The sequence below is a fragment of the Mesorhizobium sp. M7A.F.Ce.TU.012.03.2.1 genome (genome assembly GCF_004006095.1).
GTDB lineage: Bacteria > Pseudomonadota > Alphaproteobacteria > Rhizobiales > Rhizobiaceae > Mesorhizobium.
On the sequence record NZ_CP034779.1, the window covers coordinates 6053820 to 6169162 of the forward strand.

Consider the following 115343-nt stretch of genomic DNA (forward strand, 5'->3'; position numbering starts at 1 on the left):
CATGCTCGGCCCAGTACATCGGCCTGATATAGACCGCCGTCTTGCCGTCGAACTTCTTCAACCCGTCCCATGTCAGCCCGACGATCTTGTCGGCGCTCATGTTCGGCTTCAGGCCGAGTGCGATCGCCGAAGAATTCACCCTGGCGGCATGGAGGTCGAGATCCGGCGCCACGCCTTCGAACCAGCGGCCACCGTCGAACACGCTGGTGCCGAGCCACATGGCGTGGCTGCGCGGCCCCAGAATGGCGACGTTGCCCTCGTGCCAATCACCATCGACGAAAGTCCATGTCGCGGATTGCGCCGCAGCCGCCAGTGTCATCGTGTGGTCCCGCCTCAATCGGTCTCGTGTGACGGCCATTGGAAGATGCTTTGGCGGGCGCCGTCAACCGGCACATGGAGTTTTGTTGAGGCCAGTGCCGGGGCGCAATGCAATCAAAGCTTGCACCTTGTCGCACCTGCCCTCAAAACTGTTGTCATGCAATACGCCGCCTATGTCTTCGACGCCTATGGCACGCTGTTCGACGTGCATGCCGCCGTGCGTCGTCATGCCGACCGGATCGGGCCGGACGGCCAATTGTTGTCCGAGATCTGGCGCGCCAAGCAGCTCGAATATTCCTGGGTGCGCACGCTGATGGGCGCCTATGCCGATTTCTGGCAACTGACCGAACAGGCGCTCGATTTCGCCTTGCGCAAGGTTCCCTCGGCCGACCCCGGTCTCAAGGCGATATTGCTGGATGCCTACTGGCGGCTGGATTGCTATCCGGAAGTGCCGGCCGTGCTCAAGGCGCTCAAGGCTTCGGGAGCGAGGCTGGCGATCCTGTCCAACGGCTCGCCCGAAATGCTGCAGGCGGCGGTCAAATCCGCCGCGCTCGACCAGGTTCTGGATGACATCTATTCCGTCGATAGGGTGCGGCGCTTCAAGACCGACCCGGCGGTCTACGACATGGTCGCCACCGGCTGGCGCCTCTACCCCGGCGCGGTTTCCTTTCAGTCGTCCAATCGCTGGGACATTGCTGGCGCCACCAAATTCGGTTTTCGCACTGTGTGGATCAACCGCTCCAACCAGCCCGAAGAATACCGGGATTTCCCACCGGCCCTTATCCTGCCGTCGCTCGAAGCCCTTGTGCCCGGCAGCTAGAAAACCTGTGTCTCTGGCGCCACAGTAGCAGCCTGGTCACAGCTTCGCCTTTGTTTGCCCACGTTCGGGCCAGAATCGGAACCGCCTATCGCCCCAGGTGTTGTCAGGCACCCGCGCAACTGTCGGCGAATTCACGTTTTGTTGCGATTTGAGACTTAAAGAAGGCAACCATGTCCATAACCGAAATCGAATCTTTTCGCCTGAGCCGTCGCGGCTTTCTCAACGCCGCAGCCTTGGGCGCCGCTTCGATCGCGGTTTCCGCATGCGCCACCACCGGGCCGGGTCCGGTCGAGCCGCCGCCACCAACCTATGTCGAGCCGCCTCTGGCCGATTATGTGACGATGTACGCCGCTGTCAGCGACGGCGGCTTCGATTTGCCGGCCATCCCCGTCGACCAGATCGATCCGCAGTTCCTGCGTCAGATCGTTCCCGACCCGACGGGACAGAAGCCGGGAACCATAGTCGTCGATACCACCGGCCACTTCCTTTATCTGGTTCGTCCGGGCGGTCAGGCGATACGCTACGGTGTCGGCCTTGGCCGTGCCGGCTTCGAATGGTCCGGCGACGCCGTCGTTCAGTGGAAGCAGAAATGGCCGAAGTGGACGCCGCCGGATGAAATGATCGCCCGTCAGCCGGAATTGAAGCCCTATAGCGCCGACAATGGCGGCATGCCCGGCGGCCTGAAGAACCCGCTCGGCGCACGCGCGCTCTATCTGTTCCAGGGCAATGTCGACACGCTTTATCGTCTGCACGGCTCGCCGGAGTGGCGGTCGATCGGCAAGTCGGTGTCGTCAGGCTGCGTGCGACTGATGAACCAGGACATTATCGACCTCTATGATCGCGTGCCCTCGAAGACTCCGGTCGTCGTGACCAGCGACGCCAGCCAACCCATGGTGGCGACGGCCAACCGACAGGCGATCCCGATCGACGCCGGCGTGCCGGACGGATCGGTGCTGCTTGGACCGGTCAAGGCGATCACGAATTCGATTTTCTGATCAGGCGAAGGAGCGGCGGTTGCGACGCTCCTTCACCGGATTGTCTCTCTGAAACGGAAACGATTCTGCGTCGGCGGAGACCGGTCTGTCGCGTGGCGTCCCACTGCGATATTCTGGGGTGATGAAACTCAGCCAGAGCATACGGTTCTGCACGTCCGAGGACGGTACCCGCATCGCTGTCGCATCGTGCGGGGAAGGCAAGGTGATCGTTCGGGCGGCGCACTGGCTGAGCCATGTCGACTATGATCTCGCAAGCCCGGTTTGGCGGCCATGGCTCCAGGCCCTTTCGGCCCACAACCAGTTTGTTCGCTACGATCCACGCGGCTGCGGTCTGTCGGATCGCCATGTCGCCGACCTCTCGATCGAAGCGTGGCACGCAGACCTGGACGCCGTGACGGCGACCATTGAGCAGCCAAGTTTCGTTCTGCTCGGTCTTTCGCAAGGCGGCGCTCTCAGCATCGCCTATGCGCTGCGGCATCCTGAGCGGGTGTCGCATCTGGTGCTGCTGAATGCCTATGGCCAAGGTGCGAGAGTTCGAGCACACACCGAGGCCGAGCGGTTGGAAGCCGAAACACTCGTCAATTTCGTGCGCATCGGCTGGGGACGTGAAAATCCTGCGTTCTGCCAGTTCTTCACCAACCTTTTCATTCCCAACGGGACACAAGAACAGCATCGCTGGTGGGGCGATCTTGAGCGCGTGACGGCAAGCGCCGACGTAGCCGCCCGCCTGCTCTGGCAGATGCAAGGGATCGACGTCCTCGACCTCGCGGTAAAACTCCGCGTCCCGACGTTGATCGCGCACAGCCGCGGGGACATGCGCGTGCCGTTCGATGAAGGCTGCAAGCTTGCCGCAGCGATCCCTGGAGCCCGCTTCCTGCCGCTTGAAAGCAAAAATCACGTTCTCCTGCCGACCGAGCCAGCCTGGAAGGTGTTCCAGGATGAACTCGATGCCTTCCTCGGACATGAGCGGCCCAGGCAGCCACGCGCAATCCGAGAGGCTGGCCTGACACCTGCAGAGGCGGCGCTTCTTGATCTGGTCAAACAGGGACTGGACAACCGCGCGATCGCGCAGCGCTTGAGCAAGAGCGTGAAGACCGTGCGCAATCAACTGTCGATGACCTTCAGCAAGCTCGGCGTCCACAGCCGATCGCAGGCAATCGTGATGACGCTCTCCGACAGAGAACGAGCGCCCCAGCCCGATTGAGTTCCTCGCAGACCACAAACAAGGGACTTCTGTCCCTATTTGCGTTCGCTTTCACTTCCCCCACGGGACCGCTGCATCATGCCCATCATCAGAGGGGGGCTCATCCTCGGAATCGACGGAACGACAAGCCGTCGTCCGAAGATCAGGAGGAACCCGACATGACGCAACTCAATGAAACCAAGCTCAATGAACTGGTAGGCCGCGTTCTGGCAGACCTTGGTGGTGCAGTCAGCGTGCCGCTGGTTCGGATCGGAGATGCGCTGGGTCTCTACAAAACGCTCAAGGAAATCGGCCCTGCGAAGGCCGACGAACTTGCCGATGCTGCAGGATGCGCGCGTCGCTACGTTCGTGAATGGCTGTCGGCGCAGGCGGCGTCCGGCTACGTGTACTATGAACATGGACGGTTTTCGCTGACGCCCGAGCAGTCATTCGTATTTGCCGAATCCGACAGCCCGGTCCATCTGATTGGCGGGTTCGACACCGCGGCTGCTATGGTCGAGAACCAGCCAAAAGTGGAATCGGCTTTCAAGACCGGGCGAGGCGTTGCCTGGGGCGATCAGGCAGGGTGTCTGTTTTGCGCCGTGTCACGTCTGTTTCGGCCGGGTTATGTCAATGCCCTGGTGAAGGACTGGCTGCCGGCGCTTGACGGTGTCGTAGCCAAGTTGAAGGCAGGGGCATCGGTGGCCGACGTTGGGTGTGGGCACGGTCTGTCGACGATCCTGATGGCGCAGGCGTTCCCCGCCTCCCGCTTCATAGGTTACGACTTCCATCCAGCCTCGATTGCCGCCGCGACCGCGCATGCCCGGTCGTACGGACTGACGAACCTGAGTTTCGAGGTCGGCCGGGCGCAAGATTTTGGCGGGCGTGACTTCGATCTGATCACCTGCTTCGACTGCCTACACGATATGGGCGACCCAAAGGCCGCGGCGGTGCATATTCGCAAATCGCTAAAAGAGGGCGGCACCTGGATGGTTGTCGAACCAATGGCGGGAGATACTCTGGAGGAAAATATCAATCCCGTCGGACGGCTGTACTACTCGGCCTCGACAATGATCTGCGTTCCCACATCACTGGCACAGGAGACAGGCCTCGCGCTCGGCGCTCAAGCAGGAGAGAACCGGCTGACGGAGGTGATCCGGTCAGGTGGGTTCTCTCGCGTCCGGCGGGCCGCCCAGACCCCACTCAACATGGTGCTCGAAGCGACCTGACGCAGAAAAGGTCGGTTCAGGCCCTACTCGAACCGGCCAACGTCTTTCCGGCAAAACCGGCTGTCCCAGTGCCGCTTATCCGATGCGGCTCCAAGCCACGGACATTTCGCCAAAGCGGATGCCCCTGCCTTGGATCCGAAGCTCATCGTCCCCTCGACAGACTCCCCAATATGCCGCGCACGATTGCCCGGCCGACCGACGAGCCAACCGAGCGCACCACCGACTTGATCGCCGCCTCGGCCACCGTCTGGCGGTTGGACGGGCGCGGTGCAGATGTGCGCCTGCCACCCGATTGCGGCGCGGGATCGTCATTGCCGAAGCCCGGAATGGTCCAGCGCGAGCCGCCGCTGCCGGCCTGCTGGGCCTGCTCTTCGGCATCCTGCGCGTCCTTAGCTTTTTTTTGCAGCATTTCGAAAGCCGACTCGCGATCGACGGCCTGATCGTACTGGCCGGCGACCGGGCTTTCCTGGATCAGCTTTTGTCGCTCGGCTGCCGTTATCGGTCCAAGGCGCGACGACGGCGGGCGGATCAGGGTCCGCTGCACCATGGACGGGACACCCTTGGCCTCCAGCGTCGAGACCAGCGCTTCGCCCGTGGCAAGCTGGGTAATGGCGGTCATGCAGTCGAAATCGGGATTTGGCCGGAACGTTTCGGCCGCCGTCCTCACCGCCTGCTGCTCACGCGGCGTATAGGCGCGCAGCGCGTGCTGGACGCGATTGCCGAGCTGGGCCAGGACTTTTTCAGGGATATCCAACGGGTTCTGCGTGACGAAATAGACGCCGACGCCCTTCGAGCGGATCAGTCGGACCACTTGTTCGACGCGATCGATCAGCACCTTGGGTGCTTCGTCGAACAGAAGATGCGCCTCGTCGAAAAAGAACACCAGCTTCGGCTTGTCGGGGTCGCCGACTTCCGGCAGCACCTCGAACAGTTCCGACATCAGCCATAGCAGGAAGGTCGCGTAGAGCCGCGGATTCATCATCAGCTTGTCGGCGGCAAGCACGCTGATGGCGCCGCGTCCGTCGCGGGTGGTGCGCATGATATCGGCGATACGCAGTGCCGGTTCGCCGAAGAAATTTGCGGCTCCCTGTTGCTCCAGGACCAGCAGCGTGCGCTGGATAGCCCCGACCGATGGCTTCGTCACGTTGCCATAGCGTGAGCCGATCTCGTCGGCGCGCTCGGCGATGTTGGCGAGCAGCGCCTGCAGGTCCTTCATGTCGAGCAGCAGCAGGCCTTCCTCGTCCGCCAGGCGGAAGGCGATGTTCATGATGCCTTCCTGCGCCTCCGTCAGGTTCATCAGGCGCGACAGCAACAACGGCCCCATTTCCGAGACCGTGGCGCGGATGGGATGACCCTGCTCGCCGAACAAGTCCCAGAAAATAACGGGAAATTCCTGGAAGTCATAAGGATCTAGCTTGACCTGTTCGGCCCGCTTGACGAGGAAATCCTGTGCCGTGCTCATCATCGCGATGCCCGATAGATCGCCCTTGATGTCGGCGCAGAACACCGGCACGCCGGCGTTGGAAAATCCTTCGGCCAGGATCTGCAAGGTGACAGTCTTGCCGGTACCGGTGGCGCCGGTCACCAGGCCATGACGATTCCCATATTGCAGCAACAGTTGCTCGGCACGCTGATAGCTGTCGTCGGGCTTGCGGCTGGCGCCGATGAAAATACTGGTGTCGTCAGCCATATGTCCGGTCTCCGCAAACTGATGTGTCTAAAGCCAGGGGCCTTGCCGCAGGTATAGTGAGGCCATTGCGCAGCGACAATGCCATTCGTCCAAATCGGGGCCCTTCGTCCAAATCCGGGCCATTCGCCCAAATCCGGGCCATTCGTCCAAATCGCCCCATTCGGTCAAATCGGGTTTTTGGAGCTTGCGGATTTTGCCGCTGTTTGGCAATCGTCGTCCATGCGGACTGACCTATATCTGATGGATCGAATCCGGTCTCTGAAAGCGCATTGCATTGCGATATCGGACCGGGGACCGTAGACTGGACCGCTCCCGGCTGGTGCGGCCGTATGAAACGAGGAGGACGGATGGGCGCCGGAGCCTTGATCCAGGACGTGGAACCCGAAAACATCGAGCGCCAGCGATGGCTCGCCTTGGCGGAAAAGGCTTTGGCAGGCGCTTCCTTCGAGGAAAGGCTGGTCTCGCACAGCGACGACAACATCCGTATCGAACCGCTCTACGACCGCAGCACTGCGGCGGAACCGATCGTGCGCGCAAACCCGAAATCGTCATGGATCGTCAGCCAGCGGGTCGACGATCCCGACACCAACCGCGCCAGAAGCCAAGCGCTGGAAGATGTGGCACAGGGTGCCACGGGATTGTCGCTGGTCTTCGAGGGGGCGCCGAACGCGTTCGGATACGGCTTGCCGAGAACGGCGGAGGCGTTGGAGGCGGTGCTGGACGGCATACCGCTCAACCGCATCCAGGTTCGCATCGACGCCCATCCCTGGAGCCGCGCCGTGGCCGACTGGCTGGTCGCTTTCCTGAGCAAGCGGCGGTCGGACCCGGCAAAACTCAACCTCTCCTTCGGCATCGATCCAGCAGCGATCTTCGCGGGAACGGGTCGGCTGCGCATGTCGATCGAGGCGCTGCGGGCCTCCATGCCGCAGTCGCTGGCGCATTTCTTCGCGATGGGCGTTCCGGGCGTGCTGCTGGAAGCTGACGGGCGCGTGTTCCACAATGCCGGCGCCACGGAAGCGCAGGAACTTGGCATCATGCTGGCTTCGGCTGTCTCCTACCTCAGAATGTTCGAGACGGCGCGGCAGCCGCTTGTCTATGCCGCACCTCATATCGGTTTTGCACTCAGCGTCGACCAGGACCAGTTGCTGTCGATAGCCAAGATGCGGGCGCTGCGCAGCCTCTGGGCGCGGGTGCAGGAGGCTTGTTCGATCCCGACATCCACGGCCAGTATCCATGCCGAGACGTCGTTTCGCATGATGACGGCGATGGACCCGGAGACCAACATCCTGCGCACCACCATTGCATGCTTTGCCGCGGCGTGCGGCGGCGCCGATTCGATCTCCATCCTGCCGCACACGATCGCGCACGGTCTGCCGGCGGGTTTTGCCCGTCGTGTTGCCCGCAACACGCAGCTGATCATGGCCAATGAAAGCCATATCGATCATGTCACCGATCCCGCCTATGGTTCCGGCGCTGTGGAAGCGCTGACCGCGGAATTGTGCGAACTGGCCTGGGCGGAGTTGCAGACGATCGAAGCCGAGGGCGGTGTCCTGTCCAGCCTTCAGGACGGACACATCCAGAAGCGCGTCCACGCAGCGGCGGAGCAGCGCAATGCAGCCTACCGCACAGGCCAACGGGCCATCGTCGGCACCACGCTCTATCCATCGAAAGACGAACGTCCGGTCGAGACGCTGGCGGCGGAACGGCGGCCGGCCTTCACCGAAGGCGTTGCCGTCTGCGAGCCGCTGTTTCCAGTCCGCATCGACCAATCGATCGGAGCCGGCTCTTGATCCCGGACTTCGGCCAGATCGGCTGGGTCCCGCCACGCCGCACGCCTGTCGAGGTCAAAGGCCAGCGGACCACGCCGGAAGGGCTCATTGCCAAGCATCTGTACAATCAAAGCGATCTCAAGGGGCTGCCGCATCTCGACACCTATCCGGGGCTGCCGCCCTTCGTGCGCGGCCCCTACCCGACCATGTATGTCCAGCAGCCCTGGACGATCCGGCAATATGCCGGTTTCTCGACGGCCGAAGATTCCAACGCCTTTTACCGGCGCAACCTTGCCGCCGGCCAGAAGGGGCTGTCGGTCGCCTTCGATCTCGCCACGCATCGCGGCTATGACAGCGACCACCCGCGCGTTGCCGGCGATGTTGGCATGGCGGGCGTCGCCATCGATTCCATCCTCGACATGCGGCAGCTCTTCGACGGCATTCCGCTCGACGAGATGACGGTATCGATGACGATGAACGGCGCGGTGCTGCCGATCATGGCGCTTTACATCGTCGCCGCGGAAGAACAGGGCGTTGCACAGAGGGATCTCGCCGGGACCATTCAGAACGACATTTTGAAGGAGTTCATGGTCCGCAACACCTACATCTATCCGCCAAAACCTTCGATGCGGATCGTGTCGGACATCTTCTCATACACATCGAAGAACATGCCGAAGTTCAATTCGATATCGATCTCCGGCTATCACATGCAGGAGGCCGGCGCGACGGCCGACCTTGAGCTCGCCTACACGATCGCCGATGGCATCGAATATGCCCGCGCCGGCGTCGCGGCGGGCCTCGACATCGACCGCTTTGCGCCTCGCCTGTCCTTCTTCTGGGCCATCGGCATGAATTTCTTCATGGAAGTCGCCAAGCTGCGGGCCGCGCGCCTGTTGTGGGCGACCCTGATGCAGAAGAATTTTTCGCCCAAGGACGAGCGCTCGCTGTCGCTGCGCACCCATTGCCAGACTTCTGGCTGGTCGCTGACGGCGCAGGATCCCTACAACAACATCATCCGCACCATGATCGAGGCGATGGCTGCAACGCAGGGCCACACCCAGTCGCTGCACACCAATTCCTTCGACGAGGCGATGGCGCTGCCGACCGACCACTCGGCGCGGATCGCCCGCAACACCCAGCTCATCCTGCAAAAGGAATCCGGCACCACGCGCATCATCGACCCGTGGGGCGGTTCGGCCTATCTCGAACGGCTGACGCATGATCTGGCGGCGCGCGCTCTTGCCCACATCGAGGAGGTCGAGGCGCTCGGCGGCATGGCAGCGGCGACCGAACAGGGCATTCCCAAGCTGCGCATCGAGGAAGCCGCCGCGCGCACGCAGGCGCGCATCGATTCCGGCGAGCAGATGCTGGTCGGCGTCAACGCCCATCGGCCCGAGACCGACATCGAGGTCGACGTGCTGAAGATCGACAATGCCGAGGTCAGGGCCCGGCAATTGTCGAAGCTGCAACGGCTGAAGGGCACGCGCGACGTCGCCGCCGTCGAAAGCGCGCTCGATGAGCTGACCCGTGCCGCGCAAGGCAATGAAAACCTGCTGGAATTCGCCATCCGAGCGGCGCGCGCCAATGCCACGGTCGGCGAGATTTCATTCGCGTTGGAAAGGGCGTTTGGGCGCCACGTCGCCACGGTACAGACCATTTCCGGGGTCTATCGGAAGGCGCTTGGCGATCATCCCGTGGTCGACGGTCTGCAGGACAAGCTTGACGCCTTCGAGAAGAAGACCGGCGGCAAGCCGCGCATCCTGGTCGCCAAGATGGGACAGGACGGCCACGACCGCGGCCAGAAGGTCATCGCCACGGCCTTCGCCGATCTCGGCTTCGACGTCACCGTCGGCGCGATGTTCCAGACACCGGAGGAGATCGCCAAGCTGGCGGTCGCACAGGACGTCCACATCGTCGGCGCCTCGTCGCTGGCGGCGGGACATCTGACGCTGATCCCCGAACTGCGCGACGCGCTGAAAAAGCTCGGCTGCGGCGACATGCTGATCGTCGCCGGCGGCGTCATCCCACCGCAAGACTATGACGCGGTGCGACAGGCCGGCGCTGCCGAGATCTTCCCGCCGGGAACTGTTATTCCGGAGGCGGCGGATCGGCTGCTGGACCGGCTGCTGGCGGTCCGCTAGGCTTGTTATAATACCTGTTGCAACTTCTCGCCGGTCGAGTTATAATCGGCGTTGCAACAGGATATCTGTCATGAACACGACCATTCGCAAGATCGGTAATTCGGAAGGTGTGATCCTGCCCAAGGATCTGCTCGATCGTCTGAACATGAAGACAGGTGATCAGCTCCAGATCGTCGAAACGGACAAGGGCATTGCCCTTGAGCCGATGGACGACAGTTTCGAGCGGCAGATGGAAGCTGCTCGCAAGGTCATGGACAAATACAAGGTCGCGCTTCAGAAGCTCGCCGAATGAGCTGGGAGTTCCTTACCCGGCGTGCGGTTGAAGCGATGCATGCCGAGCAGTTGCGCAGGCATGGCGGTGCTCAAGGTTTGAGAGATGAAAATGCTCTCGAATCTGCGCTCGCGCGTGCCGAGAACAAGGCCAACTACGAAAACCCTTCGGTTGAAGACCTAGCAGCCGCCTATGTCTTCGGCATCGCAAGAAATCATGCCTTTGTCGACGGCAACAAGCGCACGGCCATAGTTGCAGCCGGTGCATTTTTGATCGTGAACGGCCATGTCCTGACAGCCGACAACGGCACGCTCTACGAATTCGTCATGGCCGTTGCTTCAGGCGAGATCGATGAAGCCGGAGCCGCGGCGTTCTTCCGCGACCATGTCGTCAAGATCGAGGATTAGCTCTCGGAAAGCTTGACGATTTCCCATTCCTTGCCGTTGACGCTGGCCAAGTCGCCGATCTTCTTGCCGAATAGGGCGACCGCCATCGGCGAAACATGCGAAATGCTACCCTTGGTGGGATCAGCCTCGTCTTCGCCGACAATTTTCCAGTGGACCTTCCTGCCGTCATTGCTCTCGATCGTGACGCCCATGCCGAAGCGCACAAGGTTACTGCCCGGCTCCGGCACCGAGAGTTCGGCGCTTTCACGCCGGGCGGTCCAATAGCGCAGGTCGCGCGACACGACCGCGATGCGCTCGCGGTCGGCTTTGCGTTCGGCCTTCGCCAGTATGTCGCGCAGATCGGCGAGATTGTCCTCGATCTGCGCCAGGCCGCGTTCCGTCACCAGATTGCGATGGTGGCTGACCGGCCGCTCACCGACGCCGGCGATGGCATTTTCGCTGTCTTCCTCGCGGGTGAAAGCTCTGCTCATTTCCTGAACTTAGGCCCGCAGAGGCTGCTCGACAAGCCATTGTCGCGCGCTCGGCAGGAGAGACAGAACGGCTGGCACGATTCCTGCGATAGCTGGCTCAACGCTGGGATTCTGTGCCGATGTTGAACAGGCGAACGCTGCTGACTGGGACCGCCGGCTTTGCCGTCATGGGGCTTGCGCTCGGCAAGGCGGTGGCCGCAAGCTTGAGCGGCATCGAGAAAGCCTCGATGCGCGGCTCGATCAATGCCACAGAACTCGGCGTGCAGCCCGGCACATCAGACGATCAGAGCAAGACCTTCGCCAAGCTGCTGCGTGACGCCAATGCCCGCGATATGCCGGTGTTCCTGCCGCCCGGCACCTATGTCGTCTCCAATCTTTCACTGCCCGGCCGCGTACGTCTTTCCGGGGTGCCGGGCGCGACGCGCGTCGTTTACGGCGGTGACGGCCACCTTTTCATGGCCGAACAGGCTGACCATATCGAACTCAGCGGTCTGGTCTTTGATGGTTCGAACCGCACGATGGGCGATTACACGCAAGGGCTGCTCGATCTGCGCCGTATCGCGCACCTCGCCATCGACAATTGTCAGATCACCGGCAGCAGCAAGAACGGACTGGCGCTGGAACACGCGATCGGCCGGATCGAGCGCAGCGAGATATCGGGCGCCGCCGATGCCGGCATTTACTCGGTCGAGGCTGGCGGGCTGTCCATTACGGGCAACACCGTCTCCGATTGCGCCAATGGCGGCATCCTCGTGCACCGCTGGCAGGTGGCCGAAGACGGCACCATGGTCACCGGCAACCGCGTCCAACGGATCCAGGCACGCAGCGGCGGAACCGGGCAGAACGGCAACGGCATCAATGCCTTTCGCGCCGGCAATGTCGTCATCTCGGGCAACATCGTCTCGGACTGCGCCTTCTCGGCGATCCGCGCCAACAGCGCCAGCAACCTGCAGATATCGGGCAACACCTGCTCGCGCTCGGGCGAAACGGCGGTCTATTCCGAGTTCTCGTTCGAAGGCGCCATCATCAGCAACAACATCGTCGACGGCGCCGCCAACGGCATCTCGATCGTCAATTTCAACGAAGGCGGCCGCATGGGCGTCTGCTCCGGCAACATCGTGCGCAATCTGTCGACCAGCGGTCCCTACCCCGCCGACTCGCCGGGATTTGGCGTCGGCATCGGCGTTGAGGCCGACACCACCGTTTCCAACAACGTCATCGAGAACGCGCCGCTTTATGGCATGCAGATCGGCTGGGGTCCCTACCTGCGCAATGTCGTCGCTACGGGCAACATCATCCGCAAGGCCGGAACCGGTATCGTCGTGTCCGTGGTCGAGGGTGCCGGCACGGCGGTCATTTCAGACAATATCATCGACGGCGCGCTCAACGGTGCGGTTGTCGGCCAGCGCTGGGCCGAGCCCGCAACGGGCGACCTCGCCTCGTCAAACGATACCGGCTATGCGCATCTGACCGTCGAGCGCAATCACGTCAGTTGAGGGCTGCCGTCGGCCTCAGCGCCCCGACCTTGGCACCGTTGCGGTTTTCTATGGGCGTGTTTGCCAACTCGCTCAGCTTGAACGCCAATGCCTCGTCGGCGCGCAACAGTTTGGCGAGGACGGTGGCAATCATGGCTTCGCCGGCGCGGCCGGCGCCATCATCGCATTTGAGCGCGATGCCGAGACCAAGCTCCGGAATTGCGGCACAATGGACGCCCTCGGCGCCGCCTTTGGTGAAAATCCGCCCTGGTGCGGCCTCCATCAGTGCGACGTCTTCGCGGCCTGTGCCGGCAACGAAGAACGGCTCGGCCATGCAGGCGGCCAGCAGCCGCCTCGCGGCCTTGGCTCGCTCGGGGCCAAAACCTGATGTCGTGGCCATGCGGGCAAAGCCGATCGCAAAGCTCCTGAGCGGCACCGCATAGGTTGGGATCGAACAGCCATCGATGGCCCGCTGGTCCTCACCATGGACAGCGCCCGTCACCGATTGCATGGCGTCGCGCACCAGTTCCTGCAAGCCATGTCCCGGCTTGACATAGCCACGATGCGCAATGCCCGCGTGGACGCAGGTGCAGAGGAAGCCGGAATGCTTGCCGGAGCAATTGTTGTGCAATGCGTTCGGCGAGCCGCCGGCGCGGGCGAGCGCAATCTCGGCGTCATGATTGGACGGCCAATGCGTGCCGCACTCGAGCGCCGACCCATCCAGCCCGACCTTGGACAGAATGGATCGCGCCAGTTCGACATGGGCCGGCTCGCCTGAGTGGGACGCACAGGCGAGCGCCAGTTCGCGGTTGCCGAAGCCATAGGCATCGGCCGCACCGCTTTCGACCAGCGGCAGTGCCTGGATCGCCTTGACCGCCGAGCGCGGAAACACCGGCTTGGCTGTGTCGCCGATCTCCCAGACGGGCTTGCCATCGCCATCGAAGACCGCGACTGAGCCGCGATGCGCGCTCTCGACGATCGCGCCGCGCAACACTTCGATCAGAACCGGATTTGTCATGAACCCTCCCGTAAATGCGGGCGGTTTACCTGATCCGGTCGAGAATGGAAACGTAGTTGGCGACCGCGGCACCGCCCATATTGAAGATGCCGCCAAGCTTGGCGCCCGGCACCTGGATGCCGCCGGCCTCGCCGACAAGCTGCATGGCGGTCAAGACATGCATCGACACGCCCGTGGCGCCGATCGGATGGCCCTTGGCCTTCAGCCCACCGGAGGGATTGACCGGCAGGCGGCCATCCCTGGCCGTTGTGCCGTCCAGCGCAAGCTTGGCCCCCTCTCCCGGCTTGGCAAGACCCATCGCCTCATATTCGATCAGTTCGGCAATGGTGAAGCAGTCATGCGTCTCAACGAAGGACAGATCGTCGAGCGTCACGCCGGCTGATTTCAACGCCCGGTTCCAGGCCTGTTCGCAGCCTTCGAAGGTCAGGATGTCGCGCTTCGACATCGGCAGGAAATCCTGCACATGCTCGTTGGCGCGGAAGGCAACGGCACGGCGCATCTTCAGCGCCGTGGCGGTGTCGGCAAGGATAAGGGCGGCGGCGCCGTCGGAGACCAGCGAGCAGTCGGTGCGCTTCAGTGGGCCGGCAACGAACGGGTTCTTCTCGCTCTCCTGGCGGCAGAACTCGTAGCCGAAATCCTTGCGCATCTGTGCATAGGGGTTGTCGACGCCGTTCTTGTGGTTCTTGGCGGCAATCATGGCCAGCGCATCCGACTGGTCGCCGTGGCGCTGAAAATAGGCCTGCGCGATCTTGCCGAAGACGCCGGCGAAACCCGCCGGTGTCTCGCCGTCCTCGGGCAGATAGGACGCCTTGAGCAGGTTCTTGCCGATCTCCGGCCCCGGCGTCGTCGTCATCTGCTCGGCGCCGACCACCAGCACGATGCGGGCGGCATTGGCGTCGATGGCGCGGATGCCCTGACGGACCGCGGCCGATCCGGTGGCGCAAGCGTTCTCGACGCGCGTCGCCGGCTTGAAGCGCAGCCGGTCGTCGGCCTGAAGCACCAGGCTGGCGGTAAAATCCTGCGCCGAAAAGCCGGCGTTGAAATGGCCGAGCACGATCTCGTCGACCTCGTCGGGACCGACGCCGGCATGGTCGAGCGCGTCGGTTGCCACCTTGACGATCAGATTTTCGAGCGTTTCGCCCTCGAGCTTGCCGAAGCGCGAATGCGCCCAGCCAACGATGCATGCGGTCATGGCGGTCTCCATCCTTGGCGCCAGCCTAACATGTGGGCTCAGGGCGCATTTCGCCTTTATTGTTCAAATATAAACAATCCTGCCCACTTCGTGAAGGACAATCGCTTGGTACAGCCAAGATCGCGGTCGATTTTTTTGTTGATTGACGCGTCAATAAAAAATAATCCTGTTTTCTCAAAGGATCATCGCGAGATGCCGAAAGTCGGAATGGAACCGCTGCGCCGCAAGGCGCTGATCGACGCGACGATCTCGGCGATCGGCGAGCGCGGCTCGCTCGACGTCACCATGTCCGAGATCGCCGGACGCGCCGGGGTTTCGTCGGCTCTTGCCCATCACTATTTCGGCGCAAAGGACGAACTGTTGCTGGCGACGATGCGGCACATCCTGGCCGAACTGACCATCGACATGCGACGCGCCCTTCAATCGGCTGCCACCCCGCGCGAACGCGTTTCGGCCGTGGTGGCTGTCAATTTCTCCGACATCCAGTTCCAGCCGGAAACCATCGCCGCCTGGCTCGCCTTCTATGTCGAAGCGCAGAAATCGTCGGCCTTGCGCCGACTGCTCAGGGTCTATGCGCGGCGACTGCATTCGAACCTGATGAGCGGGCTGACCGGCATCTTGCCCAGAGCCGAAGCCGACCGCGCAGCCGAAGCGACAGCGGCGATGATCGATGGGCTCTACATCAGGCGGGCGCTGAAGGACGGCGTGCCCGACGCCGCGACCGCGATCGCGCTGGTCGAGGACTATCTCGGAACCAAACTCGGTGAGCGGTGCAAACAGTGACAATGAAGCGACCCAACTTCCTGATCGTCATGGTCGACCAGCTCAACGGCACCTTGTTTCCCGACGGTCCGGCGGAGTTTCTGCACGTACCGCACCTGAAAGCGTTGGCCGCACGATCGGCGCGCTTTGCCAACAACTACACGGCGTCGCCGCTCTGCGCACCGGGCCGTGCCTCGTTCATGAGCGGGCAATTGCCGTCGCGCACCGGCGTCTACGACAATGCCGCCGAATTCGCCTCGTCGATCCCGACCTTCGCCCATCATCTGCGCGCCGCCGGCTACTACACCTGCCTGTCGGGCAAGATGCATTTCGTCGGGCCGGACCAGTTGCACGGTTTCGAGGAACGGCTGACGACCGACATCTACCCTGCCGATTTCGGCTGGACGCCGGACTACCGCAAGCCCGGCGAGCGTATCGACTGGTGGTATCACAATCTGGGCTCGGTGACCGGCGCCGGCGTTGCCGAGATCACCAACCAGATGGAGTATGACGACGAGGTCGTGTTCCTAGCCACACAGAAGCTCTATCAGCTTTCGCGCGAACAGGACGATGCGAGCCATCGGCCATGGTGCCTCACCGTCTCGCTGTCGCACCCGCACGATCCCTATGTCGCGCGCAAGCAGTATTGGGATCTCTATGAGCATTGCCAGGCGCTGGATCCGGAAACCGGGTTCATCGCGCATGACGAGCAGGATGCGCATTCCCGGCGGCTGTACCACGCCAGCGATTATCCTTCCTTCGAGATCACGCCGGAACAGGTGCGTCGTTCGCGGCAGGGCTATTTCGCCAACATCTCCTATGTCGACGACAAGCTGGGCGAGATCCTGGATGTTCTCGAGCGCACCCGCATGGCCGACGACACAATCATCCTGTTCTGCTCGGACCACGGCGACATGCTCGGCGAGCGCGGCCTATGGTTCAAGATGAGCTTCTTCGAGGGCTCGGCGCGCGTGCCGCTGATGATTGCCGGCAAGGGCGTTCACGCCGGGCTGATCGAGACGCCGGTTTCCAATCTTGACGTGGCGCCGACGCTTTGCGACCTCGCCGGCATCGACATCGCTGCAATCGCGCCGTGGACCGACGGCCAGTCGCTGCTGCCGCTCACCAAGGGTATTGAGCGCACCGCGCCGGTGCTGATGGAATATGCGGCCGAAGGGTCCAACGCGCCCTTGGTTGCGATCCGCGACGGCAGATACAAATTCGTCCATTGTGAACTCGATCCGCCGCAACTGTTCGATCTCGAAGCCGATCCGCTCGAACGGGACAATCTGGCCGACGACGCGGCCAATGCGGGCCTGGTGGCGGCATTCATGGACAAGGTCCAGGCGCGCTGGGACATGGCCGGCTTCGACGCCGCTGTCCGCGAAAACCAGGCGCGCCGCTGGGTCGTCTATCCGGCGCTGCGCAACGGCGCCTATTACCCCTGGGATTTCCAGCCGCTGCAAAAAGCGTCCGAGCGTTACATGCGCAATCACATGAACCTCGACAATCTCGAAGAGAGCAAAAGGTATCCGCGAGGCGAATGATGTCAGACCTTCTCGTCCCCTCCCTCGACCACCTCAAGCAGGCCTATGCCGTCACCTCCAGGGCGACGCAGATCACACCGCTGCTGGAATCGGCGGCACTGGCCCGCGAGACGGGTGCGGCCCGCGTCTTCATCAAGCCGGAATCGCTGCAATGGGCCGGATCGTTCAAGGTGCGCGGCGCCTATTGGCGCCTGAAGCAGCTTTCCACTGATGAGGCCAGGAAAGGCGTCGTCGCCTACTCCTCCGGCAATTTCGCGCAAGGGCTGGCGGCTGCCGGCCAGGCGCTCGGCATTCCCGTCACCATCGTCATGCCGATCGACGCACCGACCGCCAAGCGTGATGCTACGGCCGGCTATGGCGCCCGCGTCGTGCTGACCGACCATGGCGAACGCGCGCGTGAGGAAGTCGCCGCCGCCAAGGCACGCGAGATCGCCGAGACCGAAGGCTTGGCCCTGCTGCATCCATTTGACGATCCGGAGATCGTTGCCGGCCAGGCGGGCGCCGGCCTCGAAGCGCTTGACCAACTCGAAGCCAAAGGCGCCAGCGCCGATCTTTTGTTCTGCTCGGTCGGTGGCGGTGGGCTGATCGGCGGCGTTTCGCTCGCCTTCCACTATCTGTCGCCCGCCACTGAGATCATCGGCGTCGAACCTGAAGGTTTCAACGGCATGGGCTCGTCGCTGGCACATGGCAGCATCGAGACGATGCCGATCGGGCCGAAGTCGATCTGCGACGGGCTGATGTCGCGACGGCCGGGCGACGCGCCTTTCGCGGCAGTCAAGACCGCCGGTGTTCGCGGCATCACCGTCGACGACCAATCGGTGTGCAGCGCCATGCGGATCGCTTTCGAGCGCATGAAGCTGGTGCTCGAGCCCTCGGGGGCCGCCTCGCTCGCCGCACTGCTCGGCGGCAAGGTGGATGTGAGGGGCAAGACCGCCCTTGTTGTGGCTACCGGCGGCAATGTCTCGCTCGCCGATTTCATGGCGCATATGAACCATGCTTGAAGCAGATTTCGTCATCATCGGCTCCGGCTCGGCCGGCTCGGCCATGGCCTATCGCCTGTCTGAAGACGGCAAGCATTCGGTCATCGTCATCGAATTCGGCGGCAGCGATATCGGGCCGCTGATCCAGATGCCGTCGGCGCTGTCGATCCCGCTCAACATGAGCCTCTATGACTGGGGCTTTGCCAGCGAGCCGGAGCCGCATCTCGGCGGCCGTGTGCTGGCGACACCGCGCGGCAAGGTGATCGGCGGCTCGTCCTCGATCAACGGTATGGTATATGTGCGCGGCCACGCCCGCGATTTCGACCATTGGGCCGAAGAGGGTGCGGCCGGCTGGGGCTTCGCCGACGTGCTCCCCTATTTCAAGCGTATGGAAAATTCGGACGGCGGCGAGGATGGCTGGCGCGGCCATGGCGGGCCGCTGCATGTGCAGCGCGGCTCGCGTAAAAATCCGCTCTATGGCGCCTTTGTCGAGGCTGGTCGCCAGGCCGGGTTCGAACTGACCGAAGACTACAATGGTTCCAAGCAGGAAGGGTTTGGGCCGATGGAGCAGACCATCAGCGGCGGTCGCCGCTGGTCGGCGGCATCGGCCTATCTGAAGCCGGCGCTGAAGCGCAAAAACGTAAGTCTGGTCAAGGGCTTTGCGCGGCGGGTGATCATCGAGAATCAGCGCGCCATCGGCGTCGAGATCGAAGCTCACAAACAGATTCAGGTTGTTAAGGCGCGACGTGAGGTGATTGTCGCCGCATCGTCGATCAATTCGCCGAAGATCCTGATGCTGTCCGGCATCGGCCCGGCCGAACATTTGCGCGAAAACGGCATTCCGGTGGTGGCCGACAGGCCCGGCGTCGGCCGCAATTTGCAGGACCATATGGAGCTCTACATCCAGCAGGAATCATTGCTGCCGATCACGCTCAATTCGGTGCTGAATCCGTTCTCGAAAGCGCTCATCGGGGCGCAGTGGCTGTTCCTCAAGACCGGGCTTGGCGCCACCAACCATTTCGAAGCGGCGGCCTTCGTGCGCTCGCGCGCCGGCGTTGACTACCCCGATATCCAGTACCATTTCATCCCGGCGGCAGTCCGCTATGATGGCAAGGCGGCTGCGAAATCGCACGGCTTCCAGGCGCATGTCGGACCGATGCGCTCGAAGTCGCGCGGTTCGGTGACGCTGCGTTCGCCGGACCCGAAATCCAAGCCGGTGATCCGCTTCAACTACATGTCGCATCCAGACGATTGGGCGGAGTTCCGCCACTGCATCAGGCTGACGCGCGAGATCTTCGGGCAGTCGGCGTTCGACCCCTATCGCGGCAAGGAAATCTCGCCGGGCAGCCACATGCAGTCGGACGACGAGCTCGACATCTTCATCCGCGATCATGCCGAGAGCGCCTACCATCCTTGCGGCACTTGCAAGATGGGCCGCGCCGACGACATGATGAGTGTCGTCGATCCGGAGTGCCGGGTCATCGGCATCGAAGGCTTGCGGGTCGCCGATTCGTCGATCTTCCCGCGCGTCACCAACGGCAATCTCAACGCGCCCTCGATCATGACCGGCGAGAAGGCTTCCGACCACATCCTTGGCCGCACGCCGCTGGCGCCGTCCAACCAGGAACCATGGATCAATCCGCGCTGGCAGGCGTCGGACAGATAGAGCATGATCGTGTGACTGCACGATCCGCATGCCGCGAAAGACAATCTGGAGACTTCCATGCGCGCTCAGCCCACGGCATCGCACTATGTCAACGGACGCTACATCGAGGACGAAGGCGGCGCGCCGCTGCCGGTCATCTATCCGGCAACCGGTGAGATCATCGCCATGCTGCGCTCGGCGACGCCGAACGTGCTGGAACTCGCCGTCGAGGCAGCGCGGGCGGCGCAGCCCGCCTGGGCGCGGCTGAAGCCGGTCGAGCGCGGGCGCATCCTGCGCCGCGCCGCCGACATATTGCGCGCCCGCAACGCCGACCTCGCCCGCATCGAGACATTGGATACCGGCAAGGCGATCCAGGAAACGCTGGTGGCGGACGCCCCTTCGGCGGCGGACTGCCTTGAATATTTCGGCGGTGCGGTTGCCGCCTACAATGGCGAGTCGGTCGATCTCGGCGGACCCTTCGCCTACACAAGGCGCGAAGCGCTCGGCGTCTGTGTCGGCATCGGCGCCTGGAACTACCCGATCCAGATCGCCGGCTGGAAATCGGCACCGGCGCTCGCCATGGGCAACGCCATGGTGTTCAAACCTTCGGAAAACACACCGCTTTCAGCACTCGCGCTGGCCGAGATCTACAGCGAAGCGGGGCTGCCTGACGGCCTGTTCAATGTCGTGCAGGGCTATGGCGATGTCGGCGCCGGGCTTGTCGGCCACGATGTCGTCGCCAAGGTCTCGGTGACCGGCTCGGTGCCGACCGGCCGCAAGGTGCTGTCGCTCGCCGGCTCGAAGATGAAGCACGCGACGATGGAGCTTGGCGGCAAGTCGCCGCTGATCGTGTTCGACGATGCCGACATCGAGAACGCCATTGGCGGCGCCATGCTCGGCAATTTCTATTCGACCGGGCAGATCTGTTCCAACGGCACGCGCGTCTTCGTGCAGAGCGGCATTCACGACCGCTTCGTCGAGCGTCTGATCGAGCGGACCAAGAAAATCCGCATCGGCGACCCGCTCGACCCCGAAACCCAGATGGGGCCGCTGGTTTCCAAGGCGCAGCACGACAAGGTAGTGGGCTATATCGAGATCGGCAAGCAGGACGGAGCAACGCTTGCCTGTGGCGGCAACGTGCCTTCGCTGCAGGGTTTCCAGGGGGGGTTCTTTGTCGAGCCAACGGTGTTCACCGGCGTCACCGACACAATGCGCATCGCCCGCGAGGAGATTTTCGGGCCTGTCATGAGCGTGCTGAAATTCGACGGTGAGGACGAGGTGATCGACCGCGCCAACGACACCGAATTCGGCCTTGCCGCCGGCGTCTTCACGCGCGACCTGCCGCGCGCCCACCGCGTCATTGCCGAGCTGCAGGCCGGCACCTGCTGGATCAACGCCTACAATCTGACGCCGGTGGAAATCCCGTTCGGCGGCTTCAAGCAGTCGGGCATCGGACGTGAGAATTCATTGGCGGCGCTGGCACTCTATTCGCAGCTGAAGTCGATCTATGTCGAGACGGGCGACGTGGCGAGCCCGTACTGATCAACCCTCTACGCCTTCGGGTCGGCCGTGCTGTCCAGATACTGGGTCAGCGCACAGACCAGATGATAGAAGATGCTGGCCGGCACGTCCGATGCCAGTGAGCGGCCGCGCTCGTCGATGCGGTCGATCCACAGGCCGAGCGGCGCCGGGTCGATGTGCCAGCGAAACAGCCGGCCGACGCGCGCTTCGATCTCGGGCTTCAGGTCCGGCCCGCCCGAACCATCCAGCGCGATAGCCGCCTTCACCGCTTCGGCCTGCGGCCAGCTGCGTGATATCAGGTCGAGCGGCAGGCCCTGCCGCGAGACGGCGCCATAGGCAAGGCCGGTGGCGCGGTTGAGGCCATTGGCAGTGGCCGACGCGTAAAGTTTTCTGGCAAAGCCGCTCAATTCGGCCTGGCCGCTGCGTCCAGCGAAATCGACCAGCAGCGAGGCCCACTCGAAATGGTGGCCAGGCTCGGTCCATGACCCTTTCTCTCCTGCGGATGGCTTCCATTCGGCATCGAAATACTCGCCAAGCGTCCAGCTTTCCGGATCGAAGAAATGACTTCGGAAGAGGTCGATGATGCGCGCTGCGCGGCGCAGATGGGCGCGCTCGCCAGTCGCCTGATGCCAAGCGAGGAAGGCCTCGAGCAGATGCATATGCGGGTTGGAGCGGCGCTCGCCTTTGCCGTCCGATGTCTCGAGGAAGCCGGTCATGCGGCTGTCTTCGAGATGCGCATCGAGAAAGGCGAAGGTTTCCTCGCCGAGGCGCAAGGCGTCTGGATTGCCAGACATATGCGCATGCGCGAGCGCCAGGAGCACGCAGGAATGATCGTAGGCATCCTCGGTGGCGTCGGCGACCGAACCGTCGACATTCAGCGTCCGAACCCAGCCGCCCTTGTCGGTGCGGCCCTTGCCGGCCATGAAGGCGATGCCGTGGCTGATCAGCCGGTCGGCCGGACCGTCCCAGCCGCGCGCTCGGGCGACGGCGAAAGCATAGACCTGCCTTGCCATGGTGCGCATGCGCTTGGGCTTCATCAGCGGCGAGGCGTCCAGGCCGAGCGCTTCGTGAAAGCCGCCATGGCGTTCGTCGACCCCCGATGTCGACCACAGCGGCAAGGTCTCCTGAAACAGCCAGTGATGCACGCGCCGGCGCCAGGCGCCGCTTTCGATGACGCGGTCATGCGCCGGCGTGAACCTGGTTTCCAGGCGACCCGATTTTTCGAGCTGCTCGACGATCTTCTTGACGTGCTGGCTGTGGCTGACCGGGGCGACGAAGGTGGCATCCGATGTCGAAACGATGGCGATGTCCTTCATGCCGATCGCCGACAGCAGGCGGCCATCACTGCGAATGTAGGAATTCTCGCAATCGATAGCGACGACATCGCCGATGATGACATTGCCCCGGTCGTCGGCGGGGCCGACATCGAGCAGCGACTGCCAGGAGCCGAGATCGTTCCAGCGGAAGCCGGCCGGCACCATGGCGATGTCTTTTGCCCGCTCCATGATGGCGTAGTCGATCGAGTTCGACGGAATGGCGGCGTAGAGTTCTAGCGGCATGTAAAGGCCGGACAGATCCGATGTCGCTGCCCTGTAAGCTGCTTCGGTAGCCAGCCAGATATCCGGCTGGAACGCTATGAAGGCATCACGCATGGCGACGGCGCGAAACAGGAAGATACCGGTGTTCCAGTAGAAATTTCCGGCCTTGAGATAGCTTTGCGCAGTCTCAATATCCGGCTTTTCGACGAAGCGCGACACATCGAAGGTGCCGCCGCTTTCGGCCGCGACCTCGATATAGCCGTAGCCGGTCTCGGGCTGTGTCGGCTTGATGCCGAACACCACCAGCCGTCCACTGCGCGCTGCCTCGGTGCCGGCTTCGACGCTCTGCCAGAATTGGCGCGGGGTCGATATCTCATGATCCGACGGCACCACCAGCACCAGGCTGTCACCGAATTCGGACAGCGTGCGCAGCGTCGCCAGTGCGACGGCGGCGGCTGTGTTGCGCCCGGTCGGCTCGAACAGCGGACCGCCGCCGGCGAGGTCGAGACCAGCAAGATCGGCGTGAACGCGATCAGCATGGCGCTCCGCGGCGATCAGGAAGATCGGCGTTTCGCCTTCCGGCCGGGCCGTCAGCCGACGCAAGGTCTTGGCCAGCATCGAGCCATCGCCGGACAGATCGTGGAACTGCTTGGGGTTGTCCTCGCGCGACAGCGGCCACAACCTCGAGCCGACGCCGCCGCTCATGACAAAACTGACAATCCGCTCGGTCATTCAACTACCATTCAAAAGGTCTGGTTGTAGGCGCCCACCTCGGGGCTGCGGCGCAGCACGGCGTCGACAGCCTCGAACATCTCCCGTCGACGCTGCGACGACACCGGGCTTTCGACCACCACGACCAGTTCCGGTTTGTTCGATGAGGCGCGCACCAGCCCCCAGGTGCCGTCGTCGGCGACGACGCGCACGCCGTTGACGGTGATGAGGTCTGCGATCTTCTGGCCGGCGAAAACCATTCCATCCCGTTTCATGGTCTGAAAATCGGCAACCACCCGTTCGACCACGCCATACTTCACCTCGTCCGCGCAGTGAGGCGACATGGTCGGCGTGCCGAAGGTCAGCGGCAGCGCGCGATAAAGATCGGCCATCGAACTGCCCGGGCTGCGATCCAGCATTAGGCAGATGGCGATGGCGGTGACCAGCCCGTCGTCATATCCGCGCCCGATCGGCGGATTGAAAAAGATATGACCTGACTTTTCGAAACCGGCGACAGCACCGAGTTCGGCGACGCGGCGTTTGATGTAGGAATGGCCGGTTTTCCAATAGTCAGTGACGGCGCCATTGGCGCGCAGCATTGCGTCGGTATGGAACAGGCCGGTCGATTTGACGTCGACGACGAAGGTCGAGTTGGGATGCTGGCTGGAAATATCCCTTGCCAGCATCACACCGACCTTGTCGGCAAAAATTTCATTGCCTTCATTGTCGACGACACCGCAGCGGTCGCCATCGCCGTCGAAGCCAAGGCCGATGTCGGCGCCTGATGCCAGCACCTTGTCCCGGATGGCATGCAGCATCCGCATATCCTCGGGATTGGGATTGTAGCGCGGAAATGTATGGTCGAGTTCGACGTCGAGCGCGATGACCTCGCAGCCGATGCGCTGCAACGCTTGCGGCGCGAAGGCGCCGGCAGTGCCATTGCCGCAGGCTGCGACCACTTTCAGCTTTCGGGCGATGCGCTTGTCGCGGGTCAGATCGTCGAGATAGGTCGCGCGAAAATCGCGGATGAAATCGTAGGAGCCGCCGCCGACGAGATCGAAATCACCAGCCAGCACGATCGCCTTCAGCGCGCTCATCTCTTCCGGGCCGAAGGTCAGCGGCCGCGCAGCACCCATCTTGACGCCAGTCCAGCCATTTTCGTTGTGCGAAGCGGTGACCATGGCGACCGAGGGCGTATCCAAAGCGAACTGGGCGAAATACGCCATCGGCGACAACGCCAGTCCGATGTCCCTCACCCGTGCGCCTGCGGCCATCAAACCGGACACCAGGGCCAGTTTGATCGACAGCGAATAGGAGCGGAAATCATGCCCGGTGACGATATCGGGACCGGCGCCGAGACGGCGGATCAGCGTACCAAGCCCCATGCCGAGCGCCTGGACGCCGATCAGATTGAGTTCCGGTCGTTGCGCGGAGCCGGGATGGCCGAACCACCAGCGCGCATCATATTCGCGAAAGCCGGATGGCTTGATCAGCGCTTCGGTTTCGAATTCAAAACTGTTGGGCCGGGCGTCGCCAACGATGCTGAAGGACAAGACTGGAAACTCCGAATGGCAGAAATTACGAATTGTCGAGGGCTGCGGCTTAGCACACAAGGCTTTAGGCCACGTTTATTCCGGAAGGGAATCCGGGCCTTTCGGGCAATGCTCGACGAAAGCCGACGAAATGCGACAGAAGTGCCGCCGTGCCGCTTGCAGGAACCAAGTGTGGCGGCTATAAGCCCGCGGTCTGGTCACGGAGTGTAGCGCAGCCTGGTAGCGCACCTCGTTCGGGACGAGGGGGTCGCAGGTTCAAATCCTGCCACTCCGACCAGAAAAAACAAAGAGTTAGCGCATCCCGACTTCGGCGCTCCACCTGCCCCTCAAGCGAGACTACTCGCGTCCCCGTCAGTCGGATGGCGAATTTCTATTCGCCGTGCCTCTGTGACTCGGCCGACAGCGATGCCTGTTGCACTGGACAGTAACCAGACGGTCCAACCGGCCGCCTGATGTTTTCATGCGTGCGCTCGCGGACAGCTTCTGGAAAGATCCTGACGGATACGCGCGTCTCCGCTCAGCGGAGGCCAAAAAAGCTCAAGATCGCTATCACGATGACTACAGCTCCAACGAGCCAAATGATGTTGTTCATGATCTCTCTCCTGTTGCCTGGGGAAGCCCGCGCCTCTGGCGGAGAACGCGGGCCGACCAGCCTTTGCCGACTGATCTGCAGCAGACACCAAATCGTGATCCCGGCTGCGAGAATAAACCATCAGGCACGCCTAATGTTCCGTCGTGCGTCCTATGATCATAGGCGCCGGCATCATCACCACGACAGCGCTGTCGTGACAGGTTCCGTCCTCACCCATCGGCACCATCCCGTGGTGATCGAACGACGGGTACCGACGCTGGGATCCGGCCCCGATTCTTGATGGGAGTCGGGTCTTGATGGGAGTGGGGCCACGAGAGGCCTTTGGCACGCATCCCAATCACGCCCGCAACCAGACTTAAGTCCAGCCCCTGCCCGACCGAAGTCCAGGTTGGAAACGCTTGCCCTTGCCCCAAATTCGGGTGGTGGGCGAAAAATGATCAATGAAAAACTAAAGAGCAGCAGCATGTCGAACCGTGAGACCAAGAAATCCCATGCCCTGGGCATGCGCATGACAGAGATCAAGGCCAGGATGCAGGAAGCCCAGATTACCGAAGACGAGATGAAGACCTTCCAGAAGGTCGCGGCCATCATGGAGGGCGACGAGGGCCGAATCGAGGTTGACGACCTGATTGCCGCGTCATTCCTCACCGACACGACGCTGAACAGCCAGAAGCGTTAAGCGACCATGCCGACGATTAGCAGACTTTTTGATTCCCCCGCCGATGCGGCGCGGGTCGCCAGCGACTTGGTGGCGGCCGGAATTCCTCGCGTACAGATCGCCATCATCGGGCCTTACAATAACGAGGCGGGATTTCTTAGGGTTTCCGCTTTGGGATCGTTACTTGGCGCTGCCGCCGGCGTGTTGGCCTGCCTGAGCGCCGTTGCGGCCTATGGCACCAATCCTGTTGCTGCGAGCGTGTTGCCAGCAGCGGTGGCGGGCGCGGTCTGCGGCGGCGTTGCCGGCGGTCTGCTTGGAACATTCGCCATGACAGCCATAGAGGCGGATGGTCAGGACGTTGCCGAGGGGGTGGTTCTGGTGACGGCGCATGTCGATGAAAATGACGCCGACATCGCTCAGGCAGTGCTCGGCGGTCGTCCCCCGTCGACGTTCGTGGCTGAAGCAGCGTAGGAAAGGCCCGCCCGACGTTGCCGAGACGCGCTCTCTGCGTTCACCAGTGATTGAACCCAACACGCGCCAGATAGCAATTCGAGTGGCAGAGAATGTTCCTGCGCCGGACGCAAAGCTGGCCGGTAGCAGGTTTCTTCGCGGGCCGCATATTTTGACGAAAAGGTCCGTCGGCTTTAGGGTTGATGGACCTGATGGAGTCAGCGAAACGGCGGGCCGAGTGCGACATGAATTTGAATTCAACCACAGCCCCGCCCTTGATTCTTGTGATGACGCTGGTTCTCTTCGCTGGCTGTTCATCGCTCGGCAGAACCGTCGATGCAGCGAAATACGATTCGATGACGTGCACCGACCTCAACAGGGCGATGGGAGACGTCGCCCGTGACATCTCGCAAACGGCAATCACGCGCGGCAAGGTGGCCAACACCAATGTTCCACGCTGGCTGCTCGGCGGCTCACGCGTGAAGACCGCGGTAGCCAACCGTGAAACAGCCAGGATCGACCGGCTTAAGCAGCAACAGGATGCCATTGCCGCTGTGCGAGCACGCAAGTGCCTCAGGTCCGCGAATTGAGCGGACAGCCAATGCCTCGGTGCGGAGCCCGGTTCAGGCGCTCAGGCGAAATCGCGTCACGTCGATCGCCGCGGCCATCAGCGTCTGTGTGTAGGCGTGCCGCGGATCGATGAAGATCGCCTCAGTCGGCCCTTCCTCGACGATCTTGCCCTGTTTCATGACGATGATGTAGTCGGCCATGGCGCGCACGACCGACAGATCGTGGCTGATGAAGAGATAGGACAATTCGTGGTCCGCCTGCAGCTTGCGCAGCAGTTCGACGATCTGTTTCTGCACAGAGCGATCGAGCGCTGAGGTCGGCTCATCCAATACCACCAGCCTGGGCTTCAGGATCATGGCGCGAGCAATGGCGATGCGCTGCCGCTGGCCGCCGGAGAATTCGTGCGGGTAGCGATTGCGTGCGTTGGGGTCGAGGCCGACCTCGCGCAAGGCGTCGACCGCGCGTTGATCACGCTGCTTGCCCGAAAGATCAGGCTCATGCACCAGAAGTCCTTCGGTGATGACCTGGCCGACGGTCATGCGCGGCGACAGCGAGCCGAACGGGTCCTGGAAGACGAGCTGCATCTGGCGCCGCAGCGGCCGCATCGCCTGCCTGTCGGCTTGGGAAATGTCGCGATCGCCGAAGCGGATAATTCCGTCGCTCGGCAACAGCCGCAGCAAGGCGCGGCCGAGCGTCGACTTGCCCGAGCCGGATTCACCAACGATGCCGATGGTCTGGTTTCGCTGCAGCCGGATCGAGATGTGATCGACGGCACGCAGCATCAGCGGTTCACCAGCAAGAAACCCGCCGCCAATCCTGAACGTCACTTCGACATTTCTGCCTTCGAGCAGCACCGGAGCATTGGCGGGCGGCGGCGCCTTGCTGCCGGTCGGCTCGGCCGCCAGCAGCATTTTCGTGTAGGCATGCTGGGGATTGACGAAGATGGCCTCCGCCTCCCCCTCCTCGACAACCTCGCCTTGGCGCATGACATAGACCCGGTCGGCAAAGCGGCGGACGATGCCAAGATCGTGGGTGATGAAGACGATCGCCATGCCGAGCTTGCGCTGCAATTCGGCCAGAAGCATCAGGATCTGCGCCTGGATGGTCACGTCGAGCGCCGTCGTCGGCTCGTCGGCGATCAATATGTCAGGGTCGTTGGCGAGCGCCATCGCGATCATCACACGCTGGCGCTGGCCACCTGACATTTCATGCGGATAGGATTTCATCCGCCGCTCGGGATCGGGAATATGCACCAGCCGCAGCAGCTTGAGCGCCTCTTCCCGCGCCTCGGCGGCATTCAGGCCCCGGTGCCGGCGGATCGGCTCGATCAACTGATTGCCGATCGAATAGAGCGGATCGAGCGAAGTCATCGGCTCCTGAAAGATCATGCTGATCTTGCGGCCACGAACCTGGTTGAGCTCGGATTTGCTGAGCGTCAGAAGATTGCGGCCGCGATAATCGACGCTGCCTGTCGCTTCGCCGTTCGATGCCAGCAGGCTCATCGCCGCCATCATCGTCTGGCTTTTGCCGGACCCGGATTCGCCAACCACGGCAACGGTCTCGCCCGCATTGACGTGGATGCTGATGCCCTTCACCGCCTCGACTGCGCCGTCGAGCGTGCGGAAGCGGACACGCAGATCCTTGACGCTGAGGATCGTTTCGGAAGCAGCCATCTTAGCGATCCCCATCTTATCGATCTCTCGGGTCCAGTGCGTCGCGCAGGCCGTCGCCGACGAAGTTCAGCGCGAACAGCGTCGAGACGAGGAAGAAGGCGGGAAACAGGAGCAGCCAGTTGGCGGTGCCGATGTTCTTGGCGCCGACCGAGATCAGCACGCCCCAGCTGGTCATCGGCTCCTGCACGCCGAGGCCGAGAAACGACAGGAAGCTTTCCAGGATGATGACCTGAGGCACCAGCAGCGTCATGTAGATCACCACCGGGCCGAGCAGGTTGGGGATGACGTGGCGCAGCAGGATACCGCGCTGGCCGACACCCATGGCTTCCGCCGCCTGGACATATTCCTGCCGGCGGATCGACAGCGCCTGGCCGCGCACGATGCGCGCCATGTCGAGCCACAGCACGGCGCCGACCGCCAGGAACATCAGCACAAAGTTGCGGCCGAAAAACACTACCAGCATGATGACGAAGAAGATGAAGGGCAAGGAATAGAGCACGTCGACGATGCGCATCATCACCTCGTCGACCTTGCCGCCGGCAAAGCCGGCAGCGGCCCCGTAGACCACGCCGATGACCACCGCCACGACACCCGCGAGCAGGCCGATGGCCAGCGATATGCGCCCGGCCATCAGCGTGCGCGACAACAGATCCCGGCCGGTGTTGTCGGTGCCGAACAGGAAATATTGCTGCTTGATCGAGGCGCTCATCGTCACTTCGAGACCGTCGGGCGACTTGCTCTCGATCTTGGTGCCGTCAAAGGCATCGGAACGGTCGAGATAACGGATGTTGCGATCGTCGATCGGCCTGGTCGACTTGACGGTGACGAAGACCTGGTTGCCTTCCTGCCGCCACTCCTTGATGTCGACCCGCATGCGCTTGATCGCTTCGGTGAGCGCCGTCTCGATCATGTCGGCCTTCGGATAGGCTGACAGGCTTGGCGGCATACGCACATAGTCGGCATAGATGGTGGTGTATTGATGTGGCACGAACCACGGCCCGAACACGCTGACGACACCGATCAGGGCAAGGTAGTACAGGCTGAACATGGCGGCGCGATTGGCCTTGAGCCGCGCCCAGGCATCCCCCCAGAGCGAACGGCCGATGACGGTGGGGGCTGTGGCTGCGATGTCAGTCATAGCGCACCCTCGGATCGACGACCGCGTACATGACGTCGACGATCAGGTTGAAGACAATGGTAAAGATGGCGATCACCACCACCGTTCCCATCACCAGCGTGTAGTCACGATTGAGCGCGGCATCGACGAAATAGCGGCCGACGCCTGGAATGGAGAAGATCGTCTCGACAATGACCGAGCCGGTCAGCAATGCCGCCGCCGCCGGACCGGTGAAGGAGACGATCGGCAGGATGGCACCGCGCAGCGCGTGCTTGACCACCACCGACCAATCGGACAGGCCGAGCGCGCGCGCCGTGCGGATGTGGTGGGACCGCAAGGATTCGATCATCGAGCCACGCATCAGCCGGGCGACGATGGCGATCTGCGGCAGAGCGAGCGTCAACACCGGACCGACCTTGTTGATGAAAGCGCCATCGCCCCACCCACCGATCGGCAGCAGCCTCCAGGTCAGCCCGAACAGGAGTTGGATCACCGGCGCGATGACGAAGGTTGGGATGGTGCTGCCGGCCGTCGCCAGCGCGATCACCGTATAGTCGCCAAGCTTGTTCTGGTTAAGCGCCGCAATGGTGCCGAGCACACAACCGAGCAGCAGCGCCAGGACGAGCGCCGAGGCACCGAGCTGAACCGATATAGGCAGGCCCTTGGCGAAGAGTTCGGTGACGGTGAAGTCCGGCATGTTGTAGCTCGGGCCGAAATTGCCGCGCAGCAGATTGCCGAGATAATGGACGAATTGCAGCCAGAGCGGATCGTTGAGGCCGAACTGGGCTTCGAGATTGGCCCTGATCTCGGGGCTCAGCCCCCGCTCCTGGTTGAATGGGCCGCCCGGCGCGACGCGCATCAGGAAAAACGCCATGGTCACGATGACGAACAGCGTCGGGATGGCGGTCAGAAGCCGCCGTAATACGTATCGCAGCATCGGTGCCCCGCTTGACCCAGAGCAACGCGCGTCCAGTTGGACGGTTGCGCCCTAGCCTTCAAATCTTCGCACCGACATGCCGAAAATCGATTCCGGTTCCCGGGCCGATGCGATGGCAAACCAGCACCGCCGCGCATCGAGTTGCGCGGCGGCCCAGCTAAGGATCAGTCCTTGCTGATGAAGCGGGACGGATGGATGTCCATCACATTGTCGTCGAAGCCATGCAGCTTCGAGGAAACGATGTCGTGGAAGCTGTAGTAGAGAAGCGGAATGTTACCGACGTCATCGACAAGGATGCGCTCGGCCTCAGTGAGGTCCTTCATGCGCTCTTCCGGCTTGCCGCCGGCAGCCGCAGCCTTGTCCATGGCCGCTTCATATGCCGGGCTGACATAGCTCGAATAGTTGTTGCCGCTGGCCTTGCGGGTGATGCCGAGGAAGGTCTCCGGATCCTTGTAGTCGGCGATCCAGGCGGCACGCGCCACGTCGTAGTCGCCCTTCTGCTCGAGGAAGGAGTAGTGGGTCTTGGTGTCGGTGTTGACGAGCGAGACGTCGATGCCGAGCGGCTTCAACTGTTCCTGGATGGCGACGGCCGTGTTCTTGTGGTTTTCCGAAGTGTTGTAGCGGATCTCCATCTTCAATGGATGCTCGGGCGTATAGCCGTGTTTCTCGAGGGTCTTCTTGGCAGCGTCCTCGCGGTCGATCTGCGACATGTCGGCGTATTTGGCCATTGCCGGCGTGTAGCCCGCGATGCCCGGAGGCACCATCGAATAGCCAGGCAGCATCGAGTTCTGCCAGACCTTCTCAGCGAGGAAGTCGCGGTCGATCGCCATCGAGATGGCGTTGCGCAGTTCGACATTGTCCCAGGGCGCCTTGTCGGTCTTGATCGCATAATAATAGGTGCCGAGATAAGGTCCGACGCGGACCTGGTCGCCGAACTTGGTCTTGAGGTCAGCGAGCTGTTCGGTCGGCAGGTCGCCGTAGCTGTCGAGTTCGCCGGCCTCGAACCGCTTCATTGCCGATGAGCGGTCTTCGGTCGGGATATAGTTGACGACGTCCATCTTGACGGTCGCGGCGTCCCAGAATTTCGGATTCTTGACCAGCTTCATGTGGTCGTTGGGAATCCACTCGGCCAGCGTATAGGCGCCGTTCGAAACGAGATTACCCGCCTTGATCCAGTCGGCGCCGAGCTTTTCGATCGAAGCCTTGTTGACCGGATAGGTGGCTTGGTGGGTCAGCATCTCCAGGAAGTAAGGCGTCGGCGCCTTCAGCGTGACTTCGAGGGTATTTGCGTCAATCGCTTTGACACCCATATCTTCCGGCTTGCCCTTCTTGGTGTTGACGTCCTCCGCACCCTTCACCGGGTACAGCATCGAGGCGTATTCGGCAGCGGTGGCCGGATCTTCCAGCCGACGAAACGAATAGACGAAATCGTCCGCCGTCACCGGGCTGCCATCCGACCAGAGGCCATCCTTGCGCAGCTTGAAGGTGTAGACAGTGCCGTCGTCGGACACTGTCCAGCTTTCGGCCGCGCCCGGAATGAGGTTCGTCTTCTGGTCATGCATGACCAGGCCCTGGAACAAGTCGCGTATGATATCGGCTTCGTAGACTGTCGAGGTCTTGTGCGGATCGACCGTCTCCGCTTCGGCGGCGCTACCTCTGTTATAGACGGTCTCGGCGAAAGCCGGCGTGTAGAACGTGCCGGCGGCCAGCGCCATGGTCGTGGCGAGCACCGTCGCCTTCAGCATGTTTTTCAGCATGAAGTTCTCCCTGTCGGCGCTGCCGTTGGCGCGCCTAGTAAGTGTTGACGCCCTGGAGTCGATATCTGACCCCTTTGAGCGCGCCGCTGGTTCCCGTCCTGCGGCTCGTGCCCAGACACTAACGCGGAGAATTTTTATTTCAACAGACTCTCTGGGTCACCCAAAGTAAGGCGGACGAAAGCTATGGCGTGGCCACTGAAACACCAGCCGAAACCAGAAGCTTGACTTGGTTTCTTCACCTAGACGCCATTTTTCACCGCGAATCGGAGCCATGCCAGTTTGCCGGAATGTCTTAATGCGTTCTTAAGCAACCTGGGGTTACATTATGAGTACCTTCTATATGGTTCGAACTTCAGACGCGTGGCGGCTATGAGTAACAGAGAAAGTAAATTGCCCAAAATCCGTCAATTAACGCGGAAATTTCAAGAAGAACGGGGCACTTCTGCGGTCGAATTTGCCTTACTTTCACCGATTTTCATTCTCCTTCTACTCGGAATGGTTGCGTATGGTATATACTTCGGCGCCGCCAACTCGATCCAACAGATCGCAGCGGATGCCGCCCGCACGGCAATTGCCGGATTGAACCAGACCGAACGCCAGACGCTCGTAGCCAGCTTCGTCAGCAACAATGCCGGCGGATATCCTTTCGTGGATGTCAGCAAGTTGACCTACCAGGCCAACGACAGCACGGCTGATGGAAGCCAGTTCGTGGTTTCCATCCAGTACGACGCCCGCAACCTGCCGATCTGGAACCTTTTCCCGGGCATAGCCATGCCCGGGACCACGATCAAGCGTCAGTCAACGATCAGGGTCGGGGGCATTTGAATGCTGCTGCACGCGTGCAATGGGATCGGCCGCCTTGCCCGGTTGATGCTGAGGGACAGGAAAGCGAACTTCACTGTCATGGCGGCATTGAGCGCGCCGGTGGCGCTGGCGCTGGCCGCGGTGGCCATCGACGAAGCCTCGATCTACACCGAGCGCCGCGAAGCCCAGGCAATGGTGGATTTGGCGGCGATCACCGCCGCCTCGAACATGACCAAAGTCAACACAGCGGTTGTCACCACGCTGACCGACAACGGCATGCCAGGGGTTGTCGTTCAAAGCTCGGGACAGACGATCGAGCCGTCGGCCGGCAAAACCGTCGTGACGGTCACGCCCGGGCGATATGTGGCATCCGGTGCCAATGTGGGCCAGCGTTTCCAGGCCAGCGTAACACCCTACAATGCCGTCCGTGTCACCCTGAAGAAGATCCCGGCCCGCTATTTCGCGAGTTCGCTGATCCCCACCCCCGTCATCGGCACCCAAGCCATCGCCAGCATGACGCCGCAGGCGACGTTCTCGGTCGGATCGAGGCTCGCCAGCCTCGATGGCGGTATCCTCAACGCGCTTCTCGGCGGACTTCTCGGCAGCAACATCTCGCTCAGCGTCATGGACTACAACGCGCTGCTCTCCGCGGATGTGAGCGTGCTCTCCTTCGTCGACGGCCTTGCCACACAGTTGAACCTGACCGGCGTGTCGTATTCGGATGTGCTGGCATCGAAGGCGACCGTCGGCCAAATCGCCACGGCCATGGCCAATGTGCCGGGGCTTGGCAACACGGCCAAGTTCGCCCTGCAGACGATCGCTTCCAAGTCGACCAGTACGGTCCAGATCCCGCTCAGTCATCTGATCGATCTCGGCTCCGTCGGCAAGTTGGGCCTCGGTCAAAAGCCGGCCGGCCTTGGCGTCGATGCCAGCGCGATGGGCATGCTGACCGCCGCCGCCGGACTGGCAAACGGTTCGAAGCAGGTCGACGTCGCCCTCGGCGCCGCCATTCCGGGGGTGCTGTCGACCACGCTCGCCATCGCCATCGGCGAACCGCCGCAATCCTCGCCGTGGCTGGCGGTTGGAGAAGCCGGCACCGTGGTTCGCACCGCGCAAACGCGCATCAAGCTGCTGGTCACGGTCGGCGTCGGCAATCCAAACCTGGGCGGCGGTATCAGCCTGCTGTCAGTCAAGCTGCCGCTGAATGTCGAAGTGGCCTACGCCGAAGCAAAGCTGACCGACATCAGTTGCCCGACCGGCCCCGACAGCCTGAAGGTTACCATTGCCGCGAAGCCCGGCATCGCGGCGGTGAACCTTGCCGCCAGCGATGCCGATAACAGCCCCACCGCCTTCGCGGATTTCAGCAACCCGCAGTCGTTCTCCGACGCCAACATCGCGGATGTCAGCCTCAATCTGCTGCTGTTAAAAATCCCGCTAATACTGGTGAAGGGTTCGGCGGGTGCCGACATCACCAACGTCAGCCCGACCAACCTGGTCTTCAACAAAACCGAGATCGCCGCCAAAACCATCAAGACGACGCCAACACGGGACATTACCCAGACGCTGACAACGTCACTGGTCGACAAGTTGTCGCTTTCCGTCAATGCGCTTGGTATCCTCGGGCTTGACATAACGGCGTTGCTCGGCACCGTGAAGCCAGCTGTGACGACGCTTTTGAAAACCGTAACGGCACCAGTCGACACATTGCTTTACAACCTGCTCGATACGCTCGGCGTGCATCTCGGCGAGGCCGATGTCCGGGTCACCGGCGCGACATGCGGACGTGCCGTGCTGGTGCAGTAACGGTCCGGGTATCAGTCGAGCCTGCCAAAAAAGACTCCGAGCGCTGGCAGCAAAAGCTCGGTCGTGACGATCGCGGTGCCATCCAGCTGTACAACCGCTCCGATATTCCCCGGCAACGGCCAATTGGCCGGTCCTCCAGCGAAATTGAAGACACAGAGCAGTCTTTCACCGCCGCCCTCGCGAATGAAAGCGAGCACGTCACCCTCGGCGTCGAGAAAGCGGATCGAGCCTGATACCAGAGCCTCATGCTCCCCGCGCAAGGCCAGCGTGGTCCGATAGGACTTCAGCACCGAGGCCGTGTCGGCATTCTGGACGTCGACCGCGCGGGCGCGATGGCTGGCCGGTATCGGCAGCCACGGCCTGGCCGTGGAGAAGCCCGCATTGTCGGCGCCGGCCTCCCAGACCATCGGCGTGCGACACCCATCCCTGCCCTTGACGCCTGGCCAGAAGCGGATGCCGACGGGATCGCGCAGATCCTCATAGGCCAGTTCCGCCTCCTCCAGGCCCAGCTCCTCGCCCTCATAGAGGCAGATCGAGCCGCGCAGGCAGGACAACAGCATGATCGAGAATCTTGCGACCGCGTCGGGATCGCTGCCCGGCCTTGTCCAGCGGCTGACATGGCGCACCACGTCATGGTTGGAGAACGCCCAGCAGACCCAGCCGTCGGAAACGGCCGCTTCGAAGGCTTCGACGCAGCCACGCACATGCGCGGCCGAGAACTGCGGACCGAGCAGGTCGAAGGTGTAACACATATGCAGCTTGTCGCCGCCTGACGTGTAGGCGGCGAGCGTCTGCAGCGAGCGGCCTTCATCACCGATTTCGCCGACCGCGGCGCGGTCGTCATATTCATCGAGCAGCGTCCTGAAGCGGCGCAGGAACGCCAGGTTTTCCGGCTGCGTCTTGTCGAACAGATGCTCCTGGTAGAGGTAGGTGTTGGTCTCGCTGTTAGTGCCGGCGACGCTCGACGCCAGGGGCGGATTGCTGCGCAGCCAGCGGTCATGGACATAGTAATTGACCGTATCGAGCCGGAAACCGTCGACGCCCCGCTCCAGCCAGAAGCGCACCGTGTCGAGAAGCGCGTCCTGGACCTCCGGGTTGCGGAAATTCAGGTCGGGCTGCGAGGCTAGGAAGTTGTGCATGTAGTATTGCCGGCGGGTCGAATCCCATTCCCAGGCCGGGCCACCGAACACCGAGAGCCAGTTGTTGGGCGCGCCGCCATCGGGCTTGGTATCGGCCCAGACATACCAGTCCGACTTGGGGTTATCGCGGCTGGCGCGGCTTTCGACAAACCAGTCGTGCTTGTCGGACGAATGCGACAGCACCTGGTCGATGACGATCTTCAGGCCGAGACGATGCGCCTCGGCGACCAGCGCATCGAAATCTTCGAGCGTGCCGAACACCGGATCGACATCGCAGTAATCCGACACGTCGTAGCCCATATCGGCCATCGGCGACTTGAAGAAAGGCGACAGCCAGACGGCGTCGACACCAAGCGAGGCGACATGGGCGAGCCTCGACGTGATACCCGCGAGATCGCCGCTGCCGTTGCCGGTCGTGTCCTGGTAGGAGCGCGGATAGATCTGGTAGATGACGCAACCGCGCCACCATCCGGTCTTGTCACTCGCCGCCATCGCGCTTCTCCCCTGTGCCGGCTTGCGCTCGTTCGATCATGAAGATCACCGCCCGTCCCGATATCGGTCGCGAGCTGTCCGCCGCATCCGGCGCTTCGATGGCTGGAGCCCAGAAGAATCCGTCTCGCTCAGGCAAGGTGAACATGCAGGCCCGGCGATCGCCGTTGATAAGCACCGCAAGACGGCGGTCATCCTCGGCGGCCAGGATCATGACCAGGCGGTACCGCTGCGGATCCTGCCAGCTCTGTTCGTCGAGCGGCGCGCCTGTCTCGGTCAGCCATGCGACGTCCGGTATCTCCGAACCTGCCGGTGGCTGGCCAGTGAGGAAGCTTGTGTCGGAAAGCGCCGGCATCGACCGGCGCAGCCTCGAGAGTTCCGCCGTGTAGCGCTCCAGCGCCTGGTCGCGGCCGGCCCAGTCGAGCCAGGTGATCTCGTTGTCCTGCGCATAGGCGTTGTTGTTGCCCTGCTGGGTACGGCCGAACTCGTCGCCTGCGGTCAGCATGATGGTGCCGCGCGAGGCAAACAGCGTGGCGAGCAGCGCGCACTGATCGTTCTGGCGAGACTCCCATACGGCCGGATCGTCCGCATCCCCTTCGACGCCGCTGTTCCAGGACAGGTTTTCATTGTGACCGTCGCGGTTCTGCTCGCCATTGGCTTCGTTGTGCTTGCGCTCGTAGCGCACGATATCGGCGAGCGTCATTCCGTCATGGGCGGCGATGAAATTGACGGTCCGACTGGCGTTTTGCCTGTTCGTTGCGAACACATCGGACGAACCGGCAAGCCGGGTCGCCAGCGCACCGACCATGCCGGCGTCGCCGCGCCAGAAGCGCCTGACGTCATCGCGATACTTGTCGTTCCATTCGAGGAATGGCGGCGGAAAATTACCGAGCTGATAGCCGTCGGAACCGATGTCCCACGGCTCGGCGATCAACACCCGATCGGCCAGCAGCGGGTCGTCGCGCATCGCTCTCAGCATCGGCGCCTCGGCATCGAATGTTCCTTCAACCCTGCCCAGAATTGGCGCCAGGTCGAAGCGGAAGCCGTCGACGCCGGCATCCCTGACGAAATGGCTAAGCGTGTCGAGGACCATCTCCTGGACGACAGGATGATCGCAAGCGACCGTGTTGCCGGTGCCGGTATCGTTGGCCAGCCCGCCGTCTGATGAGTGCCGGTAGTAGGCCTGGTTGTCCAGGCCGCGCAGCGACAACGTCGGGCCAAGCCAGTCGCTCTCGCCGGTGTGGTTGAAGACGAGGTCGAGGATGACGCCGATGCCAGCCTCTCGCAGCACGGCGACCGTGTTTCGCAACTCCATGATGCCGCCTGGCGCCAAACGCGGATCGAGGGCCATGAAAGTCACGGGATTGTAGCCCCAGGCGTTGCGCAGCCCGAGCGGCGGCAAATGTCGCTCGTCGATCGACGCGGTCACCGGCATCAGTTCGACCGCGTCAACCCCCAGTTCTTTCAGATGCTCGATAACCGCCGGGTGAGCAAGTGCGGCGACTGTTCCGCGCAATTTTTCGGGAATGTCCGGATGCAGCATGGTGAAGGCGCGCACCGGCACTTCGTAAATAAGGCCGCCCGGCTGGAATAGCGGCGGGGCAGCCTGCACCGGCTTCGGCAGCGCAGCGGCAATCGCCTTCGGCATCAGCGGCGCGGTATCGGCGCCCTCGCCCCGGCGCTGGGCCAGCCGCCAGTCATAGACATAGGACCTGTCGATCTCGACGGCATATGGATCGGTCAGGAGCTTGGCGGGATCGAACCACAGTCCGCGTTCCGGCGCGTAGTCGCCATCGGCGCGAAAGCCGTAGCGGATGCCCTGGCCAAGGCCCGCAATGAACAGCGCATGGACGCCCTCACCTTCCGGCTGCAGTTCGAGCCGTTCGATTTCCCGGTTGCCCTGCTCGTCGAAGATCGAGACCCAAAGCCGACGGGCCGCCTGCGACCAAGCGGCAAAGCGGATGCCTTCGCGGGTGACGGTGGCGCCGAGCTGGGTCATGCAGTCTCCCCCTTCGCCCCTTGTGGGAGAAGGTGTCGCCGAAGGCGACGGATGAGGGGTGTTCCAGCTTGGCAAGGACAGCGATCCTTCGCGCACCCCTCAATCGTCTCGGCGCTACGCGCCGATCCACCGCCCTGGGGCGAGCCACGGGTCTCGCCCCGTCCTTCGAACCCCACAAGGGGAGAAGGGAAAGCGCGAACCGCCACCCTCAAGTAATCACGCTTGGCTTGGGGCGGCCGGTATGGCTGTGAATCCCGGCAATATCATCGGCTGCGGCTATCAGATCGGCAAGGGCGGCCTGGGTGTCGAGGTCGTGCCTCGATTTGTCCGGCTCGTAACGTTCGATGTAGACGCGCAGCGTCGCGCCCGACGTGCCGGTGCCGGAGAGGCGGAAGACGACCCGCGAACCACCTTCGAACAGCACCCTGATGCCCTGATGCTCGCTGATCGAACCGTCGACCGGATCGCGATAGGCAAAATCGTCCGCGCTGGCGATTTTCATGCCGCGCACGCTGGTACCCGGCAGCGCGCCGAGCTTGGCGCGCAGTTCGTCGACCAATGCGTTGGCGCGGTCGCTCTCAACCTCTTCATAATCGTGCCGCGAATAGTAGTTGCGACCGTAGGTCGCCCAGTGCTCAGTGACGATCTGCTTGCAGCTTTCGCCGCGCGCGGCAAGGATGTTGAGCCACAAAAGCACCGCCCATAGGCCGTCCTTTTCGCGGACATGGTTGGAGCCGGTGCCCGCACTCTCCTCGCCGCAGATCGTCGCCATGTCGGCATCCAGCAGATTGCCGAAGAACTTCCAGCCGGTCGGCGTCTCATAGAGGGCGATGCCGAGTTTTTCAGCGACGCGGTCGGCAGCGCCACTGGTCGGCATCGAGCGGGCGATGCCCTTCAAACCGGCCTTGTAGCCGGGCGCCAGGCGGGCATTGGCGGCGAGCATGGCAACTGAATCCGACGGGGTAACGAAAATGCCCTTGCCGATGATCAGATTGCGGTCGCCGTCGCCATCCGAGGCAGCGCCGAAATCCGGCGCGTCCGGTCCCATCATCTCGTCATAGAGGTGCTTGGCATGGACGAGGTTCGGATCCGGGTGATGGCCGCCGAAATCCGGCAGCGGCTTGAAATTGCGGCAGGTGCCGTTGGGCGCGCCGAGCCGATTTTCCAGGATCTCCTTGGCGTAGGGGCCGGTCACCGCGTGCATGGCGTCGAAGCGCATGCGGAAGCCGGATTTGAACAGTTTGCGCAGGGCATCGAAATCGAACAGGCTTTCCATCAGTTCGGCATAGTCGGCGACCGGGTCGATGATCTCGACCGTCATGCCGGCGGCCTTGACCGTGCCTGTTGTGTCGATGTCGATCGGATCGATATCGGCGATCTTGAAGCTTGAGATCGTCTTGGTTTTCTCGAACATCGCGTCGGTCAGCTTTTCGGGCGCCGGGCCGCCATTGCCGGCATTGTACTTGATGCCGAAATCCTCATGCGGGCCGCCGGGATTATGGCTGGCCGACAGGATGATGCCGCCAAAGGTCTTGTACTTGCGGATGACATGCGAGGCGGCTGGCGTCGACAGGATGCCGCCCTGCCCGACCATCACCTTGCCGAAGCCGTTGGCGGCGGCCATGGCGATGGCCTTCTGGATGACCTCGCGATTGTAGAACCGGCCGTCACCGCCAATCACCAGGGTCTTGCCCTTGAAACCGTCAAGCGCGTCGAAGATCGACTGGATGAAATTCTCGGCATAGTGCTCCTGCTGAAAGACAGGCACCTTCTTGCGCAGGCCCGACGTGCCGGGCTTCTGGTCGGAATAAGGCTTGGTGGGGACGGTCCGTATCATGCTTCAGGCAACCCTTTTCGAAAGCAGCGAGCGATAGAGTTCGACATATTTTTCGGCGCTCTTGTCCCACGACACATCGGCCTTCATGCCCTGGCGCTGCAGCGATTCCCAGACCGTCGGACTGGCATGGGCGTCGACGAGGCGGCTAATGGCGTGCAGCAAGGCACCGCCATTGTTGGGCGCGAACTGGAAGCCGGTGGCGACACCGGCAGAGACGGCGGCCTCATTGGCGTCGATGACCGTATCGGCGAGGCCGCCGGTGCGCGCGACCACCGGCACGCAGCCATAGCGCAGGCCGTAAAGCTGCGTCAGCCCGCACGGTTCGAAGCGCGAGGGGATGACGATGGCGTCACAGCCACCCTGCATGATGTGCGACAGCCCCTCATCGTAGCCGACGACCACACCGATACGGCCGCGATGCCGGGCGGCAGCGGCAAGCAGCGCGCCTTCGAGACCGGCATCGCCCGATCCGAGGATGGCCAGCCGCGCGCCAGTGGCAACGATGCCGTCGATCACCAGCGCCAGTATGTCCATCCCCTTCTGCCAGGTCAGCCGGCTGACGACGCAGACGATCGGGCTGTCGTCACGCTCAAGGCTGAAGCGGTCCTCCACGGCAGTCCTGTTGGGCGCGCGCGCCTTCAGTGTGCTCGCCGTGTAGGGGGACACCAGATGCTTGTCGGTTTCCGGATCCCAGATGCCGGTATCGATGCCGTTGACGATGCCATAGAGATCGCTGGAGCGCATGTTGATGAGGCCGTCGAGACCCATGCCGAATTCCGCCGAGCGGATCTCCTGCGCGTAGGTCGGGCTGACCGTGGTGATCGCCCAGGCGGCCTGCAGGCCAGCCTTGAGGAAGCCGACACCACCATAATATTCGACGCCGTCGAGCGCCATCGCCGCCGCCGGCAAGCCGAGTTCACCGAAGATGCCGGCGCCGAACTGGCCCTGGAAGGCGAGATTGTGGACGGTCATCATCGAGGGAATGCCAACTGCCTTGCCGTAGCGCATGTAGGCCAGGGTCATCGCCGACTGCCAGTCATGGGCATGGACGATGTCGGGTTGGTAGCCCGAGATGGCGCCACCGGCGATGTCGCCGCCGACCTGGCTCAAGGCCGCGAAACGCCGCCAGTTGTCTGGCCAGTCCACGCCGGTGGCATTGCCGTAGGGACCGCCGGGACGGTCAAACAGATGCGGCGCATCGAGCACGAACAGTTCGAGCCCAGCGAGTTGGACTGAATGGACGGAGGCCTTGCCGCCCTGCAGCAAGGGATATTGCAGAACCGCCCGCTTCTTCTTGAAGGCGGCCATGACGGTCGGAAAGCCCGGGATGAGCGTGCGCACGGTCACGCCCTTGGCCGCCAAGGCGATGGGCAGCGCGCCGGTCACGTCGGCAAGCCCTCCGGTCTTGATCAGCGGAAAGATCTCGGGCGTGACCGACAGAACCTGCATGCGTTAGAGCCCTAACTTGTCGATCATGTCCTGCGTGACCAGGCAGATGCCCTTTTCGGAAACGCGGAAGCGCTTGGCGTCGAGAATAGGATCTTCGCCGACCACCAGCCCTTCCGGTATCCTAACACCATGGTCGATGACCACGCGCTTCAACTTTGCGTTCCGGCCGACATGAACGTCGGGCAGCATGACGACTTCTTCCAGCGTCGAATAGGAATTGATGCGCGCGCCGGTGAAGATCAGGCTTTTTTTCAGCGAAGCCCCCGAGACGATGCAATCGCCCGAGACAAGCGAAGACACAGCCGAACCGCGGCGGCCATCCTCGTCATGCACGAACTTTGCCGGCGGCTTCAATTCGGCATAAGTCCAGATCGGCCAGTCGCGGTCGTAGAGATCGAGCTCGGGCGTGATATCGGTCAGGTCGATATTGGCTTCCCAATAGGCGTCGACCGTTCCGACGTCGCGCCAGTAGGCCTCGTTCTCGGCGGTCGAGCGGACGCAGGATTTGGCGAAGCGATGCGCGATCGCCTTACCGTGCTGGACGATGTAGGGGATGATGTCCTTGCCGAAGTCGCGGCTCGAGCCCGGCTCGGCCGCATCGCGGCGCAATTGCTCCATCAGGAATTTGGTCTTGAAAACGTAAATGCCCATCGAGGCCAGGGCAAACTCCGGCTTGTCGGGAATGCCGGGCGGATCGGCAGGCTTTTCGACGAAGGCGATGATGTTGTCCTTGGCATCGACATGCATGACGCCGAAGCCGGTGGCTTCCATGCGCGGCACTTCGAGGCAGCCGACGGTGACATCGGCATTGGCATCGACATGCTGGCGAAGCATCATCTCGTAGTCCATCTTGTAGATGTGATCGCCGGCCAGGATGACCATGTATTCGGGCCCGTAGGCCTCGATGATGTCGATGTTCTGGTAGACGGCGTCGGCGGTGCCTTCATACCACTGCGTTTCCGAGACGCGCTGGCTGGCCGGCAGGATGTCGAAACTCTCGTTTCGTTCAGGGCGCAGGAAGTTCCAGCCGCGCTGCAGATGGCGGATCAGCGAATGCGCCTTGTACTGAGTGGCGACACCGAGGCGGCGAATGCCGGAATTGAGCGCGTTGGAAAGCGCGAAGTCGATGATGCGCGTCTTGCCGCCGAAATAGACGGCCGGCTTGGCACGCCGGTCGGTCAGTTCCTTGAGGCGGCTCCCACGGCCGCCGGCCAATACATAGGCCATGGCATCGCGCGCCAGCGGCTGGGTCCGTTTCAGGTCTGCCATTTCTACCCTCCCAAGTTACTCGATATCGACATGGCTCAGTCGGCAACGAGTTCAAGCATGATCGTCGACAGCGGCGGCAAAAGCATCGTCGCTGAGATGTTTCCTCCCTCCGCCCGCGCCTCGACCATGCCGCCATTGCCCTTGCCGGAACCGCCATATTCCGAAGCGTCGGTGTTGATGATCTCACGCCATTTGCCTGATGTCGGCAACGGCACGCGATAATTGTCACGCGGCACCGGCGTAAAATTGGAAATGACGGCCACCGGGCTGCCGCCCGGTGCACTGCGCAGCCAGGCAAAAACCGAATTCTGGCTGTCATCGACGATCAGCCAGGAAAACCCTTCCGGCTCACAATCACGGCCATGCAGTGCCGGGCGCGAACGGTAGAGATAGTTGAGATCGCGCACCGTCTGCCAGACGCCGCGATGCGGCCGGAATTCAAGCAGGTTCCAGTCGAGCGCGCGCGCCTCGCTCCATTCGCGGCGCTGCGCGAACTCCTGCCCCATGAAAAGCAGCTTCTTGCCGGGATAGCCCCACATGAAAGCGTAGTACGCGCGCAGCGTCGCAAACTTCTGCCAGTCGTCGCCGGCCATCTTGCCAAGCAGCGTGCCTTTGCCGTGCACAACCTCGTCGTGCGAGAGCGGCAGCACGAAATTCTCCGAAAAGGCGTAGGTCAGGCCGAAGGTGAGGTCGTTGTGGTGGTGTTTTCGGAAGATCGGTTCCTTGGAGAAATACTCCAGCGTGTCGTGCATGAAGCCCATATTCCACTTGAAGCCGAAGCCCAGCCCGCCTTCATGCACCGGTGCCGAGACCTTCGGCCAAGAGGTCGATTCCTCGGCGATGGTCATCACGCCCGGATGGTGGCCGTAGACCTCCTTGTTCATCTTCTGCAGGAAGCTGACCGCCTCGAGATTCTCGCGGCCGCCTTTCTCGTTGGGGATCCATTCGCCGGCCTTGCGCGAATAGTCGAGGTACAGCATCGAGGCGACCGCATCGACGCGAAGACCGTCGACATGGTATTTCTCGGCCCAGAACAACGCATTGTTGACCAGGAACGACACCACCTCGCGGCGGCCGAAATTGTAGATCGCGGTGTTCCAGTCGGGATGAAACCCCTTGCGCGGATCGGCATGTTCATAGAGCGCGGTGCCATCGAAATTGGCCAGGCCGTGCTCATCGACCGGGAAATGCGCGGGCACCCAGTCGAGAATAACGCCGACGCCGGCACGGTGGGCGCCGTCGACGAAGCGGGCAAAGCCGTCCGGATCGCCAAAGCGGGCCGATGGCGCGTAGAGGCCGGTCGTCTGGTAGCCCCAGGACGGGTCATACGGGTGTTCGGAGATCGGCATGAATTCGATATGGGTGAAGCCGGTCTCGACCACATAGGGGATCAGCCGGTCGGCCAGTTCGTCCCATGACAGGAACGTACCGTCGTCGCGAAGCTGCCAGGAGCCGGCATGGACCTCGTAGATCGAAATGGCTTCGCGCCGGTGATCGGCATTGCGCCAGAAATTGCGATGCGCCTCGTCGCCCCACTCATGCGCCGGCGGCACGGCCACGACCGAAGCGGTGGCCGGACGCAGTTCGGACTTTAAGGCGAACGGATCGGCCTTCAGCGGCAGCCTGACGCCGTCGGGGCCGATGATCTCGTATTTGTAGGGCCGGCCGGCACCGATATCGGGAATGAACACCTCCCAGATGCCGGTGTCGCGGCGATCCCGCATCGAGTGCCGGCGGCCGTCCCATTCGTTGAAATCGCCGACCACAGAGACACGCCGCGCATTGGGAGCCCAGACGGCGAAATGCACGCCCGTGGCGCCTTCGTGCTCGATGACATGGGCGCCGAGCTTGTCGAACAGCCTGAGATGCGATCCCTCGGCGATGTAGTAGTCGTCCATCGGCCCGAGCACCGGACCGAACGAATAGGGATCGGTCAGCCACCAGTCGCCGCCGGCATTGCGCGCGTGATAGCGAAGCGGTTGCCGCTTCTTGATCGAGAGCTTGCCTTCGAAAAAGCCGCCATCGTCGCGCCTGGACAATTCACCCGCGATGGTGCCGGTCAGCGTATAAGCGGTGACGAATTCGGCATTCGGAACAAAGCAGCGGGCCACAAAACCCTTCCCAGCCTCCTGAACACCGAGAATGGCAAACGGATCGCCATGCGTGCCGGCAACAATCGCCGCAACATCGCTGGCTGCCGCCAGTCCGTCCGGCCCGCTTGTCGCAGCGGTCGCGCGCGGCTTCTTCATCAGGCAGTGTCCCTCCCCAGGCACCGAGTGTTTGTTTCTAGTGGTGTGATCCGACTTTCAAGTCACACCACCGGGACCACACTGTTTGCGGCCTCATGCAATCACATCAGGCAGGCACGTTCCAGATTTCTTTCGCATATTGGCGGATCGTGCGATCGGAGGAGAACCAGCCGACACGCGCCACATTGCGGATTGCCCTGGCGTACCAGTCGGGACTGTTGCGCCAGACCGCATCGACCTCGCGCTGGGCGGTGGCATAGGCGTCGAAATCGGCGGCGACCATGAACCAGTCGCTGTTGTAGAGGCCGTTGACGAGGTCGCGGTAACGCTCCGGATCGTCCGGCGAAAAGACGCCCGACGAGACGGCAGCGACCGCTTGCGCGAGCTCAGATGATCCTTCGATGACGGCGCGCGGATCGTAACCGTTGTTGCGCCGCTCGGCGACCTCGGCGGTGGTCAGGCCGAAGATGAAGATGTTGTCGTCGCCGACGCATTCCTTGATCTCGACATTGGCACCGTCGAGCGTGCCGATGGTCAGCGCGCCGTTGAGCGCGAACTTCATGTTGCCGGTGCCCGACGCTTCCATGCCGGCAGTCGAGATCTGCTCGGAAAGGTCGGCCGCCGGCATCATGATCTCGGCCAGACTGACATTGTAATTCGGCACGAACACCACCTTCAGCAGACCGCGCACGGCCGGATCGCGGTTGATGACTTTTGCGACATCGTTGGCGAGTTTGATGATCAGCTTGGCATTGTGGTAGCTGGGCGCCGCCTTGCCGCCGAAGAATTTCACGCGCGGCATCCAGTCGCGCTCGGGGTGCGAGCGGATCTGGTCATAGAGGGCGATCGCCTCGAGAATGTTCAGAAGCTGGCGCTTGTATTCGTGGATGCGTTTGATCTGGATGTCGAAAAGCGCCGAAGGATCGACCTTGATGCCGAGCCGGTCGGCGACGAGGTTGGCCAATCGCGCCTTATTGGCGCGCTTGACGGCGGCGAACTTGTCGCGAAAGGCGGCGTCGCCGGCGAAACCGTCGAGATCCTTAATGGCGTCGATGTCATCGAGAAAACGGTCGCCGATCGCCTCACAGGCGAGCGACGTCAGTCCGGGATTGCATTGGATCAACCAGCGCCGCGGCGTGATGCCGTTGGTCTTGTTGTTGATACGATCGGGATAGAGCTTGTGCAGATCGGCGAACACCGTCTCCTTCATCAGGTCGGTGTGAAGAGCCGAAACGCCGTTGATGGAATGCGAGCCGACAAAGGCCAGATTGCCCATGCGCACCCGACGGTCGCCATTTTCCTGGATCAGCGAGATGCGGCCAATCTGCTCGTCCGAGAACTGGTTGGAAGCACGCGCCTCCAGAAGCACTTCAGCGTTGATGGCATAGACGATCTGCATGTGGCGCGGCAAAAGCCGCTCGAACAGCGGCACCGGCCAGCTTTCCAGCGCCTCGGGCAGCAGTGTGTGGTTGGTGTAGCCGAAGGTGCGCTGGGTGATATCCCAGGCCTGGTCGAAGTCCATGCCGTGGACGTCCATCAACAGGCGCATCAACTCCGCCACAGCGATGGCCGGATGAGTATCATTAAGATGGATCGCCGCCTTGTCGGGCAGCGACTTCAGGTCGCCATATTGGCTCAGATGGCGCTGCACGATGTCCTGCAGCGAGGCGGTAGAGAAGAAATACTCCTGCCGAAGCCGCAGTTCCTGCCCGGCCTTGTGGGAATCGGCGGGATAGAGCACGCGCGACAAGGCATCGGCCTTGTTGCTTTCGGCGAGCGCGCCGATGTGGTCGCCGGCATTGAATTTGTCGAGCAGGATCGGATCGATCGGCATGCCCGACCAGAGCCGCAGCGTGTTGACGCGATTGGCCCGCCAGCCGACGACGGGCGTGTCATAGGCGACGGCCAGCACATGCTCGGTCGGTTTCCAGACATGGCGTTCGAGGCGCCCGTCCTTGGAGGTGATCGATTCCACCGAACCGCCGAAACCAACCTCGAAGGAGCGTTCGCGACGTTCGAATTCCCACGGGTTACCGTGATCAAGCCAGGTCTCTGGCAGTTCGACCTGCCAGCCGTCGTGAATCTCCTGCCGGAACATGCCATTGGCATAGCGGATGCCGTAGCCATGCGCCGGAATGTCGACGGTCGCCATGCTTTCCATGAAGCAGGCCGCGAGCCGGCCGAGGCCGCCATTGCCGAGCGCCGCATCGGGCTCGAGTGCTGCAATCAAGTCGAGATCGACACCGAGAGAGGACAGCGCCTCGCGCATGTTGTCCATCAGGCCCAGATTGGAGAAGGCATCGCGCATCAGGCGGCCGATGAGGAATTCCAGCGACAGATAATAGACGCGCTTTTCCTTCTGGTCGTAAGCCTCTCTCGTCGCCTGCATCCAGTGATCGACGATCCGGTCGCGCACGACCTTGATCGAGGCGGTCAGCCAGTCGTACTGGGTCGCAACGGTGGTGTCCTTGCCGACCCTGTATTTGAGGGCAACCAAGACTTCACGTGCGAGTGTCTTTGGGTCAGGATTTTCGAGCAGTGGAGGAAGGGGTTCGGATGTCATCGCGCTCGTCATGATGCCTCTCGTGCGGTTGCCATGATCATACCGGCTTTCATCGCTCCTCCCAGCCCATGCTAGCTGATACCGCCATATATTCAATCGATTTAAACAGGTTCGATCCGGCTTGCCCCCTGCGGCAATTTGGCAATTCTGAAGGGTGACGCGCCAAGACGGCCCGCGCGCCGCGCTTCAAATCCCTGTTCCGTGCTTGCCGTTGTCGCCATGCGCCAGCCACTTGGGCGAGATGTATCAAGCCGCCAGCGCCTCCGGCGGGGCCTTGGCTCCTGTCATGAAGGCGACGGCGTCGGACATCGTATATTGCTTGGGGTCGATGACGGCGAGGCGACGGCCCAGCCGATGGATGTGAATGCGATCGGCCACTTCGAAGACATGCGGCATGTTATGCGAGATCAGCACGATCGGGAGGCCGCGCTTCTTGACGTCGAGGATCAACTCGAGCACGCGGCGGCTTTCCTTGACGCCAAGGGCGGCCGTCGGCTCGTCCATGATCACCACACGACTGCCAAAGGCGGCCGCACGCGCCACGGCAACGCCCTGCCTTTGGCCGCCCGAGAGCGTCTCCACAGCCTGGCTGATGTTCTGGATGGTCATCAGGCCAAGTTCGGTAAGCTTGTCGCGGGCGCGCTTTTCCATCGCCGGGCGATCGAGCATGCGAAGCCAATCGCCCAGAAAACCCGGTTTACGGATTTCGCGGCCAAGGAACATGTTGTCGGCGATTGACAGCGCCGGCGACAGCGCCAGGTTCTGGTAGACGGTCTCGATGCCGGCTTCGCGGGCCTCCATCGGCGATTTGAAGGAGACGGGTTTTCCTTCGAGCCGGATCTCGCCTTCATCGGGCACGGCAGCGCCGGAAATCGCCTTGATGAGCGACGATTTGCCGGCGCCATTGTCACCGATGACAGCAAGGATTTCGCCGGGGTAGAGGTCGAAGTCGGCGTTGTCGAGGGCGGTGACGCGGCCGTAGCGCTTGACCAGGCCACGCGCGGTAAGAATGGGTTCCTGGGTCATGGTCATGCCGAAACCTTTCTGATCCATTGGTCGACCGCCACGGCGCCGATGATCAGCACACCGGTGAGCAGCACCTTCCATTGCGGATCGGCGCCCAGCATGTTGAGGCCCATGGAGACGACGCCGACGATCATCGCGCCGAACAGCGTGCCCAGGATCGAGCCGCGTCCGCCGAACAGGGAAATACCGCCGATCACCGTCGCGGTGATCGCCTGGAGATTGTAGTCGGTGACGGCAGCCGACGGCGAGATCGAGCCGTTGCGGCCGATGGAGACCCAGGCAGCGAAAGCGGCGATCAGCCCGGCAAGGGTGTAGACCGTCATCAGCACCTTCTTGGTCTGGATGCCCGACAGCTTCGCCGCCTCCTGATCATCGCCAACGGCGTAGACATGGCGGCCCCATGCCGTGTGATTTAGCACGTACCAGAGGATCATCACGAGCACGACCGTGGCAATGACGCCGAGCGTCAGCACCGCCGTGCCGACCTTGAAGCTGATGGCAAAGAGATGCAGCAGCGGCGCCTGGGTGTCGACATCGGTGTCGCGGATCGTCTCGTTGGCCGAATAGATGAAGTTCGTGGCCATGACGATGTTCCAGGTGCCAAGCGTCACGATGAAGGGCGGCAGCTTCATGTAAGCGACAAGCACCCCGTTAAGCAGCCCGCATGCCGCGCCGGCGGCAAGCCCGATCGCCACGGCGAGCGCGCTCGGCATACCGTAGCTGACGGCGCAATTGCCCATGATCACCGCTGAAATCACCATGATCACGCCAATCGACAGGTCGATGCCCGCGGTCAGGATGACCAGCGTCTGCGCAGCACCCAGAATGCCGATAATGGCGATCTGCTGCAGGATAAGCGTCAGCGTGTAGGACGAAAAGAACCGGCCACCGATGGTGATGCCGAAAACGATGATCGCCAGAACCAGGACGATCAGCGGCACCGCGGCCGGCGTCGAATGCAGGAAATGCTGGATGCGCTTGACGGCCGATTTGTGCTCGTCAAAAGCAGCAACGCTGGTGTCGCTGCTCGAGAGAACCTTCTCGAATTCCTGAGCTTGAGCCATGTTTACTCCCCATAGGCTTCAGCCAAACGCCGACGCCAGTCCACGCCTTTCCGGTCTGCTGCCGGGATTGTTCGCGGTCACGCGAGCCATCGTCCACCCGAAGCGGCCGGGGATCAAGCCCCGACCGCCCAGGTTCGGTAGATGCCTGTCAGACCGGCATCAGCCCCAGCATTTGGCGAGGCCTTCCTTGGTGTCGATGGACTTCACGCCGGTGGCCGGCTTGTCGGTCACCAGGTTGACGCCGGTATCGAAGAAGTCCTTGCCTTCGGTCGGCTTCGGCTTGGTTCCGTCCTTGGCGAAAGCAGCGATCGCCTCGATGCCGAGTGCTGCCATCTGCAACGGATATTGCTGCGACGTCGCGCCGATGACACCTTCGGCCACCGACTTCACGCCGGGGCAGCCGCCGTCGACGGAAACGATCAACACCTGGCTTTCGAGGCCGACAGCCTTGAGCGCCTGATAGGCGCCGACAGCGGCCGGTTCGTTGATGGTGTGGATGACGTTGATGGTGTTGTCCTTCTGCAGAAGGTTCTCCATCGCCTTGCGGCCGCCCTCTTCGTTGCCATTGGTGACGTCGTGGCCGACGATGCGGGGATCGTCCTCATCGCCGATCTTGTTGGGATCCTTCACATCGATGCCGTAGCCCATCATGAAGCCCTGGTCGCGCAGCACGTCGACAGTCGGCTGCGAAGGCGTCAGGTCGAGGAAGCCGATCTTGGCGTCCTTGGCCTTGTCGCCGAGCGTGGCGGCTGCCCAGGAACCGATCAGCTTGCCGGCTTCGAGATTGTCCGTCGCAAAGGTCGCGTCGGCGGCGTCGATCGGATCGAGCGGCGTGTCGAGCGCGATCACCAGCAGGCCGGCATCGCGCGCCTTCTTCACGGTCGGCACGATGCCCTTGGTGTCGGATGCAGTGATCAGGATGCCCTTGGCGCCGTCGGCGATGCAGCTCTCGATCGCCGCGACCTGGCTCTCGCTGTCGCCGTCGATCTTGCCGGCGTAGGTCTTGAGGTCGACGCCGAGTTCCTTGGCCTTCGCCGTGGCGCCTTCCTTCATCTTGACGAAGAAGGGATTGGTGTCGGTCTTGGTGATCAGACAGGCACCGACACCGGCCGCGGATGCGGACGACGCAAACGCCACCAACCCCAGAGCCGCGGCGGCAAACACGGTCGATTTCAACAGTTTTGTATTGGTCACGATTTCCTCCCAGTGGAACCATTCCGATGCCGGCCAACCGGCACCTGCAGCGCATCCAACGAAATTCTCCCAGCGTGGACGCTGCCTCAACAGACACCAGGCCGAAGCTTCTGTCAATAATTAAATCACTCTTATTTATTATTGACAGCCTTGCTTCATTCACCCATTCTGGCCCAAAAGCATTGAGGGGAAACGACGGGAGGAACAGGGTGGAAACCGCCATTGCGAGGCACGGTTCGCCCGAGGTGAATGACAGCCTCATTCACCGCGGCACCAACCAGAGCGGCATGCGCGACCACAATGAGCGGTTGGTGCTCTCGTTGGTGCGCCAGCACGGCAGCCTGGCGAAATCCGACATCGCCCGCATGACCGGGCTTTCGGCGCAGACGGTTTCGGTCATCATGCGCGAGCTGGAGGAAGAAAGCCTTCTGCTGCGCCAGGCGCCGTTGCGCGGCAAGATCGGCCAACCCTCCATCCCGATGGCGCTCAATCCCGAAGGCGCTTTCTTCATCGGTCTCAAGATCGGCCGCCGCAGCGCCGAACTGGTGCTGATCGATTTCCTTGGCCATGTCCGTTCGATGCTGCAGCATTCCTATCGCTACCCGGCGCCGCGCGAGACAGTAGACTTCGTCAGCAACGGCATGCGGCAGATGCGCGGCGAGCTGACGCCTGCACAGGACAAGCGCATCGCCGGGCTCGGCATCGCCATGCCGTTCGAATTGTGGAACTGGGCCGATACCGCCGGCGCCCCGCGCGACGTCATGGACGAATGGCGCCACCGCGACATCAGGGCCGACATCCAGGCGCAATGCGATTTTCCGGTCTATTTGCAGAACGATGCGACTTCGGCCTGCGGCGCCGAGCTCGTCTTCGGCCAGGCGGGTGCCGCGCGTGACTTCGTCTATTTTTACATCGGCGCCTTTGCCGGCGGCGGAATCGTGCTGAATGGCCGGCTGTTTGGCGGCCCGACCGGCAATGCCGGCGCGCTGGGTTCGATGCCCGTACCCGGACCGGACGGCAAACCGGCCCAGCTGATCGACGTGGCGTCCATCGCCATGCTCGAAAAGGCGCTCAATGCGCGCGGCGTCGAGGCCTCGCATCTGTGGACATCGCCGGAAGACTGGGGCGAGATCGGCTCCGAACTCGACGACTGGATCGCCAGTGCCTCGCAAGCCCTTGCCTACGCCATCGTCGCCGCATCCTCGGTCATCGATTTCGAAGCGGCGGTGATCGACGGCTGGATGCCGAAGGCGGTGCGCCGCCGGCTGGTCGACGCCATCATCGCGGCAATCGCCACGATCGACGGCGAAGGCCTGAAGCTGCCCGCCGTTCGCGAGGGAACCGTCGGCATTCACGCCCGGGCGCTCGGCGGCGCCAGCCTGCCCCTTTCCGAACGCTTCCTGATCGGCTCGACGACGATTTCCAGGAGCGCCTGATGCTGATCGGAATCCCGGCGCTGCTCGGTCCGGAGCTTCTGGCCACGTTGCGTGCCATGGGCCATGGCGACGAAATCGCCCTTGTCGACGGAAACTATCCGGCCGAACAACAGGCCACCCGGCTGGTGCGAGCCGACGGGCACCATCTCATCCCGGTGCTCGACGCGATCTTGAGCGTGCTGCCGGTAGACGACGCCGTTCCAGAGGCGCTGTTTCGCGCCTCTGTCAAAGGCGATCCCTCGCTTGCCGATCCTGTCCACCATGAGATCGAGGCGATCTGCGCCAAACGCGCGCCGGACCGCAAGGTGGTTGCGCTGGCCGGCGCCGACTTCTATGCACGGGTCAAATCGGCGCATGCCATCGTCGCGACCAGCGAGCCGCGGCTCTACGCCAACATCATCATACGCAAGGGCGTGATCCATCCGCCGGAGACCAGGAAGCCATGATCCTCTGCTGCGGCGAAGCCCTGATCGACATGCTGCCGCGCACGACGACAGCGGGTGAGCCGGCCTTTGCGCCTTATGTCGGCGGCGCGGTGTTCAACACGGCGATCGCGCTTGGCCGGCTCGGCGCGCCGGCAGGCTTCTTTTCGGGCCTGTCGTCGGATCTGTTCGGCGGCCAGTTCCGGGATGCGCTGGGGGCAAGCAAGGTCAGCTCCACCTATGCGCACACCTCACCACGGCCAACGACGCTGGCCTTCGTCAAGCTCACCAACGGCCAGGCGACCTACACTTTCTATGACGAGAACACCGCCGGCCGCATGCTGACCGTCGACGACCTGCCGCAGCTTGGCAGCGAGATCGAAGCCATGCTGTTTGGTGCCATCAGCCTGATTTCGGAGCCCGCCGGCAGTGCCTATGAGGAGTTCATGCGGCGCGAGCATGAAAGTCGAGTGATGATGCTCGATCCCAACATCCGGCCGAACTTCATACCGGACAAGGCCAAGCACCTCAGGCGCATTCGCGCGATGATGGCGATGGCCGACATCGTGAAATTGTCGGACGAAGACCTGAACTGGTTCGGCGAAGCCGGCTCGCACGAGGATGTCATCCGCAACTGGCTGGACCGAGGCCCGAAGCTGATCGTCGTCACCCATGGCAGCGAAGGCGCCGTCGGCTATACCAGGGAACATGCCGTCACCGTCATGCCGGAAAAGGTCGAGGTGGTCGACACGGTCGGCGCCGGCGATACCTTCAACGCCGGCATCCTCGCCTCCTTGCATGAGCAGGGCCTGCTGACCAAGGCGGCGATTTCCGCCTTGTCGAAAGACGCCATCCACAAGGCGCTGGCGCTCGGCGCGAAGGCGGCGGCAGTGACCGTGTCGCGGGCCGGCGCCAATCCACCCTGGCGACATGAAATCGCCTGAGCAACGCTCAACATAAGTTGAGCCCAATCGATCACTTTATGTTTCGCAGGGCTCTTTTACAGGGCTATAAGGGCGGGATGGCGCCCGACGAAGCCCGGATTTCCGGCATCTGACTGACATTCGCCGGGAAATACTGGTAACGGACTGCGACACTTGGGCAATTTGGGGCTCCGCCTGCCCGGCTTTCTCGGCAAGCGCAACTCTGGTACCAGCGGCCGATTATCTGGCTAACCCGTTTTGAGGCCGACATGCAGTTCATCGATCTTGGCGCGCAGCGCGAACGAATCCGCGACCGGCTGAAGGCCGCGATCGACCGTGTCGTCGACGAAGGCCGTTATATTCTTGGCCCGCAAGTCACCGAATTCGAGAACAAGCTCGCCGCCTATATCGGCACCAAGCATGTCGTGGCCTGCGCCAACGGCACCGATGCACTGCTGTTGCCGCTGTTTGCGGCCGGCGTCGGCCCGGGCGACGCCGTGTTCGTGCCGAGCTTCACTTTCGCCGCCACCGCCGAAGTGGTGGCGCTGGCCAAGGCCGAGCCGGTGTTCGTCGATGTCGACCCACATACCTACAACATCGACATTGCCAGCCTCGAAGCGGCCATTGCCATGATCAACAAGGAAGGAAGGCTGAAGCCGAAGGCAATCATTCCCGTCGATCTGTTTGGCCTTGCCGCCGACTACGAGGCGATCATGGCGATCGCCAGCCGAGAAGGGCTGATGGTGATCGAGGATGCCGCCCAGTCGATGGGCGGTTCGCTCGACGGCAAGATGTGCGGTGCTTTCGGCCATGTCGGATCGACCAGCTTCTATCCGGCCAAGCCGCTTGGCTGCTACGGCGACGGCGGCGCGATGTTCACCAATGACGATGCGCTGGCCGAGCAGCTTCGCTCCTTCGCCTTCCATGGCAAGGGCGAGACGCAGTACGACAATGTCCGCGTCGGCATCAATTCACGCCTCGACACGATCCAGGCGGCGATCCTGATCGAGAAGCTGGCAATCCTCGAAGACGAGATGGTCGCCCGCCAGGTGGTGGCAAAGCGCTATGCCGAAGGGCTTGGCGACATCGTCACCGCCGCCCGCAATCTGGACGGCAGCCGTTCGGCCTGGGCGCAATACGCCATCGAGACGCCCAAGCGCGACGGGCTGAGGGCGCATCTCGGCGAAAAGGGCATTCCGTCTGTCATTTACTACGTGAAGCCGCTGCATGCCCAGGTCGCTTATCGCGACTACCCGCGCACGCCGACCGGCCTTGCCGTATCGGAAGACCTGCCGAAGCGGATCCTGTGCCTGCCCATGCACCCTTATCTCAGCGAAGCCGACCAGGACCGCATCATCGAGACGATCCGCAACTATATCGGCTCGAATTCGGCGCAGGCCGCGGCAGAGTAAGCTGCCGAGCCTTTCTCAGCCGGGGCCCGCCGCCCTGCCGCTGGCAATGAAATGCGGATTGGCAAAATCCTCGTCGTCGCTTTGCCTGCGCTTGCCATAGACCAGAGGTTGGCCGTCCAGCGTGCGCGTCATGCCGCCGGCGGCGCGCAGGATGGCGTCGCCCGCCGCTGTGTCCCATTCCATGGTGCGGCCGAAGCGCGGATAGACATCAGCCTCGGCACTGGCGAGAAGGCAGAACTTCAAGGACGAACCGACCGAAACGATTTCGGCGGCACCGAGGTCGCGAATATAGGCCTCGGTTTCCGGTGTGTTGTGAGACCGACTGGCGACGACGGCCAGCGGCGTCGCGGCCGCTCTCGCCGCGATCGGCCGGCGGCCGACGATCTGGTAATCGCCATCGATTTCGAGTGATTCCGCCCTGCCCGGCAGGCCGGAAAAGAAGCGGCCCGTGCAGGGCGCAAAGACGACGCCGACTTCCGGCACGCCATCGCGAACCAGCGCGATGTTGACGGTGAAATCGGTGCGGCGGTTAACGAACTCCTTGGTCCCATCGAGCGGATCGATCAGAAAAAAAGCCCCGTCCAGATCGGGCGGCACGATGCCGGCGGAAGCTTCTTCCTCGGCCACGCAGGGGATATCGGGAAATGCGGCACGCAGTCCGGCGAGAATGATCTTTTCGCTCTCGCGGTCCGCCTCGGTCACCGGCGAGGCGTCGGACTTACGGTCAACCGCACAGCCGGCGTGGAACACACGCATCACCTCGCGCCCGGCCGACAAGGCCAGGCGCTCGAAGATTTCAAGCATCAGCCTGTCGTCAGATGCCGCCGCCGCTATCGTATTGGTCTTCGGCAATGTCGCGCTCGTTCAGCCAGTGTTCCAGGGCGTCGACCATCTCTTCGGCCGACTTGCCGAGTGTCCGAAGATGGACCTCCGGGGTTTCCGGCGCTTCATAAGGGGAATCGACGCCGGTGAAATTCTTGATCTCGCCATTCAGCGCGCGCGCGTAGAGGCCCTTCGGATCACGCCGGGCGCATTCCTCGAAAGGCGTATCGACATACACCTCGACGAATTCGCCGTCGGCCATCAATTCACGTGCCATGCGCCGCTCGGCGCTGAAGGGCGAAATGAACGAAACAATGACGATCAATCCGGCATCGGCCATCAAACGCGCCACTTCAGCAACGCGGCGGATGTTCTCGACGCGATCGGCGTCGGTGAAGCCAAGATCGCGGTTGAGACCGTGACGGACGTTGTCGCCGTCCAGGATATAAGTGTGGCGGCCGGTGGCGAACAGCTTCTTTTCGAACAGGTTGGCGATGGTCGACTTGCCGGAACCCGACAGCCCGGTGAACCAGAACACGGCGGGCCGCTGGTTCTTCATGTCGGCGCGCACGCGCTTGCCGACATCGAGCGACTGCCAATGGATGTTTTCGGCGCGGCGCAACGAGTGCAGGATCATGCCGGCGCCGACCGTGGCGCTGGAGATGCGGTCGATCAGGATGAAGGCGCCGGTGGTGCGGTTTTCGGCGAAGGGATCGAAGGCGATCGGCGTCCGCGTCGAAATGTTGCAGATGCCGACTTCGTTCATGTCGAGCGACTTTGCCGCTTCATGGGCAAAGTCATTGACGTTGATCCGATATTTCAGGTCGGTGACGGTGGCGCTGGTCTGGTCGGTCTCGGTGCGCAGGATGTAAGAGCGGCCTGGCAGCAACGCATGCTCGTCGAACCAGACGATGTTGGCGGCGAACTGGTCGGCGACTTGCGGCCGTGCGGCAGGCGAAACCAGCATGTTGCCGCGCGAGATTTCGACTTCGTCATCGAGGACGAGCGTGACGGCCTGGCCGGCGGCCGCCTGGGCGAGATCGCCGCCATACGAGACGATCCGCTTGACGCGCGAGGATTTGCCGGACTTGGCGACAACGACCTCGTCGCCGGGCGCAACCGAGCCGGAGGCGACCGTGCCGGCAAAGCCGCGAAAGTCGAGATTGGGACGGTTGACATACTGGACAGGGAAACGAAACGGCAGTTCGACCATCGCTTCGTCGACCGACACGGTTTCGAGATGCTCGATCAGCGTCGGACCGGAATACCATTCCATGCTTTCCGACCGGCGGCTGACATTGTCGCCATAACGGGCCGACATCGGGATCGGCACAATGGTCTGGAAGCCGAGATCGCGCGAGAATTGCCCGTAGTCTTCGACGATCCGGTCGAAAACCGCCTGATCGAAATCGACAAGATCGATCTTGTTGACGGCCAGCACGACGTGGCGGATGCCGAGCAGCGAGGCGATGATCGAATGCCGCCTTGTCTGGCGAAGCACACCCTGCCGGGCATCGATCAGCACGATCGCCAGGTCGGCGGTCGAGGCGCCGGTGGCCATGTTGCGGGTGTATTGCTCGTGGCCAGGTGTGTCGGCAACGATGAATTTGCGTTTCGGCGTGGCGAAGAAGCGGTAAGCGACGTCGATGGTGATACCTTGCTCGCGCTCGGCCTCCAGACCGTCGACCAGCAGCGCGAAATCGATGTCGTCGCCCGTCGTGCCATGCTTGCGCGAATCGCGTTCGAGCGCGGCGAGCTGGTCCTCGAAAATCTGCTTGGTGTCGGACAGCAGGCGCCCGATCAGCGTCGACTTGCCGTCATCGACCGAGCCGCAGGTCAGGAAGCGCAGCAGCGACTTCTTCTCCTGCGCAGCCAGATAGTCGCGAACGCCGTCGGTGGGAGCGAGGCTCTTTGCCATGATGTGGCGCATGGTCAAAAGTACCCCTCGCGCTTCTTCTTTTCCATCGAGCCGGCTTCATCGCGGTCGATCAGGCGACCCTGCCGTTCGGACGTCCGTGCCGTCAGCATTTCGCCGACGATGGCTTCCAGCGTGTCGGCATCCGATTCGATGGCGCCGGTCAGCGGATAGCAGCCAAGCGTGCGGAACCGCACCAGCCTGTTCTCCACCGTCTCGCCGGGGCGCAGTTTCATGCGCTCGTCGTCCCGCAGGATCAGCATGCCGTCGCGTTCCACCACCGGTCGTTCCTTGGCGAAATAGAGCGGCACGATCGGGATACTTTCCTGCAGGATGTACTGCCAGATATCGAGTTCGGTCCAGTTCGACAGCGGAAAGACGCGGATCGATTCACCCGATGCGATGCGGGTGTTGAATATCTTCCACATTTCGGGGCGCTGGTTCTTCGGATCCCACACATGCTGGGCGTTGCGGAAGGAAAAGATGCGCTCCTTGGCGCGCGATTTCTCCTCGTCGCGACGAGCGCCGCCAAAGGCCGCATCGAAACCGTATTTGTCGAGCGCCTGGCGCAGCGCCACGGTCTTCATGACATGGGTGTGGGTGTTCGAACCATGGTCGAACGGATTGATGTTGTCGCGCACGCCGTCTTCATTGACATGAACCAGGAGATCGAAGCCGAGTTTCTGCGCCATCTGATCGCGAAAGGCGATCATCTCGCGGAACTTCCACGTCGTGTCGACGTGAAGAAAGGGGAACGGCGGCTTGGCGGGATAAAACGCCTTCATCGCCAGATGCATCAACACGGATGAATCCTTGCCAACCGAATAGAGCATGACCGGCTTGGCAAAAGCGGCCGCAACCTCACGGAATATATGGATGGACTCGGCTTCAAGCCGCTGAAGATGCGTAAGCGCTGTTGTCATGGGCCGTGGGCGTTCTTTCGTATCTTCCAACAGAAGACCTTGCCTCAAATCATCGAGCTCTTCGCGCCCGGTTCGAGCCTTGTTTCTGGACGTTCTTTCTCGTGCCGGCGTTCTAGCAGATCGCCATTGTCAAGAACAATGCTGGACTGACCCGGCCGCACATGGTTCGAGAATGAATTTTCCACAGATGCCGGCAAATCCGGAAATTCCTGCCTGCAAGCTCAACGGCCCAGAAAACGCGGGGAAAATATTGCTTGAATGGATCAGCTGCGGCTTTCAAGGGACTTCCTCTGGTCGGCCCGCGCCTGCCGCCGCTTTTCGGTGGCAATCTGCCCTATACACTATCGAAAATGGGGGGCAGCCGCTATACCAGCTTCGGGAAGTGGGCAAGTGCATCATGGGCAATTTCGAGGCGAGCGCATTAAACTTCGCCAAACAAGATCCGCCGCATGAAACTAGCCGAAGACAGCGAGCCCGAAAATTGACCCGGCTTTCATCCCTGAGACAGCAATTCACGCCTTCGCGGATCAACAACTACTTCTCCATCCTTTGCTTCTTTTTTCCACCGGTTCTGGGATCGGTGGTCAGCTTTGTATTCAATGGCGGAGGCCTTTCGTCAGTCCTGCTGACTGCTTTACGGAAAAGGCGCTTCAACGCCGACCGGGCCATGATCTGGATGACGGTCGCGATCTATGCCTACTGCGCCTCCAATCTCCTGGCGTCCATCGTCAACAATTCGTTCGCCCGGGATGCGCCACATCTTATCCCGCTCGTCACCTTCCTGTTTTTTCCCGTGTCCTATTCGACCTGGAGCATCACTCAGAAAACCACGCTTACCCGCATCATCGTGCTTTCCAGCATGGCCGCCTGTTTTGCCGCGCTGCTCATGGCCGTCATCCAGCAATATTGGATTGGCGTCAGGGCCGAGGGTGGAGCCGGAAATCCGATCGTCTTCGCAACCGTGGTGTGCCTTGCCGTGGTGATGTGTGTGGCTGGCGCCTTGTCCGGTGTTGAGCAAGCCCGGACACCCCTCTTCTACGCGGCACTGGCAGGGACGATCGCCGTCATCTATTCCGGCTCGCGTATCGTCTGGCTGGCACTGCTGATCGCCGGCATCGCCGTCATGCTGATCAACCGGCACAGGCTCAGAGGCAGGAATGCCGTTCGCCTGCTGCTGCTGCTGGCAGCGGTCGGCGTCGTGATCGCCGCTTCCAGCTTCCAGGCGATATCCGGGCGGGTCGATTTTTTGCGCTCCGATTGGGGTGCGCTTGGGGCTGGCGGCAATTACGACACCTCGTTGGGAATACGTGTTGCGCTTTGGGAGATCGGCCTCAAAGCATTCCATGACATGCCACTGTTCGGGCACGGTGTGGGTGCAACCCAGCATCTGATCAAGCAGGGCTTTCATGAGCAGTTCGCGATGGACACAGGCTTCAACCATTTTCACAACGGCTTCCTGACCGCCCTGGTGCAAGCGGGAATTCTGGGTGCCGTGACGCTGGCGGCGATCTTTATCGTTGCCGCTGGAAATGCCGCCCGGGTCTTGCGAAACAGCAACGATCCGAGCGAGCGGTTCGGCGCGACCATGATTGTTGTCGTGGTGATCACCTATCTGACGGCCGGAATGACAGGCATCCTGATCGGCCATGACATTCTGGACTCGGTGCTGATGGTCTTCCTGGTGAGCGGAACATATCTCGCCTCCGGACGCCATGTTCCTTTGTTGGAAGAGCAGGCACTTGCACCAGTGATGGAAGAGCGAGCACTTCCATCAGCCACCAAAGAGCTGTTTCGGGTAAGGCCATGAAGGTTCTGGTCACGGGCGCGACAGGTTTCATCGGGCGCCTTGTCGTGCGCCACCTTCGCGAAGCCGGTGCCGAGCTTCGCCTCGCCTCCCGCCATCCCGAGAGGCTTGGTTCGGAGAACGAGACTGTGCCGATGCCCGGCTTCGATGCGCCGGCCGCCGCCTTCCTGGAACTGACCCGGCATATGACTGACGTCGTCCATTGCGCCGGCCTCAACAATGATCAGGGAAATGCAACCGAAGCCGATTACCAAGCGGCCAATGTGGAACTGAGCGCAAGGCTGGCGCATGCCGCGGCCGCCCAGATAAGCGGACGTTTCATCCATCTCTCCTCGATCCGAGCGGTGATCGGCGCGCACGTCAGCGCAACGATCGACGAGGACACGCTTCCTGCCCCACAATGCGCCTATGGACGCTCGAAGCGCGAAGGCGAGATCAAGGTTTTGGACGCCTACGCGTTACACGGCCGCTCGGACGCCGCCGTGTTGCGCCTGCCTCCGGTTTATGGAAGCGGCATGAGGGGGAATCTGGCAACGCTGATGCGCCTTGCCGATACGCCGCTGCCGCTGCCGACGGGTGCCTTGACCGGAATCCGCTCGCTGATGTCTTCCGAGGCCGCGGTGCGAGCAGTGTCGCACCTGCTCAGCCATTCCGGACCGCTTCGCCCGATCTATGTCGGCGCAGATGTGCCGCCGGTCGCCGTCGAGGCCATCATCGCCGCCTTTCGCAGAGGTTTGGGGCGGCGTGAGCGCCTGATGGCTGTGCCGGCCGGTCTGATACGGCCGGTCGTGGCCGCGCTCGGCAGGCGGGCGTTCTGGGACAGCCTGACCGCGACACAGATATGCGACCCCGCCCTGCTGGTATCGCAGGGGTGGACGCCTGAAGCCCGCACGGTCGAGCGGCTGGCCGAGCTGGCGCGGCTCGGTAGATCCTGACTTTCTTGCTTGACCATGATCTTTCCCAAAAACCGGCTTCCACTTTTTGGGATCATGGTCTGCGGTAGAGCGTTCCAAACAGTATCCGAAGATCGAGCCAGAACGACGCAGTGCGGAGGTAGGCAGCATCCGTTTCGGCCAAAAGCTCCGGGTTCGACATGTCGATGCACCTGATCTGGGCCAGGCCGGTTATGCCCGGCAGCGCCGCCAAAACCCCCAGCCGCCTGCGACACTCGATCAACTCGGTTTGGGTCGGCAGGCAGGGGCGCGGCCCGACCAGGCTCATTTCGCCCTTCAGGACATTCCAGAATTGCGGCAGCTCGTCGAGCTTGAACTTCCGTAGGACCTTCCCGACCGATGTCACGGAATCCGCCGGCGCCTCATGCGAGGGTAGTGACGGCGTCCCGACATACATCGTGCGCAACTTGTGGCAGCGAAAAAGCCGACCGTCACGGCCGACCCGCACCTGTGAAAAAATAGCCGGGCCCGGCGACGATGCCCGAACGGCAAGGACGGTGAGCGCCAAGACAGGAGATGTGGCCACCAGCAGCAGAGCCGCACCGGCAATATCGAAGATTTGCTTGGCTGTCTTCATGAACGGCCGATAGTGCTCCCTGCCGAAGTCCCGAGGCAACGCCGCAGGCCAATGCCGTCAATCCGGTCGACGTAGCATGAGCCGATCTCTTGACCAAGCGCGCCACGCAGCCGTCGCAATGTTCAGATGCGCCCCAGGATGAAGGCGAGATAGAGCCCAATGTTTCCGGAAACGGTCTGCCGATAGACGCCGCTTTGGCGCAAGCCTGCCAAGCGGCGGGAAAGGCCACCGTTGCGCCCGCGGATGAAAAGGTCGAGGCACGCCGTCGCGTCCTCGGTCAGGAGATCGCGATTGACGGCGAGACCGTCGAGGTTGAGGTCCGTCCAGCCGGCGAATTCCCCCTTGAACAGGCGGCCAAGCCGAGAGAACCTTGCTTTCCAGGACACGTTGGCGCCGACCAGGTTTGCCGCGTGCTGCCGGTAGCGCACCAGCGGTCGCGGATCGTAGCGGACGATGCCGGCGGCGGCGGTCACTATGAGATAGGCCCACCAGTCATGGCTGACGAACCCGGTCCGCGTGGAGGCCCTGGCCAGCAGGTCGCGTGCCGCGGCGTTGAGCAGGATTGTGTTGCCGCCGGCGATGCTTTGCACAAGCGCATTGCGAAAGGATGGCGGCCGGGCAAACAGCGGCGAATGGCCGACAAGGCTTCCTGTTTCCGTCATGGTTGCGGTTCGCGAACAAAACATCAGCGGGGTTTTCGCATCCTGGGTCCGCATCCAGCTGATAGCGCTCTCCAGCCTGTCGGTCTCCCAGATATCGTCCTGGTCGCAGAAGGCATAGCAGTCCGCCTCGATGCGTCGGTCGACGATCATGGAGCGGAAATTGGCGGCGAAGCCTTGCCGCGGCCCCTCTACCAGCGTCATCCGCCCCTTGGGCCGCCAGCGGGATTTCCATGTCTCGATGATGGCGGTCGTGCCATCGGTGGAGCCATCGTCTGAAATCCACAAGTCGACCAGAGGGTGCGACTGCTCGAGCAGGGACTGCAGCTGCTCCTCGATGAAGGCGGCGCCGTCTTTCGTGCCCATCAGGACCGCGATGCGCAGATCATCTTTGCTCACGAGCAAGATCGCTTTCTGAATTCTGAACGGGCCTAGCTCGCCTGCCCCGCCGTTTTCGGGATCGCGTCTTGACGTGCACTTGCCCTGGCCTTCTTGGCGCGGTCGAGACCTGCCAATGCGGCGAGCGCGCCAGCCTTGTCCTGGTTTTTCGCCGACTGCTGCAGGGCCGTGAGCGCGACCTGGACATCCGACCATTCCACGACGTCCGTGCTGAGGCCGAAAACCTTCGAGATGCCGAGTTCGACGAGTTCCTCGTCTTCGCCATGCAGCGTTTCGTGAAGTTTTTCGCCCGGCCTGATGCCGGTGAACCGGATCGCGATGTCCTTGTATGGGCTCTTTCCGGACAAGCGGATCATCGTTTCGGCCACTTCAAGAATCGGCACCGGCTTGCCCATGTCGAGCATATAGACGGCGTAATCGTGTCCGCTCTGCCGCGACGCGGCATCGGCCGCCGACATGATGACGAGATCGACGGCTTCGGCCACGGTCATGAAATAGCGCGTCATGCGTCGGTCGGTGATGGTGACGGGTCCCCCAGCCTCGATCTGCGCCTGGAATATGGTCGCCACCGAACCATTGCTGCCGAAGACATTGCCGAACCGCACTGCAATGAACTTGGTGGCCGGGAGGCGCCCGCCCGTCTCGCCTGCCGGCGTGCCGTGCAAGGCACTGATGATCTGTTCGGCGGCCCGCTTCGTCATGCCAAGCACCGATGAGGGATCCACCGCCTTGTCGCTCGATATCAGGACAAATTGCGCAACCCCGCACTTGGCGGCAACCTCGGCGCAGACGAGCGTTCCGAAAATGTTGGTTTGAATGGCCGAATCCCAGTTCTCCTCGAGCAGCGGCACGTGCTTGAGCGCCGCGGCGTGAAAGATGATGTCCGGCCGGAATTCCGTGACGACACGCGTTATCTGGCGCCGGTCGGAGACATCGACGATGCGGACCTTGAGTCGGTCATGGTCCTTCTCGTCAACATACTGGCTCAGCTGGAAGATGCCGAATTCGGAGTTGTCAGCGACCAGCACCGCCTCGGCTCCCAGTTCCAGCGACCGCTTGACCAGCGTCTGGCCGATAGAACCGGCACCGCCGGTTACCAGAACGCGTTTGCCGCTGACAAAGGCGCCGATGCGCTGGATGTCGGACGCGACCGCCGGACGGCGCAGGATCGTTTCCATCTCGACGGTGTCGAGAACCAGCTTTCCGTGTTGTTCCAACTCCGAAAGGCCTGAGAACTGCACCACATTTATGTCGCCGTGCCGGGCAATGCGCACGAGTTCCGAATAGTCCTCGATTTCGTGCTCGGCGCCGCTGCCGAAAATCAGCAAGTCCAGGCTTTTGGTGCCGGTCGCATAGTCTTCCAGGACATCGATCAGGCGCGGCATGGTCGCCACCACGGGAACACCTTGAATCCGCGTGCCCAACGGGGCGCCGCGCTCGGTCGCCATGATGCCTGCGATGGAATAGTCCGCCGGTTGCGCCGTGCGCGTGAAGCGGATGATCAGGTCGGCCTCGCCGAGCCGGCCGACGAACAGAGCGCGCTTGGCCTGCCTGATGTCGGTCTTGCGGCTCAGAATCCCCCAGCTCGCGCCGTCACGCAGGAAGCGGTAGAACAGCCGGGGTGCCGATATGATCGTGAAGGAGACGAGGAAGAAGACGATGAACTGACGCTCGTTGAGCCCCGCCACCGGCCGGTAAAACCGCAGCAGCAGCGACGCCACATAAAGAGTGAACGTCAAGATCGCGCAGCTCTTCAGGATGTTGAAAAAGTCCGGCGTCGAGGCGAAGCGCCAGACGGTGGTGTAGAGGCCACTGTAGCGGAACAGCAAATGACTGATGACGACGATGCCCGCCCATGTCGCCAGACCCTCCTTGGAGAGCGCGTCGAACGAAAGATTAGACCGCGAAAGCACGAGGCTGAGCGCCACGGCGACCAGGACCATGACCACGTCCTGGACCATGATGAAGACGCGCCGCATCTGTGGCCTGAGCCCGAATACTGATTCGAGGTAAGAATTCATTGGACGGCACTAGACTCCAGGCTCAAGGGGATCGACACCAGCGAAGTGCGAACACGAAGATACTTCGCGACCAATCCACCTTAAGTGCCATCCCCGGCCCCCGCCGTGGTGTATCGCATACTGCGGGGCGGAGGGCATAGCTAGAGGTTTTTTCGAGAAGAGGCGTCCAGTGGAGAACATGGATCATGCTGGGGCGATTGCCGCAAAGGAAACATTATCAAGAGCTAATAGATAAGTCACACAGCATCAGCATGCGTTCAGTTTTGCCGCAGTTGACTCTGCTCCCCACCGCGTTACGACGCAATGCGTTGCCATATGCCCATCGAAATGGCTATTAGAGACGGGCTTGGTGGTTCGCTATGGCCAGCGAAGAATAATGCGCCAGAATAACGGATTGCGATACTCCCAGCTATGATTGCGGCACTAAACGGCGCTTTTGACGACATCTCAAAGGCCATGAGATTACACCGGGTCTGGATCGCGCTTGCCCACGAGGACATCGGCGACCAGCACAGACGCACGACGCTCGGCCCGCTTTGGATGCTGGTCAATTATTTCGCTTTCGTCGGCACTTTTGTCTTTGTTTTCGTGACCACCGACGCCAGCAACCCAAGCTATATAGCCTATGTGGCCATCGGCATGCTGGTCTGGTTCTATCTCACCGAGACCATCACCATGAGCGTGTCGCTTTTCCAGCGAGAAGCGAGCTTCATTCAAGGCACAACGCTGCCGTTGTTCGTCTATGTGATGCGATTGACGATGCAATGCATCATCAGGGCTGGTTATTCGTTGGCGGGTTGCGTTCTTGTTCTGCTGCTGGGCGGTTACGGGATCAGCGCGAATTGGCTGCTATCGCTGCTGGGTCTGCTGCTCATCATCTTGGCAACGCCTGCATTCGTAACGGTTTTTGCGTTCTTGGGCGCCTTCTTTCCCGATAGTGAGTTCATCGTCGGGAATCTGATGCGGGTCGGCATGTTCTTCACGCCGGTGTTCTGGGTCTATAGCGGTCAGGAAGGCGTCCAAAAGTATGCCTATCATTGGAATCCCTTCACCTATTTCCTGGAGGGCGTGCGTGAGCCGATCACGGCCGGCATATTTCCGATGCATGCGTTGGCCGTGGCTGGTTACATCAGTCTCGGCCTATGGGCTCTTGCGTTGCTGTTGCTGGGCCGTTATCGCAAACGCATCGTTTTCCTGATCTGAGTTCCATGACATCCATCCAACTGAACAATGTCAGCCTCGTTTATCGTCTGTTCGAAAAATTGACACTTTCGGCGCCTGGCCGGCGTCGCAGCGCTCTTGGCGGCAACATAGCCAAGTCGGGCACCAAGCAGGTCGTGCAGGCGCTCGACGATGTCAGCTTCGAACTCAATGCAGGCGACCGGTTGGGCCTTGTCGGCCCGAATGGTGCCGGCAAGACAACGCTGCTCAAGGTTCTATATGGAATCTATCAGCCGTCGGGTGGCACGATATCGATCGCGGGCAAGGTCGATGCCCTGTTCAACATCAACATAGGGTTTCGCCCGGAGGCCACCGGGCGCAGGAACATCGTGCTGAGAGGATTGATCAGCGGCTGGACGGCGACCGAGATCGAAGAGAAGATGGAAGAAATAATCGATTTCAGCGAACTGGGTGACTTCATCGACCTGCCGTTCAAGGCGTACAGCCAGGGCATGGCGGCGCGCCTGGCATTTGCGGCGGCGACCACGCTCGAGCCCGAAATTCTGCTGATGGATGAATGGATTGGCGCCGGCGACGCATCGTTCCAGGAAAAAGCCAAACAACGGATGAACGAACTGGCGGAAAAGGCCGGCATCATCGTATTGGCCAGCCACGACGAAGCGCTCATCGAGCGCGTTTGCACGAAGAAAATGACGCTTCGAGCTGGGCGGATCGAGTCCCTGGTTTAAAAGCCGCCTCGCGATCAATTGGCTTCATATCCAAGTTCTTCAGGTCCATGCCGTGGATGGCAGCCAGCCGGTCTTTAGAAAAAGAGAAGAGGGTGGATTGTCAAAGCTTATCATCCAGATCCCATGCTTGAATGAGGAGGGGACACTCGCCGTCACGCTTGCTGATCTCCCACGTCAGGTCGAGGGTTTCGACCAGGTAGAGTGGCTCGTGATCGACGATGGCTCCACTGACCGCACAGTGGAGGTTGCCCGGGAAAACGGTGTGGATCACGTGGTCTCGCTGCCCCACAATCAGGGGCTTGCCAAAGCCTTCATGACCGGCATTGAGACGGCGTTGAAGCTCGGCGCCGATGTTATTGTCAACACCGATGCGGACAACCAATACGATGCCTCCTGCATTTCCGATCTCGTCCGCCCGATATTGGAGAAAAAGGCCCTGATCGTCGTCGGCGCAAGGCCGATCAGCGAGATAGAGCATTTTTCACCCGTCAAGAAATTTCTGCAGAAGCTTGGAAGCTTGGTCGTCAAGCTTGCCAGCGGCACGACGGTTCCCGACGCGCCGAGCGGTTTCCGTGCCATCCACCGCGACGCGGCGATACAGCTCAACGTCTTCAACCGCTACACTTATACGCTGGAAACGATCATCCAGGCGGGCCGCAGGAACATTCCGATCACCTCCGTGCCGATCCGCGTGAACGGGGATCTCCGGCCCTCACGGCTGGTCAAGAGCATACCAAGCTATGTGCGGCGCTCCCTGATAACGGTGGTGAGGATCTTTGTCGTCTATAGCCCGCTGCGCTTCTTTTCGGTGTGTGCGGCCATAGTCGCCACGCCGGGTTTGATCATGATCGCCCGGTTCCTTTTCCATTATCTAAGGGGTGAAGGCAGCGGCAACATTCAGTCGCTGGTTCTCTCCAGCGCCTTGCTTGCCCTTGCTGGCATCCTCGCCATGAGCGGTATCCTTTCCGAACTGATCGCGGTTAACAGACAAATTCTCGAAGAAATCAGGATCAGGCAACTGCAACAGGAACATCGGGAAAATGCATTGATCCGCTCGCTTTCGATAGATCGCGAAGGTTCCAAGGTTCAGGCAGGTAAAATAAGCGGAATAGTGTAGATGAACGAAGCGCCAGCAACCTACGACAACGTTCCGGGCAATTACTACGACAAATACAATACCCGGAATCCGATCGCACGATATCTCATGGATGGCTTTCTGAGCAGTTTCGATATGTTGACGGCGAAGACAGGCGTCCAAAACGCTTACGAGGTCGGCTGCGGCGAGGGAAATTTGTCCATTCGCCTCCATGATCGGGGGTGGAATGTTCGCGGCAGCGACCTGGAATCCGTCAGTGTTTCGGAGGCTAACGAGCAATGCACGAAGCGTGGGCTGGAGCCGATATTTGAAACACGCTCGCTTTTCGACCTGACACCGGAAGTCGCTTCGGCCGAACTGGTGATCTGCTGCGAAGTTCTCGAGCACATCCCAGATACCGAACAAGCCCTTGCGATACTCAAATCGCTTGCCAAACCTTATCTTCTTGTCAGCGTGCCACGCGAGCCTGTCTGGCGGGCACTTAACATGGCCAGAGGTAAATACATCTCAAGCCTTGGAAATACGCCGGGGCATATCCAGCACTGGTCATCCGCATCGTTCATCAACCTGCTGGGCAAATCGCTAAAGGTCGTGGAGGTCCGCAAGCCGCTCCCTTGGACCATGGCCCTTTGCCGTTGTGACTGAGACAATGCAGACGGCACCATCAGCCAAAAGCAGAAAGCTGAATTCAATAATTCGCGCCGGGGGCCTGATTGTCAGCCTTGCCGCGCTTGTCTTCGTCGGATTGGCGGTCCATCGCTCCTTCGGCGACCTGCAACGACAACTTATTTCACCATTTTTTCTGATCGCCATACCGGGCTGCGCCCTCGCCTATGCCGTCATCCTGCAACTGGTCGGCATCGCCTGGTATCGCTTCTTGGTTGCCGTTGACGGGCCGTCGCTTGGGTTGGGTCGTGCGCTTGGCATTTTTGGGAAGACGCAGATCTACAAATACCTGCCGAGCAACGTGATGCATATGGTTGGCCGGTTTGCCCTCGCCCGCAATGCCGGAGCGTCGAACAAGGCGCTTGCCTTTGCCCAGATAGGGGAATTGTCCATCATCGTCCTTGCCGCAGGAACGTTGGCCGCCTTGCTGGCATGGCCAGTTTTCCAGGATGCCTCTGCGCGCTATGGTCTCGATAACCCTAGATTGCTCGCGGGAATAATCGCCGCCGGGCTTTTGGCGCTTGCCGTCGGGACAGCGCTTTTGTTTCGCTTCAGGATCGCCAGCATCGGGAGAAGAGCGCTAATCGCCTCTGCCGAAGCATTTCTTCTCTATGCACTGTTTTTCATCGGCAATGGGTTGCTGATCGTTGCGCTTACCAGAACCTTGGACGATGCGGGGCATGTGGCCGAACTGGTCGGCATAGGAGCGGCTGCCTGGCTCATTGGCTTTGTCGTTCCGGGAGCGCCGGGTGGCCTTGGGGTGCGTGAAGCAGTTCTGATCATGGGGCTTACCGCCGCGGGCCTGCCGCCTCCGGCAGCCACCGCGATTGCTCTCGGCAACCGGCTCGTCACCGTTCTCGGAGACTGCCTGGTCGCCCTGGTGGAATTGATATTGCAAAAGGGGAAGAGCGCATGAACACGCAAATGGGGGAAGCACCCGTGCAAAACAGCCATTTGCCGGGAGAGACCCCATTTCTGCGACACATCATTTCGATGGTGCTTCTTTTCGTCCTCGTCCTGGGAATCGTCGGCGTGAATCCTTTTCGGCAAACGCTGGCACCAATGGATCTGCTGCTGGCGTATCCAGGATGGGACAATGCTGGGATCGACACCCCCCTTATCAATGCAGAGCGTTCTGACGCGCTGGATCACCGCCTGCCGAACTGGCGAGAATTTAGGCGAGAGTTATGGGAAGGGCATATCCCATTATGGAACCCCCTGCATCAGCTGGGTGCAACTGGCATCCAGGCGCCTATTTATGAGGGCCTTTCGATACCTTTTATAGTTTATGCCCTCACGCCGAACGAGGCCATGGGCTACACGTTCGCAATTCTTACGAACTATCTCCTGGCTGCCTTTGGCACTTATTTCCTGCTGTTCTTCATGTTCAGTAATCGCAGGGCGGCAGTTTTTGGCGCCATGGTATTCGCATTTTGCGGTTTCAACATCGCATGGGCACATTGGCCGCACCTGACAACGAGCGCTCTTATCCCATGGGTTCTCGCCACTCAACTCCGATACTGGCAGACAGGCCGTTTGAGTTGGGCCTTAGGATTCACTTTCAGCGTAGCCTTGATGGGCCTAGGCGGCTTTCCATTTGTGGCCCTCCTTGGGGCCATCTCGTCACTGATACTGGGAATCGTAGTTCTTCTTGCCGAACTCAGGAGCATCGGCATCAATCAGCTTCCGATCAGGCGAATTGTCGGGCTCGGCTGCGCAGGCACTGCCGGTGCATTCCTAGCCCTCCCCGGCCTCTTGCAAACCAGAGACATTCTCGATTCAACTGATTTGTCTAGCCGAACAAGTGGGACAGCATTCTCCCCTTACGACATTATCTATATGTTTGGCTCTGATTTTTCAGATCATTTAGGTGTCGAGCGCACTTTTTCGGCTGGAATACCAGCCGCCCTCCTCACTATTCTTTCAATATACATAATCTTTCGGGAGCGAAATCGATTCGCTATCCTTGGGTTAGTCATTGCAATATTCACAATGGCAACAGCATTTGGCGCAGCGCCTGCCAACCTCGTGAAATTAATCCCTGGCTTCGATTTAAACACCTGGAGCAGAGCATCTATACTTTTTGGACTATCAGTAGCCATACTCTCTTCCTATACGATTAATTACATATCTCCCACATCACCAAAATACGAGCCTTATTACAAATCACATGTCGTTCTGTTCATATGCCTACTTCAGGCAATTAATCTCGGCTACTGGTTCAGGCAAATCAATGCGAGACCCGACATCGAGACATTCTTCCCAGAAACCCCGTCAATATCGTATGTTTTATCAAAAATTCTTCCTGGTCAGAGCATCATCTCAGACGACAGCTTTCTTTCCTCTGGATTTTTGTCGAACTATCGATTGCCAGAATTATTTGCCCATGGCTTTCGCACCGACGCTCAAAAGAAAATAGCTCAGGACATAGCGCCTTCTTATCAGACAACATATACCGCCTCCGTCATTCAATGCTCCGACATTAATTTCTCCAGCCGACGAATTACCTATGCTGCCGTCCGCTTCTTCCTCGTCAGAAGTGGATGCGCCACCGAATTGGCTTATGAAACCTCTGGCATTGGCCAGAGACCCACTCTCCCCCTTAACAACGGTGCCCTCAAAGGTAACTTGGTAATTGACAAGCCCATGAGTGCGACGAGCGTGCAGGTTTTATTGGCAACATATAATGAGGGCTACGCTCCCTCGGCATTGATATTTGATCTTTACAAAGATGAACTTCTCGTGGCTCACGCTGAATTGCCACCGGAGGCGATACGTGACAACCAATTCGCCACGTTCAGTTTCAACCAGGCCGCTCCTCTTGTGACCGGAACGTATCGGTACGTCATTTCAATGACCAAACCCGACAGCCAAAAGATGCTTAGTGCATGGGCCTTCGAAACCGCCGGGGGCGCAACCTATCAAGTTGGGTCGAGTGTATTTCCCGGTATCCCAAAAATTAGAGTTATTGAGAAAACTCATCTTCCTCAAAATTTCTCGATCACGCCGGTAGAGCCGGGCATTGATGTTGTCGAAAACCACGTGATTCTAGGCTCGGGCTATTATGTGCATGGGTTAGACGGGCAACCGGAAGCAGATTTTGGCTCGGTGCGACTTGCAACATATCGACCGGATGACGTGACAGTGGAATATTCAGGCGCAACACATGGATGGGTCATTTTCCCCATCCGCACCAACAAATATTGGCGGGCCACATTGGATGGAAAGGCGGTAGAGCTAAAAAGCTTTTTAGATTTTTTTCCTGCTGTCGAGGTGAACGGGCAGAGCAAAATTCGGTTCTACTATGATAGCAGTCACCTGCTGAAAACGCTGGAACTCTGCATCGCCGGCTTCGCCGTCTCAGTCATTCTCCTAGTGATGACGAACGGCAGAGCCCCTCGATTACCAACAGGCACATGAACGATTATCCCTACCTCCGGTTCTGACCTGCTGCTGTCATCAGTGCTCGCCACATAGCTGAAGGAGCATGAGAGGCAGACGGCGTGACGAGGACTTTGCCGACTGCTAAGGTCCGCCCCAACATCGACTTTAGAGGAAATGATGGACATTTTAGACCCATCCGTCGCGATTTCGCCAAGCGCCCAAAGTGCAGTTGATATTTTCAAAGGCGAATGGTCGTCCAAATCTCCAGCGACGGCCGATGCCACAACAGCCCCCGGGAGCGCGCCGCCCTCTTTGAAGGCTCACGTATCGACTGGCTTTCGAAAACCGTTGAGGGATTTTTCCGGCAAGCGCATCCTGGAACTCGGACCGATGGAAGCAGGACATGCTTACTTGATGTATCAAGCAGGGGCGGAATCGATACTCGCGGTCGAAGCCAATTGCGATCCTATCTGAAATGCTTTTGCGTGAAGGAAGTCTTCGACCTCCTCCCCCCGGGCTGTTGCGAAAAATGACAAGCACCATGACTAACAAGAACCGTGAACACAAAATAGCAGTACTTGTTCCTTGCTACAACGAGGAGCTAACTATTGCTGACGTAATTCATGACTTCAAATCACACCTACCCGCAGCCGATGTGTACGTTTATGACAATAATTCGAGTGATGACACCTATAACGCGTCTGTTCGCTCAGGAGCGATTGTACGCAAAGAAAAAAGCCAGGGAAAAGGAAACGTGGTTAGGCGAATGTTCAGCGATATTGAGGCGGACATCTATATTTTAGTCGATGGGGACGGCACTTATGACGCGTCTGTAGCCCAACGCCTAATTGATGAGCTCTGTTCCGGCCCCTACGACATGGTAAATGTCGCGCGTGCGGCTGAGAATTCCGACGCATATAGAAGCGGCCATGAATGGGGGAACAAGCTCCTAACCGGCCTCGTTCGACGAATTTTCGGCGCAGCAACCACCGACATGCTATCTGGATACAAGGCGTTTTCGCGGCGCTATGCTAAATCGTTTCCCGCCCTATCGACCGGGTTTGAGATTGAAACCGAGCTTGTGGTGCATGCGCTCGATCTCCGCTTACCCCAATCAGAGATCACAGCCCCGTACCGCGAACGACCAACTGGTTCCGCGAGCAAGTTGCGGACCTACAGTGATGGCTTACGAATACTGCGCTTGATCGGTTTCCTCATGAAGGAGGAGCGGCCGCTTGCCTTCTTCTCTATTGTGGCGGGTATCTTGGCGATGCTCTCTCTGCTCATTGGCGCGTCTGTCATCATCGAGTTTATGGAAACCGGCCTCGTACCCCGTTTGCCGACAGCGGTTCTTGCGACGGGCATCATGGTGTCCGCGCTGCTCTCGTTATCCAGCGGCTTCATTCTTGACACCGTTACGCGCGGCCGGCGCGAGGCGAAGCGCTTGGCCTACCTCCGATATCCGGCGCCATGATCCACAGTAGGCGCGTCGAGGCAAAACACATGAGGCAGCGCATCAGAAAGCTTCCCGATTTCCTCGGCGTGGGGGCTGTTGGGTTCATAGTCGATGCTACCGTATTCTTCGGGTTGACACTGATTTTTTCCACTCAATACTGGCGCGCGCGGATCATTGCCTCCATTGTCGCAATCGCCACAACATGGGCGATCAATCGAGTTGCTACTTTCTCGGCATGGCGCGTCTATACCGCGTTTGCCGAGTTTTTGCGTTACCTGGTTGCGAGCTCTGTCGGAGCGGGAGCCAACCTTGCCGTAATGTCCGCAATTGCTCCCCACGACGCGAGTCTACGGCACGTTCCTGCCTATTGTGCGGGCGCAGCCGTTGGCCTGGTGGTCAATTTTCTTCTCTACAACATGTTTGTCTTTCCCGGCAACAGGAAGGCGTAACGGTGCACGCGATAAACAATGGAGAGGATGTCGTGAATAAGACGAACGATAATGGAGGGAATATTGACTCTATTTACTACAGAGATGGCGTGAATAATTCATTTTCGATGCGCCTTCTAAAACGCGCCCGTATGGCGATGATGAATTTGTTCATGGAAGAGCTGTCACCAGGCAGCACTTCCAGCATCCTGGATATTGGCGTCTCCGACGACGAGAATGACGGGGCCAATTTCCTCGAGAAACACTATCCGTGGCAACACAATATCACTTGCGTCGGCCTGGGCGATGGGAAGCAGGTCGTCTCCAACTACCCAAAAGTCCATTTCAAACAAATACGCGCTGGAGAACGGTTGCCCTTCGATGATCAAAGCTTTGACATCGCGTGTTCCAACGCGGTAATAGAGCATGTTGGAGGGCCTGCACAGAGGACCGAGTTTATCTCCGAACATCTAAGGGTGGCAAAAAAAGTTTTTATTGCCTTTCCTAATCGTTGGTTTCCTGTTGAGCATCACACAGGTCTTCCGTTTCTGCACTACACGCCCCGGCTCTTTCGGACACTGCTGAATGGAACCAGATATTCGTACTGGACGCATCCAGAAAATATGGACTTTTTGGATGGCCGATCTATTATGAAAGACTGGCCCAAATCAGGGAGAAGTCCGGCTGCAATAGTTAACACCGGTATTCCTCTAGGTCTTTTTAGCTCCAATTGTGCCGTTATCGTACGATAGCTGAAGATACTTGCGGTATATGGAACCCATTCCGGCGGGAAGAGATTTGATGACTGGGACCACTGTGGAGTTACAGAGATGGAGCTTGCTTGGGTTCAGTTGGACTGAGGCGCAAACCGCGCGGGTACTCCTGATTTCGCTTCTTGCAGTTGCTGCCGTCTATGTCGGATTGGCGCTCACGCCGTCGCACTATGCGATGGGCCTGCAATATCTTGGCTCGCATGCAAGGCCCTTGCTTCTGTCAGCCCGCCCCATTCGATCGGACGAATGGATCGTCCTAACGCCGCTATTTCAAACTGCCGTCCGCGGCGGCTTTTCGACCTTCAACCAGATTTCCCCTTATCATGAGTCCCTGAAAGGGTTCTGGGCTTTGCCTATTCTGGATTGGTCTCTTGTCTTCAAGCCGCAGCTTTGGGGCTTTTGGGTCTTGCCGCCGGCCTATGCTTATTCTCTATATTTTGCCGTGCTTTGGACGGCGTTTTTAGCTGGTTACACCATCCTTTTGCGGCAATTTGGTGCCGATCTGTGGATCGCAGTGTTCGGTGCCGGCTGTCTTTTCTGCTCCCATTTGGTGCAGGTGTGGTGGACATCACACGGTGCAACATTTGCGTTCGCTCCCTGGCCGCTAATAGCATTCCTGCTTCCGATTCGTCCGTGGCTGAAATTGCCACTTCTTTTCTGGACCTGCGCTGTCTGGGTGTTCGGTTTCGTCTACCCCCCTTTCATGATCCCCGCAGCGTTTTCGCTGGGAATACTGCTCCTGGCCTTCCGACGCGATATGATCACTCCTGCGAATATTGCTGTCGCAGTTTTGGCGATTGCTTGCCTCGGTATCAGTTTTGTTTTGTATTTCAGCGATCTCATTCAGATTATGCAGGCGACTGTCTATCCTGGCCAAAGGGAGATATCGGGCGGTGGCGTTGACGAAATGAGGTTGCTTGCCTATCTCTTTCCTTTTTTTACGACGGTGCGCTTCTCGCCGCTTCTCGCGACTAACGAATGCGAGGTTGCAGTTGTTTCGACCCTCCTGCCTCTGACAGTGCTCGTTTTTGTCAGCTATCGGTCATTGGCTGAAACCTTGAGAAACAACTTCGTCTCTTTTGGGGTGGTCGGGCTAGGTTTGATTTTGATGCTAGCGTGGATGACACTGCCGATATCTTCCAGTATTGGGAAGATCCTGCTCTGGAACAAAGTTCAACCTGGGCGTATGGTCTGGGGATTTGGATTGCTTTTTACCATATCTATAATTGTTGCCGCATCTAGATGCACATTTGTAATTTCGAAAGAGAGAATTGCGTTTTTTTTAGCAATTATGGTATCGACTTGGTTTCTGTCAAAGGCAGGGTTTACTTGGATTCCGGGGTATTCATATGAAAAAAATCCTAGCGCGTTGACGCGTGGATACTTCGAATGGATTGCAATTGTTCCATTTGTTTTGAGCGCCGGGTATGTCTGGTACCTTGGTCAGCCGACAAGAAACAATGGGCGGATATTATTTGGCTCTGCATTTGTCTCTGGCGCGATTACGTTCGGTATGTTCAATCCTTTTCAGCAGGCCTTTCCGATTTTCGACATTCCGGAAACGCCTTTTCTGACCGCGCTTCGCGAGCAGGCAAAAACCAACCCTAACGGATGGGCCGTCATGCCTGGTATGTATGGCGCTCTATTCTCTGGCGCGGGTGTGCCGGCAATCAATCACACGCTCACAGCACCGCAGCTTTCGTTCTTCCGGCGAGTGTTTCCCTCAATGCCTGAAGCAGCGTTTAATGATGCATTCAACCGGTACGCACACATCATTCCAACTGACGTGCCGGAACCTCGCTCGCCTTCGCCCGATCAAGCTTGGGTTCCGATCAAGGCGTTTACAACCAAAATACGGGGCTAGTCTAGCGCGACTGATCAAGAGCCGAGGGTTAAGAGCGTACAACCGATGGCCGTGAGCGGGCGAAATTCAGCCAGCAGAGCCATAGCTATTCTTTCGATCATCAGCCTAGCGAGAAATCTTCGCGCGCTTTTGTCAAATTCGGCGAATAGAAAGGATCACGCTCGATGATTTCTTTCCATCGTCCTTGCATATACGCAACCTCACTATGGAAGCGTGCCATTTTTTCCGGAGCAGCATCAATGCCGCGTGAGACGCTTTCGAGATGATAAAGCTCGGCATAGGGCGTCCAGACGTTTGAATAGCCGGCTGCCCCCACTTTCAGACAAAGATCCACATCATTGAAGGCGACCGTCAGGTCGATCTCATTGAGGCCCCCTACTTCTTCAAACACGCTTTTGCGGATCAGGAGACAGGCTGCGGTGACAGCGGAGAGGTTCTGCAGGACCTTTAGCCTGCTAAAATACCCCGGATGATGGCGGGGGAAATGCTTATGCGAATGATTTGCAATACCGCCCAATCCAACAATCACCCCGCCATGCTGAATTGTGTCATTGGCATAATAGAGCTTGGCGCCGACGCAACCCACATCCGGCTGAGCGGCCCAGGAGACCATTTCCGTCAGCCAGCCCGGCGAGATCACCTCTATGTCGTTGTTGACGAGGCCGATGATCGAGCCCTTCGCTTTTCCCACGGCGAAATTGTTGATCGCGGAATAATTGAACGGCTTGTCGTAGTGGAGCACACGAACATTCTTCGCATTCTTCAGTTCGCTGAAATAGGCAAGCGTTTCCTCCTCCACCGAGCCATTGTCGACCACCAGAACCTCGTAATTCCCGTAGGTGGTCTTTTCGCGGATGGACTCCACACAGTTGCGAAGGAGTTCAACCTTGTCGCGCGTTGGAACGATGAGGCTCACGAACGGCTGCGGTTCGGGGACGAAAAAGTGAAGGCGGTAACTGGCTGTGCCGGGACTTTCCTCGGCTTTCGCCGGAATATCCATGCGTTCGACATGTTCTTCCAACGCCCGCAACCCGGCCACATAGGCGTAGCTTTTCTGCGAACCTCCAAGCGCCGTCGAGCCTTCCACCGCGCGCCAATGGTAGAGCACCTTCGGAATGTGCCTAATTCTCTCAGGGCCAATGCGCTCGAAGACGCGCAGATTGAGGTCATAGTCCTGGCTGCCCTCGAAGCCGGGGCGCCAGCCGCCGACGGCGCGGATATTTTCCGCCCGGTGCACGGTGAGGTGATTCAGATAGTTCTGTGAGCGGAAAAGCTCCCGCGAGAAATCCGGCTTGAAACAGGGGTCATAGCGCCTGCCTTCCGCATCGATCTTGTCTTCGTCGCTGTAGATCAGTTCTGCATCAGGATGACGATCGACTTCCAGCACGATTTCGGCCAGCGCATGCGAACGGAGAAGATCGTCGTGGTCGAGCAATGCGACCCACTCACCGGTGACCAGCTCCAACGCAGAATTGGATGCATGCGAGATATGGCCGTTCTTGTCGCGAAGAACGATTTTGATGCGCGGATCACGTTTCGCATATTCGTTCAAAACGCGCCGCACATACGGTTTCGTCGAGCAATCGTCCGCTATGCACAACTCCCAGTTCTCGTAGATCTGGGCGCGGACGCTGTCGATCGCTTCCCGCAAGAGTTTCTCCGGGGTGTTGTAGACTGGCATCAGCACTGAAATAAGCGGCTTGTTATCCAACTGGGCCAATCGTTGCCTCAAATCCGCAACGTCGTGTTCCGTTGGCGTATCGTTGAGCGCGATCCACCTCTCATAGGTAACGCTGCCCAGTGGACCTAGCGCTTCCGTCGAGCGGAGCATGGCCGCAAATCCCCGAAGGCCGCTTTGCCTCAGGATCTTTATGCCACGAGCCGCAGACCGCACGAGCGTGCCGGGGTTTTTCACCTGGCGGGCGACGACTCTCCCAATGAGGGACGCATAATATTCAATCCGTCCGAGCCGACGCAGCCGCACACGGTCGATAGCGATCTTGCCAGAGCCCTCACTCGGATCGACACGCAGTTTTTGAGCACCGGCATCAAGCGAAAACACGGCCACGGCCGGGCTCTTTCCATTCGAACGAAACCGCAGATCGATCCGCTCAATCTCGTTGTAGCCCTTGCCACTGTCGACATAGAGGTGCGCGTTGGCCAACGCGTCCGTTTCAGCCGGGACGTGTACGCTGAGCCTGTAGTGTCCGGGGGGCAAAGGCCGGGAGCCCGGCCAGCCGAGTTCGAACTGCGGATCATCGCCTGTTGTTGTCCACTCCGTCGCCCCGTTGCCCAATGGCACGCCTTCCAGGTGATGAAGTGCGTTGGCCGTAATGGTCCGTCCGGCATAAAGAATTGCGTTGGCTGGGGGTGACACAAGCCTCTTCCAAACCGATCGATACCGCCAGGTCCGGCTGCTGTGAACCAATTCGATTTCGTGATTCAACACGGCCATCTGCCGGTGGCGTTCCTGCAGCTTATGTTCGCGCTCCTGCAACTCACGCTGAAGCGCCGCTATGTCCTGGTCCTTTGCCGCGAGATTGGTGTGGGCCAACTCCAGCGCTTGCGTGGCCGCGCGGAGATGCTCGCGCTCGACCGTCAGCGCAGCAATCTCACCGGAATAGGCCTCGATGCGTGCTTCCTGGCTTACCACCAACGCCCTGTTGGTTTCGATTTCCGCTTCCATGGTCGTCGTTCTCAGCGACCACTGGTTTCGGGTTTGGTCAGTCGCCTTGCTCCTCGTCTCGTCGAGAGCAACCATGCCCTCGTCGGCGAGCGCGACCCGCCCGTGCACGCTGCGCGCGCCCAGGACGTTTTCCGGAATTGGCAGCTTCGTTACAATGCAAAGCGAGTTCAAGAACTCGACGGAATGAACCGATGCGAGAGAAGCTTCGTTGAATGCGACCTGGTGCCTGTCGGCGAAAGTCGCCAAGGCATCGACCCGACGGCGATCCAGCCCCCAGTGCTCATGGTTGACCACATCAAGCAGGCGTTTGAAAAACGAGATTGAGGAAAGCGGATCGTAGAGACCGCCCTCGAACTCCTGCCAGTAACTGCAATGCAGATCTTCGGCGATGTAGATGCCCCCTTCGGAAAGGTGGGGGAAATATCGCGCGAACGAGCGTATTATATCCGAGGATAGGTGCGATCCGTCATCAATTATAATATCATATTTTTCCGACATCGAGATGATGTCGCGCTCTGTTTCATCAGTATTGGCGTCACCTACGGAAATCTTTATCTTCCGGCTGTCGAAAACGAGATTTCCGCAAGCCAGATTGACGTCACAGCCAACGATTATTTCAGCATCGGGGAAATATTTCTGCCATATCTCTAGGGATCCGCCATTCTGAACTCCGATTTCCAGGATTCGAACCGGCCTGTCTCGATACTCTGAAAAAATATGGTCATAGGTGCTGAGATAGATCGACCATTTATCCGACACTTTGCCGCGATGCGCGTCGTACAGGTCACGAAGTGAAACGAATGGTTCCTGCTTTGCGGGCCGCGCATCGCGCTGTTTGGCTAATTGCTGCTGTTCCAACTTCTGCCGATGAAACACGCGGAGACGGCAATCAATTTCAAGGAAAAAAGCGTCGCCAAAAGTTCGTGAAACAGATTCGAACTCTGCTCTGATCCGATCAAGAATTTCTATTGCAACTGCATCAGTATCATCGGACCTGAGCGCTATCAGTGCGGTATAAGCGTCTTTGACCCAGTCAATGATGCGCGGGTCTGCGTCGAGCAACTCAGTGCTGGCGGCAAAGTGCTGATTGTCGGTAGCGAAATGCTCAGACAGCAGGGACTGCCATTTCACGTCGGGTACCGGCCAGTCTAGGCTGAGAGTAGCAGTGATCCCGTCGATACCCTGTCGCCAGTCATCAAGCAGACTCTCGTAAGACAACAAGATGCGTGACCGACCCCTAGTTGCGCGCTCGGCTTCCAATTCGTGGCGAAGCCAAAGAAGCGAACTGAAGCCCATCGTGAAACCGTTTCGGTTCGCCAGGGAAGCGATCACAGCCAACGGATTGCGGTCTATCAGCACATACCGAACATCGATGCGCATGCGCCTCAAGATCTCCGCATAAAGCGGCACGAAACGTGAGATACGCGGCTCCTTGAGCACAAAAAACGGCGCGCTGCCGTATTCCTCGTCGATCAGCCGCGCGATCTCTGCTTTGTAGAAGCGCAGACGCTGCGCGCCGAGATCGTTGGGATCGAAGGATCGCCAATCATCCCAGCTGCTTCCTGCTTCGGCCAGCATCTGGTCGTGCAGCGCAATGAGACGCTCCGGCTCCCAGTGACCCGTTGGATTGGATAGATTGGCGCCCAGCATGTTCTTAGGCAGTTCCGCGCCAAGCAGATTGATCGCCCTCGTCAGCGCGCTGGTGCCCGAGCGATGCATGCCGAGCACCATGATGCAGGTGCGTTTGGCTGCTTTCGGCTTTGCCTTGCGTGCCTTCGGCTCGTCGACGGGCGCGGCATCGCGCGTGTTTTCCGCTGACGAGTGCTTGTTCATGCCGTCAATGCCTGTTTCGGCTCACCGGCTAGCAGCCGGCGCACCACCGCTTCCGTCGATTGCCGCCACTCCGGTGCATTCCAGCCGAACGCCGCCGCGAATTTCGCGCTCGATAGCCGGGAATTGGCGGGGCGGCGCGCCTTGGTTGGGTAGTCCATCGTAGCAATGTCCCGTACCCGCGCCCAGGGACCACCCAACACGCGGCTTGTGTCGAGGATATGGCGGGCAAAGCCGCTCCAGTTGGCCTCGCCGGTTCCGGCCAGATGATAGATGCCGGATGTGCCGGCGCCCTCGTGCAGTTGTGCCGCCGCATGCAGGATCGCGTCGGCGATATCAAGTGCCGATGTCGGATTTCCCCACTGATCGGCCACCACCGCGATCTCGTCGCGGTCGGCGGCCAGCCGCAGCATGGTTTTCACGAAATTCTTGCCGAACGGGCTGTAGACCCATGCCGTGCGCAGGATCAGATGGTGCGGATTGGCTGATGCAACCGCCTGCTCGCCGGCAAGCTTGGAGGCGCCATAGACGCTGCGCGGTGCGGTGGCGTCGGTCTCGACATAGGCGGCGTCCTTGGTGCCGTCGAAGACATAGTCGGTCGAAAGATGGATGACGGGAACGCCCAGGCGGCTTGCTGCTTGCGCCACCTTGCCGGCGCCGACGGCGTTCACCGCGAATGCCAGATCGGGCTCGTCCTCGGCCTGATCCACCGCCGTGTAGGCGGCGGCCGACACGACGATATCAGGCTTCGCGGCCGCGATGGCTTCGATCACCGTGTCGGGTCTTGCGAGGTCGAGTTGCGGACGGCCAATGGCGATGACCTCAACGCCGGCGGCCGCCGGGCCGGCCTCCAGAAGGCTCGCCGCGACCTGTCCGTCGCGTCCGGTGACAACCAGCCTCACGCCGCCCCCTTGCGTGCTTCGCCCAGCCGTTCACCGGCATAGCGCTGCTCGCGGATCGGTCCCCACCACCATTTGTTGTCGAGAAACCAGTCGACGGTCTTGGCGAGGCCGCTGTCGAAATTCTCATTGGGCGCCCAGCCCAGGTCTCGGCCTATCTTCGAGGCGTCGATGGCATAGCGGCGATCGTGACCGGGGCGGTCGGTGACGAAGGAAATCAGGTCGCGATAGCTCTTGCCCCCTGCCCGCGGCCGCCTGCCGTCGAGCAGATCGCAGATCGTCTCGACGACGCCAAGGTTGGTCCGCTCGGAATTGCCGCCGACATTGTAGCTTTCGCCCGGCAGTCCCCTGGTCGCGACAAGTTCCAGCGCGCGTGCGTGATCCTCGACGAACAGCCAGTCGCGCACATTGGCGCCGGCGCCATAGACCGGCAGCGGCTTTTCATCGAGCGCATTGAGGATGACCAGCGGGATCAGCTTTTCGGGAAAGTGATAGGGTCCGTAATTGTTCGAGCAATTGGAAAGCACGACCGGCAGGCCATAGGTTTCGTGCCAGGCCCGCACCAGATGATCCGAGGCCGCCTTCGAGGCGGAATAGGGCGAGGATGGCGCGTAGGGCGTTTCCTCGACGAACATGCCGCCGTCGAAGGGAAGATCGCCGAACACCTCGTCGGTCGAGACATGATGGAAGCGGAAATGGCTCTTCCGGTCTTCGGGCAGGCCGCGCCAATATTCCAGCGCGGCATTAAGCATCTTGTAGGTGCCGACGATGTTGGTCTCGATAAAGGTGCCCGGCCCATCGATCGAGCGGTCGACATGGCTCTCGGCGGCAAGGTTCATGACGATGTCGATATCGTCGCGCCGGAGGATGTCGAGCACAGCCTTTTCGTCGCAGATGTCGGCCTGCGCGAAGCGATAATTGTGTGCGTTCTCGATCGGCCGCAGCGAGGCGAGGTTTCCCGCATAGGTAAGCTTGTCGAGATTGGTCACCCGATAGGCCGGGTTGGCGCATAGATGCCGGCACACCGCCGAACCGATAAAGCCAGCACCGCCCGTCACCAGAAAATTCATGCCGCTGTCCTCACGTAACCCATCAGGCGAACACCTCGGCGGCGGCCAGCAGCGGCGCCTTGAGGTCCTTGTCCGAGAGCTGGAACCCGCCGGTCAGTGACGGCCATTCGATGCCGATGGCGGGATCGTCGAAACGGATCGACCGATCATGCGCCTGCGAATAGGTGTCGGTCACCTTATACAGGACCTCGGTGTCGGGCACGAGCGTCACGAAGCCGTGCGCGAAGCCTTTCGGCACCAGAATCTGGTTGCCCTTTTCGGCCGACACTTCGAGAGCGACCCATTTTCCGAAGGTTTTCGAACCGCGGCGAATGTCGACCGCGACATCGAGAATGCTGCCCCGGATGACGCGCAGCAGCTTGTCCTGGGCGCGCGGCGCAAGCTGATAGTGAAGCCCTCGCAAGACGCCCGCCGCGGCGGAATAGGAATGATTGTCCTGCACGAAAGCCAGGTCTATGCCGGCCTGCGAAAAGCGCTCGGCATTGTAGGTTTCCACGAAGAAGCCGCGTGCGTCGCCATGTCGCTTCGGCACGATTTCCAGCACGCCATCGATGCCAAGGGGCCTGACCTCCAACACCTAGCCCTCCGACAGGTCGACGACACGCCGGCGCAGATAGGCGGCATATTCATTCTTGCCCAGGTGATCGGCGCGACGCAGAACCTGGTCCACTGTCAGCCAACCCTGTTCAAAGGCGATCTCTTCGGGACAAGCGACCTTGATGCCCTGGCGGTGCTCGATGGTGCGCACGAATGACGAGGCCTCATGCAGGCTGTCATGCGTGCCGGTGTCGAGCCAGGCATAGCCGCGCCCCAACCGATGCACATGCAACTGGCCGCGCTCGAGGTAGACGTTGTTGACCGCCGTGATCTCGAGCTCGCCGCGCGCCGAGGGGCGGATGGCAGGGGCGATGTCGACGACGTCGTTGTCATAGAAGTAGAGACCGGTAACCGCCCAGTTGGATTTCGGCACCTGCGGCTTTTCCTCGATCGTCAGCGCCGTTCCCGTGGCCTTGTCGAAGGAAACCACGCCATAACGCTGGGGATCCTCGACATGATAGGCGAACACCGAAGCGCCCTTTTCGCGCGAGGCAGCGTCGCGGCAAAGCTGCGACAGCCCGTCGCCGAAATAGATGTTGTCGCCGAGGATCATCGACACGTTGTCCTTGCCGATGAAATTGCGGCCGATGATGAAGGCTTCCGCCAGCCCGTTGGGCTGCGGTTGCTCGGCATAGGACAGGTCGAGGCCGAACTCCGATCCATCGCCAAGCAGATCGCGAAAAACCGGCAGGTCACGCGGCGTCGAAATGATCAGAATTTCACGGATACCCGCGAGCATCAGAACGCTCAGCGGATAATAGATCATCGGCTTGTCGTATATCGGCAGAATTTGCTTAGAGACTGCTAATGTTAGTGGATAAAGACGCGTTCCACTGCCTCCAGCAAGGATAATTCCTTTCAAGAAGCTCTCCTTGACATGCCTGAACCCCCCGGCCCCAGCCGCCCGTGCTTAGGTTCCATGCAATGGCTTGTCAATCTCGGCGTTCGGCAAACGACCGGGTCACTATCCGGCGCCAATCCATCGCCAATTCCAGGCGACGCATTGCTATCGTCTTGCCAGAGCCGGCCTGACGGGAACAAGCAGATTGTCATCATGGGCCTCGGTCGACTCGCCTCTCTGGCTTAACCGCCCAGCGAATCCCTTGTGAAAGATGATGCCATTCATATAGGCGAAAGTCATCGCAAGCGCCGCCGTTCGCATGGGATAATCGACCAGGGAATGAACGAGCAGAAACGATACTGAGAGAAACGCCATTTTCTGCAGCGGATCTCGCCGTGCCGTGACGGAAAACGCAAAAAGCAATATCGAGTAAGCTGCGACCAGAAAGACAACAGGTGCGCCACCTTCAAGTGCCAATTCCAGATAATCATTGTGGGCGTGATTGACGTAGGGCTTGAAGATCATCTCTCCCTTTTCGTAAATCTGGTAGACTTTTGGGAAACTGCCAAAGCCCACGCCCGTCGCCCAGTTCTCTTCAATTCCCGCGATCGTCGTGCGGGCAAATTCGGCCCGTCCAAAGGCCGGGTCAACCACTTCCGCATCGATTTTCGTCCACGCCCCGATCGTATAGAGCGAAAGCCCGATGAAGACAGCGGGTATTCCATACCCGCCCAGCCTCGAGCGCGCGGACAGAAAGACGACTGATATTATGGTGATCGCCAGTCCTATCAGAATACCGGCGCGCGAACCGGCGGCAAGAAGCAACAGCAGCAGCGTTATCAAGCCGAGCGACCCGGACAGAAGATGCCCGCGAAACAGGCCGTAGTAGACGACGAAGGGGATGGAGACGAAGAGCAAAGCTGAAAAATGGTTCTGGTTGGCAAACAGTCCGGCATTGATCGTGAACGGCAACAAACCCTGTATGGCGACCGTATCGGAGAGCGAATACTGGATCGCCGCAGCCAGTCCGTTACAGATGACACCCATGAAAAAGAAGGGCAGAAGGCCGTAGACCTGATCTGGGCGCAGGCGGGTGACGCTCAGAAAGAATGCAGCCATCGCCAGGAAGTACAACAGACACTCGATCGTACGTCCCACGCCGACACTGACGAAACGCAGCCCGGTTTCACCGCTCAGCCACGGATTTGCAAGTAGAACCTCAGGCCGCAAGCCGCTCAACAGGGCGGCTGGCAGCGGCACGATTTGAAAACAGAACACGGCAAGGCCCAGAGCAAGCAACCACAGGGCCGAGCGAGGGATGCCGTGCCCCGACGGCCTTGAAAAGACGGCCGCGGCCGCGACAATCGCCGCCACCTCGATCAGCGCATCGGTGTAGAGACCGCTCGCGGTGCCGCCGCCAATCAGCACTGACAGGAAAAGAACCGACCCAAGCAGATATTTTTCCCATTCCGTGGACCGGGCTGACCGCTCTCTCAAGATGAAACTCTTTCGATGCTCAATTTGTGCATGACCAACGTGCCAACGTATCGAAATCGCCAGCTCTCAGCGATGGCAGCTGTTTCCAGCCGCAACACTTGCATGGGACACGCGCCTAGTCCGATCGCGAAATCCAGACTCAACTGCCGCCGATTGAATGTGCCCTCCGGAATGTTGAACCGAGCTATTTCGCTCGCCGGATCCGCGCATCTGATGGACCAGAACAACTGTTTGGGCAGCTTCAGGTTTCTCGCGGAGGCGATCAGGGAAATCCTGTAGGAGCCGGGAGGCAGTTCGACATATTGCTGGAGCGCGGCGTTCTTCACCGGCGTATTCAGGAATCGGACAGTCGCTCCGCTATCGCTTTCTGCGACATCGCGCGCCCCGGCAAAGGTAATTTCCAGACCGGAGCGGTCGCGAACCTGCCAGTCGAATGGCTTGTCGCTGAGGATCTGTTCAAAGCCGCCGTTGAAAATGTATCCGGACAGTGTCCGCTCCTGATCGGACAGACTGAACAGGAACAGCCGATAGGCCGCCTCGTATTCCTTCTGCCGGATGTAACCGTTGATTACGGCAGACAATTCCTTCGACGTCGGTTGTGAGCTCGATCCGGTAAGGTCCAGCAACAGTTGATTTGCGACGCGCAGGCCCCGCGGATTCTTACCAAGAGCGGAGAAAAGATTGGACCTCCACGGTGCCTCGATCCTTAAGGCTGCCAGGACAGCCTGATATCCGTCCGGGTTTGAAAGAATAGCCGGCAAGCCCGCCGCAATGACTGGAAATGTGTCCGGCCACCGGCGCAGCAACGTGTCGATCTCGGCGACGGCCTTTGACAGGTCGCCCATCTCGATCGAGCGATCGATCGATCTCTGAAGCGAATGGATTTCAGTCTTGGACAGCTTTCGAGCCTGGTCGAAGAGTTCAAAAGCCTCGTCTTTCTCGCCTTGTCGATACTCAATCTCGCCTATCAGGCTGTAGAGCCGGGCGTCCGCCACGTTGAAACGAAGCGCGCCCCTCGCCTTTGCTGCCAAGACATCGAGATCAACACCGTCGCCTGTTTCGCTCAGCCGACCGGCAATTTCGCCTATCAAGGCATCTATGTTCAACGGATCGAGCGCAAGCGAGACGGCCGGCGTTTCCGACTCAAGAAGCCGACTTAGCCCTATCGACGAAACCGCCAACACCAGAACGGAGGCGACGAACCAAACGCCTGAACGCCGGAGATTTCGCGTGAGCGGGCTCGCCTGCTCCGTCATCGACTTTGCCCTCAATTTTCGGGGTACTCGCGCCATAGTCGTAGTACTGATAGTTCATGTATTTATAGGCGTAATTGTAATCGAACTTGTTGACCGTGAATTTCGACATTGCCGCTCCGATCACGTTCGCACCGGCTGAGCGCAGACGCTTGAGTGCCGTTTTGGCTGACTTGCGTGTGACCTGATTGGTCGAAACGACCATCAATGTGCCTTCGGCAAGCCGGCTGAGGATTGGTGCATCGGAAAGACCGACGACCGGCGGGGCGTCGATGATGACCAGATCGAAGCGTTTGCCTAGATTGGTCAAGATCAACGCCATCTTCGGCGACGAGAGCAGGTCGGCCGGATTCGGCGGAATCGTTCCGGACGTCAGCACGGTGACATTAGGGTATTTCGTCGGTCTGAAAATGCCCGGCAGATCGTCCTTGCGAACGGTATTAGTCAGCAGGTTGCTCAGCCCGATCGCATTGTCGAGGCCGAACAGCCGGTGCAGGTTGGGTTTGCGGAGATCGCCGTCGACAAGCAGAACCCTTGCGCCGAGTGCCGCGAAATCCTGGCCAAGCTTGAACGACGTGGTCGACTTGCCTTCCGACGGTTCCGAACTGGTCACCAGCAGCGATCGCGGCGCGCCCTCCGCACCGGAGAACTGCAGCGATGTTCGCAGCGAACGATAGGCCTCGGAGAGCCCGGATTTTTGATCGGCGATGCTGGCTATGAGTTCGCGGTCACCGACAAGCGGCAGGATGCCGAGCATCGCCAGCCCCAGCTCTTTCTCGATCTGCTCCGGGTTGGTGAAAGTATTGTTCAGCAACTCGATGATGTAGATGATCGATGCAGCCAGGGCCATGAAAAGCGCGAGAGTGACTGCAAGGTTGATGCTCAGACGTGGAGAATAGGGGGCTGTGGGCAGCGAAGCGAAATCGACTATCGCAGCGCTTTGCGTCTTGAGCTCCGAGCTGACGCCGACTTCATTCAGCTTGGCGATAAGGCTGTCATACTGCGACCGGTTGGAGTCGACCTCGCGCTTCAGGATCGTGTATTTGATATTCTTGTCGTTGAAGACGACCTGCTGCCTCTCCATCTCCGCGAGCTTGGACTTGAGGTCGGCTTCCTTGTTCTGTGCTTCCTGATATTTCAGCCGCAACGAATCGGTTATCGCCAGCACGCCGTTGTTGTAGATTCGCTGGAGTTCCTTGATCTGCGATTGCAATTGCTGCATTTCCGGAAAACCGGGCTTCAGGATGCCCAATTTCTGCTGATACTGGCTGGTCAGATCCGCCAGCTTTTCGCTAAGCTTCTGCAGACCTTCGCTTTCCAGAACCGGACCGAGGCTCGACCCGCGGCCTTTTTCTATCTGATCGACCACCCGCCCCGCATCAAGACGCTCCTGGATTGCAGTGGCCAGAGCGGTGTTCAGGGCTTCGATGTTGGAGCCGATCAGCGATTTGTCATCGCCGGTAACCGTGATGCCGGCATCTTTTGCATAGGTGACCAGTTCCTCTTCGGAGGTCTGCAGCTTTTGCTTCACCTGCAAAACCTGTTCCTGGATGAACTGCCGTGCCAGATCAGAGGTCTCGCTGGTCTGATCGAGACGTTGATCGATAAAGCTCTGCGCGACCTGATTGGCAACGTCGCTTGCATATTTCGGCTTTTGATCGACGAAGGTGATCGATAGCAGGCTCGTATTGGTGACCAGATTGACCGTCAGATCTTCCTGGATGCGCTTGATCGCAATTGCCTCGCGCTCTTCGGGCGTTTTCTCCTCAATGGAGGGTGACTTGGACATCCCGAACGCACGGTAGACAATATTGCTCGGGGAAAAGCTCGGCGTCGGAAACAGAAAATCCGGTTTTTCGCTAAGCCCAAGCTGGAACACCACGCGCTGAGCCAATGCCCGGCTCTTCAGCTTCTCCCGAGCGGTCAGGAAGGCCCGGACGTCGCTGTTTTCGGAAACGACCTCAATGTCCTGAAACACTTTCGCCGAAGGCACCAGAACTTCGAGCTGCGTCGTCGCCAGGTATTTTGGTGTCTGCATCATCGTCACGATGACGCCGGCAACGAGCCCGGCCGCCGCCATCATGACGATCAGCCAGCGATACTGGACGATGTACAAAAGCAGCTTGAGCGGGTTGAACCCCTCATCCTGGCCCGCATAGTCGCGACCATAGGGACCATAGTTTTGCGGCACGTCGTAATAGGAGTCCGCGGACAGGGCCTGGCCATGTCCGGGTCCGGCAAGTTGGGGCTGCCTGTTGCGATCGAGCATGCGCGAGGTGATCCTGGGGTTGTCCGTGTCTACGGAATGACCGCAATGCGGGCAGCGCTGGAGGCGAGGCCCAGCGCATCCTTCAAATTGTTCATCGCGATTTTCGACTTCGAAGCAAAAACGACGACCACGTCGCCGCCATAGATGCGCGGGTTGCGGTTCTTGCCGGCGCGGATTTCCTCGACATTGTAATTTGCGACCAGCTTGTTTTGGCCGACATTGCGATAGACGAAGACCTTGCCGGCATCACCGACCGGATTGAACCCTCCGGCAAGGGCGATCGCGTCGAGCAAGGAAGCGCTGCTGGACACCGGATAAATGCCGGCCTTGTTGACTTCACCATCGACCGTGATGCGCTGGCCAATCGACTCCTTGACGAAAATCGTCACGTCAGGCGACTGCAAGTACTTTTCACCGTAGGCAGTCTCGATTTCCTTCTCGAGCTGACGAACGGTCTTGCCGGCTGCAGTCATGGTCCCAATCAGCGGAAGCGAAATCTGTCCGCCCGCGTCGACCTGAACTGTTCTGTTCAAATTATCGACCTGAAACACACTGACCTCGAGCACATCGTTGGCAGACAGAGGCTGCTCGCTGCCGTTCTGGGTATTCTGCGGCGGCGGGAGATCCTTGACCACCTGCAGCGTACCACCGCCAGAGAGCGCCGATGAAGACGCCGTCGGCTGCAGCGCATCGACAGAACTGGTGGAGGACGTCGATGTCGACGAAGTGCTTGCGCAGGCAGATATTGCTAGCGATGCGAGCAAAGCGGGCACGGTGCCCGCATGACTTCTTGCGAGATCGAAAATGCCCATCAAAGAGCCCCGCTCTTAAACAACCGGCCCAATCCGCCAAACCGCCCCGCACTGCTGCCCCCCGATTTTCTCGGGCTTTGCTTTCCGATGGGCACGAGCGGCCGATTTTGCAATATCGCGTCCGGGCGTTTCACTGCCATGTTGTAAGCCTCATCTTCCCCACACCGGTTCGCGATGGCGACAACCGCCTGCGAAAGCCCTGGCCGCCGCCGGCTGGCGCCGTGGGTGTCGGAGGCGACAATATCCACCCTGCCCTCATCCAGCAGCTTCTCCGAGTAGTAGAGCGCCGTACGTCCAAAGGCCCCCGTCACAGAATCAGCCGTGAGCTGAATAAGGCAGCCTAGCGTATTCAACCTCTCGATGACGTCGTAATTCGCCTTGATCCAGGTCAACCGCTCTGGATGAGTGAGGATCGGCACGAAGCCGGCGCCTATGAGACGGGCGGCGAAGTCTTCGAGCCGCGGAGGCAAAATGTGATGTGGCGGTTCGAACAGGAAATAGCGGGATCCGTTCAGAGTCGGCACCGTACCAAGCCTCAATCGATCGGGGAGATCAGGCGCGAGATGAACATCAGCGCCAACATATAGGGTAAGCGGTATGGCAGCGCGATGAAGCTCCAGTTCTAACGCCTGAACAGCCCCGGCAATCTTTGGCGTGGCGTTCTCATAAACCCCAGGCATTACATGCGGCGTACATGCCATATGCGTTGTACCGTCGGCCACTGCCAGCCGTGCCATCTCCAGCGACATGGCCAAGTCAGGAGAACCGTCGTCGAGACCGGGCAGGATATGTGAATGCAGATCGATCATTGGCGTTTCTGGTTGAGAGGAGGCAAAGCTTCGCCTCGACAAAATAGAAACGCGTCACCCGCATGAAGGCGAATGACGCATTTGACAAATTTACGCAAAACAGCGGGGGTCGTATCCCGCCTATCGGCTGACCGCGTCGTCGTCATCCTGCAGGCCGATAATAAGGGCGGCGGCACCACCGACGGCGGCGCCGCCCAAGAGAACCGGCAACATGCCAGGTTCTGAGCTGGCGGGTACGATCGTCGCAGACGGTGTCTCAAGCGAAACGCACATGCCGCCTTCGATAGGATCGACCTTGACGGTGGCATTGGCTGGAATATCGAGCGCGCAATTGGCTCCGATAGCCAGCGAAGCAGACGCCTGCGCCCCGGTCATGATGCGCGCGCCCGCATACACCGGCGCCTCGGCATCCACCCCTGCATAGCCGCCGGCCTGGGACATCTGGACATCACCCCGGACCTGCGTAAGACGACCTATCGCGTCTGCGGACGCCGGCACGGGCGCAAGACAGGAACAGGTTTGCTGAGCTACAGCCTCGGGCGCGGCGAACAGGGCGCCCCCTGCGACGAATGCAACAAAAGCAAAAGCAACCCCGAACCGATGGCAACTCATCATTTTACCCCACCAAAACCTGTAACTCGCCCTGTTGGTACGAATTACAGCCCGCCCCGCCCCAAGCAATAGAACAATATGGTTAACAAACCCAATAAACCAGCCGGGCCGCCGACCTTTCCAGACCCTTCTCTACAGCGGCCGACGCCGCCATATCTTCGTCAGCGGCTGACGCCGTTGTCGTCGTCCTGCGTCGCCGCGAGCACGCCAGACGTCAGAAGCGCCCCGGCGAAAATCGCCTCCGGCGGACCGAACCCGGCGCCGCCGCCGGAGGGCTGAATAGCAGCCGTCTTCTCAGAGCCGACAAGCTTGAGGCAAATGTTGTTGCCAAGGCGGGAAACGTCGAGGCTCGAATTGGCCGAAACCTCCAGATTGCAGCCGCCGACCAGAACGGAGGCCGCGCCGTTGGCGCCAACCACCACACGGCTGCCGAAATCGAGCGCGCTTCCAACCTTGGCAGCGCCATAGCCCGCCGTCTGCGACACCATCACATCACCGGTGGCGGAACGGATGGATCCGATCGGGTTTGCCGAACCTTGATAGGGTGTCGCGCAGCTGCACGAAGCATCCTGGGCAAACGATGAAGCTGAACCAAACCCGATTGACACGACAAATACGGCAAGCGCAGTTTTAAACACAAGGCTCATCAGTCTTCGGTCCCTTCTTGCTGCACCACTTCAGACGCACCCAGTCAAAGGCATTGCATCAGCGCGTACCAGTTTTTCGCCACAATTCCAACCTGTTTCGCGCGCGCGAGGCGATTTAAGCTGACGCGTGTCTGTCAAAGCACAGTACTTTAGCCAGATCGCATTAATAGTCTTCGACTACCTGTCACAGGTTTCTTACTATCGGAAAAAAATTTGAGGTCTCCTTTCCGCGGTGACTGGCTCGATAAGCTTTGACCAAGCTGAGCGCGCCAAACCTTTCGCCAACCAACCTAATATATTGAATTATCGACACATTTTTCGGTAGATATTCCTTGATGGCAGCCGCGCGATTCGACCGTTGGTCGTGCTGACAGCATGTAATTCGAGATCGGCTCGATACCAATCGCGGCCAACGGGGTAGGCGGCCGGCTCCGCTACCCATTCCTGCTCTCCCGCCATAGAGATCTGCTCCATGCCTCAACCGCGATCCAACTCACCAAGTCGACGTGCCTCAGACTTGGCGCCTTTACCGCCTATTTTGGCCGTACCACGTTCCCTTGCCGGTTCCATGTTGGGCCAGATGGTTCGCTTCGACCAGAATGGCCAAGTGTTTTTTGACGGTGTTTCGGTTTGCACCTGTCAGGTTGACGATCTCGCTGATGGTTATGCGCCCACGCTCATTGATGGCCTCAACGATTTGCAGAGAGAGTTCCGGCAACGTGCCGAGCACAAGACGTTCCCGCTCGATTTTTTTCTCCAATCTCCGCTTTTGCTGCTGCAGAGCGCGCAGGAAATACACAGCCCATGGCTGCCAATTGGAGTTCGGGCTGCGGATCGTCTTTTGAGTCTGGCGTAGCGCCAGATAGTAGCCTTCCTTGCTGTTCTCAATCACGCTTTCGAGGGAAGAGTAAGGCACATACGCATATCCGCTGCGCATCAGCAGGAGCGTCGTCAGAACGCGCGACAGCCGTCCATTCCCGTCCTGGAATGGGTGTATCTCCAGAAACACCACCGTGAAGATTGCGACGACGAGCAGAGGGTGCAGGCTTTGCTTGTTGAGTGTGTCGCGTGTCCAATCGACAAGCTCTTTCATCCGCTTCGGCGTATCGAAAGGCGTCGCCGTTTCGAAGATGACGCCGATCTCTTTTCCGTCGGCATCGAACGCACTGACATTGTTGGCGAGCGTCTTATATGCACCGCGGTGGCGTTCATCCTTGTTGCTGAACGCCAGCAGGTCACGGTGTAGCTGTGTCAGGTGGTTTTCGGTCAGATCAATCGCATCGAAATGCGCGAAGATCATTTCCAGGATCTGCGCATATCCGGCGACTTCCTGCTCGTCTCGGGACTCAAAGAATTTGATGTCGAGGTTGGCGAGCAGCCGCTCCACGTCGCCGTCAGTAAGCCTGCTTCCTTCGATACGGGTAGAAGAGCCGATGCTCTCGATGGTCGCAACGCGGCGCAGAGCCGATAGGCGCTCCGGAGCGAGCGCGCCCAGCGCTCGCCAAGCCCCTTTGAATTCGTCGATCTCCGAGACCAGAGCAAGGATCTCGGTGGTAATTTGCAGAGAGTCGATCTTCAGGGTCATACCCACAAATGTACCCAAAAATACCCGAAAAATTCAAGAACCGGCAGACCCAATAAAGGGCCCATAAATACCCAAATGCGGGCAGCCGGCCAGCTTAAGAACCAGACCCACTCACTTCGCCGTAAGAGTCTCCGGTCTGTACTGGCGACCTGCTCAGCAAGGTTTGTACGTTGCGCCGGCCTGAACCGGCTGGCCGCAGAGAATTCCGCCCCGCGTAAGTATGGTGGCCAAATCTTCGCCCTCAGCCGTCAGGCACTGCACAACAAGGGTATCGCCAACCCTGGAAGCGATCTTGCCGTCGCAAGGTGTTCCGGAACCGACAGGTTTGCAGGCCAGGACGAGCCCCTGGTAGTCTCGGCGCGCCGCTTCCGTCACCAGGAGGCGCATGGCCTGAGGCCTGGAAAACGCCGCCCCGCACAGCAGGATCTTGCGACCGCCGACACGCAGATCATCGACCGATGGAATGGCGAGCTTGCCGTCAAACGGCTTGAGCTCGGCTACCGGCTTCGCGGGGGACGGGCGGCCCCTCTGCATCACGATGATGCCCAGAAAGCCAACACCAAACAAAACTGCCACGACGGCAAGCAACGCTATGCTCCTGACTGACAAAACCATCCTCCCTCCGACCCTGTGCGGCCGGTCCGCTCATTTCGTCGCAAGGGCGCTCAGTCTTTCTATCTGCAGCATGTACTTCTCGATGACGATCGTTTCCGAAAACTGCCGCTCGACCTTGTTTCTGCTCTGGGCTCCCATCCTGTCCCTGGACGAGTCGTCCAGCCGCGCAAACTCGACCATCTTGCTCGCAAGGTCATCAGGGTCCCTCACCTTGCATAGGAAGCCATTGACCGCGTGGTCCACCACTTCCCTGCATCCTGGCACGTCGGTTGCGATCAGCGGCTTGCCCATCGCAGCCGCCTCGAGCAGCGAGCGCGGCGTTCCCTCCCTGTAGGAGGGCAACACGACACAATCCGCGGCACCAATGAAAGGCCGCACATCGTCGGTGGAGCCGAGATATTCGACCAATCCCTCGCCAACCCATTTTTCCACGTGTTCGCGGCTGACCGCGGTCCGGTTTTCGACATCAAGAAAGCCGAGTAGCTGGAAACGCACTCCGGGCACCTCACGGCAAACCCGACGGGCCGCCGTGATGAACTCGCCGACACCCTTGTCCCAGAGAAGCCGGGCCACGAGAAGAAAGATGATGGCGCCAGACCCGGTGCGCGCTTCGGGCGAAGGGGCAAAACGCACGAGGTCGATGCCGGAGCCAGGCAAAAGCGCGGTTCGATCCTTGCGAACCAGGCGTTCGTCGACGAACAGCATCCGGTCATCGTCATTCTGGAAGAAAACCATTTTGGAACGGGCCAATGCCACCCGGTACAAGGCCTTGGCAATCCTGAGCAGCAGACCACCGCGGACGAACGCTGTCCCCAATCCCGAAATGTTGTTGATGACGGGAATGCCGTTCAGATTGGCCGCGATGGAGCCGAACACATTGGGCTTGATCGTGAAGCCGACAAAGGCCAGCGGTCTCTCGCGCCGCAAGAGACGCCAGTAGCGCCACAGAAGGACCAAATCCCGCAACGGTGACGTGCCGGAATTGTCCATGTCGAGTTCGACATAGCGGCAGTCCATGGCCGCAATCAGCGGAGAATACTCGTCTCTCGGCGCGACGACGACCACGTCACAGCCGCGGCTCCGCAGCGCCTCGATCAGTCCCTTGCGAAAATTGACGACATTCCAGGATGTGTTTATCGAGACGACTATCTTGTTGCGAGCAACGGCCGTCATCGCTGCCCACCCGGATATGACAACGGCGTTCTCAACAGCATATCCGCAAACCGATCCGGCGATCTTTCCGACAAGGTCTTTCCGTACAAGGCCGACCGATCACCGCCTTGAATGACCTTCAGCAGTGCTTCCGCAATTTCCGACGCGCCAAAGCCGGCTGAAATCTCCAGGCCCGACAGCATGTCCAGATCTCCCGCACAGGGGGTGGTGACGATGCCGGGAATCCGGCAAGCCATCATTTCCAGAAGGACGTTGGGAAATCCCTCCGTCGCCGACGTGAGCATGCCGGCACGCGCTGCGCGAAACAGCGGAAACGGGTTGTCTCTCTGGCCGAGCAGATTTACTCGCGAGGTCAGATCAAGCTTGCCGGCGCGGGCTCTCAACTCCGCTTCCATGGGGCCAGAGCCAACCATGGTCAGCTCATAATCCTCGCCGGTCCTTCGTCTGACTTCGGCCAGCACATCAACCGCGATCGTCGGACGCTTCACATCAATCAGCCGGCCGCACCAGACTATCTGCGGACGGCGGGAAAGTATCTCGGCGTCGTGCCCGGACAATGCTTCCATGGACATTTTGACGATGAGATCTTCGTCGACCGGGTTGGGCAAAGTACACAGGTTGGCGATTGCTCGCCGGGGCAATACGTCACGCAGGCGTTCATTCATATAGCTCGTTTGCGCGACTATCATGTCCTGGCTGCCATAGGCAGCATAGAGCGCCTTGTAAGCGAGCGCGCGAGGACCCTTGAAGCGATCCAGAAGTACCGTGGACTCGCGGGCGACCAGCCTATGGCTGCGGAGAAGTCCAACGCATCGGGCGGCAGCCAGAAACGAGTTTACCCGTGCGTGGCTCGAGAACACCAAATCGTACCGACGCCGGATCAGCCGCGGGGCGAGCAAAAACTCGCTCATGGCCTTGCCGCCGCCATAGCCGTAGCTGCACCGAATTCCGTCCTGGTGTGATCCAGCGGCCTCGCCCGCCGCCTGGCTACCCAAGAAGCCGATTTCGACGTCCCAGTCGGGTCGCCTCGCGAGTGCGCGCGCAACAAGTTTCAGGATGGTTTCGGCACCGCCTCTTCTGTCGAGCGGAATGGCGATCAGCGCGAGCTTCCTTTTCATGGGCCGCGGGAACTCACTGTTTTCGCCGAAAGACATAGGCGTAGGTTTCAGCGGCATCCTTGCGGAGAAACAGGGCCGAAACGCCTAACCAGATGCGCCAGACAAGAAAGGCCGGCACGAAAAAATAGAAGTAGGAGCTTTTCCAGAACAGACGGCGCTCGACAAGTTCCAGGTCGTTCCGTTCTGCGATTGTCTCGACGTCGCTGGGCAAGCACTTGTCGTAGAAAGCCGGAAAACCGTCATGACCCATGCCCTTTTCAGGATAGATCGCAAAAAGCAGCCGTCGCTTCATCCCCTCCGGCAGGACCCGATTCAATCTGGCAAAAACGGCGTTGCGCGAGGGCGAGAAAATGGCAACCATGCCTCCCGGTTTCACGCAACTGGCAATGCCGCGCAGGGCGCCCTCGCCATCACGGACGTGCTCGAGCGTTGCCTGGCAAAAGACGACGTCAGCATCGCCCCTCCCCCTAAACGAGGTAAGGTCCGCTTCAATCTCCTCGTCGTATATTCCGCGTGGCGCTTTCGACAACTCTTCCGCGTCGAGGTCGAGCCCAACGACAAAAAGCCCAAGGCGCCGCTTCTCCGAAAGACTGACGAACGGCCTGGCACCCCCGCCAAGATCGTAAACCCGTGCGTTTGAAGTAAGTAAGGGAGGTGCTATCTCCGTCGCAAAGGTCCGGTTGCCGTCGATGCGAAGGCGCTGCGGCAGAGCACTGTCCAGGAACTCGGAAATGGCCACATTCGCGCGAACAAACTTTCGCAATATCGACACTGCTTCACCACCGGTTTCGTTTGGCGATCTGCGCCCACTCGGATTTGACATCCGCGCTATATCCTGTGGAAGACGTAGAGCCGCGTATGATGCGAAAATGGGCCGAGCAACCGGTCCACAGCAGCACGCAAGCCTCTCAGGATTCCATTCTTGCTGTCGTACCAGGCCTGCATCGGCTTGGAGAAAAATGTCTCGTCCTTCAGCCCCTTGAAGCCTCCCCTCGGCTGTGATTCCAGAAGCTTGAAGCCGTGCTGTTCGAAACTGGAAACAATCGAAGACGGCTCAAGAACGAACTGGTAAAATCCGGCCTGTTCACCTGGAAACCTGGGATAGAGACCCATTCTGATCTTCAGCCGTCGGAGAGGAGAAATGCTCGGCACTGTCACGAAGGCAACTCCTCCTGACCGGATGATGCGCTTCATCTCCAATGCGATCTCATCGTAACCGTCGAAGAAGTGCTCGATCACCCCCAGAGACCACACCCCATCGAAGAATTCGTCCGCGAAGCCCGTCGCTCGAACATCCCCCACGGTCACTTGCAAATGGGGCGCGGCACGATTCACCATCCCCACGGTCTTCTGCGCGAAGTCGATCCCGTAGGCGGAAAAGCCTGCCTGGTCGAGGCCATGGACCGTATTGGCCAAGCCACATCCAGCGTCCAGGATCTTGGCCGATCCGGTCAGGTATCGCTTGGTGGTTTCAACGACAAAGCGATCCGGCCTCAAGACAATCCCTTCGGCCCAGTGAGAATCCCAATAGTCGTCATCAGCCACCGTGCCGACATGGACGATGCGCCTGTTTTTCTCGTCGTAGAATGCTTTCTTCTCATTCATTTCTGGCATCCGGACCGACCATCAAAACGGTGCGCTGTTTCGCACCAGGCCCTTGATCTGCAATCACATTCCTCAATGCGAAAAAGGAACAGCCAGCGGCAACGACATATCCGAACAAAAATGCCATTTCACTGCCAAGAGGCACCCGCCACCAAAGGCCCAATGCCGCCAGACAACAGCAAGCCAACGCCCCTATCGCGTAGGAATAGGTCAACGCCATCGCTTTGCTCGACCGAAGCGCAAACGGATCGATGATCACTTTTTTCGTCCTGTTGACCAGAACAGCACAAGAAACGATCCCGAACACCACAGGATCAAAAGACTTCCCCAGCCATCCGGATGCATGGCCCGAGAAAAACAGGCCAACTATTCCGGCCGCGGCCACGGTCGCAAAAATGAGTGCGATGGCCGCTCCCTCGAACAGTCCGCGCCGAAACTGCCTGACGTTTCCATTTGCGGCACTGAGAAACGCCCTTGGCACAAATACGAAGCTGGCCGCATTCATGAAGAAGCCGACGGACCGTTGTGAAAGATCGACGCAAAACGAGAAGACACCGAGATGGGTCTCGGAGCCAAGCAACAAAACAATGTATCGAATGCCGACAAACACGCCGCTCTCGGCCAGATTGCTCAACACAAATCCCCAGCCTGTAACCAGAGACCCGGCAAGATAGGAAAAGCCAGGCCGTCTCAGATTCATAGGTCCCAGGAAGGCAAATGAAATCAGCGCTCCGACGAAATAGCTGAGCGAAAAGGCTGCAAGAGCCGAGCCTACTTTCGCATCGCCGACAAGCAGGATTATGGCTCCTGCCTGGTATGCGACGGCCTGGCCAATCGCCGACCAACCGTACGCCCACAAACGCAGTTGTGACCTCAAAATCTCTTGAAGTGCGGTGTGCAAGCCGAAAGAAACGATGATGGTCGCGGCAACGGCATTGCCAAATCCCAGCCACGTCATTGCCAGTCCAGCCAGAACGACAAACAACACCACAACTGCCAGCACGGTCAAAATGGACGATACGTACTCTCTACCCATTCCCGCGGCATGCATTTTTGCGGAAACCGGCATTATCGAATAGGTCGCGACTCCAAAAACAAGTGTCGAAATAAATGAAACTGTCGCAATCGTCGTGCTGAAAACACCGTACTGTCCAGTCTCCAGATGGCTGCCGATGTACAGCAACGTCGCTATGTTCAGAAGACCAGGAACAATTCGTATTACGATGGCTTCCACCAACTTCCACAGGCTGGCTTCTTTCATGAAGTCACCCGCACGAATGACCTCTTGAGCAAGAACGGGAAACTCAAGACACCAAAGCTCAAACAGGCAAGAACCGCCTTGCCCAAGAACCGAACTGACCGATATCGTCCTAGCCAGAACGCCTTGATGTAGTTCAAGTTCAGCAACAACATCGGGTATGCATTTTGTCGCTGAAGAAGCCGAATCCTTGCCGTCATCCCCTCCGGCAAATATCGTTTTTGTCCAATCTCGACATTGACACAGATAACGTCGTATTCGATCGCCAATCTGGACCAGAGAAGAGATGTTGGAACGCGGCGGAACCGCCCCGCTGGGGGCACGGCAACCCGTTTAAGCAAAGGAGTTTTGATGACCTCCTTCTTGTCGCCGACCACCCGTTCGTCGGCCCGCATCTTTATCAGGTTTGTCCGTTCCGACGGAAACGGCTCTGCTGCCGTCTCTGGGTGGCCAAGAGCCATCGAGAACACAAAACCCGCAATCTTCTCATCGACACCTCTCTGCGAGAGGTGCTCACAGACTTCCGGCAGGCGATCGGTGAAGAGATCGTCGTCATCATCGAAGACCATGCAATAGTCGCCAGTGGCGGAAGCAATCGCCGAAAACATCGCGCGGCCTCTGCCGTCATTCGGGCCGGTGGTGACCACCAAACTGGCATCGCGAGATGCGATTTCCGCAAGCGCTTCGTTCGTTCCGTCGGTCGAACCGTCGACATGGACGCATATCTGCAATGGGCAGTCCGTACGCAACAGTTGCTGAACCAGCGCCGCAACGCGATCCCGCCGATTGAACGTGGGGATGCAGACGCTCAATAGCGCCTGGGACTGCAATGGATTGCAGACTGCCTGTTTGCGAGCCGTATCGATTCCATCTGCTCCTGGTTACGCGATCATGGAACAGCGCGGATCAGCCGGGAAACGCCGAGCCTTATCCCCGCGCAAAATACGCCTTGTACCACTCGACGAACCGCCCGACGCCCTCGGTCACCGTCGTCGCCGGGCGGTAGCCGACCGCCTGCTCCAGCGCCGAGGTGTCGGCGAAGGTATCGGGCACGTCGCCGGGCTGCAGCGGCAAGAGTTCGACGATGGCTTTGCGGCCCAGCGCGTTTTCCAGCGCCTCGACATAGGCGGTCAGCTTCACCGGGTTGTTGTTGCCGATGTTGAAGATGCGCCAGGGGGCGCTGCTTGTGGCCGGATCGGGACGGCTGGAGTCCCAGGCGGCATTGCCCGTGGCCGGGCTGTCGCTGGCGCGGATCACGCCTTCGGCGATGTCATCGACATAGGTGAAGTCGCGCGTGTGGTTGCCGTTGTTGAACAGCTTGATCGGCTCGCCGGCCAGGATGTTCCTGGTGAACAGGAACAGCGCCATGTCCGGGCGACCCCAGGGACCATACACCGTGAAGAAGCGAAGCCCGGTCGTCGGCAATCCGAACAGATGGCTGTAGCTGTGCGCCATCAGTTCGTTGGCGCGCTTGGTCGCGGCGTAGAACTGCAGCGGATGGTCGGCCGGACGATGCTCGGAAAACGGCATGTCGGTGTTGGCACCGTAGACACTCGACGTGCTGGCATAGGTCAGGTGCGCGACGGCGCTGTTGCGGCAGGCCTCCAGCATGTTGGTGTAGGCGATGATGTTGCTTTCGACATAGGCATGCGGGTTTTCCAGGCTGTAGCGAACCCCGGCCTGGGCGGCGAGATGGATCACCCGGTCGAATGCATGGTCGGCAAAGCAGGCGTCGACCACGCTCTTGTCGGCGAGATTGCCGCGGATGAAATGATAGCCGGCATTGGTCTTGCGGCTCGCCTCGTCCAGAAGCCGCAGCCTCGCCTCCTTGATCTCCGGATCGTAATAGTCGTTGACGTTGTCGATGCCGACGACCTCGTCACCGCGCTCCAGCAGCCGCTTCGCTACGTGATATCCTATGAAGCCGGCCGCGCCGGTGACCAGAACCTTCATCAGAAACGCCCATCCGTGACATGCCTGGGGAACAGACCCTTGATGTCGTAGATGACGCCCGGGGTCTTGCAAAGCGCCATCAGGCCGTCGACGCCTAACGCGCGGAACTGCCTGTGGCCGACGGCCACGATAACGCCGTCATAACGCATGTCGGGAATGTCCTTCATGCTGGCTACGCCGAAGGCACGCGCGCATTCCTGCGCGTCGACCCAGGGGTCCCATATGTCGATGCCGGCGTTGTATTCCTTCAGTTGGGCAACGATATCGGCGACCTTGGAATTCCTCAGGTCCGGACAATTTTCCTTGAAGGCCGCGCCCATCACCAGAATCCGGCTGCCAACGACAGGTATTCCCTTGCGCATCATCAGGCGGGCCGTCTGATCCGCCGCGTGCCGACCCATGCCGTCATTGATACGGCGGCCAGCAAGAATCACCTCCGGATGATAGCCGAGTTCCTGGGCCTTGTGGGTGAGATAGTAGGGATCGACGCCGATGCAGTGGCCGCCGACGAGACCAGGCGTGAAGCGCAGGAAATTCCATTTGGTGCCGGCGGCTTCCAGCACTTCGGACGTGTCGATGCCGAGCTTGCCGAAGATAAGCGACAACTCGTTCATCAGCGCGATGTTGAGGTCGCGCTGAGTGTTCTCGATGACCTTGGCCGCTTCGGCGACCGCAATGCTCGAGGTACGGTGTGTGCCTGCCGGCACGATCGAGGCATAGAGCGCATCGATACCTTCGGCCGCTTCCGGCGTCGAGCCGCTGGTGACCTTGACGATCGTTTGCAACCGATGCTCGCGGTCGCCCGGATTGATGCGCTCGGGACTGTAGCCGAGGAAGAACCCCTCATTGTAGCGCAGGCCCGAATGTTTCTCGATCAGCGGCGCGCACACCTCTTCCGTGCAGCCGGGATAGACCGTCGATTCGAAGATCACCACCGCGCCTGGCGATATGACCTCGCCGACAAAAGTCGATGCCATGATCAGCGGTTTCAGATCCGGACGGTTGGCCCTGTCGATCGGCGTTGGAACCGTGACGATGAAAATCCCGCAATCGCGCAGATCGGCCTTGTCGGTGGTGAATGTCAGCCGCGACGCAGCACTGATCTCATCGCTGCTGGCTTCCAGCGTATGGTCGTCGCCACGCCTCAGCGCGTCCACCCTCGACTGGTCGATGTCGAAACCGACGACATCCCTGCCGGCGCCGAAGGCGACCGCCAGCGGCAGGCCGACATAGCCAAGCCCGATGATCGCTATTTTCCTGGAGGCGAGATCCATCTGCTTCCTGCGCTTGCTATTCCAGAGCCATGCTTCGCATTGGTTATCTCGCACCAAAGCCGGTAAGCATCGTTTTCAGCGTCTTGAGAGTTATCAAAACGTCCAGCCAAGGCGAAAAGTTCTTTATGTAATAGAAATCATAGTGCAATTTTTCCATAACGTCATCGACGGCAGCCACATGCCCCTGATTTACTTGTGCCCACCCACTTATGCCCGGCCTGACGATATGCCTGTAGCGGTAGAATGGCAGCTCAGCCTCGTACCACTGCGACAGCACGACAGCTTCCGGCCGCGGCCCGATCCAACTCATTTCGCCACGCAGGATGTTGATGACCTGCGGCAGTTCGTCGATCCTGGATTTTCGCAGGAAACGCCCGACTCTGGTGATGCGGTCATCGTCGTGCCTGGTGATCGCCCTTTCCTTTTCGCTGCCGGCGCCAGAGTGCTCGCGCATCGAGCGAAACTTGTAGACCGTGCAGATCTTGCCCCGGTAGCCCATGCGTTGCTGGCGAAACAGCGCAGGACCATCGGAATCCAGCCGGATCAGCAGCGCTATCAACGCCAGAACGGGGGAAAGAACGATGATCAAGACAAGTGCCGAGACCCAGTCGACCGCCTGCTTGATCTTGAGATAGGCCTGGTTCGGATTGAGCGAACCAAGCGTGTTTTCCGACAGGTGCTCGATCTCGACCCGACCGGTCAGCGACTCTCTGACCTGCTTGACGTGGTATACGGGCGTTCCCGAAAGGGCCCGATCCGCGATGTATCGTTCCCATTCCGCGCCAAGATCGGCACGCAGATCAACGACCACGCCGCTGGCTCTTTCGATTATCGTACTGGTCGACTTGATCCAAAACCAATGCACACCCGGTAACGTCTTGAGGCGCTCGACATCTCCGCCGGGAATCACCACGAGCCGGTACGGATCGAGACGCCGCGTCAACAGGCTCAGGCCGAAGTACCAGAGCGTGGACTGCGTGAAACTGGCGGCAGCCTGAAACCGGCTGTACTCGAACCGAAAAAAGAAGATGGTCAGGAAAACAGCCCCGTAGGACAGGGCAAATGTCGGCAAGATGTAACTTGCCGCGGCCACGCCTGGGAAATTTCCGATGCGGCGATAAGACAAGAAGCCCACAAGGTGCGCGATGACCGCAGCGGCTACTGTTACCTGAAGATTGGCCGAATAGATGAATTCAGGATTGAAGACAATCCGGATGATCGCCGGCGCAAAAATCGCGAATGTCAGTCCGCCAAGCAGTTGAAACCGAATCCTGAACAGGAAGTGCCGGCTTCCGACAATAGTCGACGCTGCGACATTCAACGTCTTCCCCCCTTCCCCGAAGCTGCCGTATCGGCGACAGACCAGCGCGATAGCGCATCTGACCTGATCGTTCACAACAACGAATCGGACGTCTCGCCCCCCGGCGATTCGATACAGTCGAAGACCAAGAGCTACGACAGCGCGGTCGCGCCAGCAAGCATCTATTTCTCAGATCAACAGTTCGGGAAATTGAAAAGCCTGGGCTAATAAAGCGACTTAATGATCATTACTGAAGATGTCGCAGCGTCTAGGGCGATCTAACCGACAATCTATCGAGGTTGGCGGACATCAGACCGGAAATCCGCCAGTGACGCCGCTCCGGCCAGTGGCTTGATTGCCCCTGGCCGTTTCTTCGATCGCGCGCTTCAGCCGCGCTTCAGCAGCGTCCAGACGGCCGGCACCAGGCTTGCCGCGAGCGCCACCTTGATCAGGTCGCCGACGATGAACGGCACGACGCCGAACTGCCACGACTTTTCCGGACCGATGAGCAGCGCCAGCCAGGCAAAGCCCATTGCCATCATGACGACTTCGCCAACCAGCATGGCGTTGAAAAGCTTGATTGGATGGCGGTCCCAGCCGCGATCCGCCGCCCAGCCGACAATTGCCGCCATGACCACGAAGCCGGCGAGATAGCCGCCGGTCGAGCCGAGCATGTAGGCAATGCCGAGACCCTTTTCAGGCGTGCTCTGGAAGACGGGGAAGCCCATGGCGCCCTCGGCCATGTAGAGCAGCAGGGTGGCGACGCCGAGACGCATGCCGAAGGCGGCGGCGATCAGCAGCACGGCCAGCGTCTGCATCGAAATGTCGACCGGCCCGAGCATTACCTTGGTCTTGGCCGACAGTGTCAGCACAAGCGTTCCGGCGATGGCCAGGAAAAGCTGCGTTGCCAGCCGCGCCGCGCCGTTTTGCGGCAGAGCCAGAGAAACAAGCGGACGCATCGTAGTTGCAATTGCCATGGTATTTCCCCAATCCGATTGCCGCACTCCGATGTTCGCGGCCTCACATCCTCCTATATTGGCTTGCGTGTTGTGCGGCAATCGGTTTTGCCGTTTCCCGAAACAAGGCACCGATGCATGGCACTGAAATTCGATACCGGCTTCGACCCCTTCTATGGCCAGGGGGTGAATGTCGCGCCCGATGTCCAGCGCATCACGGCCCGCAATCCAAGCCCCTTCACCTTTCACGGCACCAACAGCTACGTTGTTGGCCGCGATACGCTGGCGGTGATCGATCCGGGGCCGGAGGACGAGGCGCATCTGCGGACCCTGATCGAGGTGATCGCAGGCCGGCCGGTCAGCCATATCTTCGTCAGCCACACGCATCGCGACCACTCCCCGCTGGCGGCCCGGCTGAAAGAGCGCACCGGCGCCCTCGTGCTGGCAGAGGGGCCGCACCGGCCGGCAAGAGCCCTGCATATCGGCGAGACCAATGCGCTCGATGCCAGTGCCGACACGGCTTTCATCCCTGATGTCGCCCTGCCCGACGGCGAGGTGGTCGACGGCGACGGCTGGTCGATCAGGACGGTTCTGACCCCGGGCCACACCGCCAATCATGCGGCGTTCGCGCTGCAGGGAACCGGCATCCTGTTTTCGGCCGATCATGTCATGGCCTGGGCAACCTCCATCGTCGCCCCGCCGGACGGGGCGATGGCCGACTACATGGCCTCGCTGGACCGCTTGATCGAACGCGGGGACCGCTTGCTGTTGCCAGGACATGGCGGGCCGGTGACAGCACCGCGCGCTTTCATGCGCGGGTTGAAGACGCATCGCAAGATGCGCGAGCGCGCCATTCTGGAGCGGGTCAAAGAGGGGGACCGGACGATCGTGGACATGGTCAAGGCGATCTACAGGGACACCGACCCGCGGCTGCATGGCGCCGCCGGATTGTCGGTGCTTGCCCATCTCGAGGATCTGACGGCGCGCGGCCTGGTCACGACAGACGGCGACCCGGCCATCACCGGTATTTTTGTGCCGGCAAGCTAAGATCGGCGCGAGCTCATCTGCGCCCTTTATACTCTAGAAGCGGCTGGAGCGCTCTGCCGGTTGGGGCGACTTCAAGCCCTGGCAAGAGCATTCAGGATCAGTTGGAAGTCGTGCCGCGGTCTCCAGCGCAACCCGCGAGGCGGTCATGGAGAGGCTCGGCAACACATGCTCCTGCAGCAATTCCTGGCGACTGCGGTCCATATAGTCGTTGAAACCCGCGGTCACGAACGCAAGCGGCACGAAACAAGCGCCGATTTCGCGCGACAGGGTCGCCTCGGGGGCGATGGAATGGTTGAGCACATCCGCGCCCATGCTTCGATAAGCCAAAGCCTCGGCTGGGGTTGTCAGTCGAGGCCCGTAACAATGGGCAGCCACCAACTGCTGCTCGATGCCATGAACCCGGCATTCGGCTGGCCAATGACGGCGGGCCGTCTCAACCAGAACCGCCGCACATCTTGGACATACGATCTGCTTGCCCGAGCAGTCAAAGCTCTGGCGGTCTGGAAGCAGTGAAAAAGGCGTCTGCGTCAGTTCGATGATATCGGCAGTCACCACCATGTCGCCGGGTTGAATCGCTTTGTTGACGGCTCCAACGGTCGAGCAGGCTAGGACTTGCTTTACACCCGCGTTCATCAACACCCAGAACGCCCGGCGATGGCAGGAATGGTCGATATGGTCGCGCGGATTGCCGTGCGAATACATGCACAACGCACGTTTCGTTCTGCCTTCCGCAGTAATCGAGGCATCGAACTCGATCAGCTTCCAGTTGTCGCTGCGGCCGAAAGGCGTTTCAAAACTAATGTCACGCCGCAAGGTGCGCACACCATCGAATTCGATATCTTCCGGGAAGGCCAGCCCCCAGTTTGCCGACCCGGTGATGATGGCCAGTCCTACCTGAGGTATGTCCGCTGCGTGATCCGCCGGATCACTGGCTATCTGATTTGTGAGCATGTTTCCAATTTCAGTCATGATTTTTGGTGTAAAGTCACGATCAAGACGACGACCACGACCATGGCGGTCCACACCGTTGAGATCGCCGCGATGGTCGGATCGATCTGATCGCGCAGAGATATGAACATGAGCTTCGGCAGCGTGCTGTTTTGACCACTCGAGACGAAGATCGAAATGACGGATTCGTCGAGTGATGTCAGGAAGGCCATCAATATGGCCGACAGCAGACTGATCTGAAGCTGCGGGACAATTATGCCGCCGATGGCTCTCGCCCAGTTCGCGCCGAGGCTGCGCGCCGCCTGAACTTGGTTCCAGTCAAAGCGGGCCAGAGCGGGCAACAGCACAATGCACACGACAGGAATGGCCAACACCACATGCCCGACCAGCACGCCGAATAGCGTTCCGACCAGATGTTGCGCCGCCAGCACAAAGAAGAGACCGATCGCAAGCAGGATTCCTGGCACGATGGACGGGGTGAGCAGAATGCCCTGAATGGTAACAGCGGCCTTTCCGCCGAGCCGATTTATCGAAATGCAGGCCAGCAGCCCCAAGGGTACCGCGAGCATAGCTGTCAATGTTCCAAGAACCAGGCTCGTCCTGAGCGCAGCCATCCACGTCGCCGAACCGAAAAAATGATCGTACCAGCGCAATGAATATGCGCGCGGCGGGAACTCGAGAAGGTCGGACGCCGAAAAGGACAGCGGCGCGACCACGAGCGTTGGCAGCATCAAGAACGCCAGCACGAGTGCGGAAAAGCCCCACAGACAGATGCGGGACAGCCTGTTGTCCGGATAGGCCTCAAGCATGGGACGCACCGTCGCGCGTCAGCAGTCGCCGTGCCGACAGGAACATCACACCGATCAGAGCCATGACAACGAGGAGCAGAATGCCCAGGACGCTCGCCGACCCCCAATCCTGAAAGGTCGATAGCGTGCGCTCGATCCGGGTGGAGAGAGGATTTACCTTGCCGCCGCCCAGCACCGCCGGCGTGATGAAGAAGCCGAGCGTATAGATGAAGACGATGATCGACCCCGAGAAGATGCCGCCGGCCGAAAGCGGCAGAATGACCGTGCGGATCGTTTGCCCGAGAGTGGCGCCCATGCTCGCCGCCGCACGAATGAGGTTGGCGTCGATATCGCGCATCGCGGCATAAACCGGCAGCAGAAAGAGCGGCAGCATGTAGTGAACCATGCCGATCAGCGTTCCCGTGAAATTGTAGACCAGCGGCAATGGCTCAGCTGTCAGGCCTGAACCCGTCAAAGTTGCGTTGATCAGGCCATCGCGCCGCAACAGCACCAGCCAGCCATAGGTGCGCACCAGAATGGAGGTCCACAATGGCAGCATGACGAAGGCCATCAGCAAATTGGCCACCCTAGGTCTGGCGCTGGCCAGGGCGAGCGCCAGGGGAGTACCGAGAAGAATGCAGATCGCCAGCGTGCCCAGGGACAATTCAAGGGTTGTGACCAGTGCCGACCATGTCAGCCCGCTCGAAAGCACCTTCTCGTAGTTGCCGAGAGTGTATTCGCCATCCGTGGTCAGGAACGATTGCCGGATGATCCACAGGATAGGCAGTATCGCAGCCAGCCCAACGATGAACAGCGCCGGCAGAGAAAGTGAGAGGAAGAACCGCCGCTCTCGTCTTGCGTCTGCCGCAAGCGCGGGATTCGCCATGACGGTCACGCCCTAGCTCCTGGCATCGCGTGAACTTTTGCGGCTGGTGCAAAGGCGGTCATCGACTGGCCGGTGGCAAGCTCGGCGCAGCCGCTGGCCAGGGCTGCCGGAATGCAGACAAGAACTTCTTGCCCGCCGTCCAGCACAAGCGTCAGAAGCCAGTTCTCGCCGCGAAACACCTTGGCGCGCAGTGTTCCTTCGAGCGCGACGCCATCTCGTCCGACGAGCTTTGCATCAAGATGGAAGCTTTCCGCGCGGATCATCAGGGCTTCGGGCGATGTATCGGCGCCGTCGATTCTGCGCACGAGGCCTGGGGCTATAATGTTGGCCTCGCCTAGGAATTCCGCGACGAAGCGGGTCGATGGATGATGATAAATCCGCTGTGGCGTATCAATCTGCTGGATACGGCCGGAATCCATGACCGCGACCCTGTCAGACATAATCAGCGCTTCGCGCTGGTCATGCGTCACATAGATGGTTGTGATCCCCAAATCATCGTGCAGACGTCTGATTTCATACTGCATGGTTTCGCGCAGACTCTTGTCGAGCGCCGACAACGGCTCGTCCATCAGCATCACGCGTGGTTCGAAGACGATCGCCCGCGCCAGTGCTACCCGCTGGCGCTGTCCGCCCGATAGCGCGGCAATGTTGCGCTCCGACAGATCTTCCAGCTTGACGCGGGCCAACGCCTCAAACGCCCGCTTTCGGACCTCAGATCTCGGCGCCTTGCGCAGTACCAGCGGGTACTCGACATTCGCGAGGACGTTCATGTGGGGAAACAGGGCATAGTTCTGGAAGACGATGCCGATGTCGCGCTTGTTGGGCGCCAGGCGGGTGATGTCCCGATCCCCCAACAAGAGTTTGCCGGAATCTGGCCGGACAAATCCGGCCAAGGCCATGAGCAAGGTCGTCTTGCCCGACCCCGATGGGCCTAGCAGCGTGAGGAATTCGCCAGCCTTGATGTCGAGCGAAACATCGTCCAGCGCGACGTAGGTCCCATAGGTTTTGCGAACGCTGTCGATGGTGATCGCGAGCGACTTCATCATGTGCTCCAGCCCTAGAGCCGATGTATTCGAAGCTTAGCGGCTCATCATTTCATCGAAGGCCCTCTGGGCAGCCTCGCCGTTCTTGACCCACCAATCCGCGTTCGAGAACACCGAAGTGCCGGCATTTTCAGGCGCGGTCGCAAGGGTCTTCAGACGGTCCGCGGGAATAAGGCCACCCTCATAGCCAGCAGGATTGACCGGGCCGTAAGCGATGAAATCGGTCAGCTTGGCCACGCGCGCAGGCTGTGTCATCGCAGCTATCAGCTTCATGGCCGCTTCCTTGTTCGGCGCCCCCTTCGGCACTCCAAGACAGTCAGTGCCAATGACGGAACCCTTGAACGTGTAGTCGGCCGCGCCGCCATCTTTTTTCACTGTCTCCGCCCGACCGTTCCAGGTAACGATCAAATCCGCCTCACCGTCTTTCAGCAACTGCGCCGACTGAGCGCCCGAGGTCCACCACACCGAGACATTTGGTTTGATTGCTTCGAGCCGCTTGATGGCGCGATCCAGACCCTCCGGCGTGCCGAGCACGGGATAAATGTCCGCCGGCGCCACGCCGTCGGAGAGCAGTGCGATCTCGATCGAGTCTTGAGCATTGGCGCGCAGCGCGCGACGACCAGGAAACTTGGCAACATCCCAGAATTCCGCCCACGTCTTCGGCGGGTTCTCGCCGTATGTCTTGGTATTCCATGACATGACGGTGCCATAGGAGTCGAACGGATAGCAGTAGTCGGACTTTGCGCCATCTGGCACCGACTTTGGGTCGATAATCTTGTAGTCGAGAGGCTCCAGCAGCGATTGTGCGGCAGCCTGTGCGCCTTCCGGTGAGCCAAGGTGAATGACGTCGGTCGTGATAGCCCCCGAGGTGACCTGCATCTTCAAGGCGGCTAGGCCGTCGCTTAGGGTCTCCTCGCGGACATCGTATCCAAGCTCTTTTGCAGCAGGACCCCACATAGCTTCCTTCATGGCATTACCATAGTCGCCACCCGCTGTCGTAATGGTGACTGTTTGAGCATGGGCGGGCAAAGCAGCCGAGATTGCAAATGCTGCTAAGGAAATGCGTAGCCAAGACATAGGTTCTCCTCCCGAAATTATGAAATGTCGCTCAAAATCGCCGTTTCTCTTTAATCGTAACGTTACGATTGCACTCAATCTAAACCGAGTCAAGCTGCTTCCCCGAGGAGTTAGGATTGACCGGGATATCGAATCCGGTAACGTCACGGCGCTTCAGCAGGAAATCAGCCGGCGATTTAGCAATGAAGGCGGGCGACAATGGCCAATCTAAAACAGCTCGCGGTGGAACTTTCCCTTTCGGTGACGACGGTTTCCCGCGCTCTGAAGGACGGGCCAGAAGTCCATCCCTTGACCATTGCACGCGTGAAAGACGCGGCGAAACGGGCCGGTTATCTGCCAAATCATCATGGCTACGCGCTCAAAACCGGCCGAACGCTGACGATAACGGCAGTATACCCGATGGAGACACAAGACCATCTGTCCGATCTATTGAAGCTTCCCTTGATCGAGGGCATGACGCTGGCGGCGCGGCAAGCGGGTTATAGTCTCTCCATCTATTCCACCACTCCCGATGACGATCCTGTCGAGAGTGTGCAGCGGCAGCTTCAAGCGCGCAGCACAGACGGACTGATCATCACGCGCATGGTGTCGGGCGATCCGCGAGTCAAGCTGCTGCTGGATGCAGGCATGCCATTCGTCACATTCGGAAGAACGGACCTGAACGTCGCATATCCTTACGTTGATATCGACAACGAACAGATTGCCTACGAGGCGACCCGACGGCTGATGGATAAGGGCTGTCGACGCATTGCATTGCAACTTCTCGTTCCGGAAGATCAGGCGAGTGCCATGCGTCTTGCCGGGTATCAAAGGGCGTTGGCCGAGGCCGGTATTCCGATCGACCAATCGCTGATCGGTCACGGCATGTTCACGATGGAATCGAGCGCAGGCTGGTTCGATCGCCTACTGGCGTCGTCAGATCGGCCGACCGGCTTGGCATGCGCCAACGAACTGGGCCTTCTCGGGGCGTTACATGCTCTTGGCAGAAGAGGTCTTGTGCCAGGGAGCGACGTCCACATCGTCGCTCGTGACAGCACGCGGCTTGCACGCTTCCTGCCGGCAAAGATCGGCGTTCATTTCGTGGATATGGCCGGGGTTGGACGCAAACTCATCGAGGTCCTGGAGAGCCGGATCATCGATCCGCTTGGCCCGGTCTCGACGATCTTGTTGCAGGGGAGATACGAGCCCGCTGAATAGTCTATCCGCAGACCCAACTTGCATTCTGCTGCGACATACGGATTCGCCTGACTACAACCCGGTTCTGAAAGTCACTCGGCTGGCGCGGCGCCGACCTGACCGGCGACTTCCTGGTCGAGCTCCGCCAGGAATTCGGTGATGCGCGCGGCATTGTCGCCAAGGTCGTAGCGGCCGTAGCGGGATGCCGACCGCATATCGACGATGACCGTGTCGCCATCGTCCGTCACGCGGATCGCCACATCGGCGGGAAGGCCGATCACGAAGCCCTTGGCGACGGCGGTGATGGTCACCTCGCTTTGCCCGGCGAGATCGGGATAGGGCTCCGACAGCTCCCAGTCGCGCCGGTCGAGTACGGTTTCGACGGCATTGACGACAGTCTCGAACGGCAGGTCGTAGCTGCGTGCGCTGACCAGCGGATAGCTATCGGCCTGCAGCCGCTGTTCCCCAGGCGTCGACGGTGCAAGCACGTTCATATCCTTCGTCCGGTCGCTCACGTCGAGCGTCGGCGGTTCGTCGAAATCCGTCGAGATATCCCTGAGCGGCGGATAGATCGTCGCCCAGTAGGCGGCGACGCCGTAGGGTGCGAGCACCAGCAGTGCCAGCAGCGCGCCGACCGTCAGGTCGCGGCCGCCGCGGTCGCCGAAATTCCACAGCCGCGAAAAGGCAAACCCGGCAAACAACAGCGCCATCGCCGCCAGCAGCGCGACAATGCCGAGCACCCACAGAAAGACAGGTGTTTCGACGAGATCGAAGCGATGGCCCACAAAGACCGTCAGCAGCAGCACCAACGAAAAAGCGGCCGTGCGCCGCGACCAGCCGGCCGCCTTCGACGTTTGCCGTTCAGGAATGCTAACCATCGTTTTCCGTGCTGCCCCAACCCGAACGGAGACTTAGTGCCTTTTTGCGATGGCATGAAGCCGAAACATGCGACATCGCGTCAATCGGTCGGCAAGCGATAGTCCTTGAATTGCTGGCGCAAGGTGATCTTCTGGATCTTGCCGGTTGCGGTGTGCGGAATTTCGCCGACGAAAGCGACATCGTCCGGCATCCACCATTTGGCCACCTTGCCATCCATGAACCCGAGAATGTCAGCCTTGGTCGGTTCCTTGCCCGGTTTGCGGACGACGACCAGCAGCGGCCGTTCGCCCCATTTCGAATGCTGAACGCCGATGGCTGCCGCCTCGGCGACATCGGGATGGCCGACAGCCAGGTTCTCGAGGTCGATGGTCGAAATCCATTCGCCGCCGGATTTGATGACGTCCTTGGCGCGATCGGTGATCTGCATGTAGCCGCCGGCGTCGATGTGGGCGACGTCGCCAGTGTCGAACCAGCCATCCTCATCGAACTGCTCCACGCCGGCGTCGCCATAATAGGCACGGGCAACGGCCGGCCCACGCACTTTCAGGCGGCCAAAAGTCTTGCCGTCCCAGGGCTGCTCGTTGTTGTCGTCGTCGGTCACCTTCATTTCGACGCCGAAGGGCGGGTAGCCCTGTTTCTGCTGGACGTCGAGCCGGGCTTCGCCCTCAAGACCAGCATGGTCCGGCTTCAGGGTACACAGCGTGCCGAGCGGCGACATTTCGGTCATGCCCCAGGCGTGGATAACCTGGACATCGTAGTTCTGCTGAAACTTGGTCATGATCGCGCGCGGGCACGACGAGCCGCCGATGACAACCTTGTTGAGATGGGGAAGCTCCTTGCCGGTCTCCTCCAGATGCTGCAGCAGCATCATCCAGACGGTTGGCACGGCGGCGCTGAAGGTCACTTTCTCGGTGTCGAGCAGTTCATAGATCGAGGCGCCATCCATCTTGCAGCCGGGCATGACCAGCTTGGCACCGATCATCGGCCCGCTCTGGCCAAGGCCCCAGGCATTGGCGTGAAACATCGGCACGACAGGCAGGATCGTATCGCGCGACGACAGTCCCATGGCGTCGGGCATGGCAGCGATCATGGCGTGCAGCACGTTCGAACGATGGCTGTAGAC

Annotated in this window: 96 protein-coding genes and 1 tRNA gene (2 of these 97 cut by a window edge); 39 read left to right on the plus strand and 58 right to left on the minus strand. The window is 60.3% G+C overall.

The window, feature by feature from the left end; all coding sequences use genetic code 11:
• Nucleotides 1-319 carry the start of a branched-chain amino acid aminotransferase gene (locus EJ079_RS30135; RefSeq protein ID WP_127269956.1) on the minus strand. 560 nt of this gene lie to the left of the window's left edge, so 319 of the gene's 879 nt are visible here — the first part of the coding sequence; its start codon is at nt 317-319; its stop codon lies off the left edge, out of view.
• Nucleotides 320-475: 156 nt separating this feature from the next.
• On the opposite strand from EJ079_RS30135, the gene EJ079_RS30140 reads away from it, so the two are divergent.
• The 4 genes from EJ079_RS30140 (at nt 476) to EJ079_RS30155 (ending at nt 4545) form a co-directional block, all read left to right on the plus strand.
• Nucleotides 476-1138: a haloacid dehalogenase type II gene (locus EJ079_RS30140; protein WP_027035819.1), complete on the plus strand. Its 663-nt coding sequence runs from the start codon at nt 476-478 to the stop codon at nt 1136-1138.
• A 170-nt stretch (nt 1139-1308) separates the two neighbouring features.
• Nucleotides 1309-2133 (plus strand): L,D-transpeptidase, encoded by an 825-nt coding sequence (locus EJ079_RS30145; RefSeq protein WP_127810937.1) that lies wholly within the window; start codon nt 1309-1311, stop codon nt 2131-2133.
• Between the two features lie 121 nt (nt 2134-2254).
• The gene (locus EJ079_RS30150; RefSeq protein WP_127810938.1) at nt 2255-3337 is read left to right on the plus strand and encodes an alpha/beta fold hydrolase; all 1083 of its coding nucleotides are present in this window, start codon (nt 2255-2257) and stop codon (nt 3335-3337) included.
• Nucleotides 3338-3495: 158 nt separating this feature from the next.
• Nucleotides 3496-4545 carry a class I SAM-dependent methyltransferase gene (locus EJ079_RS30155; protein ID WP_127810939.1) on the plus strand — a complete coding sequence of 350 codons (1050 nt, stop codon included), beginning with the start codon at nt 3496-3498 and terminating at the stop codon, nt 4543-4545.
• Between the two features lie 142 nt (nt 4546-4687).
• Here EJ079_RS30155 and EJ079_RS30160 read toward each other — a convergent pair whose 3' ends face one another.
• Nucleotides 4688-6235 carry a helicase HerA-like C-terminal domain-containing protein gene (locus EJ079_RS30160; RefSeq protein WP_127810940.1) on the minus strand — a complete coding sequence of 516 codons (1548 nt, stop codon included), beginning with the start codon at nt 6233-6235 and terminating at the stop codon, nt 4688-4690.
• A 347-nt stretch (nt 6236-6582) separates the two neighbouring features.
• Here EJ079_RS30160 and EJ079_RS30165 point away from each other — a divergent pair, with 347 nt between their 5' ends.
• The 4 genes from EJ079_RS30165 to EJ079_RS30180 all read left to right on the plus strand — a co-directional run bounded on the left by EJ079_RS30165 (nt 6583) and on the right by EJ079_RS30180 (nt 10823).
• The gene (locus EJ079_RS30165; RefSeq protein WP_127810941.1) at nt 6583-8025 is read left to right on the plus strand and encodes a methylmalonyl-CoA mutase subunit beta; all 1443 of its coding nucleotides are present in this window, start codon (nt 6583-6585) and stop codon (nt 8023-8025) included.
• Nucleotides 8022-10145, plus strand: coding sequence for a methylmalonyl-CoA mutase (gene scpA / locus EJ079_RS30170; RefSeq protein ID WP_127810942.1), 2124 nt, complete (start codon nt 8022-8024; stop codon nt 10143-10145). The genes EJ079_RS30165 and scpA overlap by 4 nt, the downstream gene beginning before the upstream one ends.
• Nucleotides 10146-10215: 70 nt before the next feature.
• Nucleotides 10216-10437: an AbrB/MazE/SpoVT family DNA-binding domain-containing protein gene (locus tag EJ079_RS30175; protein ID WP_127269970.1), complete on the plus strand. Its 222-nt coding sequence runs from the start codon at nt 10216-10218 to the stop codon at nt 10435-10437.
• Complete coding sequence (locus tag EJ079_RS30180; RefSeq protein WP_127269972.1) at nt 10434-10823, plus strand: type II toxin-antitoxin system death-on-curing family toxin; 390 nt, start codon at nt 10434-10436, stop codon at nt 10821-10823. Before EJ079_RS30175 ends, EJ079_RS30180 begins: the two co-directional genes overlap by 4 nt.
• On the opposite strand, the gene greA is transcribed toward EJ079_RS30180, so the two are convergent.
• Complete coding sequence (gene greA / locus EJ079_RS30185; RefSeq protein ID WP_127810943.1) at nt 10820-11293, minus strand: transcription elongation factor GreA; 474 nt, start codon at nt 11291-11293, stop codon at nt 10820-10822. The genes EJ079_RS30180 and greA overlap by 4 nt on opposite strands.
• 119 nt (nt 11294-11412) lie before the next feature.
• On the opposite strand from greA, the gene EJ079_RS30190 reads away from it, so the two are divergent.
• Nucleotides 11413-12789 carry a TIGR03808 family TAT-translocated repetitive protein gene (locus tag EJ079_RS30190; protein ID WP_127810944.1) on the plus strand — a complete coding sequence of 459 codons (1377 nt, stop codon included), beginning with the start codon at nt 11413-11415 and terminating at the stop codon, nt 12787-12789.
• Here EJ079_RS30190 and EJ079_RS30195 read toward each other — a convergent pair.
• A complete protein-coding gene (locus EJ079_RS30195; protein WP_127810945.1) occupies nt 12782-13786 on the minus strand; it encodes an asparaginase in 1005 nt (334 codons plus the stop codon). The genes EJ079_RS30190 and EJ079_RS30195 overlap by 8 nt on opposite strands.
• 25 nt (nt 13787-13811) lie before the next feature.
• The gene (locus EJ079_RS30200) at nt 13812-14978 is read right to left on the minus strand and encodes an acetyl-CoA acetyltransferase (protein ID WP_127810946.1); all 1167 of its coding nucleotides are present in this window, start codon (nt 14976-14978) and stop codon (nt 13812-13814) included.
• A 192-nt stretch (nt 14979-15170) separates the two neighbouring features.
• On the opposite strand from EJ079_RS30200, the gene betI reads away from it, so the two are divergent.
• From betI to betB, 5 genes are read left to right on the plus strand one after another with little or no spacing between them, the layout of a single operon-like run.
• Entirely contained in the window at nt 15171-15761 is a 591-nt protein-coding gene (betI, locus tag EJ079_RS30205) for a transcriptional regulator BetI (RefSeq protein ID WP_127810947.1), read from the plus strand.
• Nucleotides 15758-17287, plus strand: coding sequence for a choline-sulfatase (gene betC, locus EJ079_RS30210; RefSeq protein WP_164873877.1), 1530 nt, complete (start codon nt 15758-15760; stop codon nt 17285-17287). The genes betI and betC overlap by 4 nt, the downstream gene beginning before the upstream one ends.
• Nucleotides 17287-18288: a threonine/serine dehydratase gene (locus EJ079_RS30215; RefSeq protein WP_127810949.1), complete on the plus strand. Its 1002-nt coding sequence runs from the start codon at nt 17287-17289 to the stop codon at nt 18286-18288. Before betC ends, EJ079_RS30215 begins: the two co-directional genes overlap by 1 nt.
• The gene (betA, locus tag EJ079_RS30220) at nt 18281-19933 is read left to right on the plus strand and encodes a choline dehydrogenase (RefSeq protein ID WP_127810950.1); all 1653 of its coding nucleotides are present in this window, start codon (nt 18281-18283) and stop codon (nt 19931-19933) included. Before EJ079_RS30215 ends, betA begins: the two co-directional genes overlap by 8 nt.
• 57 nt (nt 19934-19990) lie before the next feature.
• Nucleotides 19991-21454, plus strand: a complete 1464-nt coding sequence (betB, locus tag EJ079_RS30225; protein ID WP_127810951.1) for a betaine-aldehyde dehydrogenase — start codon at nt 19991-19993, stop codon at nt 21452-21454.
• An 8-nt stretch (nt 21455-21462) separates the two neighbouring features.
• On the opposite strand, the gene EJ079_RS30230 is transcribed toward betB, so the two are convergent.
• Entirely contained in the window at nt 21463-23703 is a 2241-nt protein-coding gene (locus tag EJ079_RS30230) for a mannose-1-phosphate guanylyltransferase/mannose-6-phosphate isomerase (protein WP_127810952.1), read from the minus strand.
• Between the two features lie 11 nt (nt 23704-23714).
• Nucleotides 23715-25235 (minus strand): phosphomannomutase/phosphoglucomutase, encoded by a 1521-nt coding sequence (locus tag EJ079_RS30235; RefSeq protein WP_127810953.1) that lies wholly within the window; start codon nt 25233-25235, stop codon nt 23715-23717.
• A 200-nt stretch (nt 25236-25435) separates the two neighbouring features.
• On the opposite strand from EJ079_RS30235, the gene EJ079_RS30240 reads away from it, so the two are divergent.
• From EJ079_RS30240 to EJ079_RS30255, 4 genes are all read left to right on the plus strand, one after another.
• Nucleotides 25436-25512 (plus strand) — tRNA-Pro (locus tag EJ079_RS30240).
• A gap of 778 nt (nt 25513-26290) precedes the next feature.
• Nucleotides 26291-26506 (plus strand): hypothetical protein, encoded by a 216-nt coding sequence (locus EJ079_RS30245; RefSeq protein WP_164874012.1) that lies wholly within the window; start codon nt 26291-26293, stop codon nt 26504-26506.
• Nucleotides 26507-26512: 6 nt separating this feature from the next.
• Nucleotides 26513-26956 carry a hypothetical protein gene (locus EJ079_RS34085; RefSeq protein ID WP_245481754.1) on the plus strand — a complete coding sequence of 148 codons (444 nt, stop codon included), beginning with the start codon at nt 26513-26515 and terminating at the stop codon, nt 26954-26956.
• Between the two features lie 224 nt (nt 26957-27180).
• Complete coding sequence (locus EJ079_RS30255) at nt 27181-27525, plus strand: hypothetical protein (RefSeq protein WP_127396723.1); 345 nt, start codon at nt 27181-27183, stop codon at nt 27523-27525.
• A gap of 33 nt (nt 27526-27558) precedes the next feature.
• Here the strand turns inward: EJ079_RS30255 and EJ079_RS30260 are convergent, their stop codons facing one another.
• The 4 genes from EJ079_RS30260 to EJ079_RS30275 form a co-directional block, all read right to left on the minus strand.
• Nucleotides 27559-29178 carry an ABC transporter ATP-binding protein gene (locus tag EJ079_RS30260; RefSeq protein WP_127810954.1) on the minus strand — a complete coding sequence of 540 codons (1620 nt, stop codon included), beginning with the start codon at nt 29176-29178 and terminating at the stop codon, nt 27559-27561.
• Between the two features lie 16 nt (nt 29179-29194).
• On the minus strand, nt 29195-30316 hold the full coding sequence (locus tag EJ079_RS30265) for an ABC transporter permease subunit (RefSeq protein ID WP_127267925.1): 1122 nt from the start codon (nt 30314-30316) through the stop codon (nt 29195-29197).
• Nucleotides 30309-31232 (minus strand): ABC transporter permease subunit, encoded by a 924-nt coding sequence (locus EJ079_RS30270; RefSeq protein ID WP_127322904.1) that lies wholly within the window; start codon nt 31230-31232, stop codon nt 30309-30311. Before EJ079_RS30270 ends, EJ079_RS30265 begins: the two co-directional genes overlap by 8 nt.
• Before the next feature lie 164 nt (nt 31233-31396).
• On the minus strand, nt 31397-32989 hold the full coding sequence (locus EJ079_RS30275; RefSeq protein ID WP_127810955.1) for a peptide ABC transporter substrate-binding protein: 1593 nt from the start codon (nt 32987-32989) through the stop codon (nt 31397-31399).
• Nucleotides 32990-33379: 390 nt separating this feature from the next.
• Here EJ079_RS30275 and EJ079_RS30280 point away from each other — a divergent pair, with 390 nt between their 5' ends.
• Together EJ079_RS30280 and EJ079_RS30285 are read left to right on the plus strand one after the other, a co-directional pair.
• Nucleotides 33380-33814, plus strand: a complete 435-nt coding sequence (locus EJ079_RS30280; RefSeq protein WP_127396103.1) for a TadE/TadG family type IV pilus assembly protein — start codon at nt 33380-33382, stop codon at nt 33812-33814.
• Nucleotides 33815-35596: a TadG family pilus assembly protein gene (locus tag EJ079_RS30285; RefSeq protein WP_127810956.1), complete on the plus strand. Its 1782-nt coding sequence runs from the start codon at nt 33815-33817 to the stop codon at nt 35594-35596.
• An 11-nt stretch (nt 35597-35607) separates the two neighbouring features.
• Here the strand turns inward: EJ079_RS30285 and EJ079_RS30290 are convergent, their stop codons facing one another.
• The 10 genes from EJ079_RS30290 to EJ079_RS30335 form a co-directional block, all read right to left on the minus strand.
• A complete protein-coding gene (locus EJ079_RS30290; RefSeq protein ID WP_127810957.1) occupies nt 35608-37227 on the minus strand; it encodes an alpha-glucosidase family protein in 1620 nt (539 codons plus the stop codon).
• Nucleotides 37214-39223 carry a glycogen debranching protein GlgX gene (gene glgX / locus EJ079_RS30295; protein ID WP_127810958.1) on the minus strand — a complete coding sequence of 670 codons (2010 nt, stop codon included), beginning with the start codon at nt 39221-39223 and terminating at the stop codon, nt 37214-37216. Before glgX ends, EJ079_RS30290 begins: the two co-directional genes overlap by 14 nt.
• 208 nt (nt 39224-39431) lie before the next feature.
• Nucleotides 39432-41060, minus strand: coding sequence for an alpha-D-glucose phosphate-specific phosphoglucomutase (locus tag EJ079_RS30300; RefSeq protein WP_127398063.1), 1629 nt, complete (start codon nt 41058-41060; stop codon nt 39432-39434).
• 3 nt (nt 41061-41063) lie between these two features.
• Nucleotides 41064-42509: a glycogen synthase GlgA gene (gene glgA / locus EJ079_RS30305; RefSeq protein WP_127327162.1), complete on the minus strand. Its 1446-nt coding sequence runs from the start codon at nt 42507-42509 to the stop codon at nt 41064-41066.
• Nucleotides 42510-42512: 3 nt separating this feature from the next.
• Nucleotides 42513-43778: a glucose-1-phosphate adenylyltransferase gene (gene glgC, locus EJ079_RS30310; protein ID WP_127810959.1), complete on the minus strand. Its 1266-nt coding sequence runs from the start codon at nt 43776-43778 to the stop codon at nt 42513-42515.
• Nucleotides 43779-43813: 35 nt separating this feature from the next.
• Nucleotides 43814-46027 carry a 1,4-alpha-glucan branching protein GlgB gene (glgB, locus tag EJ079_RS30315; protein ID WP_127397875.1) on the minus strand — a complete coding sequence of 738 codons (2214 nt, stop codon included), beginning with the start codon at nt 46025-46027 and terminating at the stop codon, nt 43814-43816.
• A 106-nt stretch (nt 46028-46133) separates the two neighbouring features.
• On the minus strand, nt 46134-48602 hold the full coding sequence (locus EJ079_RS30320; protein WP_127810960.1) for a glycogen/starch/alpha-glucan phosphorylase: 2469 nt from the start codon (nt 48600-48602) through the stop codon (nt 46134-46136).
• Nucleotides 48603-48836: 234 nt separating this feature from the next.
• Complete coding sequence (locus EJ079_RS30325) at nt 48837-49643, minus strand: ATP-binding cassette domain-containing protein (protein WP_245481755.1); 807 nt, start codon at nt 49641-49643, stop codon at nt 48837-48839.
• Nucleotides 49619-50680 carry an ABC transporter permease gene (locus tag EJ079_RS30330; RefSeq protein ID WP_127269995.1) on the minus strand — a complete coding sequence of 354 codons (1062 nt, stop codon included), beginning with the start codon at nt 50678-50680 and terminating at the stop codon, nt 49619-49621. Before EJ079_RS30330 ends, EJ079_RS30325 begins: the two co-directional genes overlap by 25 nt.
• 159 nt (nt 50681-50839) lie before the next feature.
• The gene (locus EJ079_RS30335; protein ID WP_164874014.1) at nt 50840-51856 is read right to left on the minus strand and encodes a sugar ABC transporter substrate-binding protein; all 1017 of its coding nucleotides are present in this window, start codon (nt 51854-51856) and stop codon (nt 50840-50842) included.
• 227 nt (nt 51857-52083) lie between these two features.
• On the opposite strand from EJ079_RS30335, the gene EJ079_RS30340 reads away from it, so the two are divergent.
• The 4 genes from EJ079_RS30340 to EJ079_RS30355 all read left to right on the plus strand — a co-directional run bounded on the left by EJ079_RS30340 (nt 52084) and on the right by EJ079_RS30355 (nt 56067).
• Nucleotides 52084-53310, plus strand: coding sequence for an ROK family transcriptional regulator (locus EJ079_RS30340; protein WP_127810961.1), 1227 nt, complete (start codon nt 52084-52086; stop codon nt 53308-53310).
• Nucleotides 53310-53756 (plus strand): RbsD/FucU domain-containing protein, encoded by a 447-nt coding sequence (locus EJ079_RS30345; protein ID WP_127396452.1) that lies wholly within the window; start codon nt 53310-53312, stop codon nt 53754-53756. Before EJ079_RS30340 ends, EJ079_RS30345 begins: the two co-directional genes overlap by 1 nt.
• The gene (locus tag EJ079_RS30350; protein WP_127810962.1) at nt 53753-54676 is read left to right on the plus strand and encodes a carbohydrate kinase; all 924 of its coding nucleotides are present in this window, start codon (nt 53753-53755) and stop codon (nt 54674-54676) included. The genes EJ079_RS30345 and EJ079_RS30350 overlap by 4 nt, the downstream gene beginning before the upstream one ends.
• A gap of 248 nt (nt 54677-54924) precedes the next feature.
• Nucleotides 54925-56067, plus strand: a complete 1143-nt coding sequence (locus EJ079_RS30355) for a DegT/DnrJ/EryC1/StrS aminotransferase family protein (protein ID WP_127810963.1) — start codon at nt 54925-54927, stop codon at nt 56065-56067.
• Nucleotides 56068-56082: 15 nt separating this feature from the next.
• On the opposite strand, the gene cysQ is transcribed toward EJ079_RS30355, so the two are convergent.
• The 3 genes from cysQ to cysD are packed head-to-tail and all read right to left on the minus strand — an operon-like array spanning nt 56083 to nt 59727.
• Complete coding sequence (gene cysQ, locus EJ079_RS30360; protein WP_164874015.1) at nt 56083-56871, minus strand: 3'(2'),5'-bisphosphate nucleotidase CysQ; 789 nt, start codon at nt 56869-56871, stop codon at nt 56083-56085.
• Nucleotides 56872-56881: 10 nt separating this feature from the next.
• Complete coding sequence (cysN, locus tag EJ079_RS30365) at nt 56882-58819, minus strand: sulfate adenylyltransferase subunit CysN (RefSeq protein WP_164873879.1); 1938 nt, start codon at nt 58817-58819, stop codon at nt 56882-56884.
• A 2-nt stretch (nt 58820-58821) separates the two neighbouring features.
• A complete protein-coding gene (gene cysD, locus EJ079_RS30370) occupies nt 58822-59727 on the minus strand; it encodes a sulfate adenylyltransferase subunit CysD (protein WP_027035869.1) in 906 nt (301 codons plus the stop codon).
• 481 nt (nt 59728-60208) lie between these two features.
• Between cysD and EJ079_RS30375 the strand changes: the two genes are divergently transcribed.
• Together EJ079_RS30375 and EJ079_RS30380 are read left to right on the plus strand one after the other, a co-directional pair.
• A complete protein-coding gene (locus tag EJ079_RS30375) occupies nt 60209-61534 on the plus strand; it encodes an O-antigen ligase (protein WP_127397110.1) in 1326 nt (441 codons plus the stop codon).
• Entirely contained in the window at nt 61531-62466 is a 936-nt protein-coding gene (locus EJ079_RS30380) for an NAD-dependent epimerase/dehydratase family protein (RefSeq protein ID WP_127397108.1), read from the plus strand. The genes EJ079_RS30375 and EJ079_RS30380 overlap by 4 nt, the downstream gene beginning before the upstream one ends.
• A gap of 52 nt (nt 62467-62518) precedes the next feature.
• Here the strand turns inward: EJ079_RS30380 and EJ079_RS30385 are convergent, their stop codons facing one another.
• The 3 genes from EJ079_RS30385 to EJ079_RS30395 all read right to left on the minus strand — a co-directional run bounded on the left by EJ079_RS30385 (nt 62519) and on the right by EJ079_RS30395 (nt 66140).
• Complete coding sequence (locus tag EJ079_RS30385; RefSeq protein WP_127397109.1) at nt 62519-63061, minus strand: sugar transferase; 543 nt, start codon at nt 63059-63061, stop codon at nt 62519-62521.
• 122 nt (nt 63062-63183) lie between these two features.
• Entirely contained in the window at nt 63184-64119 is a 936-nt protein-coding gene (locus tag EJ079_RS30390; RefSeq protein WP_127320325.1) for a glycosyltransferase family 2 protein, read from the minus strand.
• Nucleotides 64120-64151: 32 nt separating this feature from the next.
• Nucleotides 64152-66140, minus strand: a complete 1989-nt coding sequence (locus tag EJ079_RS30395) for a nucleoside-diphosphate sugar epimerase/dehydratase (RefSeq protein ID WP_164873880.1) — start codon at nt 66138-66140, stop codon at nt 64152-64154.
• A 411-nt stretch (nt 66141-66551) separates the two neighbouring features.
• Between EJ079_RS30395 and EJ079_RS30400 the strand changes: the two genes are divergently transcribed.
• The 11 genes from EJ079_RS30400 to EJ079_RS30450 all read left to right on the plus strand — a co-directional run bounded on the left by EJ079_RS30400 (nt 66552) and on the right by EJ079_RS30450 (nt 77717).
• The gene (locus EJ079_RS30400; RefSeq protein WP_127810964.1) at nt 66552-67343 is read left to right on the plus strand and encodes an ABC transporter permease; all 792 of its coding nucleotides are present in this window, start codon (nt 66552-66554) and stop codon (nt 67341-67343) included.
• A 134-nt stretch (nt 67344-67477) separates the two neighbouring features.
• Nucleotides 67478-68050 (plus strand): ATP-binding cassette domain-containing protein, encoded by a 573-nt coding sequence (locus EJ079_RS30405; protein WP_245481756.1) that lies wholly within the window; start codon nt 67478-67480, stop codon nt 68048-68050.
• Nucleotides 68051-68102: 52 nt separating this feature from the next.
• A complete protein-coding gene (locus EJ079_RS30410; RefSeq protein WP_245481757.1) occupies nt 68103-69167 on the plus strand; it encodes a glycosyltransferase family 2 protein in 1065 nt (354 codons plus the stop codon).
• Nucleotides 69168-69791 (plus strand): methyltransferase domain-containing protein, encoded by a 624-nt coding sequence (locus EJ079_RS30415; protein ID WP_127810965.1) that lies wholly within the window; start codon nt 69168-69170, stop codon nt 69789-69791.
• A gap of 4 nt (nt 69792-69795) precedes the next feature.
• A complete protein-coding gene (locus tag EJ079_RS30420) occupies nt 69796-70728 on the plus strand; it encodes a lysylphosphatidylglycerol synthase domain-containing protein (protein WP_127810966.1) in 933 nt (310 codons plus the stop codon).
• The gene (locus EJ079_RS30425; RefSeq protein ID WP_127810967.1) at nt 70725-73232 is read left to right on the plus strand and encodes a hypothetical protein; all 2508 of its coding nucleotides are present in this window, start codon (nt 70725-70727) and stop codon (nt 73230-73232) included. The genes EJ079_RS30420 and EJ079_RS30425 overlap by 4 nt, the downstream gene beginning before the upstream one ends.
• Before the next feature lie 138 nt (nt 73233-73370).
• Nucleotides 73371-73670, plus strand: coding sequence for a hypothetical protein (locus tag EJ079_RS30430; protein ID WP_164873881.1), 300 nt, complete (start codon nt 73371-73373; stop codon nt 73668-73670).
• Nucleotides 73671-73737: 67 nt separating this feature from the next.
• The gene (locus EJ079_RS30435) at nt 73738-74670 is read left to right on the plus strand and encodes a glycosyltransferase (protein WP_210214652.1); all 933 of its coding nucleotides are present in this window, start codon (nt 73738-73740) and stop codon (nt 74668-74670) included.
• A gap of 29 nt (nt 74671-74699) precedes the next feature.
• The gene (locus EJ079_RS30440) at nt 74700-75101 is read left to right on the plus strand and encodes a GtrA family protein (RefSeq protein ID WP_164873882.1); all 402 of its coding nucleotides are present in this window, start codon (nt 74700-74702) and stop codon (nt 75099-75101) included.
• 32 nt (nt 75102-75133) lie between these two features.
• Entirely contained in the window at nt 75134-75832 is a 699-nt protein-coding gene (locus EJ079_RS30445; RefSeq protein WP_127381362.1) for a methyltransferase domain-containing protein, read from the plus strand.
• Nucleotides 75833-75881: 49 nt separating this feature from the next.
• Nucleotides 75882-77717: a hypothetical protein gene (locus EJ079_RS30450; protein WP_127810971.1), complete on the plus strand. Its 1836-nt coding sequence runs from the start codon at nt 75882-75884 to the stop codon at nt 77715-77717.
• A gap of 100 nt (nt 77718-77817) precedes the next feature.
• On the opposite strand, the gene EJ079_RS33625 is transcribed toward EJ079_RS30450, so the two are convergent.
• From EJ079_RS33625 to EJ079_RS30570, 24 genes are all read right to left on the minus strand, one after another.
• Complete coding sequence (locus EJ079_RS33625; protein WP_210214653.1) at nt 77818-82236, minus strand: glycosyltransferase; 4419 nt, start codon at nt 82234-82236, stop codon at nt 77818-77820.
• On the minus strand, nt 82233-83135 hold the full coding sequence (gene rfbD / locus EJ079_RS30460) for a dTDP-4-dehydrorhamnose reductase (RefSeq protein ID WP_127810972.1): 903 nt from the start codon (nt 83133-83135) through the stop codon (nt 82233-82235). Before rfbD ends, EJ079_RS33625 begins: the two co-directional genes overlap by 4 nt.
• Complete coding sequence (rfbB, locus tag EJ079_RS30465; protein ID WP_127272411.1) at nt 83132-84202, minus strand: dTDP-glucose 4,6-dehydratase; 1071 nt, start codon at nt 84200-84202, stop codon at nt 83132-83134. The genes rfbD and rfbB overlap by 4 nt, the downstream gene beginning before the upstream one ends.
• Before the next feature lie 22 nt (nt 84203-84224).
• Nucleotides 84225-84779 (minus strand): dTDP-4-dehydrorhamnose 3,5-epimerase, encoded by a 555-nt coding sequence (gene rfbC, locus EJ079_RS30470; protein WP_024503666.1) that lies wholly within the window; start codon nt 84777-84779, stop codon nt 84225-84227.
• The gene (rfbA, locus tag EJ079_RS30475; protein WP_127272412.1) at nt 84780-85661 is read right to left on the minus strand and encodes a glucose-1-phosphate thymidylyltransferase RfbA; all 882 of its coding nucleotides are present in this window, start codon (nt 85659-85661) and stop codon (nt 84780-84782) included.
• Nucleotides 85662-85805: 144 nt separating this feature from the next.
• The gene (locus EJ079_RS30480) at nt 85806-87137 is read right to left on the minus strand and encodes an O-antigen ligase family protein (RefSeq protein ID WP_127810973.1); all 1332 of its coding nucleotides are present in this window, start codon (nt 87135-87137) and stop codon (nt 85806-85808) included.
• On the minus strand, nt 87134-88393 hold the full coding sequence (locus EJ079_RS30485) for a hypothetical protein (RefSeq protein WP_127810974.1): 1260 nt from the start codon (nt 88391-88393) through the stop codon (nt 87134-87136). The genes EJ079_RS30480 and EJ079_RS30485 overlap by 4 nt, the downstream gene beginning before the upstream one ends.
• Entirely contained in the window at nt 88281-90659 is a 2379-nt protein-coding gene (locus tag EJ079_RS30490) for a polysaccharide biosynthesis tyrosine autokinase (protein ID WP_127810975.1), read from the minus strand. The genes EJ079_RS30485 and EJ079_RS30490 overlap by 113 nt, the downstream gene beginning before the upstream one ends.
• A 29-nt stretch (nt 90660-90688) precedes the next feature.
• Nucleotides 90689-91471: a polysaccharide biosynthesis/export family protein gene (locus EJ079_RS30495; RefSeq protein ID WP_027035883.1), complete on the minus strand. Its 783-nt coding sequence runs from the start codon at nt 91469-91471 to the stop codon at nt 90689-90691.
• Nucleotides 91471-92280, minus strand: coding sequence for a CpsB/CapC family capsule biosynthesis tyrosine phosphatase (locus EJ079_RS30500; protein WP_127381370.1), 810 nt, complete (start codon nt 92278-92280; stop codon nt 91471-91473). Before EJ079_RS30500 ends, EJ079_RS30495 begins: the two co-directional genes overlap by 1 nt.
• 120 nt (nt 92281-92400) lie before the next feature.
• The gene (locus EJ079_RS30505) at nt 92401-92721 is read right to left on the minus strand and encodes a hypothetical protein (RefSeq protein ID WP_127268328.1); all 321 of its coding nucleotides are present in this window, start codon (nt 92719-92721) and stop codon (nt 92401-92403) included.
• Between the two features lie 332 nt (nt 92722-93053).
• A complete protein-coding gene (locus EJ079_RS30510) occupies nt 93054-93380 on the minus strand; it encodes a hypothetical protein (RefSeq protein WP_245481758.1) in 327 nt (108 codons plus the stop codon).
• Nucleotides 93381-94065: 685 nt separating this feature from the next.
• Complete coding sequence (locus EJ079_RS30515; protein WP_127810977.1) at nt 94066-95124, minus strand: DUF977 family protein; 1059 nt, start codon at nt 95122-95124, stop codon at nt 94066-94068.
• A gap of 153 nt (nt 95125-95277) precedes the next feature.
• On the minus strand, nt 95278-95712 hold the full coding sequence (locus EJ079_RS30520; RefSeq protein ID WP_127810978.1) for a hypothetical protein: 435 nt from the start codon (nt 95710-95712) through the stop codon (nt 95278-95280).
• 57 nt (nt 95713-95769) lie between these two features.
• Nucleotides 95770-96912 (minus strand): glycosyltransferase family 4 protein, encoded by a 1143-nt coding sequence (locus EJ079_RS30525; protein ID WP_127810979.1) that lies wholly within the window; start codon nt 96910-96912, stop codon nt 95770-95772.
• The gene (locus tag EJ079_RS30530; protein WP_164873883.1) at nt 96909-98066 is read right to left on the minus strand and encodes a glycosyltransferase; all 1158 of its coding nucleotides are present in this window, start codon (nt 98064-98066) and stop codon (nt 96909-96911) included. The genes EJ079_RS30525 and EJ079_RS30530 overlap by 4 nt, the downstream gene beginning before the upstream one ends.
• Entirely contained in the window at nt 98044-98853 is an 810-nt protein-coding gene (locus tag EJ079_RS30535) for a methyltransferase domain-containing protein (protein ID WP_127810981.1), read from the minus strand. The genes EJ079_RS30530 and EJ079_RS30535 overlap by 23 nt, the downstream gene beginning before the upstream one ends.
• Nucleotides 98854-98858: 5 nt before the next feature.
• Nucleotides 98859-99635 carry a class I SAM-dependent methyltransferase gene (locus EJ079_RS30540; RefSeq protein WP_164748853.1) on the minus strand — a complete coding sequence of 259 codons (777 nt, stop codon included), beginning with the start codon at nt 99633-99635 and terminating at the stop codon, nt 98859-98861.
• Complete coding sequence (locus EJ079_RS30545) at nt 99628-100896, minus strand: hypothetical protein (RefSeq protein ID WP_127810982.1); 1269 nt, start codon at nt 100894-100896, stop codon at nt 99628-99630. Before EJ079_RS30545 ends, EJ079_RS30540 begins: the two co-directional genes overlap by 8 nt.
• Nucleotides 100893-101723, minus strand: coding sequence for a glycosyltransferase (locus tag EJ079_RS30550; protein WP_164873884.1), 831 nt, complete (start codon nt 101721-101723; stop codon nt 100893-100895). The genes EJ079_RS30545 and EJ079_RS30550 overlap by 4 nt, the downstream gene beginning before the upstream one ends.
• A gap of 97 nt (nt 101724-101820) precedes the next feature.
• Nucleotides 101821-102846, minus strand: coding sequence for an NAD-dependent epimerase (locus EJ079_RS30555; RefSeq protein ID WP_127395597.1), 1026 nt, complete (start codon nt 102844-102846; stop codon nt 101821-101823).
• On the minus strand, nt 102846-104120 hold the full coding sequence (locus EJ079_RS30560) for a nucleotide sugar dehydrogenase (RefSeq protein ID WP_127810984.1): 1275 nt from the start codon (nt 104118-104120) through the stop codon (nt 102846-102848). Before EJ079_RS30560 ends, EJ079_RS30555 begins: the two co-directional genes overlap by 1 nt.
• A gap of 43 nt (nt 104121-104163) precedes the next feature.
• Entirely contained in the window at nt 104164-105441 is a 1278-nt protein-coding gene (locus EJ079_RS30565) for a sugar transferase (protein ID WP_245481759.1), read from the minus strand.
• 365 nt (nt 105442-105806) lie between these two features.
• Nucleotides 105807-106397: a biotin transporter BioY gene (locus tag EJ079_RS30570; protein WP_023808554.1), complete on the minus strand. Its 591-nt coding sequence runs from the start codon at nt 106395-106397 to the stop codon at nt 105807-105809.
• Between the two features lie 117 nt (nt 106398-106514).
• Here EJ079_RS30570 and EJ079_RS30575 point away from each other — a divergent pair, with 117 nt between their 5' ends.
• Nucleotides 106515-107423 carry an MBL fold metallo-hydrolase gene (locus EJ079_RS30575; protein ID WP_127327126.1) on the plus strand — a complete coding sequence of 303 codons (909 nt, stop codon included), beginning with the start codon at nt 106515-106517 and terminating at the stop codon, nt 107421-107423.
• Nucleotides 107424-107456: 33 nt separating this feature from the next.
• Here EJ079_RS30575 and EJ079_RS30580 read toward each other — a convergent pair whose 3' ends face one another.
• The 5 genes from EJ079_RS30580 to EJ079_RS30600 are packed head-to-tail and all read right to left on the minus strand — an operon-like array spanning nt 107457 to nt 112165.
• On the minus strand, nt 107457-108374 hold the full coding sequence (locus EJ079_RS30580) for a 5'-methylthioadenosine phosphorylase (RefSeq protein ID WP_127396568.1): 918 nt from the start codon (nt 108372-108374) through the stop codon (nt 107457-107459).
• A gap of 14 nt (nt 108375-108388) precedes the next feature.
• The gene (locus EJ079_RS30585) at nt 108389-109180 is read right to left on the minus strand and encodes an ABC transporter permease (RefSeq protein WP_127810985.1); all 792 of its coding nucleotides are present in this window, start codon (nt 109178-109180) and stop codon (nt 108389-108391) included.
• The gene (locus EJ079_RS30590) at nt 109173-110054 is read right to left on the minus strand and encodes an ABC transporter permease (RefSeq protein WP_127810986.1); all 882 of its coding nucleotides are present in this window, start codon (nt 110052-110054) and stop codon (nt 109173-109175) included. Before EJ079_RS30590 ends, EJ079_RS30585 begins: the two co-directional genes overlap by 8 nt.
• Nucleotides 110051-111088, minus strand: coding sequence for an ABC transporter ATP-binding protein (locus EJ079_RS30595; RefSeq protein WP_127396569.1), 1038 nt, complete (start codon nt 111086-111088; stop codon nt 110051-110053). The genes EJ079_RS30590 and EJ079_RS30595 overlap by 4 nt, the downstream gene beginning before the upstream one ends.
• Nucleotides 111089-111124: 36 nt before the next feature.
• Nucleotides 111125-112165: an ABC transporter substrate-binding protein gene (locus EJ079_RS30600; protein WP_127327122.1), complete on the minus strand. Its 1041-nt coding sequence runs from the start codon at nt 112163-112165 to the stop codon at nt 111125-111127.
• Between the two features lie 198 nt (nt 112166-112363).
• Between EJ079_RS30600 and EJ079_RS30605 the strand changes: the two genes are divergently transcribed.
• On the plus strand, nt 112364-113362 hold the full coding sequence (locus EJ079_RS30605; protein ID WP_127810987.1) for a LacI family DNA-binding transcriptional regulator: 999 nt from the start codon (nt 112364-112366) through the stop codon (nt 113360-113362).
• Nucleotides 113363-113433: 71 nt separating this feature from the next.
• Here the strand turns inward: EJ079_RS30605 and EJ079_RS30610 are convergent, their stop codons facing one another.
• Entirely contained in the window at nt 113434-114219 is a 786-nt protein-coding gene (locus EJ079_RS30610) for a DUF1499 domain-containing protein (protein ID WP_127810988.1), read from the minus strand.
• 80 nt (nt 114220-114299) lie between these two features.
• Nucleotides 114300-115343 carry the 3' portion of a fatty-acid--CoA ligase gene (locus EJ079_RS30615; RefSeq protein WP_127395679.1) on the minus strand. 585 nt of this gene lie beyond the right edge of the window, so only the last 1044 of its 1629 coding nucleotides appear in the window; its start codon lies beyond the right edge, outside the window; its stop codon occupies nt 114300-114302.

Bases quoted from the DNA above. Each gene is read 5' to 3' on its own strand.
- EJ079_RS30595 (WP_127396569.1), bottom strand. From the start codon at position 111,088: ATGAAGTCGCTCGCGATCACCATCGACAGCGTTCGCAAAACCTATGGG.
- EJ079_RS30525 (WP_127810979.1), bottom strand. From the start codon at position 96,912: ATGACGGCCGTTGCTCGCAACAAGATAGTCGTCTCGATAAACACATCC.
- EJ079_RS30155 (WP_127810939.1), top strand. From the start codon at position 3,496: ATGACGCAACTCAATGAAACCAAGCTCAATGAACTGGTAGGCCGCGTT.
- EJ079_RS30530 (WP_164873883.1), bottom strand. From the start codon at position 98,066: ATGTCTTTCGGCGAAAACAGTGAGTTCCCGCGGCCCATGAAAAGGAAG.
- EJ079_RS30510 (WP_245481758.1), bottom strand. From the start codon at position 93,380: ATGGTGTCGCAGACGGCGGGCTATGGCGCTGCCAAGGTTGGAAGCGCG.
- rfbB (WP_127272411.1), bottom strand. From the start codon at position 84,202: ATGAATTTTCTGGTGACGGGCGGTGCTGGCTTTATCGGTTCGGCGGTG.
- EJ079_RS30325 (WP_245481755.1), bottom strand. From the start codon at position 49,643: ATGGATCAGAAAGGTTTCGGCATGACCATGACCCAGGAACCCATTCTT.
- EJ079_RS30380 (WP_127397108.1), top strand. From the start codon at position 61,531: ATGAAGGTTCTGGTCACGGGCGCGACAGGTTTCATCGGGCGCCTTGTC.
- EJ079_RS30400 (WP_127810964.1), top strand. From the start codon at position 66,552: ATGATTGCGGCACTAAACGGCGCTTTTGACGACATCTCAAAGGCCATG.
- EJ079_RS30430 (WP_164873881.1), top strand. From the start codon at position 73,371: ATGATGGACATTTTAGACCCATCCGTCGCGATTTCGCCAAGCGCCCAA.
- EJ079_RS30270 (WP_127322904.1), bottom strand. From the start codon at position 31,232: ATGCTGCGATACGTATTACGGCGGCTTCTGACCGCCATCCCGACGCTG.
- glgC (WP_127810959.1), bottom strand. From the start codon at position 43,778: ATGGCAGACCTGAAACGGACCCAGCCGCTGGCGCGCGATGCCATGGCC.
- cysQ (WP_164874015.1), bottom strand. From the start codon at position 56,871: ATGCTTGAAATCTTCGAGCGCCTGGCCTTGTCGGCCGGGCGCGAGGTG.
- glgB (WP_127397875.1), bottom strand. From the start codon at position 46,027: ATGAAGAAGCCGCGCGCGACCGCTGCGACAAGCGGGCCGGACGGACTG.
- EJ079_RS30610 (WP_127810988.1), bottom strand. From the start codon at position 114,219: ATGGTTAGCATTCCTGAACGGCAAACGTCGAAGGCGGCCGGCTGGTCG.
- EJ079_RS30500 (WP_127381370.1), bottom strand. From the start codon at position 92,280: ATGATCGATCTGCATTCACATATCCTGCCCGGTCTCGACGACGGTTCT.
- EJ079_RS30435 (WP_210214652.1), top strand. From the start codon at position 73,738: ATGACTAACAAGAACCGTGAACACAAAATAGCAGTACTTGTTCCTTGC.
- EJ079_RS30255 (WP_127396723.1), top strand. From the start codon at position 27,181: ATGAATTTGAATTCAACCACAGCCCCGCCCTTGATTCTTGTGATGACG.
- EJ079_RS30320 (WP_127810960.1), bottom strand. From the start codon at position 48,602: ATGACGAGCGCGATGACATCCGAACCCCTTCCTCCACTGCTCGAAAAT.
- EJ079_RS30440 (WP_164873882.1), top strand. From the start codon at position 74,700: ATGAGGCAGCGCATCAGAAAGCTTCCCGATTTCCTCGGCGTGGGGGCT.
- EJ079_RS30575 (WP_127327126.1), top strand. From the start codon at position 106,515: ATGGCACTGAAATTCGATACCGGCTTCGACCCCTTCTATGGCCAGGGG.
- EJ079_RS30420 (WP_127810966.1), top strand. From the start codon at position 69,796: ATGCAGACGGCACCATCAGCCAAAAGCAGAAAGCTGAATTCAATAATT.
- EJ079_RS30350 (WP_127810962.1), top strand. From the start codon at position 53,753: ATGATCCTCTGCTGCGGCGAAGCCCTGATCGACATGCTGCCGCGCACG.
- EJ079_RS33625 (WP_210214653.1), bottom strand. From the start codon at position 82,236: ATGAACAAGCACTCGTCAGCGGAAAACACGCGCGATGCCGCGCCCGTC.
- betA (WP_127810950.1), top strand. From the start codon at position 18,281: ATGCTTGAAGCAGATTTCGTCATCATCGGCTCCGGCTCGGCCGGCTCG.
- EJ079_RS30345 (WP_127396452.1), top strand. From the start codon at position 53,310: ATGCTGATCGGAATCCCGGCGCTGCTCGGTCCGGAGCTTCTGGCCACG.
- EJ079_RS30140 (WP_027035819.1), top strand. From the start codon at position 476: ATGCAATACGCCGCCTATGTCTTCGACGCCTATGGCACGCTGTTCGAC.
- EJ079_RS30245 (WP_164874012.1), top strand. From the start codon at position 26,291: ATGTCGAACCGTGAGACCAAGAAATCCCATGCCCTGGGCATGCGCATG.
- EJ079_RS30505 (WP_127268328.1), bottom strand. From the start codon at position 92,721: ATGTCCCAGGCCGGCGGCTATGCAGGGGTGGATGCCGAGGCGCCGGTG.
- EJ079_RS30585 (WP_127810985.1), bottom strand. From the start codon at position 109,180: ATGCTTGAGGCCTATCCGGACAACAGGCTGTCCCGCATCTGTCTGTGG.
- EJ079_RS30540 (WP_164748853.1), bottom strand. From the start codon at position 99,635: ATGAATGAGAAGAAAGCATTCTACGACGAGAAAAACAGGCGCATCGTC.
- EJ079_RS30355 (WP_127810963.1), top strand. From the start codon at position 54,925: ATGCAGTTCATCGATCTTGGCGCGCAGCGCGAACGAATCCGCGACCGG.
- EJ079_RS30330 (WP_127269995.1), bottom strand. From the start codon at position 50,680: ATGGCTCAAGCTCAGGAATTCGAGAAGGTTCTCTCGAGCAGCGACACC.
- EJ079_RS30495 (WP_027035883.1), bottom strand. From the start codon at position 91,471: ATGGGCATTTTCGATCTCGCAAGAAGTCATGCGGGCACCGTGCCCGCT.
- EJ079_RS30570 (WP_023808554.1), bottom strand. From the start codon at position 106,397: ATGGCAATTGCAACTACGATGCGTCCGCTTGTTTCTCTGGCTCTGCCG.
- EJ079_RS30385 (WP_127397109.1), bottom strand. From the start codon at position 63,061: ATGAAGACAGCCAAGCAAATCTTCGATATTGCCGGTGCGGCTCTGCTG.
- EJ079_RS30535 (WP_127810981.1), bottom strand. From the start codon at position 98,853: ATGTCAAATCCGAGTGGGCGCAGATCGCCAAACGAAACCGGTGGTGAA.
- EJ079_RS30415 (WP_127810965.1), top strand. From the start codon at position 69,168: ATGAACGAAGCGCCAGCAACCTACGACAACGTTCCGGGCAATTACTAC.
- EJ079_RS30230 (WP_127810952.1), bottom strand. From the start codon at position 23,703: ATGACCGAGCGGATTGTCAGTTTTGTCATGAGCGGCGGCGTCGGCTCG.
- EJ079_RS30490 (WP_127810975.1), bottom strand. From the start codon at position 90,659: ATGCTCGATCGCAACAGGCAGCCCCAACTTGCCGGACCCGGACATGGC.
- EJ079_RS30160 (WP_127810940.1), bottom strand. From the start codon at position 6,235: ATGGCTGACGACACCAGTATTTTCATCGGCGCCAGCCGCAAGCCCGAC.
- EJ079_RS30560 (WP_127810984.1), bottom strand. From the start codon at position 104,120: ATGGATCTCGCCTCCAGGAAAATAGCGATCATCGGGCTTGGCTATGTC.
- betI (WP_127810947.1), top strand. From the start codon at position 15,171: ATGCCGAAAGTCGGAATGGAACCGCTGCGCCGCAAGGCGCTGATCGAC.
- EJ079_RS30260 (WP_127810954.1), bottom strand. From the start codon at position 29,178: ATGGCTGCTTCCGAAACGATCCTCAGCGTCAAGGATCTGCGTGTCCGC.
- EJ079_RS30175 (WP_127269970.1), top strand. From the start codon at position 10,216: ATGAACACGACCATTCGCAAGATCGGTAATTCGGAAGGTGTGATCCTG.
- greA (WP_127810943.1), bottom strand. From the start codon at position 11,293: ATGAGCAGAGCTTTCACCCGCGAGGAAGACAGCGAAAATGCCATCGCC.
- EJ079_RS30395 (WP_164873880.1), bottom strand. From the start codon at position 66,140: ATGAATTCTTACCTCGAATCAGTATTCGGGCTCAGGCCACAGATGCGG.
- EJ079_RS30145 (WP_127810937.1), top strand. From the start codon at position 1,309: ATGTCCATAACCGAAATCGAATCTTTTCGCCTGAGCCGTCGCGGCTTT.
- EJ079_RS30275 (WP_127810955.1), bottom strand. From the start codon at position 32,989: ATGCTGAAAAACATGCTGAAGGCGACGGTGCTCGCCACGACCATGGCG.
- EJ079_RS30265 (WP_127267925.1), bottom strand. From the start codon at position 30,316: ATGACTGACATCGCAGCCACAGCCCCCACCGTCATCGGCCGTTCGCTC.
- EJ079_RS30190 (WP_127810944.1), top strand. From the start codon at position 11,413: ATGTTGAACAGGCGAACGCTGCTGACTGGGACCGCCGGCTTTGCCGTC.
- EJ079_RS30515 (WP_127810977.1), bottom strand. From the start codon at position 95,124: ATGACCCTGAAGATCGACTCTCTGCAAATTACCACCGAGATCCTTGCT.
- EJ079_RS30580 (WP_127396568.1), bottom strand. From the start codon at position 108,374: ATGCTCACAAATCAGATAGCCAGTGATCCGGCGGATCACGCAGCGGAC.
- EJ079_RS30165 (WP_127810941.1), top strand. From the start codon at position 6,583: ATGGGCGCCGGAGCCTTGATCCAGGACGTGGAACCCGAAAACATCGAG.
- EJ079_RS30215 (WP_127810949.1), top strand. From the start codon at position 17,287: ATGTCAGACCTTCTCGTCCCCTCCCTCGACCACCTCAAGCAGGCCTAT.
- EJ079_RS30180 (WP_127269972.1), top strand. From the start codon at position 10,434: ATGAGCTGGGAGTTCCTTACCCGGCGTGCGGTTGAAGCGATGCATGCC.
- cysD (WP_027035869.1), bottom strand. From the start codon at position 59,727: ATGACAACAGCGCTTACGCATCTTCAGCGGCTTGAAGCCGAGTCCATC.
- EJ079_RS30425 (WP_127810967.1), top strand. From the start codon at position 70,725: ATGAACACGCAAATGGGGGAAGCACCCGTGCAAAACAGCCATTTGCCG.
- EJ079_RS30150 (WP_127810938.1), top strand. From the start codon at position 2,255: ATGAAACTCAGCCAGAGCATACGGTTCTGCACGTCCGAGGACGGTACC.
- EJ079_RS34085 (WP_245481754.1), top strand. From the start codon at position 26,513: ATGCCGACGATTAGCAGACTTTTTGATTCCCCCGCCGATGCGGCGCGG.
- EJ079_RS30300 (WP_127398063.1), bottom strand. From the start codon at position 41,060: ATGATACGGACCGTCCCCACCAAGCCTTATTCCGACCAGAAGCCCGGC.
- EJ079_RS30545 (WP_127810982.1), bottom strand. From the start codon at position 100,896: ATGAAAGAAGCCAGCCTGTGGAAGTTGGTGGAAGCCATCGTAATACGA.
- EJ079_RS30485 (WP_127810974.1), bottom strand. From the start codon at position 88,393: ATGACGGAGCAGGCGAGCCCGCTCACGCGAAATCTCCGGCGTTCAGGC.
- EJ079_RS30200 (WP_127810946.1), bottom strand. From the start codon at position 14,978: ATGACCGCATGCATCGTTGGCTGGGCGCATTCGCGCTTCGGCAAGCTC.
- EJ079_RS30600 (WP_127327122.1), bottom strand. From the start codon at position 112,165: ATGTCTTGGCTACGCATTTCCTTAGCAGCATTTGCAATCTCGGCTGCT.
- glgA (WP_127327162.1), bottom strand. From the start codon at position 42,509: ATGCAGGTTCTGTCGGTCACGCCCGAGATCTTTCCGCTGATCAAGACC.
- EJ079_RS30605 (WP_127810987.1), top strand. From the start codon at position 112,364: ATGGCCAATCTAAAACAGCTCGCGGTGGAACTTTCCCTTTCGGTGACG.
- EJ079_RS30195 (WP_127810945.1), bottom strand. From the start codon at position 13,786: ATGACAAATCCGGTTCTGATCGAAGTGTTGCGCGGCGCGATCGTCGAG.
- glgX (WP_127810958.1), bottom strand. From the start codon at position 39,223: ATGACCCAGCTCGGCGCCACCGTCACCCGCGAAGGCATCCGCTTTGCC.
- EJ079_RS30285 (WP_127810956.1), top strand. From the start codon at position 33,815: ATGCTGCTGCACGCGTGCAATGGGATCGGCCGCCTTGCCCGGTTGATG.
- betB (WP_127810951.1), top strand. From the start codon at position 19,991: ATGCGCGCTCAGCCCACGGCATCGCACTATGTCAACGGACGCTACATC.
- EJ079_RS30555 (WP_127395597.1), bottom strand. From the start codon at position 102,846: ATGAAGGTTCTGGTCACCGGCGCGGCCGGCTTCATAGGATATCACGTA.
- EJ079_RS30290 (WP_127810957.1), bottom strand. From the start codon at position 37,227: ATGGCGGCGAGTGACAAGACCGGATGGTGGCGCGGTTGCGTCATCTAC.
- EJ079_RS30450 (WP_127810971.1), top strand. From the start codon at position 75,882: ATGACTGGGACCACTGTGGAGTTACAGAGATGGAGCTTGCTTGGGTTC.
- cysN (WP_164873879.1), bottom strand. From the start codon at position 58,819: ATGCGCCACATCATGGCAAAGAGCCTCGCTCCCACCGACGGCGTTCGC.